Here is a 115,343-nt window from a genome sequence, read left to right on the forward strand (position 1 = left end):
AACGACTTCCTCCCCAAGTGGAGTCCCACCATTGAATGTCGGTAGGTTTAACCCATAAGAATTTCCGCTACCATCATCATAAGGAATCCACATCCATTGTTTTACAAATGACATATTGTTATTGACCAGCAATATATTGCCATAAGGATACTTCTGCTTATTTTCGTCATAATGATCAAACAATCCATAGACTACTGCCTTAGGTGTAGCATCTTTGCTCTTCATGTATTCCATTCCACGCAATTTGCAATATAGAAAATTTTCATCATCGTCACTATACGCACTGGTCTTTATCCCCCACCATAAATAATATTTGTCACTATTACCATCTGATATAAGCCCGGTCTGATGATCGACCATAATAATGCCTCCATAACCTATTTTGTCTTCCTTATAGAAATCTCCTAACAAATAAAATTCACTGGTCAGCTCATTATTCTTGCACCAGGGCACACAGGCATAAATTGTCCCCGAGCCTCTGGTTCCCGTTTTATAATACTCGAATGCCTCATCAACAGAAACGCTTCCTGAAATATTAAAATAAGGACCTGTAAAAATCTGATTTTCCATCACCAGAAATGTTGTTCCCGAACTCACTTCCTGCGGAACGACAATTGTCAGGGTAGAGTCCGTAGCAGCCTTTATCTCACAAAGCTGATCAGATATATAAAATTCGAAATCATATTGGTCTCCATGAACATAAGGGGTCAATCCCGATGCCTGAAACATAACTTCCGCACCTGGTCCGGCAGTTTCCGGTTTGGGCGTTTCCATCAATAGTTTCAATTTAAAAGGTTCACGTCCGCCAGAGTAAGGATTTTCTTTGATAGAATCTTCTTCATCGGCATTGCATCCACACCAGATCAGCACACAAGCGGCAAGGCAAAACAGATTGACTAGTTTCACCGCCCATTTATTTATTTTATAACAGTTACTCATCGCTTTCCTTATTTATGATTAACATGTTGTTCGAATCTTCTCTTTTCCCCGTTAGCGGTACTCCGCCCTGCCGGGTATCATCCGGATAATCGATGCCCGCCTCCATCGCTTTTGAATAGAGAGCGTAAGGAGTAAAGCCCAAAGAGTGGTCTAAACGAAGTACATGCACAATTCCATTACGCGGCTCAATGTTACAGGACGACACATAAGCGTATATGGAAATCCCATAATCCTGATTGGCACACATGATCTGTCGGTAACCTGCATATTTTATTCCGTTAGCGTCGCCATAACACACTCCCATCGTCAGTTTATACTTTTTATCGTAAGTATAATTGGTCTGTCCGGGGAATGTACTTAACGCCACCGTATCGATCTGCGCAATATCATTCAATCTGTATTTACCTTTAAGAACATACATCCCTATCATATCTTCCCACACTTCGCTCTTCACTTGCGAAAGATCGGTTATTTTCTCCATGTTGTTCCAGTTATAGAGATAATAGTTAAGCATATCCACACTTTTATCGATTGAGAAATCGGTAGGAGCAAAAAATGTGACGTCGGCATTCTCGTCACTGAAAACGTCATACCATTTAGTCATTTTAATCACTTTCACCAGGTCGGAGAATAACATGTCATCACGGGATTCCAGATATTCCATGATCGTTCCGTCATAATAGGGATTGCTTTTCCCTCCATCTACCAGATAGTCATCAGTCTGGCAGCTTCCCAATATTGTTGTTACAAACAGCAACGCCAACATTCCGCTGATTATATTTCTTATATTTTTCATGTTCATTAATTATAATATAGTAAACTATTATCGGGTATCCATTTTATTCCCAATACATATTTTTGGAGATATACGAGTTGTTTTCCAACGCGCCTTTATAGATGGGCCATGTCCATGAACCCTGTTTCAAATTGGCTGTCGTCTCACGATGACCACTTTCGTCGGCAAAAGTAGCAAACGAAGCATCTATAATCTTCTTTGTCCGTACTAAATCATAGAAATAGTGTCCTTCGCCCATCAACTCGCGTACCCTTTCCCAATAAATAGAAGCATCCAAATCATCATTCGCTGTAAAAAGAGTAGCTCCGGCACGTTCTCTAATACGGTTGACTTCTTGCATCGCTTTATCATAATCACCTAATTTGTATAATGCTTCCGCATAAAGCAGAATAGCATCTGCCAGACGAAACACGACGAAATTGCCGGAATTAGGAATCAAAGTAGATCCGTAGCGGTCGGAATTCAGCATTTTTACAATTTCCACAGGATAGGTGGTAGAAGTGCCACCTTCAATGCCTTCTATATAGAGGTAATTAAACCAATATTCCTTTCGTAAATCTTCCCCCTCTTCAGGGTATAGTTGTTTCAGGAAAACCGTACTGTAGGTAAAAGCCGGAGCATTTTTCGAGTAAACCTCATATACCACTTTCGAGCACCACATATGATTTGTCTTGAAAATCTCGCCGGTAGTGATATTCTGGGCTATTTCAAATAAGCCCTCATTGGAATCTCCTTTGAAAACCTGTGAAATCTGATTCATCGGCTGCAATTGATAGTACGTACCGTCAATCCATGAATTCATTTCAGCCAAACGTTTGACTTCAGAATAATAAGTAGACATATTCTCTTCGTCAAAGAAGGCAAGCCACATATTCATGTGCATCATTAGCGTCAGGGCCGCTCCTCTATTGGCGTGCTGGCTTCCTTTTCCGTTACGCCACGGAAGAATGACACAGTCCGGGTCGCTGTCAAGCAATGATTGTAAATCAGACAAACAATTTCGCAGCACTGTAGCTTTATCTGTACGCGGCAATGGTTTGGCAAAATATGCCTCCGTATAATAAGGAACATCTCCAAAAAGACGTACCATAAAGAAGTAGGCCAAACTGCGTAGGAACCGGCACTCGGCACGATAACTTTCTACTTCCCGATCCGTGATATTCTGGATATTGACAACTTCTTCTATCATGATATTGGCAGACTGAACTACTTCATACATCTGCTTCCAATTATAGATAGCACCGAAATCGTCAGTTTTCCCCTCTTCATTCCAGTCTTTCTTACTCTTATAATTCTTCATATCATTTTGAATCAGATATAAATAATCATTCTGATGCTGCCCTGTGATAGGTGCACAACGTACATCACCTGAATAGAGAAAAAAACCATTGGAAGTAGTAGCCTTCCTTAAGCTCTGATAGATACTTAACATAAATGCATGAGCATTGGCCTGCGGACCGGTCCAGAATTTATCTCCCGGTAATTTGCTCTCATCATCTGTATCCAGATTACAACCACCCAATATGGATGTGAAAACCAAAAGCAGACCTATTGATATATATTTCAACATAATTTTCTTCTTTTTATCTGATTATTACAAGTTTAAAACAACACCCATAGTCCATGTACGTGCATTGGGATATCCACCGGAGTAATCTCTACCCAAACCGTTCACACTTTCAGGACTGATGCCCGAATAATTTGAGAATGTCCAGATATTATTAACTGATGCTTTCAAAGTGACTCCACCCACCCGCAACACGCTCAACCAGGATTTTGGTAAACGGTAAGATACTGATACTGTATTGATCTTGAAATAAGAACCATCTTCCAAAAACAGTGTTTGTGCTTCTCTGAAAGGATCTATCTCCTTATTGTGGTGATAATTATAAGGATTCGGATAAACAGCGTTGTAACGATTGCTTTCCGTCCAGAAATTATAGCTTTCAATTGGAACGATGGCTGCATCTTTCTTTAAATCATCAATCTTTCTCTTGGCAGGATATGTGTAAGATTTTAAAGTGTTTGCTAACACAGAGTTGATTACATCACGTTTCAATGTAAAAGAGGTATTGACATGGACACTCACATTTTTATAACCTAAGTTGAAGTAAAATCCTCCATTGATGAGCGGTTGTGCGTTACCTGCTACCACGCGGTCCTTTTCGTCGATGATATAATCACCATTGACATCCACCCAGATGGGGTCTCCCGCCTTAAAGTATGCCTCTTCTGAAGTGCTTGTTCCGACACGGAGCCTTTTTCCGGTAACCGGATCCACCGGTACGTCTTCGTCAGTTGCATATACGCCTTTATTGATATACAGCAACATGGCAGTCGCACTTCCTCCCAAACGGTTGGCTACCCATGCATCTTTGTTGATAAGCTGACGGGCTTCATTCGGAAGTTTGGTCACTACATCTTTATTCATAGAAAAGTTAAGACCACATTCAAGATTCCATTTGCTCTGAACAGGCAATGGTTTACCACGTAAGAAGACCTCCAAACCATAGTTGACCAAGCTGACCTCCGTACTTCTCAGATTGCCGAATCCTGCATGATCGGGCAATCTGACATCACTTAGCTGATTGTCCACTTGTCTGTAATAAAGGTTAATATCCGTAGACAGACGGTTGTTGAACAAAGATGTTTCATAACCCAGATTCCAGGTGGTTGTAGTCACCGGATCCAAGTGTACGTTAGGAAGTCTGTCGAAATTGATAGGAATATAAGATTCACCATCGTACAGGTTATTTGAATTGATATCATACGTACCATATACATCGTAACGGGTAGCGCTATATTTCACCACTCGTCCCCAAGTGGCACGGATACTCATGTTATCAAGGAAATGGCTAAAACGTTCCATAAAGCCTTCATAACCAATATTCCAACGAAAACCGAGGGAGGGATTGAAAAGCCATTTGGTCTTTTTCCCGTATACGGAACTCAACTCCGGACTTAAAGTCGGAGTGAAAATGTATTTTTCGCCTCCTGCCTTGAACGTACGGCTACCTTTGAACGAGAAGGTAGGATTCAGAATCAATGCAAATGTACTCTGATTCTCACTGACACTGGCGGATCCGTCAGATAAAGCATAACCTGCAGGTCCCAGAATATAATCATTGGGCAAACCTTTAAAACTCACTGTATTGCCGGTCCACTTCTTTGAATTATAACGGATACCTGCTGTCAGGCCTACATTGGCAATATATAGATCGAAATCCCGATAAAGATATGTATTTATATACACCTCGGAGGTGTTGGAACTATAATTTTCCTCGTAGGACCGATAATTATCATTATTCAAGACTGCAGGCTTGAACTGCTCACTCTCCGAAGCATTATAGCTATAATTGAACACACCTTTCCACTGTATCCGGTATGGCAACAGATATTCCAGATTGACGGTCGTGGAATAGTTGGAACCAACATTGGAATTGGAAGTACCGAACACTTGTAACGCGTCAACGGATGCCGTATAAAGCGATGGAGGAGGAAGCAGAGAAGAAGCACTTGCCGCACTCGCTACCCCGGACTGCGAAACGGCACTTCCACTACCCGTACTGTTATCGGTGAAACCGACTTTCATATCTACTCCTATCGCGAACTTTGAATTCGGTGACCGATAGTTCATATTTCCTGTCAGTGAATAACGATTGAAGTCAGTATTCTTCACAATACCCTTTTCCGTGTAATAGTTACCGTTAATCTTATAGTTAAACAAGTCATTACCACCTGAAAAGCTCACATTATGAGATTGATTATAGGTGACTCTATAGAATTGATCCTGCCAGTCAGTGCTATTATTCCAATAAGGATTCAAGCTATCTGATATCTGTGGCATGAACATCAAATCCTGATAGCCATGATAGATTCGTGACGTATCATTGTTCAGAATCTGCCACTTTATCAGATTACGTTCTGCATTACCAATAGCCACATCACGCAAACGAGGAGGAGTAGATACGGTAAAGTTACCGGAATAGGCAACTTTCGGCTTCACCGAATTACCTTTTTTCGTTTCAATCAGGATCACACCATAAGCACCGGCCGAACCGTAAAGTGAGGTAGCGGCAGCATCCTTCAGAATCTGTATATTAGCAATATCCTCAAAAGGAATGGTAGAAAGAGGGCTGACACCCGATCCGGAAACTAATCCTTGCGAATCATAATCCTTCACTTCGGATTGGGGAATACCGTCTACCACAAACAAGGGAGCAGAAGAAGCCAGATTCCAGCCGGTATCATTATTACCTACTACTGATATATCGGAAATACCACGTATTGTCATGGTACCTTGTGCACCCGGCAATCCATTGTTCAACTGAATATTCAAACCTGCCACGCGTCCTTGCAGCAAAGACATCACATTAGCTACCGGCGTTTCTGCCAATTCTTCAGCGCGTACTACGAAATTGGAAGAAGTCACACTGGCCTTGTTCACGCGTCTTTGTCCCACAATTACAGTTTCTTCTATCTCTGTCACATCCTCTACCATAAATATATTGACACCGGCAGCCGCTTTCTTCACTCTATAGGTGCTAGGCTTCATCGCAACATTGGTAAAGTATAATTCTACATCCAAAGGAGTCTTGATTTTAAAATGACCCTCCAAATCGGATATAGTTCCCCGGATTCTCTTTTTGGTTTTTGCATCCCGGCATATGATATTTACTCCTGGAAGGGTTTCACCAGTCGACTTGTCATATACAACTCCGCTGGTTTCTACTTCTTGAACACGCTGCGCCATCGCATCAGAAATGCCCAAGAATAATAAAAACAACAATAAAATATATCTATTTTTCATTTCTTCACCTATTTAAGATTAATCAATCTGCCAACTGAGGCATCCCCTTAGCGAAATGAACCAATATCTCCCAATGCGCTTCTTTATAAATAGCGAACACGAAATTAAAATTGTAATAACGTCGGTAACCATATTTAGTCACAACACTGGTTTTAAACTGGACACTTGCTTTCTGACCGCTGGAATCTGTATATGTCGTTTTCCCATTGAACAAAGGCAATGGATATGCCATATCCCATATCACTTCTTTCGAATTCACTTCTTTCAGGAAACCTGCCTGAAACATGTTCTTCCAGTTGGTCTCATTGAAGCGACTCGGACTAATGACATTCCAGGATGGGTCGTAGAATGATACGGATAATGAAGTGGATGGATCTTTTTTATCCTTATTCTCTCTAAAATAGATGTGAATGTCTCTCGGTTCCACAAGTTTGACAGAACCAAAAGAATCACCCGAATCTTCATATCTCATACTGGAGCTCTCCGCACTTACATATTCGGCTATAGCCAACCCTGTCTCAGGATCATATATAGAGGGTTCGAAATCAACTTCGCGAAAAGGCATCAATCTCATTTTTTTCTGGATCTTAAAACCACCGGAATTACTGATCTTCATATTGAATACATATCCGGAATCGGGTTGACAACGTAGTATACTTGAATTGGCCTCACTCCACATTACTATTTCTCCACTGTTCTTACGGACATCGAACAGACGACGATATTCCGTACCCCGTTTGGCATTAATCTCATCAATTGATTGCTCTGTACCCAAATATGGTTTTTTCCATACACGCACCGGATAATACTCTTCCAGTTCGGGTGCCGGAGTTCCATCATAGTGCATCATATCCGTTATTTCACAAGTCAAAGGCAATGTTGACTGTGCACTATTAAATATACCCGTATAGAATGTCGTATGCCCCATTGTCGGAGTAAACAGCGTTGTCGTAAAATTCACATCGCGGTCAAAAGCGTCTTTCTCTTCAGGAAGAAAGTTATCCATGCAACTCGTTCCCGCTACCAGCAGTAAGACAGACGACGCACCCATCCATCCCAGTCTTTTTATTTCTTTAATATTTTTCATGGCCTAAATTTCTGAAGTAATGAATAAACTTGTCAAATCCGAATTCATGTTGTGGAACCATCACATGAATCACACCGTTCTTTGCATATATATCAGTCCACAAGACTTTGGCGGGTTCCCATTTGTCTTTATCCAACGTATTGCCCATATCATAAAAAGTAATGTCTTTGGGACCACCATTGATAAATCCACTGGCAGGCAGCCTTCTGTAAAACAGACTCATGCGATAGGAATGGAGTCCCTGAACAAACTGACCTTCAACAGAAGATGATGTGGACAACTGTTCAGTATCATACAAGCCCGGTACCATATAGCGACATAGCAATGAATCCATTTGTGACTTATATTCATAATCGATATATATGGGATTTCCTTCCTTATCCAACACTGGCGCCTCAAGTCTCTTTTGGTAATTCCACAATTTCTTTAAAGTGAGTTCACCAACAGCGTATGACTCTTTCTCACCGGCATCTTCATCCAAATCTTCTGCAGTGAGTTGCAGTTTGTTCAATTTACGATATCTGTTCAATGACTCTAAAGCTGTTCTGAAACAAGAATCCGGGAGTGCCATCAATGTACATTGTCCTGTCTCATCTTTCAAAGCCCGACGCAATTCATTCAGTTCTAACGGAATTCCTAACGCGTCCTCTTCTTCATCCGGCAAATCCAGAAAATACATCAACGAATCAAAAGTAAGTCCCAATTCAGGATCGCCTGCTTTCAAATATTCATAGATGGTACCGTCATATCGGGTCATTCCCACCCCTTTCGAACCTGAAAGATCGACATCTGCTACGGAAAAATCCGTGCATGAAGAAAGTGCTAAGACTGCCAGGCTACATGTAATAGTCAATAACTTATTCATAGTATCTTGAGTTTTTATCGTTTCCAATAATCATTTTGTTCGATAGCCGGATTCTCCCGCATAACGTTTTCACTCACCGGCCAATAAATTCCTCCATTATTTATCAGCGTCATCATTTCCCAGTCGTCTCCGACAATACGGGCTTCACGGATACGGTCATACCATCGGTGTCCTTCACCTATCAGTTCTCTACGGCGCTCCTGAAATATCTCTTTCAATAATTTTTTAGGATCGCTATCCAAATTCTTCGCATAAGAGAGACTCGGTAGATTGCGCATATCACGCAGTTCGTTCAAAAGCGACAGGGCGTCCGACACACGATTGAGAATAACTAATGCTTCGGCACGCAACAGCTGCATATCCGCCAGTCGGGAGAAGATGATAGAAGAACTGTAAACTCCTAAGTTATGCGAGCCATTTTCACTACCGGTAACGACCTGTATCTTTGAGAAGATCGGATATTCCAAACTTAAACCGGTAATGTAATTTTCATAATATGCGACGGGAGTAGTAAGGTCATTCAGCCCAAACCGATTGTCCGAAGTATATCCTGACATAAACATATTTACCAATGTATCTTTGGAAAGATAAATATCGGGTAACTGTTTCCGCACAATGGGTTCTGCCAATGTCCATGATTCCAAATGTCCGTCAGTTCCCACCTCGTTTATCTGATTGCTGGTATATTTATAGTTGAAAGACACCAGGCGGGCCGCACGATAGTCGGCATTATAATCATCATAAAAAATCCCTTTAGAGCTAACCAGATTCGATGTTGTTGTAAGAACTTCTATGGTCTTGATAAAATCCGGCACTTTATCCAGCACCTGTGCAGAATAAATATCAGCATCGATATAATTGCCTCTCCAAGCTTCCACATGCGCCAAAATCGTATATGCGGAATAACGATTCAAAAGCACACCTCTCCACGTATTAGCATCAAACCCATAATACTTGTCTGATGTAGCTCCCAATTGCTCCGGCAGCAGTTTGGCTGCCTCACGCAGTTCGCTTATCACATAATTTAAAACGATCCCGGCATCTGTACGAGCCACTTTCGGGAAACTGCCATTATCATAAGAATAGGTAATCAAAGGTACATCTCCCCACATCCGGACCATATAGAAGTAGGCTAAAGCACGAATTACACGTACTTGTGCCGCATCGTATGTATAGTTGACTTCCGAATAAGCGGGATCTTTTTCCACTACTTCTTTGGCTTTTTCGATGAAAAGACAAGCTGCATTGATTACCTTATAAAAACGTGTCCAATCGGATATTTTCTTTATATTTTCAAAAGGACTGTCCAGTTTGTTGTCTCTGATAGCTTGCAGGTCACTACGAGTCCGTACGGTGAAATCACCCATCCGAAGATCGCCGGTAGCCCAAAAAGTATTATTCTCACCCAACGCTGTTCGCATCAATCCGTAGACACCGAACATTGCGGAGCGTGTATCTGTCAGTGAATTCCATTGCTGTTCCTGCGTAGCGACATGAAAGAATTCATTGTCATTCTCCAACAAATCACTGCATGACGAAAAAAGTAAGGGAGCGGCCAGCACCAACAGCTTCATCATCCTTTGTATGTACAATAATCGATTCATATTTAATTATGTATTAGATTAAAAATTTAACTTCAACCCTACAATGACTGAACGGGAAAGCGGCTGACCATAACCTCTGTAATATCCGTCCATCTCTACCAGTTCAGGATCATCTCCGCTGAAACCGGTGAAAGTGAGCAAATTGTTTCCTGTAACGTAGAAATAGATGTCTTTGAGCTTTTTCTTGGATGCATCTTTCTTCTTTCCTTCTCCTTTGTATGCTTTCTTTCCAATGGGCATGGTATATCCCAATGTCAACGAACGAAGTTTCAGATAAGAGAGCTTTTCCAAAAACAAATCCTGTTCGGCGCGATAAGGTGTGAGACCACTCATTTGGTTGTACAAAGGATAATTGTCTTTATCATTGGTATTCTGCCAGAAGAAGATTTCGCGCAGACTTTCGAGTGATGGTGTGTTTTCCAATGTCAGGAAGTTATAGCGTTGTGAGGAACGATAGTTAATGGCATCATGTCCTAATGCAAAGAACAAATTGATACCCAAATCGAAACGTCCCAACTTAAAGTTATTTACAAAACTTCCTGTTACTGGTGGCAGACTATGACCTTTCAATACTTTATCATCATCATTAATCACATTGTCGCCATTCTGGTCTTTCCATTTCGGATCGTTTTTCGCAAACTCGATAGAGCTCATAGACAGTTTCTTACCGTCTTTCACAGGAACATCGGCATCGGAAGCATAAACACCCTCGTTCTGATAGAGCCAGAACTGATCAATAGCATGTCCCACCTGCAATTTGCGATTTCCAATCACCAGTTCGTTCAGATTCTCCGGCAATTGCAACAATTCATTCTTATTGTATGCCAGTGAAAAGGAAGCATCCCATGAGAATCCTTTGGCATTATTGAAAGGCTTGCCCGAAAGTGTTACTTCAACACCGGAGTTGCGAACCTTCATGCCACTGGCATATTTATACTCATATCCATATTCCCGACTGACAGGAATGGTTGTAAGCAAATCACAATCCGTATTATTATAATATTCCACTTCTAAAGAAAGACGTTGGTTGAAAAATGAAGTATTCACTCCTATATTCCATTTGTCTGAATAAGGCCATCCTAATTCATATCCTATCCAACCTGTATTGTAAGGACGAGCTACTGTGGCCCATCCATAGTAGGAAGAGGTTACCGGCTGACCAAGACTTGTCATTTCTTCTCCAGTGTACTGCGGACCGGCTGCAAATCTATTGTTATCCTGATAACGACCTATCCGTGCCCATGAACCGCGCAAAGCCAATTCTGAAACTTTTGGCAGGTCCTGCAATAGTAGGTTCTTTAAATTCAGACTTGCACTAGCCGCCGGAGTAAACAACCAGCGACTGTCTTTCTGTATATTGGACGATCCATCTCCACGAAAAACGACTTGTGCGTCAAAAAGATTTTTATATCTATAGTCTACTGAAAAAAGAGCGCTCACCATGTTGTTTTTCATCTTATCGACAAAACGTCTCATGTAGACGAAACCACCACCATTGGTAGACGGTTTGGTGTCATCTGTTCCATCATACGCTTGTGCATAATTATAATGTTGAACGCTTTTCATGATGATCGCCTGTGCTCCCATGTTCAAGAAATGAGTTTTCTGAATATCAAATTTATAATCTGCACTTGACTGCCAAATCAGACGACGGTTGTACCCGGAATAATTAGATACATAATTTACGGATTCCATCAGTCCCATTGGCCAAAAGACATGACGCACATTCGTATTATAATCCATCATCAAACGGGTATCTACATGTAATCCTCCCCATGTATAGTTCACGCCTAAATAACCATTTAAGAGGTTATTCAAATTATCGTCTTTCTTATATTCTTCATAATTGTCAAGATAGGAACGATAAACTGAAGATACGGAAGACAAAGGAGTTGTCAAATCCGGCAGATATTCAATTTCGGCATAACGATCGCGCATATTGCGATTGCCGTTACGAGAAACACGTGCTACATTCAACAAACAGGAAACACCCAATTGATCTGTCAAATTCATGTTTAGAGCAAAGCTCGCTGTCAGTTTATTAAAATTAGTATTGTCTGCTACTCCATCATTACCTGTATAGCCTAACATAAATATGTAGTTGGCCATGCTTCCGCCACTTCCCATCGAAGCACTGAAATTATAAAGAGGAGACATACTATAATAATCGTTTGCCCAATCGGGTTCTCCAAAGAAATTCATATCACGGAAATCTTTCATCCATGCCGGCATCTTGTTCAGATAAGTAGTACGTTGATCGTTCGTGGCACATAGATCGGTAAAGCGCATACGAAAAGCGTAATCGTTGGCCGCATTGGTCATTTTTATTTCTGATGGCGGAATGGCAATACCGCCATTGGCACGGATGAACATATTGCTGCCACCATAATAACCATCTTTCAAATTCACCAGAATAGCACCGTTAGCTGCCAATGGTCCCAACTTTGCCAATCGAGCCGCATCTTTCACTACCTCAATAGAAGCTACATTATCCATGTTCAGACTAGCTAAAATATTGGTAGCTGTACCGATAGGATTCACTTCTGCATTTTTAATACCATATACATAAGCGTCGTTTGTCAACAATGGAATGCCATTGAGAAAAACAACCGGCTGTGCAGAAGACATATCCCCCTTTGAAAATACCGGAGTGGACAAGCCACGAATCAGCATATTCTGCATAGTTCCCGGTTCGCCTGTCGTTTCCTGAACATATACACCAGGCAGCGTACCTTTCAAGTATTGCTGCAGAGATATATAAGGTGAACGCGATAGCTCCCATAAATTGAGCGTATCTTTAGAAGCATAAATCACCGCTTTTTTCTTCGTGTCATGAGCTGCACGAATAAGATCGGTATTTTCCATCATTTGCCCCGTATTCTCGTCCGGGGAAATACTATCATTTGGAAGAAAGAGATGTCCGCCACTCCGAGCAGCTCTAATTTCACTTCCAAATCCCAACAAAGCTACAATAGCGCAAAAACGAATTATTGCATTTTTCATCTGTTGATTAGATTTTAAAGATATTATTATAATTATATTAATACATAACATAAAACTCTCACTGCAAATGAAAGCATATTTTTCTCAATACATGTTCTATTTTGATTCAGAAAGGTTCAAAATTAAAGCATTTTACGCACCAGACGGTTTCTGGACGCTATATGACCAAAAATCATTCAAAAAGGTATAAATATGATTCAAGCCACTTTATTTGCTCCAATCATATTTATTCTTTTTATTCATTCTTCATCAACGCATCAACGGTTTTATGACATGAACCAGTTCACCATTATCTGCTATTCCTTCTATATTCAGAAAATAATTCCCCGGCTGATCGGATGTATAGAACGAAAAGGCAGCATTACCCTGTTCATCTGTTATCAATCTCGGACTCCAATAAAGAGTGGTACGCAAATCGGGTATCTCATTATTCTTTCCTGCCGCCGTATCATATTTAGGTGAATAGAATTCGACTGGTTTTTGATAGCCTAAAGGATAGAATGTGGTATTCTGCATATTTCTTTGCTGGATATCATCATAATACTTCGACCACCATCCTAAACAACGGGAGTCAAAACCGTCTTTTGTCGTCACGTTCAATATGGCAATCTTTTCCTGGCTGAAAGGAATACGACAGTAGGCATGGCATAAATCACGACCCGTATTCAAATAATATTTTTCACTCCATTTCAATGTTCCACGCAACAGAGCATTTGCCCGGTCCCGGTCAACGTCTTTAACCAATGTCATACTCTCCACATCACCGGGGTTAATCCAACTCACCAGAATATCCGGTTTACAAAAATTATCGTCTACAAATAATAATATCCGTTGATTACCGTAATATATCATTTCTTCTACCATATCCGACGAGCGTGAAGACTTACTTTCCACCGCATCCGACTCATATCCACTTAGTGACGATGTATCTCTGACCGCTAGTGTTTCATCTGCTTTTAGCCGTGTCCGTATATCTTCCGGCTCCTCTGCCAGGGTAGAAATAGTCAATCCCTGCGATTTTAACAGAGTGCGCATATCTTTATAGCGTACCATTTCTCTGTCTGTAAACACACGATAATCACGACTTCCCCACATCGGCGCTCTGACAATAATATCCTGCAACATGAAATGCAAATTGTCCAAGCGGGTCATCATCTCCACATCTGCTTTCTGTACATTACGTACAGAATCATCCTCCAACGGGAGTTGCGGATAAAGCGGTAAATCTTTGGGAGATTCCCAGTCAAACAGTTCAATCTTCCCTGTTCTTTTGGCTTTCAACTGTACTGCACTGATGTGGAAGCCACTTCCATCGACATAAGCAATACTGTCAAAGCAGAAGTAACCGTTCTTATCGGTAGAGGTGTACTGCTGAAAACCTTTCAGGCTACCTGTTCCCGAAATAGAAACCATATGTTCATCATTCGACTTTGTTAAAAGTCCTCCGGCTGTTACGGCACGTCCTTGTATTGCCATTTCAGAATGTTTTTCCAATGCGGGCGTTTTATATTTCCCCAGAATGACTTCGGGTAATTCATACCGCCGCCAACCTTGTGTCATCATAAGCAAATCCAGACTGTTTCGAGTCGCCGAACTTTCTTTCTTGAAATAAAATCCGGGTGACTGTATAATCCCCTTTAGTTCGGATGTCAGCAATAAATGAGAAAGGATGCTGATACTGGAATCGGCTGCCGCAAATTTACTGTCGATCACTGATACGGAATAATTCCCTTTCAAAGGTTGACTATCAGCATTCAGAAGGCCAACGTTCACCGATACGGCCTCCCTTTTCTGTGTGAGAGATCCATTGACTGACAGATTACAGACTGTAGAAAAATAGGAATCAGAAAATGCCAAACGCTCACTCAAAACTTTTCCATCTTTGTTCAGCAGTACAAACTGCACGACACCCGCGGGGAAATATTGCTTGGGGAACAGGAATTTCTTTTGAGATTCTTTCCATTCTTCCGATGCTATAATGATTCCACGAACGTGAGCTACTAAATAAAGAGGTTCCACAGACACGTCTGCAACAGATAATAAAGAGATGTGAAAATTTTCACGTTGTGTATCAACTCTCAAGCCATATAAAGCCTTTGTATCAACAGCTGGCAGTTTGAATGTTTTATTCCGTCCGAACTCATCCTCACATTTAGCTATATAAGATTTACCCGCTTCGGGAGTCAAAACAAACAGTCCCATTCCTTCATGAAGTGTACGAGCCGAAGAAACGACCTCTCCGGTTTCATCCACGATATCCAAACTGATATCCGCCGCATTTCCCGTATGCCCCATCGCTTTAAAAGCAATGCGGCAATCTTGTCCGTTTAACAGGTAGCCTCCTTCAGGATAGAATGTTACATCATAATCTTCATTCCGGGTACTCACCGGCAGATAACGACGATACACATTATCATCAGTATCTTTCATGGACAAAAGCCAGGATGTATTTCCTTTCCAATCATTTTTGTCCCATTCTATCGTAAACCCATTTTTTATATCAGACAGTTTCAATGAAAGATCCGACCTATTCTTTGTCGACATCTCTGCCTGACTAAGCATCATCAGCTTATCTCCTGTTGTGAATGTGAGTGCCAGATCTGGCGTTTTGGAATTGTTATGGGAAAGAGACTTCATACCTACTCTATTCCAGGAAACAGTCACTATCCGAATGGGACGTCTGAAAATACATTCATTTGCATTTTTCAGCATATAACGGGAATAAGCACGCAGTGTATATTCTCCATCGGCCAGTTCACGAGCCAAAGACAAATAACCTTGATAGATTCCATTATCCGAACGTACCAGTGCCTGTGATATTATAGAATCCAGCGGATTTACCAACTCTACATATATATATTTATCACATAAAGGCTTGTGCAATGCAGCATCTACGATATAAGACCGGAACCACAAAGTATCGCCTGCCAAATAGGTTCCTTTATCTGTATGTAAATAGACTTTTTCTTGTGGAAATATACTTAATTGAGATAGGAAACGACTCGTCAATGAATCCTTATCAAACTTTCCGGTTTGTCCATATCCCTTCACTGCTCCGATTACAAGCAGAATTAATATCAATAGAATATTATTTTTCGTCATGACTTGTGTGTATGTGTTGTTTTAGTTTATAAAAACAGGAAATCCACTATTTACATTTTTTTTATCCAGACTCCATCGAGAAAAGACTTCTTTCTTGTCTACCCACTTATTAAGCAAATCGACAAATGACTGCTGCTTCATCTCATCCGCACTGAAATATCTGAAAGAATCAGGTATTTTCATTGTCCCGTACATTATTTTATTCCAAGAATCCGTGCGAAGTTTGTTTCCTTCGAAACGTGGCTTCCTAAGTGTGTTCATTTTGCAGGATTCTTCACTCCAATAACATGCAGCACCATCCCGGTTGATACGGTCAACGGATGGTATAATCAAATTATCAGGATCAGCAAAATAAGCATATACACCTACGAGTCCGTCAGTCACAACAGGATATATGGTATGGATTTTCCCGGCACTATAATTATTGGCAAAAACCACCTTCCATGTGGAGACTTGAATAGAATGTAGATTAATATGTCCGGCAATACCCCCGGCTACATCTCTTGCCATTATTGTTCCTGTATTGTAACAATTGGCTACAGTGTCATTGGGAAGTTCTTTCAATTCCGTGTCTTTAACTGACTTTTGATAAGGTTCGGAAAATTCACCTATAATACCGCCTACATGCTCGTAACGTCCGACAATATCTCCTCTATTAAAGGAATTGTAGATAGACCCGCCTTCAAAATAGCCCACAATTCCTCCTACACAACGATGACCGTACACTCTACCGTAATTACGACATCCGATGATACGGTTTTGCCCGGAAGAAAAACCTATCAGCCCTCCGGAAAAATTACGGTCGTTTTCTACAATGCTCTCGTTTGAACAATTCAAGATTTGAGTATTAAAAGAAATATGACCGGCCAAAGCACCTACATAATTATAGGCAATAATGTGGGAAAAACAAATACGGGTATTCTTTACTACTGCTCTCCTCAAAAAGCCAAAAAGACCTTGGCAGAAAGTTTCGGAACCGGCTTTCATAAACAGTCCGGCAATATAGTGTCCGTCTCCATCAAAAGTACCTTCAAAAGGAATTTGCGATGTACCAATCGGAGTCCAGGACTTTAATTTAGTTTGTCGATCCCATTTTTTCCAACCTGTCGTGTCATTTAGCCAAATGTCCGCAGACAATTTCACCGTTTTACCTCGAAAAGAGTCTCCCCCATTCACTGATTTAGCAAAAGCAACCAAGTCTTCTGTTGTAGAAATAATCAATGGATTTTCATTCATAAGTCGTGCTGCATTCCCTGAAGAAACTAAAGCCAGACAAATGATTAGCATAAAAATTCTGTTTTTCATTTATATAGAAATTTAAATTAAGACTCGCTTATTGAAAGACAAAAGTGATCCTTTTTTTAAAAACAGAGGTACTGAAATCAACCAAATGGGTTCAAATTCAGCGCATAATCACTTAGAGAAAATGTTTGAAGAGATTATTCTTTTCATTTTAATGTTTTCTGATATTCTTTCGGAGTCACCCCAAATTCATCCTTAAAACAAATAGCAAAATATTTAGGGTTAGAAAATCCACATTCATAGGCAACCTCTGCTACTGATATGGACCTGTTTTTCAGCAACTGGCTGCCGTGCTTTAATCTAATATTCCGAATAAACTCAATCGGGGATAATCCTGTAGCAACTTTCATCTTTCTATAAAGGGAAGATTTGGAGACCGCTAACGCATCTGCCAGTTGAACAACACCAAAATCACCTTCGGAAATATTCGTTTCAACCACGGAAAATACTTTATCAAAGAATTCTTTATCGACGACCGAGGTTTCCAACGCATCAATCTGCGCATCTGCATTGGAACGGAATTCTTCCTGTTTGCTGCGTTTATGGTTTATAAAATTATTAATACGCGCTTCGAGTATTTTTAATTCGAAAGGTTTTGCAATATATCCATCAGCTCCGGCATTATAACATTCAACCCTATCTTCCACCGTATTTTTTGCAGTCAATAAGATCACCGAAATATGGCTGGTTTCTAAATCGGACTTTAAATTCCGGCATAATTCCAAGCCATCCATTTCGGGCATCATCACGTCACTGATGACTATATCTATTTCATTCTCCTTCACTATTTCTAAAGCTTCGATTCCGTTCTTCGCGATCAGTACATGATAATTCCGGGATAGAATCCGTTTCATGAGATATAATAATTCTTCATTATCCTCCACCAATAACAAATGATGTTCATTGGTTTGATGTGTACCCATCTCTGTTTCTTCAGATTCATCCAAATCCACACCATCTAATATGACTTCGTCTTTCTTTTCTTTCACTTTCTCTACGGCAAACTCATTTTCTTTGTAACTATCCTTATCAATAGGAAAATCTACAGTAAAAATGCTTCCTTTGCCCAATTCACTTTCTACTTTAATACTGCCGTGATGTAGTTCTACCAAGTCTTTTGTCAATGACAGTCCTATGCCGTTGGACTCGCTTCCATCTTTCTTATGGGCTGTATAGAACCTGGCAAAAATATTTTCCAACTCTTCTGAAGCAATACCCTCACCTGTATCCGACACTTGAATACATAGACGACGATGCCCGGAAACCTGATAGGATTTCATCATCAGTTTTATCTCACCACCGGCATCCGTATGTTTGCAGGCATTAGATAAAAGATTAGACACAATCTTATCTACTTTATCCGCATCAAAACAGGCTATCAGTGTTTCCTCTTCAACCGAAAACACAAAAGTCTGCTTTTTCTTCTTCATTAAAGGTGCAAAATTCACACTGCAAACATCTGATACAAACGGAATAATATCACCTTGAGATAGTGATAATTTCATATTTCCACTTTCTACCTTACGGAAATCAAGAATCTGTTGTAGTAGACGCTTCAGTTTATTTACATTCGACCGAATCATATTCAATTGCGGAATCCGCTCTCCACTAATCAGTTCGGCATCATCAACCAAACAGGTGATAATAGTAAGAGGAGTCAGCAGGTCATGAGAGATATTCGTAAAATAGCGCAATTTCGTTTGTACCAATTCTTCTGATTTCTCCCTGTCTATCTGTGCGATTTTTAGTTCATGCCGCAATTGCATGCGCTTTTGCATTCTTCGATAAAAAAGATAAATGCATATAATTATAAAGACGGCATACAGTGTATATGCCCACCATGTTTCATAAAAAGCAGGTTGTTTATATACCGAAATTTTAGATATATACTCACTCCATAAACCATTCACATCTGTCGCTTTCAGATAAAAAGTCCGTTTTCCCTTGGGTAGCTGATTGTAAAAAGCAAATTGCCGGTCACCTTTGACATAAACCCAGTTATCATCTACTCCTTCCATTTTATAGGCGTATTTTATCTTATCCGGGAAAGCATAATTCAAAGAGGAAAAATCTATTTCGATATTTTTATCTCCAGAATTCAGTATTATACTCTGATTACTCAAATCAAAACGATTATTGTTCTTCTCCAAAAGGGCAGACATTCCGTCAATTTTCACATCTGCTATCATTGTCTTGATATTCTGGGGATGTTCAGATAAACGTTCATAAGGAGTAAATGCTGTGATCCCCCGATTACCACCATAAAGCATTCTACCTGAACGGCTTATAAAGTAGGAATTCGGCATAAAGGAATTCACTAATATATCATCCATAGTAGAATAGTCCATGATACCTCCATTTTTCGGTTCATATTCTATAATACGTTTGTTAGTAGAAATCCATATATGTCCTAACCGATCAGTTACAATATTGAAGATACTTTCTTCGAGCATATCAAACACATTCGACAAATCTGTTACTTTCTTCTTTTGAGAATCATAAGTAAAGATACTGCCTTCTTCACTGCCTAACCATATTAATCCTTTATCATCTACACAAATGGCAGTGATATTATTACTCATCAAACCATTCGTCTCGGAAGTCAGATTCTTTAAGCTTGATTTCTCGAACTTTAATTGAGGAGGAATCACAGCGGTATATACGCCCTGCTTTTTGGTGCTGATCCATAGGGTAGTGTCTTTACCCTCTCCAATTCCAGTTATATCTTTCAATACGATATGCGTATCTTGAATATCTTTCTTTCCTACAGGTTTTACCAATATGCCAGCGGTAGTTATAATCCAAAAGTTACGTTTACTATCTTCATAGAACAAATATGGATCTCCCGGATTCTCTGTCATACATTTCTTTAAATCCAAAATTCCGAGTAATTGCATTTTACCCTTTTCTTTCTTCACCCTATAAATTTCAGAATCATATTCAGTTCCTAACCAAACTTCATGAAGAGAAGAAACAGGTGCTATACAACTTATATTTTTCAAATTTGATATTCCTTTGAGTGAAGGGATATCCGTATGAAACTGGATATCTGTTGAATTGGGTTTAAGAATCCCTACTCCCCAACGGTTTTGATTAATCCACAAATCACCATCTTCATCTTCGTATATATTTTTCACATTAGCATTAAATCCTGTCTTTTTTCGAATAGTTGGAAGTGAGTTGTTCTGAACAAAGGGCTTATTCAGATCAATCATAGACACTCCTTCATTAAAAGCAGCAATCCACAGGTTGCCAAATGCATCTTTTACTATCTCACTAAAAATATTATTCAACTTAGAGGATATATGGGAAATATCAACATTACTAACCATATCTCCCGGACGTTTCTGAAGCGCATAAAGTCCTTGCGTAGACACAATCCAGATATATCCATACTTATCGTCCTGAACAATGCTAAAACAGCCACTCTCATCCCATTTGTTCTCATTCTCTACAATAACATGATTATACATCATTTCCTGCTTCTCTTCGGGATAAAACAGATATATACCACTTTCCCAAGTCAGCACCCAATGTTGTCTCTTGTAATCCTGAAATACTTTAAACGGATTATCCCAGAGTCCTATTTTAGGCAGGCTTACGAATGAATCTTTCTCTGAATCATATTTATGAAGTCCTCTTTGCCACAAGGTAACCCAAATATTCTTATCCAAATCTTCATAAATAGAATTTACGCTGGTAACGGGCAAAGATGCATCATACTTTTTGCAAAAAGAAAAATCACTGGAACAACGAAAAACAGAAGTTAGTGTACCTATCCAAAGCCATCCTTTACTGTCGACTATCATTGTCCGGATTTCCTGATCTTTAAGATCGTTATGTTCAACTGGGATTATCTGATAAGTTTGTTTATTCAGTATATTCAGACCTTTTTTAGTGCCTATGTACAAAAATCCCTTATCATCTTCTGCAATGCAGGTAATTTCATTGTTTGTCAATAAATTCGGCGTCTTTAGACCGGAACGGAAAGTCTGTATGCGATAAGCATCATAGCGGCACAATCCATCTTTTGTTCCCAACCACAAAAAACCTTCCTTATCACAGTGAACACGCAGAACAGAACTGGAAGGCAAATAATTATTCAATGGCAAGGTGGTCACGGACATCTGTTGAGCAAAAACACATGAAAAAACAGGAAGAAGAAAGAATAGTATATAATATCGAATTGTATAGTTCATAATAGTATTGAATATTTAGATTCGTTTTCTAATGCAATATTAAAACAAAATTTAGCTGTAATAGCAGACTAAGATTTTAAAATGTGTTAACCATCCACTAGAGAAAGCATATATGAATGATTTTTGAACCTTACTGAACGATTCTTATCCCTTGCGAAACACATTATTTAAAATCAAACGTATTTGAATTATAATAGAACTCTTATCTGAATATCTTTCATCAAATTTGCAATCAGAAACAATTAATTACTGAATAACTAATTTATCAAACATTTCAATATCATGAAAAAGAAGTATGTAAAAATCATGTTCTTATCGATGGTGTTATTGACGACCAGTGTAACGGCAACTTACGCAGCTCTACCCAAGGACGACAAAAAGGATACGGAAGAAGTGTCCGTAGACACCAACTTGCCGCAATTAACCATTAATGGAACCAATGAATCTGTCTCACTTTTTGTTAATTCTGCGGCTTTACCTGGAAAAGAAATTAAAATAACTGCACCTAATGGCTTCACTGTATCTCCTGCCGTGATACCGGCTAATACGGGAAAACAAAAAGTAACTGTAACTTTGAATAGTACGAAGATTCTGACTGAAGGTAAACTTGTATTAAGAAGTGGAGACACACGTTCGTATGTGAAAGTAAAAGGATATGGTACCGCACTTCCCGTAAAGGACATTTCTAAGTCGCCAACTTATAAAGGCGGAAAAGATTCAGAATTTACGAAACCATTTACCCCAGGTTCTAAAGGATACACTATCGAATTCAGAATAAAAACCGATGATACGGAACAGAACTTTTATCCTTATTTCGTTAATGAAAAAGGATACGGATTCAAAGCGTATTTTAATTCTTCCGAGATAGGCATATACAATAACTACCAGAAAGCTATTAGTAATCCAGCCACTAGCGGAAAAGAAGGTGGAAAAGGCAAGTTTTACAATAACGACGGACAGGCTCATACTTACCGTTTTGCCATAACTCCCGATAATCGTGCTTTCATCTTCAGAGATGGAGTTCCCGTAGATTCTGTACGCATCAAGGATTATGCTCCACAACCTTACTTTACTGCCGGAATCGGTGAACCGGTAGAGAATCTTTTGAAGAATCCGGGATTTGAGGGAGAATTTGAAGTGGATCCTGACAGTAAGCTAACGACTCATATCGAAGGATGGGACGTTGTTGTCAATGACCGTTGGAATTCGGAGCAGTACATTCTCCCCGAAGAACTGGATAATGAGCAGGATATTGATAACCATGTTTTTGAAATCAGACCTTACAAATGGGCAAGCGGATGGAGTGACGGTACTCTGGCACAAGTAGTAAATGTCGCTCCTAATGAAACATACACTTTATCAGCTTTACTGAAAGGAGGTATTGCTGAAAAAGAAGGTACACTTACCGGAAAGATGACTATTGAAGAGGTACAGGACACGGAGAAGAGAATTGTCACAGAAATAGCAAGCAAAGACTGGGAAACTTACTCTATGGACTATACCACATCACCCGATTGCAAACAAATACGAGTAATCTTCAGCGTAGGACGTGGCGGATGGGGAAATGACATCGGATCTATCCGTGTAGATAATACCAAATTGACTGGTGTATCATGCATATATTCCCCTAAATTCGGTTTTATGGATAATACAGCTAATGTGGAATATTTCACTATAGATGAATCTGGTGCTTATGCACCCGCACAACCTGAAATAACTATCAACATCGAAGAATAAATTATGAGAAATATCTTATTTATCTGCTTTATATTCTCATGTGTGTCCGTTTTTTCACAGAACACCCAGATAAGTCCGGGTGTTTTGTGGAATGATGTGAATGGAGAACAAATCAATGCCCATGGTGGATGTGTGGTATTTAATAAAGGCACTTACTATTGGTTCGGAGAAGACCGTACCGGATTTGTGTCAAACGGAGTGAGTTGTTATCAATCTAAAGACTTGTACAACTGGAAACGTCTCGGCCTTTCTTTGAAAACGACTGGAGAAGCCAAAGAAGATTTAAACGATATCTCTCACGGCCGCCTGTTCGAACGCCCCAAAGTTATCTTCAACCCCAAAACTAATAAATGGGTAATGTGGAGTCATTGGGAAAGTAGTAATAGTGATTACAGTGCAGCACGGGTCTGTGTAGCAACCAGTGATAAAATAGAAGGTCCATACACGCTATATAAAACATTTCGTCCTAATAAAAACGAATCACGCGACCAGACTTTATTTGTAGATACAGATGGCAAAGCGTATCATTTCTGTTCTACCGACATGAACACAAATACTAATATAGCTTTGCTGAGAGATGATTTTTTGGAACCTACTCCCACCGAAATCAAGATTCTGAATGAACTTAAATACGAAGCAGCCTCTATCTTTAAGGTAGGTGATGTATATTATGGATTGTTTTCCGGTTGTACAGGATGGGACCCGAATCCGGGAAGATCTGCCTATACCTATAATATCTTAGGAGAATGGACCACGGGAGTGAATTTTGCAGTTGATAAACTGAAACAAGTAACCTACAACTCACAAAGCAACTACGTCTTCCAACTGCCTGATAAAGATAAAGCATTTATCTACATGGGGGATCGTTGGAACCGGAATGATCCGGGAAAATCTCATTTTGTATGGTTACCTATCAGCATGCGTTCAGGATACCCGGTTGTAAAATGGTATGATGCATGGGATTTGAGTGTATTCAACACTATGTATCGTTACAAACGGGCAGAAAGTATTATTTCCGGGAATATCTATTCTTTATTGGAAAAAATATCTGACCGCCTGGTATCAAAGCCCACCAATGGATTCACCATAGCAGATGACGATGATGATATTAATTTGAATTTCGAGTTTATCAAAACGGGAACTCCCAATGTATACAAATTAAAGGATATAAAAACCGGGAAGTTCCTGGAGTCACTATTTGGCACTTTACGACTGAATTCTGAAAAGAAAGACGATACCCAATGTTGGATGTTCAATCTGCAGGAAGATGGTTATTATCAGATACAGAATGTCAAAGATAAAAAGTATATTACCGTTTCCGGCTCGAATACATTCAACGGAACCAACCTGTATCTCACTGAATATTCAAAAAAACTAATGCAGGATTTTGCTGTATATTTCGATTCAAGTAAGTACAAATACAAGGAAGCCGATTTGTTTTCAGCTACCTACAGAGCCAACAATCTAAAACTGATGGGAGCTAAATAGCTTTTTATCCATATTTCAAATAGTAACTAAATAGTTGTATTATGAACATTAGAAGTCAACAAAAGAAGCTTTATCTTGCATTTATATTCATATGTTTATGTGGGTTGCCGGTATTTTCCTCTTTTGCAGCACAACCGGAAGATACAAAAACAGGAGAGACTACCGAAACTTGGGCAATAACGGCCACAACTTTTAAACTCGCAGGCGAAAAAGAGGCCAGAAATGTAAAGTTGAACTGGATGCAACGGGAAGATGCCGATCTTTACAAAGTATATCGGGACGGAGAATTTATTGGAGAAGCTAAAGGGAATACGTACGATGATTATGATCTGGCAGTTGGCAAAACTTTTACGTATCACGTAGAAGCGTTTAAAGACGGAAAGAAAGTGGGAACAGCAATTTCCCAACAAGCTACTACATTTACACCAGTCGGTGAAGTCGAGGTTTACGATAATCTGAATGGAAAGTACATTAGTAAAGGTTCTACAAATAAACCTCAAGGAATGAAAATTGGCAATCTCTACTATTCCTACAAGATAGAAAATACAGAAAAGAATGTGGATGGACAATCACTTAAAGGTTGGATGGCCTCTGAAAGTTATTCCCCAACAGGACTTGACGGAAGTTGGAGTACTCCTCGTGAACTGGCTTTTTATCCAAATGTAAATTTTGAAGGTATTGCTTTCCGGCATAATCCCAAGACGGGTAAAGTCATACTATCCGCACATTACGAAGATGAAGAAGGATACAGTGCAGCCAAAATCTATTTGGCACAGATTACTCCTAAAGGCAAGCTTGAAGTAGGTACAATGGAGCGGCCATTAGGACATGAGTCCAGAGATCAGTCACTTTTCATTGACGATGACAATACGGCGTATCTTCTTTCCGCTACCAATATGAATAGTGATATAAATATCTATAAATTGGATAATTCCTGGACCAAACCTGTTTCATTAGTAAATACAATATGTAAAGGGTTACACAGAGAGACACCCGCCATCATCAAAAAAGATGGAGAGTATTATTTCTTCAGTTCAAAGGCTTCAGGATGGTATCCGAGTCAAACTGTATATACAGCTACTACCGATTTAGGCGGTGAATGGACACCCATGAGAGAGATTGGCAATAACTCCACTTTTGATGCACAATTCAACAGAATTAGTATGGTGGGAACAAGTTGCGGAGTATGGAGTTATCATTGGGGAGCACAACGGGAACATAAGACCCCGGATGGTAATTTCCCAAGAATATCCATCGCTGCCTTCAATCAGGGATACGCGTCGATGGATTATTACAGATATCTGGAATTTAATGATAAATACGGTATCATTCCGGTGCAGAATGGCAAAAATCTAACATTAAATTCTCCTGCTACGTCTACTGTTTCCGGAGCAAAAGGAGCTAAGGCAGATTGCATAACCGACGGAGCCTCCTTGGAATCGTCAGCCTTTTTTCAGAAAAGTTCTAATGCAGCAACAGGTACTCCTTATATATTAGCTGTAGACATACAGAAGAATGCTCGTATTTCAGAGATTAACCTTTCTACAAGACTGGTCAATGGTTCTGAAGCTGCCTACAAATATACGATTGAAGGAAGTACAGATGGAAAGAGTTATAAAATGCTTGTGGATGGTAGACAAAACTGGCAAGTAGGATTTCTGATCTTAAACATTGAAGATCCTGCATCTTACAGATATTTGCGTTTGAGAGTATACGGTGTTGTGAATGTACATAAAGGCAATTCTGCCATGTGGGCAGATGGTATTTACGAGTTTGCAGCTTTTGGGACTCCACAGTAAGTTAGATAACTTTGTTAGGAAAGTAATTTTGTAGTCAAAGCCGGTCAACTGTTTTAAGCAGTTAACCGGCTTTTGTTTATATACATATAAAAGATATTAAAAGCCTCTTACTTTTCATTTTTTCCCGCCATTATTCGCCCAAATCAAAGAAAGTGCCTATCTTTACCGCAAGTATTTTTTTATTATTCACCATTAAATATAAAGATTATGGCAAGTAGAAGAGAACTCAAAAAGAACGTAAACTATATCGCAGGAGAATTATTCACCGAGTGTTTAATCAACAGCATGTTCATCCCCAGTACGAACAAAGCGAAAGCTGATGAACTGATGGCAGAGGTACTGAAAATGCAGGATGAGTTTGTTACTCGTATCAGCCACACAGAACCGGGCAACGTGAAAGGTTTTTATAAGAAATTCCGTGCAGACTTTAATGCAAAGATTAACGAGATTATTGAAGCTATCGGAAAATTGAACTAAAAGCAGAAATGAAAAAAGCAATTTATAGCTTTATCTATTACCGCCTGTTAGGGTGGAAGACAAACGTTACGGTACCTAATTATGATAAATGCGTGATATGTGCCGCTCCACACACAACAAACCTTGATTTATTTATTGGAAAACTATTTTATGGTGCTATAGGCCGTAAGACAAGTTTCATGATGAAAAAAGAATGGTTTTTCTTTCCGCTTGGCGTTTTTTTCAGAGCAGTTGGCGGAATTCCCGTTGATCGCGGTCGAAAAACGTCGCTAGTAGATCAGATGGTTCATAATTTTGCTGAATATAAAAAGTTTAATTTGGCTATCACTCCCGAGGGAACCCGCAAAGCGAATCCAAACTGGAAAAAAGGCTTTTATTTTATAGCCTTGAAAGCCCAGGTTCCTATCGTGCTGATTGGTATTGATTACAGCAAGAAAACAATCTCTGCAACGAAAGCCATCATGCCGTCAGGAGATATTAATAAGGACATGAAAGAAATCAAACTTTACTTCAAGGATTTCAAAGGAAAACATCCGGAGAATTTCGCTCTTGGAGAAATATGATTTAAGTATCAGGTATTAAGTATAATACTTAGTTATCATGGAGTCTATCCGTATTTCTATCATACAAACCGATATTGTTTGGGAAAATAAACAAGAAAATCTCCGTTTGCTCCACGAAAAGCTGCAAAGTCTTCGTGGAATAACGGAGATTGTTGTTTTACCGGAGATGTTTTCTACCGGATTCAGTATGCAGAGTAAAATACTGGCAGAGCCAAATTCCGGGGAAACCATTACAACACTCAAACAATGGGCCGCCAAATTCCAGCTAGCCATTTGCGGAAGCTATATAGCAACAGAGAACGAACAGTTTTATAACCGTGCGTTCTTTCTGACGCCGGAAGGAGAAGAGTTCTATTATGACAAACGACATCTGTTTCGTATGGGACGGGAAGCTGAACACTTTTCGGCCGGTGATAAACGACTCATCATCCCCTATCATGGATGGAATATCTGCCTGCTGGTTTGCTATGACCTTCGTTTCCCTGTATGGAGCCGAAACGTAGGCAACGAGTACGACCTTTTAATATATGTAGCCAACTGGCCTATCCCCCGCCGTCTGGTTTGGGATACTCTACTCCGGGCACGCGCTTTAGAAAATCAATGCTATGTATGCGGTGTCAACAGAGTAGGTACAGACGGGTACCAACTTTCATATAATGGAGGAAGTAAAGTCTACTCCGCTTTCGGAGAAGAAATCGGCTCAATTCCAGATGAAAAGGAAGGAATAACGACTGTCAGTGTAAATCTCACTGCTCTCAACCAATTCAGAGAGAAGTTCCCGGTATGGAAAGATGCAGACGAATTCCATCTATAACATTTGCCAAATAACAAATGTTAAAAACAGATTCATGTAGCAACAATACCTAGAATTCGGTAGTTAATTATATAGACTTCTTTTGTATCTTTGTCGTGAAAATACAGTCGTAAGGACGCTAATCTTACATAACTTAATTAACAACTTTATGAAAACAAATCTTAGTTCTCAAATCAGTCTCCACCGGGTCTCCCCCAGATACTACAGACCGGAGAATGCATTTGAAAAATCAGTCTTGACAAGACTCGAAAAAATCCCTACGGACATCTACGAATCCGTAGAAGAAGGTGCTAACTATATTGCTCGCGAAATAGCACAGACCATCCGCGAAAAACAAAAAGCAGGACGCTTCTGCGTATTGGCACTCCCCGGAGGTGATTCGCCCAGCCACGTATATACCGAACTCATCCGCATGCATAAGGAAGAAGGTCTTAGCTTCCGCAATGTGATCGTATTTAATATGTATGAATATTATCCGTTGGCTCCCGATGCAATCAACAGCAACTTCAACGCTTTGAAGAGTATGTTATTGGATCACATCGATATTGACAAACAGAATATATTCACTCCCGACGGAAGCATTCCCAAAGATACCATCTTCGAATATTGCCGTCTGTACGAACAACGCATTGAAAGCTTCGGAGGTATTGATATTGCCTTGTTGGGCATTGGCCGTGTAGGTAACATCGCGTTCAACGAACCGGGTTCCCGACTGAATTCTACCACTCGTCTGATTTTGTTGGATAATGCATCACGCAACGAAGCATCCAAGATTTTCGGAACGCTGGATAATACGCCGATCAGTTCTATTACAATGGGTGTATCCACTATCCTTGGCGCAAAGAAGGTTTATCTGCTTGCATGGGGGGAAAACAAAGCAGCTATGATTAAAGAATGTGTGGAAGGTGCGATCACTGACACTATTCCGGCTTCTTATCTGCAAACTCACAACAACGCGCATGTAGCTCTTGATCTTTCAGCAGCTATGAACTTAACACGTATCCAACGTCCGTGGCTGGTAACTTCTTGCGAATGGAATGATAAACTAATCCGTAGTGCCATCGTTTGGTTGTGTCAGTTGACCGGCAAACCGATTCTGAAGTTGACAAATAAAGACTATAACGAAAACGGTTTGAGTGAACTTCTGGCACTTTACGGTTCTGCGTACAATGTAAACATCAAAATCTTCAATGATTTACAGCACACCATTACCGGATGGCCGGGTGGCAAACCTAATGCTGATGACACCTACCGTCCGGAACGTGCAAAACCGTATCCGAAACGTGTAATCATTTTCTCTCCGCATCCGGATGATGACGTTATTTCGATGGGTGGTACGCTTCGTCGTTTGGTAGAGCAGAAACATGAAGTACACGTAGCTTACGAAACTTCCGGCAATATCGCCGTTGGCGACGAAGAAGTAGTTCGTTTCATGCATTTCATCAACGGATTCAACCAACTCTTCAATAACAGCGCAGATCAGGTTATCAATGAGAAATATGCAGAAATACGTAATTTCTTGAAAGAGAAGAAAGATGGTGATATGGACAGTCGTGACATTCTGACTATCAAAGGTCTGATTCGTCGTGGTGAAGCCCGTACGGCCTGTACTTATAACAATATACCATTGGAACGATGCCACTTCCTAGACTTGCCGTTCTATGAAACAGGTAAGATTCAGAAAAACCCGATCAGTGAAGCAGACGTGGAAATCGTACGTAACTTGCTTCGTGAAGTGAAACCTCATCAGATTTTCGTTGCAGGTGACTTGGCCGACCCGCACGGAACACACCGTGTATGTACGGACGCCGTATTCGCAGCCGTTGATCTTGAAAAAGAAGAAGGTGCCAAATGGCTGAAAGACTGCCGTATCTGGATGTACCGTGGTGCGTGGGCTGAATGGGAAATCGAAAATATTGAAATGGCAGTGCCGATCAGTCCGGAAGAACTTCGTGCAAAACGTAACTCTATCCTGAAACATCAGTCGCAGATGGAAAGCGCTCCGTTCCTGGGTAATGACGAACGTTTGTTCTGGCAACGTAGTGAAGACCGTAACCGTGGCACAGCTACTTTGTATGATAAGTTAGGACTGGCTTCTTACGAAGCAATGGAAGCATTTGTAGAATACGTTCCTTTATAAGAATAATATTCTTAATTAAGAGAATATAAAACAATGAAAGAAGAGTGGGAAGTTTCGATACTTCTCGCTCTTTTTTTGTTATTTTTGCGGGGATAATTCACCACAGAGGAAAGGAGGACACAGAGTTATTATGAACAACCATTTTTATATCGCTTCATAGATTTGCCCTCCGTGTTCTCCTTTCCTCTGTGGTGAAAATGAGAACAAAAGCATTGAATAATGAAAAAGATAATAGTGTTTCTTCTATGCCTTACTGTAAGTGCTAATTTTCTTTTCGCTCAAGATATTGAAAGAAATGTAAAAGAACGGCTGACGGATTACTTCAACAAATATACCGCAACAGCCAAAATCAGCACTCCTAAACTGAACAGTTTCGATATAAATTATGATCGCAAGACGATTGCAATCTATGCATCGGAGAGTTTCGCCTATCAGCCTTTCCGTCTGGAAACTGTAGAAAACATTTATAATCAAGTTAAAGAACTGCTTCCGGGGCCTGTTCATTATTACCAGCTCACCATTTATGCGGATGGAAAACCTATTGAGGATTTGGTTCCTAATTTCTACCGGAATAAGAAAAAGGATAAGGAGCGGTTATCTTTGAATATAGATTATAAAGGAGCTCCCTGGGTGAAAAACATTTCACGTCCCAATGAAATTTCACGCGGACTGCAAAACCGTCATATCGCAATCTGGCAAAGCCACGGCAACTACTTCAAAAATGATAAAAACGAATGGGGATGGCAACGCCCTCGATTGTTCTGCACCACGGAAGATATGTTCACTCAATCTTTCGTTCTTCCATACGTGATTCCCATGTTGGAAAATGCTGGAGCGATTGTTTATACTCCCCGTGAACGGGATACGCAGAAGAATGAAATCATCGTAGATAATGACACTCCCAACGCTTCCCTTTATCTGGAAGTGGGTAGCAAAAAAGCTAATTGGACAAATGCCCCGGTAAGAGGATTTGCTCAAAAGAAAACGATCTACAAAGAGGGAGAGAATCCTTTCACTGACGGAACCTGTCGTTTCATACCAACCGAAAGAAAGAAAAAGAAGAATAAAGACCAGGTATTTGCCGAATGGGTACCTACTCTACCGGCAACAGGCAAGTATGCCGTTTATGTTTCCTATCAGACACTCCCAAATAGTGTAAGCGACGCCAAATATCTGGTATTCCATAACGGAGGAGTAACCGAATTTAAAGTTAATCAGAAAATAGGTGGAGGCACATGGGTTTACCTCGGAACGTTTGAATTTGATAAAGGGAACAACGACTACGGCATGGTGGTACTTAGCAACGAGAGCAGCGAACATGGAGTTGTATGCGCCGATGCAGTACGTTTTGGAGGTGGAATGGGAAACATTGCCCGTGGAGGAAGAACCAGCGGGCTACCCCGTTATTTGGAAGGAGCACGCTACTCTGCGCAATGGGCGGGAATGCCATACGAAGTGTATGCAGGACGTAAAGGTGAAAACGACTATACAGACGACATCAACACACGTTCCAACGCTATCAACTATTTGTCGGGCAGTTCTGTCTACAACCCGCAACAATCGGGTTTAGGCGTACCTTTGGAAATGACTATGGCGTTGCACAGTGATGCCGGATGCAGCAAGACTGATGAGCTTATCGGATCGCTCGGTATCTATACCACCGATTTCAATAATGGAAAACTGAATGCAGGAACAGACCGGTATGCATCACGTGACTTAGCCGATATTCTGCTCACACAGATTCAGAAAGATATTTATTCAAGTTACAGCATCCCCTGGACACGCCGCAGTATGTGGAACCGGAATTACAGTGAAACACGTCTCCCGGCTACACCTTCTACGATTATCGAACTGCTCTCCCATCAGAACTTCGCAGATATGCAGTTAGGGCATGATCCGAACTTCAAGTTTACAGTAGGACGAGCCATTTATAAAGGTATTTTGCAGTTCATTACCAGCCAGCATGATAAAGAATATATAGTTCAGCCCCTACCAGTCAGCAATTTCGCCATTCAATTCGGAAAGAAAAAGAATACATTGGAACTTTCATGGAAAGGTGAAGATGATCCGCAAGAACCGACTGCACGCCCACGGGAATACATCGTATATACACGCATCGGTTATGGAGGCTTTGACAATGGAACCTTAGTCAGCAAAACGTCCCACACCGTTAAAATAGAACCAGGGCTCGTTTATTCATTCAAAGTGACTGCCGTAAACCGCGGCGGGGAAAGCTTTCCCTCCGAAATCCTTTCCGCTTATAAAGCCAAACGCGAACAGGAAAAGGTAATTATCATCAATGGCTTTGACAGAATCAGCGGTCCGGCGGTCATTAATACTTCTGAAAGAGCAGGATTCGATTTATCACAAGATCCCGGAGTCCCGTATATATCAAACATTTCGTTTTGCGGAGCACAAACAGGCTTCGACCGTACACAAGCCGGAAAAGAAGGAAAAGGCAGTCTGGGCCATAGCGGAAACGAGTTAGAAGGAATGAAAATAGCAGGGAACACATTCGATTATCCTTTTATTCATGGAAAAGCGATTCAGGCAGCCGGCAAATATAGTTTTGTGTCATGCAGTGACGAAGCGGTAGAAAACGGATTGGTTACGTTAGAAGATTATCCGGTGGTAGATTATATCCTGGGACTGGAAAAAGAAGACCCCGCAAATAAAGCGTACTACAAGACATTCTCCTCGGCTATGCAACGAATTATGACCAGTTATTGTCAGTCGGGAGGTAGTCTATTTGTCAGCGGTGCTTATGTAGGAAGCGATATGAGCGGCACACAAGGCAACCGGGAGTTTACAGAGAAAATACTGAAATATGGTTATCAAAGTAGCCTGACGGATAAGAGTGCAAATCAGATTAAAGGATTGGGGCGCACGATCACGATCCCGCGTCTGCCCAATGAGAACAGTTATGCGGTTCCTGCAGCAGATTGCATCGTTCCCGTAGATACTGCTTTCCCTGTATTTACGTATGTACCCGGCAATCAGAGCGCAGGTATCGCTTACAAAGGAAACTACCGCACTTTTGTATTGGGCTTTCCTTTCGAAAGCATCCAGTCGGAAGCGGATCGGGCAACCATCATGGCAGGCATCTTGGGATTCTTTACTCAAAAATAAAAAATATCCTTTTTTTTTAATCCGTTTCTCATTTTAAATTCTATCTTTGCTACTATAATAACCTTTAAAACTAAAAAACAATGTATACTATACAAGCAAATCCTAGCGGTACACGCAGCATAGAAGTATCTAATGAAAACTTGAGAACAATTGAGAAATATGCTCTGTTCCGTCATCTTATCGACAGTACCGGTATTGTAGATGAAGCAGTTCTGGATAAGTTGAAACTTAATATCCGCTCCCTTATCGCCAGTCAGGAAGAAGACAGTAAAGACTTGCTGGACCTTTGTATCGACGTGATTTATCACAATAATATGAAGGCATTCGGTCTGCAACAGCTCATTAAGCTCTATCTTACCTGGCTTTCCAACACGGAAGCGGAAGAAGAGGAGGAATAATGATTACGGTAGATACCTGCGGAATAACAGCATACAGTCCGCTGATTCCTGCAATAAGAGCAATGTGCACTGCCTCTCCGGGAGAAACGATAGAGATTATCATGAACCATGCTGACGCGTTTCAGGATCTAAAGGAATATCTGTCCGAACAAGGTATCGGTTTTCGTGAAATCTATGATGGAGAACAAATGACATTACAGTTCACAATCAATGGGAAGTTATAAAAAAACATCTCAATGATTGAAGCAAAACATCCCGATAATCGAAGTTAAACATCTCAATGAATAAAAAAATCATTGGGATGTTTTTTATTATCCGTATCTTTGCAGCATGAAAGAATATCGATTGACTGACTGGTTACCTACTACCAAGAAAGAAGTAGAACTTCGCGGATGGAATGAATTGGATGTCATTCTATTCAGTGCTGACGCCTATGTGGATCACCCTTCTTTTGGTGCTGCCGTTATTGGACGGATTCTTGAAGCGGAAGGTTTGAAAATAGCCATTGTACCCCAGCCCAACTGGCGTGACGACCTGCGTGACTTCAAGAAGTTGGGACGCCCACGGCTATTCTTCGGTATCTCCGGTGGATGTATGGACTCAATGGTAAATAAATACACAGCCAACAAACGATTGCGCAGCGAAGATGCATATACCCCGGACGGTCGTCCGGATATGCGTCCGGAATATCCTTCTACGGTTTATAGCCAGATACTAAAGAAACTTTATCCGGATGTTCCCGTAGTTATCGGAGGAATCGAAGCCAGTTTAAGACGGTTAAGTCATTACGATTATTGGCAGGACAAAGTGCAAAAGAGCATTTTATGCGACAGCGGTGCCGACCTGCTCATTTACGGAATGGGAGAAAAACCACTTCCAGACCTGGTGAAGAATATGAAAAGTCTGCTTACTGCTGAAGAGCCAGTACTGACAAGTAATAAATTCAGAACAATCATCGGATCAGTTCCTCAAACAGCCTATCTTTGTCGTGCAACAGAATGGACCTCTGCCGAAGATGACCTTCCACTTTATTCGCACGAAGAATGTCTGGCAGATAAAAAGAAACAGGCAAGCAATTTCCGGCATATCGAAGAAGAATCCAACAAATATTCGGCTTCCCGAATCACGCAAGCCGTCGGAAACAAGATAGTAGTAGTCAATCCTCCATATCCTCCGATGAGCCAGGAAGATCTCGATCGTTCGTTTGATTTGCCATATACCCGGCTACCTCATCCTAAATATAAAGGGAAACGGATTCCGGCTTATGACATGATTAAGTTTTCCATCAACATTCACCGGGGATGTTTCGGCGGTTGTGCCTTCTGCACCATTTCCGCTCATCAGGGAAAGTTTATCGTCAGCCGTAGCAAAGAGTCCATACTGAAAGAGGTGAAAGAGGTCATCCAGTTACCCGATTTCAAAGGATATTTAAGCGATTTGGGTGGTCCTTCCGCTAACATGTATCAGATGAAAGGAAAAGACGAAGCTATTTGCAAGAAGTGCAAACGACCGTCATGTATCCATCCGAAAGTTTGCCCGAATCTAAATACCGACCATCGCCCCTTACTGGATATTTACCGTGCAGTAGATGCCTTGCCCGGAATAAAAAAATCGTTTATCGGTAGCGGAATACGCTATGACCTGTTACTTCATCAAAGTAAAGATGAAGCGATCAACCGCAGCACTGCCGAGTATACCCGTGAATTGATTGTCAATCACGTAAGTGGTCGGCTGAAAGTAGCTCCGGAGCATACCAGTGACCGGGTATTATCTGTGATGCGCAAACCTTCTTTCGAGCAATTTGAAACATTCAAAAGGATATTCGACCGTATCAACCGGGAAGAGAATCTACGTCAACAACTGATTCCGTATTTCATTTCCTCGCATCCCGGATGCAAAGAAGAAGATATGGCGGAACTTGCCGTTATCACTAAACGTCTGGACTTCCACCTGGAACAAGTGCAGGACTTCACTCCTACTCCGATGACGGTTGCTACCGAAGCTTGGTATACCGGATTTCATCCATACACGTTAGAACCGATATTCAGTGCTAAAACCCAACGGGAGAAACTAGCCCAACGGCAGTTCTTCTTCTGGTATAAGCCGGAAGAAAGGAGAAATATCATCAATGAGTTGAGACGTATCGGACGTTCTGACTTGATAGACAAATTATACGGAAAACGCTAATTCGCTCCATTCCATCACTTACAAAACCACCTCTAAAAAGGAGCCTTATCAGGATCTTGGCGAGTATCAAAAACAGCTTCCACAAGAATCTGCTTTTCAAGTACCCGATAATAGACCTTGAAATAATCACAATGAAAAACACGTATATTAGGTACAGAAGTAGCTTTATACATATAAGGATATTTAGCGACTAATTGCAATACGTCTCTCACCATTGTATAAATGGAACGGCTATATTGGGTATTTCCATTTCTCACATTATAGAAAGTCAGAATTTGCTGAAAAACAATAGTCGCTGTTTCTGTCCAGACTATTTTTAACTTAGCCATTGTTCCACCAGCTTATCCACATCTTCTTGAGTATGCAATCTACCCTCCTCATAATCTTTTTCAGAATGCATTATAATTTCCTGTTCATATTCTGTAGGAACATAAAGATTTGCATTAGGAGTAGTTACATGATAAGCAGCCACTGGTTCATTGACCTGTGGCAATTCATTATCTTGAGGTTTATATGATTTCTTAGCCATATCAGTTATTAAGTTATATCTACAAAGATAAAGATCCCCTTGGTATAAAACAAACAATTCCTCGCTTATCTTCCCCGAAAAGCTTATTTATTCTTCTTTCACAGGCAACGCCACAATCTCCTGCAACACACTGACTGCCGTCTCCACATTAGTTACATTTTTAATCAACATACTCCGTCTGCCATTCTGCTCACGCAGATCACAGCGCCGAGTATACTTCATCATATAGTCTATCACTTTACCGAAAGCCTTACTTTGATAGAACGGACTATCCGGATTGGAAACAAAGAACAAGGTCATTCGTCCGCCTTTCAGGAAAATCTTCTCTGCTCCCAAACGCGCTGACAAACGGCGTAAAGGAACAATGCGGAGTAATTCTTCCGTTTCCCGGGGAACCGGACCGAAGCGGTCTTCCAGGCGGGTGCGGAAAGCTTCCACATCCTTATCCAATGTCAGTCCATCCAGTTCACGATAGAGCAACATACGTTCGCTGCTGCCGGTTACGTAGTTGGCCGGCAATAAAAGTTCGAGGTCACTTTCTACCTGACACTCCTCTACAAATTCTTCTCCACTAATTTGTCCTTCACCTTTTATTTCATCAGCATACAGTTCTGCAAATTCATCTGTTTTCAACTCATGGACAGCTTCAGTCAGTATCTTCTGATATGTTTCATATCCCAAATCAGCGACAAAGCCACTTTGCTCGGCTCCGAGCAAATTTCCGGCTCCACGAATGTCCAAATCCTGCATGGCAATATGAATACCACTTCCCAAATCACTAAAGTTTTCAATCGCTTGAAGACGTCGTCTTCCTTCAGCTGTCAGACTGCCCAACGGAGGAGCCAGCAGATAACAGAATGCTTTCTTGTTACTACGCCCTACCCGTCCACGCATCTGGTGGAGATCACTTAAACCAAAGTTTTGCGCCTGATTGATAATGATGGTATTTGCATTCGGAATATCGATACCACTTTCGATGATTGTGGTTGCCAAGAGCACATCATAGTCATAGTTGACAAAATCCAGAATAATTTTCTCCAGTTCTGTCGGTTCCATCTGCCCGTGTCCGATTGCTACACGGCAATCCGGAATATGGCGCTCGATCATTGCTTTCAGTTCCGGCAAGTTCGCAATCCGGTTATTGACGAAAAAGACCTGCCCGTTGCGGCTCATCTCAAAATTGATGGCATCCGTTATCACTTCTTCATTAAAAGTATGCACTTCGGTCTGAATCGGATAGCGGTTAGGCGGCGGAGTGGAAATCACGCTCAAATCACGCGCGCCCATCAACGAGAATTGAAGGGTACGGGGAATCGGAGTAGCAGTCATTGTGAGTGTATCTACATTCACTTTCAACTGACGCAGCTTTTCTTTTACGGAAACTCCGAATTTCTGTTCTTCGTCGACAATCAGCAGTCCCAAGTCTTTAAACTGAACATCCTTGCCTAAGATACGGTGGGTACCTATCAGAATACCGACATCTCCATCCTTCAGTCCTTTTAATACAGCTTTGGTTTGTGCGGCAGTACGTGCGCGGCTTAAATATTCCACCCGGCATGGCAGTCCTTTCAGACGTTCGCGGAATGTTTGAAAATGCTGGTAAGCAAGCACCGTTGTCGGAACCAGAACGGCCACTTGTTTATTATCGGCAACAGCTTTGAAAGCGGCACGGATTGCAACTTCTGTTTTTCCAAATCCTACATCGCCACAGACCAGACGGTCCATCGGGCGGTCACTTTCCATATCCGCTTTGACATCAATCGTCGCCTTACTCTGATCCGGTGTATCTTCATAAATAAAGGATGCTTCCAACTCACGCTGCAAGAAACTATCGGGACTATAAGAAAACCCTTTTTCCTGACGACGCTGCGAATACAATTTTATCAAATCGCGGGCTATATCCTTGATTTTGCTCTTCGTACGTTCTTTCAGTTTCTCCCATGCCCCTGTACCTAATTTGTTAAGCCGGGGAGCCTCTCCCTCCTTACCTTTGTATTTGGAAACTTTATGCAGGGAATGAATGGAAACGAACACTACATCTTCATTCTGAAACACCAGTTTCAAAACTTCCTGCGTAGTATCACCATTCGGTATACGCACCAAACCGGAAAAACGTCCGATACCATGATCGGTATGCACCACATAATCTCCTGGAGTAAACTGATTCAGTTCTTTTAAGGACAGTGCTACTTTTCCCGAACGGGCTTTATCACTTTTCAGGTTATATTTATGGAAACGGTCAAACAACTGATGGTCGGTGAAGATACAGAGCCGTAGTGTGTTATCTACAAATCCTTCATGTATGGTACGCTCTATGGGAGTAAAATTAATCTGATCGCCCCGATCTTCAAAAATAGCCTTGATACGATCTGTCTGCTTCATACTGTCACTACAGATATATAGCGAATAACCTTTTTCCAAATAATCTTTGAAAGAAGAAGCTACCAAATCGAAATTCTTATGAAAGATGGGTTGGGCAGATGTATTGAAAGTAACACTGGCATTCGGCGTTCCGGTTGGTTTGTTACCAAATTCCAATCGGCGGAAATCGAGTGCCCGTACAGTAAATTCACTGCCGTCTATCAATTTTCCCTCCAATGTAATGCCTCCATTCTCTGCGGCTTCCTGGACAGCTATTGCCTGGGGAGTCAACGCTTCATCATGCACCACCTGGATTCGTTCACGCAACCAAAGAAAATCGCGCATTGCCAGAGTAGTATCTTTCGGGATAAAATCCAGAAAGGAAGTTGTCACGTCTCCTGTCACTGCTAAATCGGGAACAATGGACACTCCACTTTTCTTCTCGCGGGATAATTGGGACTCTACTTCAAAGGTACGGATACTTTCTACTTCATCACCAAAGAAATCAATACGATAAGGATATTCCGAAGCAAAAGAGAAAACGTCGATAATGCTACCGCGAACAGCGTATTGCCCCGGTTCATATACATAATCTACGTATTCGAAGCCATAACTATGCAACACATCAGTGATAAACGTGGTATCCACTTTCTCCCCTACATTCAATTTCAGGGTTTTATCGCTCAATTCCTTTCGCGACACTACTTTCTCTGCCAATGCATCCGGGTACGTAACGATACATAGTCCCTCCTCCCTTTTTTGCAAGCGGCTAAGTACTTCCGTGCGCAGAATCTCATTGGCTGCGTCTTTTTGCCCATATTTAATAGAGCGACGGAATGAAGATGGAAAGAATAACACCTTTTCCGTACCCAATATCTGCGTCAAGTCATGATAAAAATAGCCGGCTTCTTCAAGATCACCTAAAATAAAGACAAACGGACAACCACTCTCTTGTACCAATACAGAAGAAAAAAGAGAAGCAGCAGATGCACACAGTCCTCCACAAAAAACAGTCTGAACAGAAGTGTCCTTCAACAAGCGCTTCATTACTGCCATATTGGGGTGGGCAGCATATTGTTGTTGCAATTCAGTTATTGTCATACCTATAAAATTTCCCCGCAAAATTACAAAAAAGAATCGCAGGACAGACATAAGTGTGGGAAAGTTTTCATCCCCCCAAAGTTTCTCACCGAGAAACAAAGTGTTCCACACCGAGAAACAACTTGTTTCACACCGAGGAACAAACCGTTTCACACCAAGAAACAAAAGATTGCCTTCTGCTCTTCACGTTAAATTTTCCTTAGTTCGGCTATAACTAAAGGAAAAGAACTACTTTTGTTTTAAATTTTATAGTATCTATATGCAGACATCGGATAGCATTGTAATTATCCCTACCTATAATGAACGGGAGAACATAGAAAATATCATCCGTGCCGTATTCGGCCTTCCCAAAGTATTCCATATTCTGGTAATAGAAGACGGCTCTCCGGACGGAACGGCAACCATCGTAAAAACCTTGCAACAAGAATTTCCCGAACGGCTTTTTATGATTGAGCGTAAAGGGAAACTGGGATTGGGCACTGCCTATATTACCGGATTTAAATGGGCACTGGAACACGCATACGAGTATATCTTTGAAATGGATGCCGACTTCAGTCATAATCCGAACGATTTGCCCCGTTTGTATCAGGCTTGTTCGGAACAGGGTGGAGATGTATCCATCGGCTCCCGCTACATCAGCGGAGTAAATGTAGTGAACTGGCCGATGGGACGGGTATTAATGTCGTACTTTGCCTCCAAATATGTGCGGTTCATCACAGGAATACCCGTACACGACACGACTGCCGGATTTGTCTGCTACCGCCGTCAGGTACTGGAAATGATTGATTTGGATCATATCCGTTTTAAGGGATATGCTTTTCAGATTGAAATGAAATTCACCGCTTACAAATGTGGTTTTAAAATCATCGAAGTTCCCGTGATTTTCATTAATCGTGAACTAGGGACTTCCAAGATGAATAGCAGCATCTTTGGAGAGGCCATATTTGGTGTGATTAAATTAAAAGTAAATAGTTGGTTCCATAAATTCCCGCAAAAGTCATGAAACGTACACTGATTCAAAACGCCGTTATTGTTAACGAAGGAAGAAAAGTACTGGGTTCAGTAGTCATTGAAAATGAAAAGATAGCCGAAATATTGGTGGGTGAAGAAAAAGCAACTGCCCCTTGTGACGAAGTCATTGACGCAAGCGGGTGTTATCTCCTGCCGGGTGCCATCGACGAGCATGTTCATTTCCGCGATCCCGGACTGACTCATAAAGCTGATATTACCACAGAAAGCCATGCCGCTGCAGCAGGGGGTGTCACTTCCATCATGGACATGCCCAATACAAACCCGCAGACTACGACGCTGGAGGCTTTGGAAGAGAAATTCACCCTACTAGGTGAGAAATCAGCTGTCAACTATTCCTGCTATTTCGGAGCAACGAATAATAACTATACCCAGTTTGCGCAACTGGATAAACACCGGGTTTGTGGCGTGAAATTATTTATGGGGTCAAGCACCGGCAATATGCTGGTAGACCGGATGGCAAGCTTGCGTAATATATTCGGTGGAACCGATCTGCTCATCGCCGCCCATTGCGAAGACCAGGGAATTATCAAAGAAAATACGGATAAATACAAGAAAGAATACGGAGACAATGTACCTCTGGCTCTTCATCCGCTTCTCCGTTCGGAAGAGGCTTGCTATCGTTCGTCCGAGCTGGCTGTGCAACTGGCACGGGAAACAAATGCCCGCCTGCACATCATGCATATTTCCACCGCTAAAGAGTTGAGTCTGTTTTCCAACGTTCCTCTGGCACAAAAAAGAATTACAGCAGAAGCCTGCGTTTCCCATCTACTCTTTACGGAAGAAGATTATCAGACATTGGGTGCCCGCATTAAATGCAACCCTGCCATCAAGACTGCACAAGACCGGAAAGCCTTGCAAGAAGCTGTCAACAGCGGTCTGATTGATGCCATCGCAACCGATCATGCCCCACACTTGCTTAGTGAAAAAGAAGGAGGTGCATTAAAGGCAATGTCCGGGATGCCGATGATTCAGTTCTCGCTAGTCAGCATGTTGGAGTTGGCAGATAAAGGAGTGTTTACTATCGAAAAAGTGGTAGAAAAAATGGCTCATGCTCCTGCGCAGATGTATGAGATACCAAACAGGGGATTCATCCGCAAAGGCTATCAGGCTGACCTGGTATTAGTCCGCCCCGGAAGCGAATGGACTGTAACAACTGATTGTATTCTAAGCAAATGTAAATGGAGTCCATTAGAGGGACACACATTCGACTGGAAAGTAGAGAAAACATTTGTAAACGGACATCTGTTATATAACAACGGAGAAATAGACGAGACTTATCGCGGACAAGAATTGTTCTTCGAACGATAAATGATAATTTTGCGGAGTGCCCTGAAAGGGCTTAATTCTATAGCGTAGGGCAACGCCCTACGTAAAAACGACAATCTGAATTTGCGCCCTGAAAGGGCATAATTGTATACAGTTCCGCCCTTTCAGGGCTTGTGGCTGGTGTGTCTTTTTCGTAGGGCGTTGCCCTACGCTATATAATTAAGCCCTTTCAGGGCACCCCAATAAATATATAATTGTAAGGCTTTCAGCCTAACTGATAAATTCTCATTTAACCGATAAATTCTCATTTAACCGATAAATTCCCATTTAATTGTATAAATTATGATTCTATCTTATAAAATACACACAGTTACTCCCTACATCAACTGGATTTACTTTTTCCACGCATGGGGTTTCCAGCCACGTTTTGCAGCCATCGCCAACATTCACGGATGTGATGCCTGCCGTGCTTCGTGGCTGACGACTTTTCCGGAAGAAGAGCGTAGCAAGGCTTCCGAAGCCATGCAGTTATTTAAAGAAGCCAACCGGATGCTTGATCTACTCGACCGGGATTATGAGGTAAAGACCCTATTCAAGCTCTGTAAAGCAAATTCTGACGGAGATAATCTAATTATTGAGAAAGAAAAAGACCAATTCGTCACCTTTCCTTTGCTGCGTCAGCAGACGCCCAAAAGAGATGGAAGTCCTTTCCTTTGTCTAAGCGACTTTATCCGTCCTCTTTCTTCCGGCATCCCCGACACCATCGGTGCTTTTGCTTCTTCTATTGATGCGGACATGGAAGGACTGTATGAACAGGACCCATATAAACACTTGCTTGTCCAAACCCTCTCCGACCGACTGGCAGAAGCTGCAACAGAAAAGATGCATGAGTATGTACGAAAAGAAGCATGGGGATATGCCAAAGAAGAAAATCTGGGCATAGCGGATTTATTGGTCGAGAAATATCAAGGTATTCGCCCTGCCGTCGGCTACCCGTCTTTACCGGATCAGTCTGTCAACTTCCTGTTGGATGAACTGCTGGACATGAAACAGATAGGTATTTCATTGACTGAAAACGGGGCCATGTATCCGCACGCTTCTGTTTGCGGACTTATGTTTTCGCATCCGGCTTCCGAATATTTTTCTGTAGGAAAGATTGGAGAGGACCAACTCGAAGATTATACCCGCCGCCGGGGAAAAAGCATCGAAGAAATGCGCAAATTTCTGGCAGCGAATCTTCAATAATCATCATTCTCCTGTGATTTTTCTCCTTTTCTCACGACTAACTAACCAGAAAAGCAATCATAGACTTCATGAGAGAACAAACAACAGAAGCCAATCCTCCTATTGAGCAAGAGTTCTTGTCGGTAATCCGCGAATATGAACGGGTGATCTACAAAGTGTGCTATCTGTACGCCAACCCCAATGCTCCGCTCAATGACCTTTATCAGGATGTGCTACTGAATCTTTGGAAAGCCTATCCTAAATTCAGAAAAGAATGTAAAGTATCTACATGGATTTATCGTATTGCTCTCAACACTTGTATCAGTTTTTATCGTAAAGAAAAGAATATACCGGAAATTGTCAGTCTCACCAAAGATACTGACTGGACCATAGAAGCACACGACCCGATCAACGAAATGCTGAAACAGCTTTATCAGATGATTAACCAGCTGGGACAACTAGACAAATCAATTATCCTGCTCTATCTCGAAGACAAAAGTTATGAAGAAATAGCAGAAATTACCGGACTGACGGTTACCAATGTAGCGACTAAACTAAGCCGCATCAAAGACAAACTTAAAAGAATGAAAAAGGAGGAATAAGATATATGGAACTGGAAGAACTGAAAAAATCTTGGAATGCCCTGGATGAACACTTGAAAGATAAAGAGTTCATCAAAGAAGAAGAGCTTGAAAAGCTGATAAGGCATGCAGACAAAGGTATCCATGCCATTGCCAGCCTGAACATCAAGCTTATTCTGATTTCTTTGCCGATATTGATCTTGTTTTTAGCGGAGGTGTTGTTGCACAACAGATTGAACCCGATCTACATCATTATCATTTTCGCATGGATTCCCGCACTTTGCTGGGACATCGTCACCACCCGCTACCTCCAACGGACTCAAATAGACGAGATGCCTCTGGTAGAGGTAATCAGCCGCGTGAACCGTATACACCGATGGACCATCAGAGAACGACTGATTGCTATTGCTTTCCTCCTGGTACTGGCTGTACTCTCATTTATCTACTGGCAAGTGTGGCAATATGGAATAGGCATGATAGCCTTCTTTATCCTGTTATGGGGCGGAGGACTAGGATTGATTTTATGGATTTACCGCAAGAAGTTCTTAAATCGCATCCACGAAATAAAGAAGAATTTAAGCGAATTGAACGAATTAATGTAAAAGGAGATAATGGATGTGCTTACCCTACAACGGTAAGCACACTCTTTCCATTCACTTTCTTATGCACTTGCACCTGAACAGAAATTCGTTCACTCATCTCCTGTACGTGAGAAATAACTCCGATTTTCCGTCCCTGCATCTGTAATTGTTCCAATGCTTCCATTGCCGTACGCAGGCTTTCCGCATCCAAAGAGCCGAATCCTTCATCAATAAATAGAGATTCTACTTTCAGGTTATTGCTTGATAAGGAAGACAAGCCCAAAGCCAACGCCAAAGATATCAGGAATGATTCACCACCGGAAAGAGAGTACACAGTCCGTATTTCATCACACATATCACAATCTATCACTTGAAGCGCCAACGTGTCGGGAACCTGTTGCAACTTATAGCGTTTAGAAAGGTAGGATAAATGTTTATTGGCATGAAGCAACAGCAAATTCAAAGTGTAACTTTGAGCTATCACTTTAAATTTCGCTCCGTCCGCACTGCCTATCAGTTTATTAAGTTTCGCCCAACGTTCGGCAATCGTCTGTTTCTCTGCCAGTTCCTTCGCAATCTGTTCCACAGTTAGCTTATTCTTTGCCTGTTGCAAAAGACGGGCTTCCATAGTAGAAAAGGTACGTTCGATATTCAGGTTTTCTTCCTGTTGTTTCTTTATTATTTCGGGAAGTTGTTCGGGAGACTCAATCTTTTTATACTGTTCCTGCAATTCTCCGATAGCCAGCGTAATTTGCTTCATCTCTCCTTGCAGACCAGAAAGGCGATTGTGCACAGCCTCTACCTCTTTGCGTGCTTTCTCCAAAGCCAAATTCAGCTCTTTTTCTCTTTTTGCCACGGCTGCTTCCGCTTCATCCGCACTTTTTCCTTTCAACAGTTGCGAACGTTCCTGACGGAGCACATTCAACGCTTTCTCTATAACTTCAAATCTCTTTTGTTCGGCTGAAGCAGTATTCTGCAGTAATAACAACTGTTCTTTAGCAGACGATACTTTCTGCATCGCCAGGCGACAAAGAGATACATTCTCACGAAGAGCTTCACAATGCGCACGCATCTTTTTAATTTCTTCATCGCTGCGTTGCCATTCTGCATAAAGATTACGATATTCTAAAATACGTTCTGCCAGTTCCGTCAAACGATGTTGTATCTGCTCTTCGTTACCAGCATCGATCCCAGCTTTATACAATGCCGCCAACTGTTCTCCAATCTGTCCGTCCACCATCTTCTGATGCGTCCAATCACGTTGCAAAACAATGCTCCGGTTATTGATCTGTTGACAGTTTGCTACTGCTGCATTATACTCCTGTTCTATACTCCGAAAAAGAGTATCTACTACCTCCTGTTCCTGATGGTAAGGATGCGCCGTACTACCGCAAACTGGACAAGCTTCCCCCTCCTGCAATTGCTGACGCAATGCTTTCACGTCTTTTCCCACTGCCATACGTGCATTTTCGTAAAGGCGTTGAGTCACTTTCAATGCGGTTTCTTGTTCAGTCAATTGTTTCAGGCAATCAGTTGTTTCTTTCTCCAACCGTTCTACTTCCGCCTTGGTTTTCGTCTGCGTTTCCGTCAATTGCCGGATATTCTGTTGGCGTGTCAGCTCTTTTTGCAACTTCATCTGTTCTTCGGTCAATAACGGATATCCGAAAGAGTTTAATCGCAACAACCGCTCTTCATTCGTGTTTATCCCGGCTGTCAGTTTGTCTGCTTCCTGCCGTAGAATTTCTTCCACCTGTTCTAGCTGCAACGCTTCTTCTATTCCTACATGATTCAGCAAACGGTTCAGAGAAGAATAAGAAACCTGCAACTGCTCCGTAGCCATCCGCATTTTTTGTTCCTGCTCCGACACCTGTTTATTAGCGGACTGTAACATCTGTTTCGATTGTGTGTAACTGTCCTGCTGTGACTGTATCTGTACATCCAACTGACGGGCTTTCTTCAAGTCCGGCTGTATGGCTTCCCATTGTGCCTTGAAATGCACCAATCCTTCTTCTTGTGAAGCCAATGCGCCCTGTAACATTTTCAATCTTGCTTGCTCCTCCTGTTCTTCCTGTTGCTTCTTCTTCCAAAGATCTTCCTGCATTTTTAATGAACGAACCACATTCAGTTGTTCATTTTGCTCTGCCAGCAGTTTGATTCCTGTCACACGCTTTTCGGCCAACAGCTCTTTCTCTTTTTGTAAAGCAAGTAATTCTTCTTCCGGCATCAATTCGATCACATTCATTCGATTCTGAATCAAAGTGACTTCTTCCTGTGCCGCCTTATTCCGTGCATAGACTTCTTGAGAAATCCGGGAATATACACCGGTTCCCGTCAACTTCTCAAGCAACTCCGCTTTGGCCGCTCCTTTCGATTTCAGGAATGTTGCAAAATCATTCTGCGCCAATAATACGGTACGGGTAAACTGCTCATACGTCAACCCCACCAGCTCCACCAACTGAATCAACAACTCTTTTTTGGTACCCTGGAATTCTTTCTCCGTATCCAGTTCTTTCACCTCCAGCGTTTGTGGCTGCAAAGAACCGCTTATCTTATTTCTTGTCCGTCTTACCGACCAGCGAGAACGGTAACGCCGTCCGTCAATGCCTAAGAAATCGACTTCCGCATAACCGTCGCTTGTTCCCCGACGCAATAAATTTCTTACATCGGACTGATTTACCTGATTGTCTCCTACATCTGCCAGATTCACACTTTCCACCGAAGTTGCGAAACGGGGAGCTTTATCATACAGTGCCAGACATAAAGCATCTAGTAAAGTAGACTTACCGGCACCCGTAGGTCCTGATATGGCAAATATACCTGCAGAGTGTAATGGTTCTGCTGTAAAATCGACTTCTACTGTCCCTTCTATCGAAGTCAGATTCTTCAATCGTATAGCCAGTATTTTCATTCTTCTTCCTCCTCTTCTTTATGAGTAGCAGCCCAATAGGCTTCCTGAAACAAACCTGTCAGTTCGGCAGGCATTTCCACCTGATAAATCTTTTCAAAGGCAGACTGCGCAATCTGTAAGGGAGACATCTCCTGCAATCCTCTCTTCCAGTTCTCGTTTTCTTTCTCCTTATTTTCTACATCGGTGCGATAGGTAGACACAATGCGTGCCAATCGATAATTTTTATCTGCCAATGCCTCCTCAATCTCCTGCCGAAGCATGGGTTCCGGCTCCTCCAGCAGTACCTTCACTTCTAAATAAGGAGCTACATCCTTTGTCTCCGGCAATTCTTTCAAGGCTTCCAACACCACTTCCGGCAAGGCGGGCTCTCCATTCGGCACACTCACTAAAGGGATTAATTTCGGGCATTCCAACCGTTCAATGTCCACTGCACAACCTCCGTCAAAAGTCACCATCACGACTCCATGATGATAATGTTTCTCTGCAAAAGACATCGGAATAGGACTTCCTGCATATCTCACATTCTCCCTTCCCGACACTCGCTGCGCTTTATGTATATGCCCCAATGCCGTATACGCTATCTGTTCGGAAAAAGCTTCCGGCGATACACATTCCAGACCACCAATCACAGTACGTTCACTATAATCTTTTTCTGCAATCTCCGATCCTGTAGCCTGCAAATGACCGATGGCAAGAATCGACTGATTCGCTGTCCTTTGCTTCCATAGCCTTTGCAGAAGCTGCGAATATAGTTCGCGAACTCCCTCCGCGTACAGGTTGCCTTCCGTCTGCACGACCGGATAATCCCCCTGGCGCAAAAAAGGGACAGCCATGCAAAGCAGTTCCACTTCCCCTTTCCGGTTCTTCAGTTCCACGATCAAATGGTCATAATCAATTTCTCCACCTTCAAGTTTACGCACTACCCCTCTGACTTCTGTCCGCATAGCCTGCAACAGAGGCAAAGGAGCTTCCAGACGTGCTGCCGAATCATGATTGCCGGCCACAATGACAATTTGCAGATTCGGATTCTCCACTGTCACCCGATAAATAAACTGATAATACATGCTTTGGGATGCAGCGGAAGGGTTGGAAACATCAAAAACATCTCCGGCTATAATCAATGCATCAATCTCTTTCTGACGAATTTCTTCTGCCAGCCAATTCAGGAATACCTCATGTTCTCCCGTGCGATCATATCCAAAAAAGGTTTGTCCCAAATGCCAGTCGGCAGTATGTAATATACGTATCATAATTTTATAACTATCTCTACTAACAAGAGGCAAAAATAACACAATCGGAAAGATTATCTCGCATCTGCCTCTCTTTTTTACCAATAATCATGTATATTTGCAGGATAAAAATCCAACCCTATGAAGATACTGTATTATATTTATCAGATTTGCATCGCTTTGCCTATTTTATTAGTGCTGACCATCCTTACGGCAATCGTCACTATTGTAGGTTCCCTCTTGGGAGGAGCCCACTTCTGGGGATATTATCCGGGAAAGATATGGTCACAATTAATTTGTCTGTTCCTGTTGATTCCCGTGAAGATTGAGGGGCGCGAAAAGCTGCATGACAAAACTTCCTATATTTTTGTACCTAACCATCAGGGTTCATTTGATATTTTCCTCATCTACGGCTTCATTGGAAGAAACTTTAAATGGATGATGAAAAAAAGTCTGCGTAAATTGCCATTCGTCGGAAAAGCCTGTGAAAGCGCAGGACATATCTTTGTAGACCGTTCCGGCCCGAAGAAGGTTTTGGAAACCATCCGGCAGGCAAAAGACTCGTTGAAAGACGGAGTTTCTCTGGTGGTCTTTCCCGAAGGTGCACGCACTTTTACCGGACACATGGGATATTTTAAAAAAGGGGCTTTCCAATTGGCGGATGATTTACAGTTGGCAGTGGTACCTGTCACTATCGATGGCTCATTTGAAATCCTTCCACGCACAGGCAAATGGATACATCGCCATCGCATGATTCTGACTATTCACGACCCTATTCCTCCCAAAGGAAAAGGCATGGAAAATATCAAGGCAACCATGGCAGAGGCATACGCTGCTGTTGAAAGTGCCCTCCCGGAGCAACATAAGGGAATGGTGAAAAACGAAGATCAAGACCGGTAATTTGTGTATTATACCTAAAAATGAATATGGGGATGCTCACGCACCCCCACACTCCTAACCAGTTTTATGCATCAAACTATTAAATTAAGAAATTAAGGAATTCAGATATTTAGATGTTTTGCAAAGTTATGGTTTGGTTTGACATCATTTGCAATTCTTGAAAAGTCAAATTAAAACCTTTATGAATTTCTTTTTCTAAATTCTCCAATGAGAAAGATTCACCTCTTGCACCATTAATCTTTCCTCTAAACCGATTGTTATAATGCTTGCGGAATGTATCCGGAGTAACCAAGCCTCCAAAGCCATAATCCCCCACTACAATCACCGGTTTCCGGCGTAACACCCCTTCATAGGCAGTAATCCCCGCTCCAATTATTAGATCGGCTTCTTCAATCAGTTTACCTGTTTCACTCTCGGAGGATATATAATCCACCTGATACTCTGAATATTTACTTAATAGAACTCCTATCCTTAACCGCGTACGAGAATTAGCTACTCCGACAACAATGTTGGCTTTCTGTTCTATCAACTGTAATTCGTTACCTCTCCATGAAGAGGTAGCAGATAATTCATTAGGATTTTTCATATAGCTATTTGGTTTTTGTTAGGTCAAAAGTACGGCATGCATCTGAAAACACAAAAAAAGTCACCCGGACAAAATCAGTGTGTCTGATTCATCGTAAACATCTAAAATCCAACAAAATACATGTTTTGATTCTGTTATTGACCCGGACAATTCATTTTTTATTTATCAAAAGTCCCTTAAAAATGCATTTAAATCTTCTTGTGAAGAAATGCCTAACCGGCCTTTTAGTCTCCCCTTCGCCTTGGTTACCGAGTCGGAAGAGGTCTGGAAAATACGAGCCAACTCTTCATTAGTCAGCCCAAATTTAAGGAAGCAACAGATTTCAAGATCACGTTTCGTCAATAAAGGAGCTTTGTCAAGCAATCGGGTAACGTAATTAGCATAGAGTAAATCAAACAGACTAAACAATTTATAGCGTTCTCCATCAGACAACTTACCTCTTAATGTTCCCTCTTTTATAGCAAGCAGTAATCGAAAGGCAGATATGTATTGTTCAGAAGACGGTCCGACAGTTAATTCTCCTCCTAGTTCTTTCAACAACCCCGATAAGGTTTTGTTCTGCATACTCAAAAGCACAATCTTTCCATTCAACTCGCCTACCTTCATTCGATTTTCTTCGAGTATGCGGTTCTCTTCCAGCACTTGGTCTTTCAACTCCTGGATTTCTTCCATCTCCTGCTGATATCGCTTTATCTCCTCTTCATTATCTCTAATCTGGGATTCAATCTCGGCAATCTTCTTTTTATGGTTCTTACTTTTGTAATAGTAATAACACATATAGAAGGCTACAATCAGAAAAACAATCGTACCGCAAAACAGAAAAACTGTACGGTGCATTTTCATTTGTAAATTATCGCTCCGGAGTTTTTCGTTCTCATACTGCTTTTGCAGTTCTGTTATCAACTCCAAAGAATCGACCTCATCCAATACGCTGACAATGGAATCCGCTTTTTCATGATAAGTAATTGCTTCTTCAAAATTATCAATATCCTTTTCCAAAAAGTATAAATTGTTGTATGCGTCAATACGGGTATACTCTTTAGAAGAATTTACACTCATCTTAAAATATTTTCTGGCATTCTCCACATCCCCCATTTGTATATACAAATATCCCAAAGACATACACTCTACATATTTCCTTTCCTCATCCGTTTCTTTTTCATAAGCAGCAAGGAAATAGCGCTCTGACTTTTTCAACTCTCCCATAGAACGATACAGGATACCCAACTCATGTAAAATGGAAACTTCAGACGGATACTGTTTTTTCCTGGCTAATTCTAAAGCATTATTATAATAGAAATAACAGCTATCCCATTTATTCTGAAACAAATAAGCCCGTCCTATATTCTGCTCGGCTCTGACAATACCCACAGAATCTTTTAACTCTTCATAGATAGCGTATGACTCCTGAAAATTCTTCAATGACTCCTGATACAATTTCTTTTTCCGGTTCACCATCCCTATTTCATCAGTAGCCATGGCAAACATCTTGCAACATTGAATCTTCCCGAACATTTCCTTTGCTGAAGACAGGAACGACAAAGCCTCTTCATCTTTGCCCAATTCACGCAGCACTCTACCATAATAATACTGTGCTTTAGCACGCATGGCAGTGTCACCACGCTCTACAGTATAGTAATTCAGTGCCAATGCAATCAACGAATCAGAAGTAAACTTCACATAGTTCTGATCCATTGCCTGCGTTAATAAAAGCGCATAATCCGCCTGCGATTTTCCACGCAATTTTTCAGGATGAGGAACTGATTTTAATAGATACAGAGCCGTATCAGGGAGAGATTCCATACACATTTCGATCTTCTGGAATGCCGCATCAGGGACCTCCGAATCTCTATGACAAGAAACCGATAAGACTAAAATAAAAAAGAAAGCGGCGTATACCGAAACAGTAGTCGTTTTCATTTTACTTGAGTTTTATGCAAAAATACACAAAAAACTCAAGTATTACTTATTTGTTGAAGCATTTTGTTCCAATCGTTGATGTTCTTCTATCAACTTCATGTTTTCTCTTGCTTTAGACAGAAACTCTCTTACCAGCTTATTATCTTTAAAAGAGTAAGGAGCATCCTTTATAATATCATCTATCTGCGGAGTCATAATGGGATAGGGCAAAGAGCTGCAAAGCATCATAAATACACTAGGTCCCAATACATTTTCGTAATTGTCGGAAATAAACGTTTTCACATACTGATTCATCGCTTGCATCAGTGAATCACCTTCCACCACCAGCTGACTGTGAATTTCATCCAGATCCCCTCCATCCAATACCATACGGGTTTCTTTCTGCTCCAGTTCGCTGATACTTTCTTCTAATTGGTTTCTTTTGCTGATAAACTCGTACAACGCATTATTTAAAGAGGTTCCCACTGCCTTCAAGTCCGTATTGCTGATGGTAACTGTTATTTTTCCACTTTCCAGAACGATCGGCATAATGCTTTCTTCATCCATATAAAGCGTCACCATCTGTACGGAATCTATTTTCCCTTTCATTGAAAACAGACCATGCACCACTTCAGCAGAATCCAGCTTCACCCACTCGCCATCACGCAGGGATTTAAGATACAGCATCTTTCCATCCAGACTATTCACTGAAGATGTTCCTTCAATCTTGTACTTACTGGTACAGGAAGCCAGAAACGGAAGCAAAAGCAAAAAAGGCAAAATTTTATTCACGTTCATCTATTCATTAAATTCTGTGCACAAAGGTACAACTGATTCAGAATTCAAAGAAACATTTTATCAATATTTAAATCTTGTAAGAGTCTTTTCTTTAATAATCCTTATAAACATAGGTGTAAGGCTATTTTTTTCATTTAGTTTATCTAATTTTGCAGTCATGAAAACATCAACATTTGCCCCTTTTGCCAAACCGCTTTATGTAATGGTAAAGCCTGTAGGTGCCGTATGTAATCTAGCATGCGATTATTGCTATTATTTGGAAAAGGCCAACCTATACAAAGACAATCCGAAACACGTAATGAGCGATGAACTTCTGGAAAAGTTTATCGACGAGTACATTAACTCACAAACCATGCCGCAGGTACTTTTCACCTGGCACGGAGGAGAAACGCTGATGCGACCGCTCTCCTTCTATAAAAAGGCAATGGAACTACAAAAGAAATACGCCCGCGGACGTACGATCGACAATTGCATCCAGACCAACGGAACCATGCTTACTGACGAATGGTGCGAATTCTTCCGTGAAAACAATTGGCTGGTAGGTGTCTCCATCGACGGTCCCCAGGAGTTTCATGACGAGTATCGCAAAAACAAATTGGGAAAACCTTCTTTTGTGAAAGTGATGCAAGGCATCAATCTTCTGAAGAAACACGGGGTAGAATGGAATGCAATGGCAGTTATTAATGACTTCAATGCCGAATATCCGTTGGAGTTTTATCGTTTCTTCAAAGAAATCGGTTGCCAATATATCCAGTTCGCTCCCATCGTTGAACGTATTCTTTCGCATGAAGACGGACGTCATCTCGCTTCTCTTGCCGAAAATAAAGCCGGAACACTGGCTGACTTTTCAATCACTCCGGAACAATGGGGGAACTTCCTCTGTACTCTCTTTGACGAATGGGTGAAAGAAGATGTAGGCAAATACTATGTGCAGATATTCGATTCTACCCTGGCCAACTGGATGGGTGAGCAACCCGGTATATGCACGATGGCAAAGACTTGCGGACATGCCGGTGTAATGGAATTCAACGGAGACGTTTATTCTTGCGACCACTTTGTATTCCCCGAATATAAATTAGGTAACATTTACAGTAAGACACTGGTAGAAATGATGCATAGCGAGCGTCAGCACAACTTCGGAAACATGAAATACCAGTCTCTCCCTACTCAATGCAAGGAGTGTGAGTTCCTGTTTGCCTGCAACGGGGAATGCCCGAAAAATCGTTTTAGCCAAACGGCAGAAGGTGAACCGGGATTGAACTACTTATGCAAAGGTTATTATCAGTTCTTTAAACACGTAGCTCCTTACATGGACTTTATGAAAAACGAACTGATGAATCAACGTCCGCCTGCTAATATCATGGAAGCTTTAAGAAATGGAGAATTGAGAGTGGAGAGTTGAGAATGAGAAACAGAAGATATTAACAATCATATATTCAAATTTTATCATTAAATAATGAACAAACTAAGATTTTATCTGGTAGCGCTGGCTGCGCTTTTTGTATTTTCCGTTAGAGCGGATGAGGGTATGTGGCTATTGCAATTGATGCAACAGCAACATTCCATAGATATGATGAAAAAACAGGGATTAAAACTAGAAGCCCAGGACTTATATAATCCAAACGGCGTTTCTCTCAAAGATGCCGTAGGTATATTCGGAGGTGGATGTACGGGAGAAATTATCTCGCCCGAAGGTTTGATTCTAACCAATCACCACTGTGGCTACGCATCCATCCAGCAACATAGTAGTGTTGAGCACGATTATCTGACAGATGGTTTCTGGGCTACTTCCAGAGACAAGGAGCTTCCTACTCCGGGACTGAAATTTACATTTATCGAACGTATCGAAGATGTTACAGATATTGTCAATGCCAAGATTGCGGCAAAGGAAATCACCGAATCCGAATCATTCAGCAATACATTCCTTCAAAAGCTGGCTCATGACCTTTATTTCAAAAGTGACCTGGCAGACAAAAAAGGAATTGTTCCGCAGGCTCTTCCGTTCTATGCCGGAAATAAATTCTATCTTTTCTATAAGAAAATATATCCGGATGTACGTATGGTAGCTGCTCCCCCCTCTTCTATCGGTAAGTTCGGTGGCGAGACAGACAACTGGATGTGGCCGCGCCATACCGGCGACTTCTCCATGTTCCGTATCTATGCTGACGCGAACGGTGAACCGGCAGAATACAGTGAAAACAATGTTCCCCTGAAAACAAAGAAACATTTGTCTATCTCTATCAAAGGGTTGAAAGAAGGAGATTACGCAATGATTATGGGATTCCCCGGAAGCACGAGCCGTTACCTGACTGTATCAGAGGTGAAAGAACGTATGGAATCGGAGAACGACCCGCGTATCCGTATTCGTGGCGCTCGTTTGGCTGTCCTGAAAGAAGTGATGAATGCCAGTGACAAAATCCGTATTCAGTATGCTAACAAGTATGCGGGTTCCAGCAATTATTGGAAAAACTCCATCGGTATGAATAAAGCCATCATCGATAATGATGTGTTGGGAACGAAAGCTGCACAGGAAGCTAAATTCGCAGAATTTGCAAAGGCACAAAACAATGCCGAATATGCGGCAGTCGTGAAGAACATCGATGACCTGGTAGCTAAAACAACCCCTCTCAATTATCAATATACTTGTTTGAGAGAGACTTTCTTCGGAGCTATCGAATTTGGTAATGTCATGTTATCTAAAACGCGTGAAGCATTGCTTGAAAAGAACGACTCTGTGATCGAAGCACGTATGAAAGCGCTGGAAAGCACTTACGAAAGTATCCATAACAAAGATTATGACCATGAAGTAGACCGCAAAGTTGCTAAAGCATTGTTCCCGTTATATGCGGAAATGGTTCCGGCTAACCAGCGTCCGTCTATCTACAAAGTAATTGAGCAGAAATATAAGGGCGATTACAACAAGTTTGTTGATGATATGTACGACAACTCTATTTTTGCCAACCGCGCAAACTTTGAGAAGTTTACAAAGAAGCCGTCAGTGAAAGCAATCGACAACGATCTTGCATTGCAATACTGCCAATCTAAATATGACTTGATGGATAAACTGGTTTCCCAGCTCAAGGACATGGATCAGGAACTGGCTTTGCTGCACAAAACTTATATTCGTGGTCTGGGCGAAATGAAATTGCCTGTACCTTCTTACCCGGACGCAAACTTTACCATTCGTCTGACTTATGGTAACGTGAAACCATACGATCCGAAAGACGGCGTACACTACAACTATTACACCACCACTAAAGGAATTCTTGAGAAAGAAAATCCGGAAGACCGCGAGTTCGTTGTCCCCGCCAAACTGAAAGAGCTGATTGAGAAGAAAGATTATGGCCGTTATGCTTTACCGAACGGTGATATGCCTGTCTGCTTCCTGTCCACCAATGACATCACCGGTGGTAACTCCGGCAGCCCGGTATTGAATGAAAACGGAGAACTGATCGGTTGTGCTTTTGATGGTAACTGGGAATCATTGAGCGGTGACATCAACTTCGACAACAACCTACAACGCTGCATTAACCTGGATATCCGTTATGTCCTGTTCATTCTGGAGAAGTTAGGCAACTGCGGACACCTGATTAATGAAATGACAATCGTAGAATAAATGAGAAAACAAATCCTATTTGTCCTATTTTCACTGGCAACTCTTAGCATCCACGCCGACGAAGGCATGTGGATGCTAACCGATCTGAAAACCCAGAACGCAGTTGCCATGCGCGAACTCGGTCTTGAAATTCCGATCGAAGAAGTATATGACGCGAACGGTCTTTCTCTGAAAGATGCTGTGGTACACTTTGGAGGAGGATGCACGGGAGAAATTATCTCTTCCGAAGGACTGGTACTGACGAATCACCACTGTGGTTATGGAGCTATCCAGCAACACAGTAATGTGGAACATGACTACCTGACAGATGGTTTCTGGGCTATGAACCGTGACGCGGAACTTCCTACTCCGGGATTGACCGTCACATTTATCGACCGGATTCTGGATGTGACCGATTACGTCAACGAGCAACTGAAAAAAGATCCGGACCCGGAAGGTGTCAACTACCTGTCACCAAGTTATCTGGGCACCGTGGCAGAACGTTTCGCCAAAGCAGAGAACATAGAAATAACTCCTGCAACAAAACTGGAGCTCAAGGCTTTTTACGGAGGAAACAAATATTATATGTTCATCAAAACGGTGTACAGTGATATTCGTATGGTAGGCGCTCCTCCTTCTTCCATCGGCAAATTCGGTGCAGATACCGACAACTGGATGTGGCCTCGTCACACAGGTGACTTTTCCCTTTTCCGTATTTATGCGGACAAGAACGGAAAACCGGCAGAATACTCAAAAGATAACGTTCCTTTGCAGGTAAAGAAACACCTGAAAATCAGCATTGCCGGAGTTCAGGAAGGAGATTTCACCTTTGTGATGGGATTTCCGGGACGTAACTGGCGATATATGATTTCCGACGAAGTGGAAGAACGGATGCAAACGACCAACTTTATGCGCCAGCATGTACGTGGAGCCCGTCAGAAAGTACTCATGGAACAAATGCTGAAAGATCCTGCCGTACGTATTCATTATGCGAGCAAATATGCTTCATCAGCCAACTACTGGAAGAATGCCATCGGTATGAATGAAGGACTGGTACGTCTCAACGTACTGGATACCAAGCGTGCGCAACAAGAGGAATTATTAGCCCGTGGCCGTGAAAAAGGAGATGATTCATATCAGAAAGCTTTTGATGAGATTCGTTCTATTGTGGCTCATCGCCGTGACGCGATCTATCATCAGCAGGCTATCAATGAAGCATTGGTCACCGCCCTTGATTTTATGCGCATCCCTTCCACGATGGAATTGGTTGCCGCTCTGAAATCAAAAGATAAGGAGCAAATAAAAGAGGCGAAGCTAAAATTAAAGCAAGAAGCTGATAAGTATTTTGCTTCTGTCCCCTTCCCCGAAGTAGAACGGATGGTTGCCAAAGAGATGCTGAAAACTTACGCCAACTATATTCCGGAGGAACAACGAATCAATATCTTCGAAATCATCAATTCCCGCTTCAAGGGAAGTATCGATGCCTTCGTCGATGCTTGCTTTGAACATTCTATTTTTGGCAATCCTAAAAACTTTGAAAAGTTTATCAAGAAACCAAGTTTGTATAAAATAGGATATGACTGGATGGTATTATTCAAATATTCTATTACCGACGGGATCTTGAAAACAGCCATTGCCATGAAAGAAGCCAATCAGAACTATGACGCTGCTCATAAAGTATGGGTGAAAGGCATGATGGATATGAGACAGGAAAAAGGTACACCTATTTATCCGGACGCCAATTCAACTTTACGTTTGACCTACGGCCAGGTACTTTCTTATGAACCGGCTGATGGTGTTGTGTATGATGCTCATACCACCCTCAAAGGTGTAATGGAGAAAGAAGATCAGGGTAACTGGGAATTTGTAGTGCCTCAAAAATTGAAAGAGCTGTATAAATCCCAGGATTATGGACGCTATGGTAAAAACGGTGAAATGCCCGTCTGCTTTATTGTAAACACCGACAATACAGGAGGAAATTCCGGTAGCCCGGTATTTAACAGCAAAGGCCAATTGATAGGAACTGCTTTCGACCGCAATTTTGAAGGTTTGACAGGAGACATCGCTTTCCGTCCTTCCTCACAACGAGCTGCCTGCGTTGACATCCGTTATACCTTATTTATTATCGACAAATATGCGGGAGCATCTCATATTATTGATGAATTGACTATTGTGGAATAAACAGAAGAATCATTTATAAAGAAAAAATGGATAATGAAGCCTGATGGATTTACATCGTCGTTCATTATCCATTTTTCTTTTCAACTTATCCTCATTCAGATAAACTCCTCCTAATTACTATTTCACAAATCTTACGATTACTATTGCATGAACAAAAACGACCTTTTTTCGTTATTATAATAAAATAGGATTTATATTTGCAGTCTTCAATGACTGTCATTTAACTCTAAGAAAGGAAAGATTATGGAAAAGTTTGAAGATTTAATACAGTCACCGGTACCGGTTTTAGTTGATTTCTTTGCAGAATGGTGCGGACCCTGTAAAGCTATGAAACCAGTTTTAGAAGAACTAAAATTAATTGTAGGAGATAAAGCACGTATTGCAAAGATAGATGTTGACCAGCATGAAGAACTGGCTACTAAATATCGCATACAAGCTGTCCCGACCTTTATATTATTTAAAAACGGAGAGGCTGTCTGGAGACATTCCGGCGTAATCCATAGCAGCGAGCTGCAAGGGGTTATTGAAAAGCATTATAGTTAAAAAGATAAAGATAACGAATGAAGAAAGTATTAGTAATGGTAGCCCTTGTCATGGTAAGCGTGATTGTATACGCTTTCAATGACAGCAGGGAATCCAATCAAGGTAAAAAAGAGGTAACAGGTAACGGTGAAGTCGTCGTAATGGACAAAGATATGTTTCTGAAAGACGTCTTCGATTATGAGAAATCAAAGGAGTGGAAATACAAAGGCGACAAGCCCGCCATCATCGATTTATATGCAGACTGGTGCGGACCTTGCCGTCAGACAGCTCCTATCATGAAAGAACTGGCAAAGGAATATGCAGGGAAAATTGTCATCTACAAAGTTAATGTGGATAAACAAAAAGAACTGGCAGCTTTGTTTAATGCTACAAGTATTCCATTGTTTGTGTTCATTCCGATGAAAGGGGATCCACAACTTTTCCGTGGAGCTGCTGATAAAGCAACTTACAAGAAAGCGATTGATGAATTTCTCTTGAAATAATGAAGAAAATATAGTGACGGTATCCGGTCAGGATAGTGACGCTATAACAAGCAAAGAGTGACGGTATCCGATAGAGATAGCGTCACTCTTTTTTATAGGCTTATAAATCTTCTTTATACGGCTTATAAGTCTTCCTGCGAATCCTTATTTGAAGTGTCCTACAGGATGATTCATCATTGGCATCTGACTATCTTTCAATTTCAAAACTTTCTTTAGCTGCTCATTGTCCATCGAAGCACGTGGTACTGTTGCCAAGTTAGCAGCAGAACAGAAGATTGAAATATTTTGGGAAACAATACCGGCATCCATAGCCCCCATCAACTGGCTGCGTGGACTTTTGGCATCACCAAACCGAGAAAGATCGCTGATTAAAACCAATGATACCGGAGCTGTTTTCACAAACGCCTGACCACCAGCTACTGCACCACGATAATCTCCCGCAACTATCAGTGTCAACTGATGATTTTTAGCATCATACAGATAACTTCCTTCAGGCAACACTACATATACATCCACATCCTGTTTATTCAACGCTGACGGAGCGGTTCTCATTCCGGATTCCTTACGGTTTATTCCATTAGCAGCCCACAACAAATCAGACAGATCAGCCAGGCTCAATGCTTTCGAAGCATATTCGCGAGTTGAATGTCGTTCAGACAATGCCTTCATCACCGCACCAGTGCGGTTTAAATTAGGCTTCGGCAATTTAATCACCTTATCAGCAGCAAAGGCAGCCGCTGAAAGCATTAAACAAACTAACAATAGTTGTACTTTTCTCATAACTGTGGTATTTAAAAATTGATAGACAAATATAAATAAAAAAGGTCTGTATTCGTTGTGGAATACAGACCTTTTAAGAGTTTATTAGGCTTAATTATTTCTTATCACCGAAATAACGGTTGTATAATCCTTCAAAACCTTTACCGTGACGAGCTTCGTCTTTGCACATTTCGTGTACAGTGTCATGGATAGCATCCAGGTTCAGAGCTTTAGCACGAGTTGCAATGCGTTTTTTGTCTTCACATGCACCTTGTTCAGCGTCTTTACGTTTCTGCAGGTTAGTTTTAGTATCCCATACGCAGTCACCCAACAGTTCTGCAAACTTAGCAGCATGTTCAGCTTCTTCCCAAGCGTAACGTTTGAAAGCTTCAGCTACTTCAGGATAACCTTCGCGGTCTGCCTGACGGCTCATGGCCAAATACATACCAACTTCAGTACATTCTCCCATGAAGTGATTGTTCAGGTCCTTAATCATTTCTTCGTCACAACCTTTTGCAACACCGATAACGTGTTCGTCAGCAAAAGACAATGCGCCACCTTCTACTTCAACAACTTCTACGAACTTGCTGGCAGGAGCTTTACACAATGGACATTTCTCAGGAGCTGCGTCACCTTCATGAACGTAACCGCATACAGTACATCTAAATTTCTTCATTTTCTTCTCAATTTTAAATTAATTAGTCAATACGTGTTTCTTTATCTTTACTTAAGCAATTCTTGCAAATACCTTTATAATAATAATGAACTTCCGATACCTGATGACCATCCATTTCCAAATTTTCCACTTGTTTAATCGCTTCCGGACATTCCAAGTCATAAATATGTCCGCAACGTTTGCAAAGGAAATGGGAATGTACAGAAGTATCCGCATCAAAGTTTGTATTCTTTTCGTCAATCGTAAGCATTAATGCCGCTCCCTGTTCGGAAAACAATTTCAAAGTATTATAGACCGTTGTCTTTGAAAGTGTCGGCATTGAAGGAGACAATGCTGTGTAAATATCATCAGCCGACGGATGAATCGGATGCTCCATCAAATATTCCATGATAGCGATGCGTTGCATGGAAGGCTTGATATTATGCTCTAATAATCGATCGTATGGTTTCATTATCTTCCTTTCTTTTCAAAGTTGTATTCATTACAATTATAAATCTAATGCAAAGATAAGAAGTCTTTATTTTATTTCCAAATAAATCTTTGATTTTATTTGTGCGGTCTTGTACCAATAAAGATAAATACAAAAATAAAAACCGTTTAAATACAAAGATTTGCTTAAACGGTTTTATTATAAAAAGATGCCCCAATTTTCAAGAAAATCTGATGGCAATAAAGTAAGAAACAGAATACAACTAGAATGAAGCTCTTGTTCCGGCTATGATATCTGCCGGAACTTCATTACAACGAGTATAAACTTTCATTTCTCCCATATCTTCTTTGGCAGTCCATATCATCGAAGTATCAGTCAACCCCGAAACAATGTATGAATATTCCCATTCATCATCCGTATCAAGCTGATAATAGTAAGTACCGCTAATAATATCTCCGTAATCATCTTCTTTACTCAAAAGAAAAGAACCGGGAATTTGCTCAGATGTAGCACTGTTGAGATTCGTATAAATAGTGTAAGAACGTTTTCCGTCTTTTCCCTTCCGATCAAACGTTATATAATAGTAACGTGTGTCACCTTCCAGGTTTTCTCCATTCCATTCACTCAATCGCCAGCTTCCTGCGATATTCGCATAATTTACATCCTTAGTATCAGGAAGCTTTACTTCATCATCATCCCCACATGACACAAACAGCATCGTGGTGAGTAGTAGCATTATTCTGAATATATTTTTCATATACATATTTTATATTATTTATTATTGTAACAATAATTTCACTTGTACTGTCCGTTCAGAAGGGCGTACTGAAATGCCGTCCAAGACCAAACAAAATGTAATTTCATTCTTTTGAGGCAACAAACTTCTATCAATAGAAAGAATCATGTCGGCTTCCGTTTCCGGAAGAATAACTTTCGGCTCTGTTCGAAAACGAATGTATTCCGGCAGCATCAAGGCTGACAAATTTAAAGGTTGCTTTCCTGTATTGACACAAATGAATCTTTCCACTTGCATTCCTTCTCGAGAAAGCACTCTAATCTGCCATTCTTTCCGTTTCAGTCGCAATGTATTCCCAATAGCTACGGGATATCCCTTCCATTGGTCGCTGGTAGGTGATACCTTGCCAGTAAGTACCAGCCTGATCATCGGTTTCTTTCCGGAGAGATCGGTATAGACAAATGCTTCCCGATACAAATCACCAGCCTGATCCTTAGGATGAAAAATCAAATTGATTTCTCCCCGTTCCCCCGGTTGTACCAAGTCTTTATTACACTTGGCTACCGTACAGCCACAGGAAGTAGTCAACTTAGAGATACGCACCGTTTTTTTACTTACATTACAGTATTTAAAATGATACGTTACTGGCGCATCGTCTTCCGACAAAGTCCCTATATTGATTGCAGTACATTCAAACTGCAAGACTTGCTCCCCTCCTGTTTCCTGCGCAAAACTATGCGCAGAAGACAGAAGAAAGAAAAAGAACAGTCCATACTTGATGGCTCCGGTAAAGTATCGTTTCATAATCACATTTACAACCAACTATCGTTTTTACGAACAGTAATAAAGAAATCTTGCTTGGTACCGTCAGTCGCCGTAACGGTAGCTTTCGTAGAACCCACTTTCAATCCTTTCAAGGTGAAAGTAATGTTGTCTTCCGCAGTGAGAAAAACAGCTATCGAGCTATCATCAACTTTACATGAGAAAGTCATATTCTCTCCATTCTTAAAATAACGGGAGTAATTGATCTTACTTGTACCACCAACGGACACATACATATTGGGAACAGTCATCTCGACACCTCTGCCCTCAACAGCTTTCAATAACTGATAGGCATCAATCAGTCCTGTACCCATATTACCTGTATAAGCAGCAGGTTCCATCTGTCCGGCTGCAATTTGGCCAAATGAAGCATTTGTGTACCAATATACTTTCATTTCCGTGAAATATGGTTCTACCGGCTTGGCAGATTCCAATATCATTTTACGGAATTCATCTGCACGAAAATGACGATGCAATTTGGCAGCATAAGAAAGTCCCAGTGCGGCTACTCCCGAAACATGTGGACAAGCCTGTGACGTTCCTTCCATGTATCCATAATTCCCACCATCTTCACTGGCAGAAGATGGTATTGTGGAATATATTTTACCTTTGGGGCTCTGATGATAATCACTGTCTCCACCTGGAGCACAGATAGAAACTCCATGCGCATAATTAGAATAACTGGATGGAGTACCATCGGCTGCTACGGCCGCTACCGAAATATAATCAGGATAAGCGCCCGGATATCCGGCCATGGCTGCATATTCATTACCTGAGGCAAACACGATGATACCTCCGTCTATGACATCATTTGGCGAGCCGGCATTATGAATAAAATAGTCAAAAGCCTCTTTCTCCAGCGGAGCACTGTCTACCCAGGCTTTATCAGAAGTATAACCCGGACTATATCCGCTAATGGGATTGGCAAGTCCCGAATTGTATCCCCAACTACACTGCAAAATAACGGCACCATTATCTGCTGCATATTTCACGGCTTTCGCTTCCTGATACAGGTCACATCCTTTAGAACCGGAAAACACCTGACAACTCATTATCTTTACACCACCTATATTACTAGCTTTATCCCCTCCTGCAATACCACTAATACCTTCACCATTATTTCTCACTGCACTGATAATCCCAGCCACATGAGTTCCATGTCCGGTATCATTCGGGTCATCATAAGAAATATAACCTTTATCATCTGTGAAATTGTAGCCATAACGGTCACCGGCATAACCATTTCCATCAGCATCTTCCTTTGAAGCAAATGTTTCGGCCTCATTCACCCACATATTCCCCTTTAAATCAGGATGATCATACATCACACCTTCATCAAGCACAGCTACGATGATGGAAGGATCTCCCGTACAAAGTTTCCAAGCTTCTCCACAATTTACATCAACCCCCGTTACAGCAGGTACCACCTTGTCACCCTTGTCATTCTTGTCTTCATTCTGAAGAATAGAACCATCATTCTTACACCCCCATTGTAGATTAAAATAGGTATCATCCGGTGTGACATTTATGGCGCGAGTGTTACGCATCACATGACTCATTGCTTGTTTGGTGAGAACTGTTGCCCGCACATTAGGATCGTATGAACGTTGGATAATATGGCTAAATTGGACTTTCGCCACATCTGCTACCTGCGACAAATCTTTAGCCACCTGCTCCAAATTCGTATCTTCATCAAAATGGATAACATACCAAAGATTCAGTCCTGCCTTGCGGGTGCGTTCTTCCGTGCGGTTATCTATCGGGAAAATACGCTCCAATTTATGAGTACCGATTCGCTGCAGAATTACATCCATATCCGAAATTCCCGAACGGGTCATCGCACCTCCAATAGAGCGAGTTACAGCAGCATCCAAAAAGGATGCCGCTTCCGGTTTGAATTTTACCATTATTTTTCCCTGGCTCGCTCCCTCGGGTAAATTAATAATTGGAGCTCCCTGCCCTGTATCAGGTTTCACTGTATCCATATCCCGGTCGGAACAGGATGTAAAAGTGATTGCTACAGCGGCTATTAGAATTAAATATATTCTTTTCATAATCAAATCAATATTCAGTTAATGTAGGTCTGGCTTTCGGATAACGCTCGTAAAACCATTCCAAATTAGAAGGTTCGTTCTTAAATCCCGGAACATTACCATTCATATCCTTTCCAGAATCCTGTGTATAAATCAAAGTGAACGGATCGAAACGTGCGAAACGCGGATGATAAAGTAGCCATTCCGGTAAATCATCTCCCGACAAGAAGTTCAAGTTAATAGTGAACCGCTCGGCATTAGGCAGAATCCTTGGAATAGTCTTTAATTTTGCCTTCACCTCATTGCTTGCACTGTTTAATGTATCGTTACTCTGAATATCTTCATCGGTATAAGCATATACACCCGATTCCAGTCGGCCACCGTAACCGATGAATGTAGGTAGCTCTCCATATATCAAATTATAGGATAATGACAACGATTTCAGTTTTTCCCACTTCAACAAGTTCTTAAAATTATAATTATTACTCGCATCAAATTTCAAGCCGAGATTTTCACGTGTATCGTTCAAATCTGTAATTGAACTGTATCGACGATTACCTGTCAAACTCAAATGAGTCAGTTCCGGGAAGTTTTTGGATTGTAAGTCAGACGGTATAGCCGTAAAGTTATTACTACTCAAATCCAATTTAGTTAAAATCTGACAAGATCCTTCTAATTCTGATTTTGAGATAGTTGTAATACCCATCGCATTTATTGTCAGATTCTTCAGATGCTGCAATCCCTTTAATGCGTTTCCAATCCTATAAGTAGCAGGAAGCAACTGCGTATTCGTGTTACTAGCAACAACCAATGTCTCCAAATATTTGATTTTACCGATTTCAGCAGGTAATTCCTCCTTTGTATTCAGCATTTTGAATTCAACAGAACGTACACGACCGATTTGTTCTGGAGTCACACCTTTATCAGTTCTCTCCCATACGGTTATGCCTGCCCAATAGTCAAGACGTTCGCTGGTATCCCAACTTATCATTGAACGCAATTTGGTACTTGCAATGACAATAGCAATGGAATCTCCCCGTCTATCATCTGTTATTTCCGGTGAAGCTTCCTGTTTTATAGTCAAAGCTACCTCTTTCTCCAGTTCATCTTCCTCGTTCACCGGAAGGAACTTAATCGAAGCGATTCTTTCTTTCGGATCCGTATTCATATCCCACTTAAATCGCATCTTGATGGTACGGGGACGAGCTCCATAATCCAAAGATATATCAGGTTGTCTTTTGGAAGTAGTCACCCAAGAGCCCATCAAAGGATAATCGACCTTGAATTTGACATTTGTAGTCACCGATATATCAAAATATCTTTTATCCTCGTTAGCCATACTGGCAACTTCCACTTCATATTTATCCAGACCTATCATCTTTCCATATCCGGTCTGATGTATTTTCAGTTCTTGCTTAGACTGTCCTTCCGGTACAAACGTCACGACAGCATGTCTCACATCATTAGAAAGTGTAGAATCCACTACAATCTCACAATTAGTGCTTCCGACACCATTAGCAGGCATCACCTTCACCCAAGGCTGGTTGACCTTTGCCACCCATTTAGTACCCGAAGCCACTTTCACCGACTCCATTCCACCTGTAGCACCCAAGGTGAACTCCTGGGCATCGATGGTGAAGCCAGAAATGCCTTCCTCATCCGAATCATCACAAGCAGCAATAAAACACAAGCTTGCAAAGAGGCATAAATATATTTTAAACAATGGTTTCATATAGATTCTTTTTTGTTATTTATCTATTTATTCTTTCAAATAATCACATCCACGAATATCCTGTTCCGGATCGTAGATGAGGAGATATCTTCCCTCTTTAATCAGATCGCAAACATTGGAAAGATTGAGAGAGATATTTGGATTATCCTTTATCTCAAAAACGATAATAGCCGATGATATCGTATCAGAAATCTTTCGCAAATCATTTCCACCAATACAGAATTGTCTCAAACTCGGACATAAGCCTAAATTGCCCGGCCATTTTCTCAACAAGCGGTTACCATTCTCATCGCGCTGGTTACGTACAGCATAAACAGTTAATGTGGCAGCGTCCATCGGTCCGGTAGGAACTTCCGTAAAGCGGTTGTTACTTAGATCCACACCATAAAGGAAAGGCATATTTTTCCCATTAAAATCATCCGGAAGCTTTGATAAGTGATTATAAGTCAAGTCGAATGTTTTCATCATATACGAATATTTTGATGCATTGAATGTACCTTTCGGTATCTCTTCTATTCCATTACCGTTCAGTCCTAAAGCTGACACCTGAGAATTTGTATCAAACAGTATCTTCGGGAATTTTTTCAATTTATTCCCCCCCAATGCAATCGTACTGGCATTTACGCCATTAAAAGTTCCATTCTCTTCACCCTCAAATCCATCAATTTCATTGAATGAAAAATTAACAGAAGACATTACATATACAGATTGCGAACTGAATATATTAGGGAATTTCTTCAATTTATTATAAGCAAAAGAGAAAGACTCCACATCAGCATATCCGCAGAAATGTCCACTTTCATCACGTGGCAATTCCTCTATCTGATTGTGATCCATTGACAATTGTACCAAAATAACATCACTACCGAATGCTTTCTCAATCTTTTTAATCTGATTGTATGCACAATCCAGTTTACCAAGTTTTTTCACCATTGACATATCCGGCAAAACAGTCAGTTTATTATAAGTCAAATAAAAGATCTGCAATGTTTTACTTATACTTTCGCTGGCTACAAACTTACCTAAATCCTCATGAAAATCTCCCAAACTCGGATTACTCGCCAAGTTGAATGATTGAAGGTTCGGCAGTTTATTCAGTTCTTCCGGAAGTTTTGTCATAGACGGACAATTGTAAATTTCAAGGTCTGTCAGATTCTCCAGCCCACTTAGGTCAGTCCCCGGTTCAAATCCTTCGAATTTACCGTTGGCAATATACAAATATTGCAATTTCTTCAAGTCTCCAATAGAAGCAGGTATTCTATGAATTCCATTTGTCAACCGATTGACCGGGACATCTTTCAAAGAAGGACGATTGGCTTTGCTATTTACAGTAGGCTGAGAAAAACGACTGGGTATCCCCTCTTTCTGCCACTTCAAAGCAGCTTGTATCGGTTCGGAGAAATACGATTCAATATCCACCTTTACAAACTTATTATAATAATCACTCCTTATAGAGTTCTTCTGTACTTCAGTCAATTCAGTTCCCATCGTCTTCTCAATGATATTATCACCTACTTGGTCGGCATGATTACCTAAAGATAAAGTTCTAAGCTCCGTTAAGTCTCCCAAAGATTCAGGAATATCACCTTCAGGACCGAACGCACCGATAGAAAGACCTGTGACACGTCCTTTGGCATCCAAATCGACACCAGGTTGATCTCCCCACAAATCAATATCTTTATTGAAATCCCAGTTAGTACCTAAAGGATATGTAGTACCCGAATAACTCCATCCCTTCTGATTCTTTTCCGGAATAGACGGGCCTTTCAAGGCTTCCCACATTTCTTTCAGAACAAGATAGTCCTTAATACTGCCGGTAGTTTTACTGAAATTAATCGGAACGTTAACTTCAGTAGTCACATTATCCAGCACTTCAAAGTCAGCACCGTTTACTTCTCCATATTCCAAAGATCCCTTATTTTTCTTTTTAGTCGTATAACTTTTAATCTTATATTTACCGGCAGAAAGACGGAATAATGAATCACTGACAGCCACGGATATCTTCTTTCCACTATCATCCAGCTTCTCTGTATACTTTACGGCAATATTCTCAAGAGTCGTCTCTTTTTTCGTAAACTGTTCCTGTACCGTTACATTGATGTATTTGATATCGGAGAAAACATAATCTTCGCCTATTGCCCGAGTGGATGGTAGAAAATTTTTAGTTATAGTAAATTTCACTATCCCTCGATTCACTACTTTCACCTGTATGTCTTGTACAGCTAACCCACCATTTACTACAGTCAAAATTGTCTTTTTATCCGGTTCGCCGGAAAGAATCTGTTTCAAATCCTGCGTAGTTCCATCTGCTTTATACAGATAGAAACCGATAATCTGATAAGTTCCGGCCATCAATTGAAGTTTGTCACTTCTCAAGCCAAATTCACTATCGTCGCCCATCGCTTCCAGACCGACAGTCTGTACAATTTCAGTACCGTCTTCCTGATTGATAAGCACGATTTTCATTTTTTGCGCATCACGCAAATAATCCAGCTCATTCGTACTGGCACGTGTACCTGTCGAAACACCTTTATAAAGTTTGAACTGAGCATATCCATATCCTGCCTGAAGTACGTCATCATCGTCAGAGCAACTTCCAGCTGTAAACCCTAAAGTAAACAACATGCAAGAAAGGACAAACATTTTTATAAATAATATCTTAGTTTTCATATAAGCTAAATTTTACATGTTATCAATCCTCATATCGGGGTTGAATCAGCAATACTCCTAAAATAGTTTCATTATCCATTAATTTAATAACCATAGGCTTTGTTCCATTCTTGCTTTCGTCCATACCTGAAACATTGACAAATGCACTTGTCATATACCTTCCCTCAACTTCAATTCCTTCCCATACGGTATCCTGACCATTATGCTTAGTTTCAGCTTGCAAATTCCAACCGGAGTAGCCATTTACAATAATATGGAATGGATCATAATTAACACCTAAAGTCAACGATGAAACCAAAAATACATTTGTAGTACCATATTCACTTTCTAATTGTTCATCTGGCATATCCGAAGGTACAGCTTTCACAGGATTGCCTGTACCATCCAAAATAGGTTCACCACTTTCTTTAACCAAAGATATCAGATCTCCTGCCACTCCTTCCTGTTTTATATCAGCAATTATATTTTCATCATATTCCTTTGGAATCCCCTTTTCAAGTAAAACAAGATCGGATAGATGATCCTTAATTTCAGCATATATAACGTTAGGAAATGCTAATACATACGCAGTTCTTGCTTTCGAATTATTTGCGCTTGCTGCTATATTAATATTCCCTTCTTTATCATCATCTATCCAAAGCCAACGATTAAAGGAATCCATTATTGTATAAGAATATTCAAGCTCCCATGTCATCTGATTCCGTTCTGCCACATATTCCACACATACCAAGGTATATTCATCATTCTTAGCCATTACCGTTACAGGAACTCCCTCGCTATCATAACTATTATCGCCTGCAATATAACTTTCTCCATCAACCGAGACTTCTATGTTATCTTTCAGAGTACCAATAATTCTATCAGCAGGAATACCTTCATACTTCACAGGGACTTTTGCAACAGCTCCGCTTCTACTTTCAATTGTCAGAAAGCCGGTAATTTCATTCTTTTTATATTGCATTATCATCTGTGGAGTGACGCTGACATTATCTCCAGCATTGCCAGATACAACTTCGCTGTCTGATGCTCTACGATTGAATTCCATCCATTCGGGGTTACTTTTCAAAGCCCAATCCTCATTAGCTTCTAACACCAATATGTCAGTTCCATCAAAATTGATGACAAAAGGATTTTCTTCTGTGTACATTACAGACTTGTCCGCATTGAAAGCCCGAACTTCATAACCAGTAGACGGACGCGTCACCTCCGCTATCACCTGCTGGCTTCCTGCCAGCTTCATAGTCAGCTCTGCCTTATAAGATTTTAACAGTTCGGTAGCATCATCACTAATATGGATAGTGACTGTCTGCTTTCCGGCATTGCCTGAACAAACGAACGTCCTCTCACCATCCTGTTCAAAATAGCACCATAACGATGAGGAAGTCAATATCCAGTTATCGGCAGCCTCAAAAGTCAGTGTCTTGGTATCTCCGATTTCACATTCTATTTTCTGCAAATCCGGGAATACAGGCGTTGTAGTCTCGTCATCATCACTGCAAGCAGATACGAAGAGACAAAACACTAACGTAATCAATTGCAAATAATATTTCATTATATCTTTCATATTTATTTCCGATTATAGTTTAGAGTCCTTCCTCTTTCTTATACTGTTCCGCTTCTTCATCACTAATCCACTCCAAGATATTCACATAAGTACCTACTGTACCTTTACCCACCACATAAATAGTGCTATATAAGAATACGAATTTCTGGCATACATTATAATAAGAATCGTACGCAACAGGCTGAGTACACATCAGCTTTCCATTACCGTAAATGGTTCCGAAGGCTTCTGCCGTACTACCTATAATTTGATCATCAAACTCTACAAATGGTTTCAACGGATCGGAAGGATCATACTTAATTTTAAGATCATAATTCTTGTAGAAAAAATCATGTAATATGATAGTATTATCTTCCGTCTTGTCTCTTTCTGCCTGCAATAACCGATGTTCCGTATCCGTCATATATGCATTAAAGAAAGAAGAAGTCAATAGACAATAGCCTTCAAAAGTACTTAGTTCGAAAGGACATGCTTTTTGCATTTGAACACGAGTACGTGTACCGTACAAATCCCATATATTTTCATCTTTCGGAAGCAAATTGAACGTAACCGACAAAGAGTCAGTTTTACCTATATTTTCATAAACACCCTTCATCCGGAACTTTGCAACTCGCTCCCCTGCTTTAATGGTTACCGTATTTGATTCAACTACATATTGCTTTTTTTCAATTGCATTACTAGCCTTATCGTCTACTTCCACACCAAAAGAACGGTCATAATCGCATATATTCGTAGCTACTACCGGAATCTCAAACCATTTCTCGCTGTCCTGCACCGGATACATAGATAATGTATCGGAGAACATCACGTAGTCGGAACCGCTGTAAGTCGTCCGGGAAAGATCATTACATCCCCAGAATCCGACAGCCAACGTCGTAAGTGTTACTATTCCTGTTATTAATCGTTTCATTGTTTCTCTATATTATCTTTATACATTATTTATTGCTTTCATTAGGTGCTAGATCTACGCCAGGAGCATCCAACTCATGTTGTGGAATAGGCCATACAAAACGAGGATCGTCTTTCTCTAACTTCAACGTATTACCCGGAGAGATAGTCGAAGTTTGCTCTTTACGTTCAAATCCCTCATGCCAACGTTTCAAGTCGTTAAGACGGAAACCTTCCATAAAGAGTTCTTTCATACGTTCTTCACTGACAGTTTTAAACCAATTTTCTTCTGTAAGCGTAGTAGAGCCACCATAAGAAGAATAACGAGCCATACGTAAAGTAGAAATATCAATTCCTGCTTTTCCATAATAAGATGCTCCCATCCGGCAATAAGCCTCTGCACGAATCAGATATTGTTCCGCTAACCGGAACGGTTTCGGCATGGATACACACAGCAATCTTTGGCTTATAAAATCCTGATTTCCCATGTATTTAACCAAAAGAGGCCAAGTCAACCCATGAGAGAATCCGGTCGTTGCCGTAGCGAAATAAGCATTATAGCGTAAATCAGCATTGGCATAGGCATCCAATGCCCATTTAGCTGGTACATAATCCGGTTTATAAGATGTATAATCATAATTGAGGAATACAGTGCCTAATGCCCCTCCATAGGAATTTACCTCAAACATTACTTTCCAAATGATTTCAGTAGAATTATCATACTGCCACATGTATGCAAAATCATTATAAGTAACCGAATAACTATGCTTGGTTGCATCAGCTAATATATATTTCTTACTATCTATTACTTTAGTAGCATATTCAACAGCTTTCTCCCACTTCCGCATATACAGGTACATACGAGCATATAAAGCATTGACTGTACCAATCGTGAAATATGCAGAATTATAAATAACCTCAGTGTCATCATCCGTAGCCAGATATTCGGCCGATCTAGCCAAATCATCCAATACAAACTGATACGAATCTTTTAAAGAAGCACGTTTTACAGGTCCCGGATTAACGTAGCTGGACTGCAGTACAACTCCCAGTTCATTGGCAGCTTCTTCGTCACTTTCATAAGCTTTACAGAAACACTTCAACAGTTCTGAATAAGCCAGCGCACGGGCAAAATAGATATGACCTTTATAGGTATCCAACTTGTCCAGTTGTTCATCATCTGAAGTGTTGGCCTCTACAGCAGCAATGTTATCAAGAACAAAATTGCAACGTCCGATGACAGTATACAAGCCACCATACACATATTCCACCTGTTTATTGATAGCCAATATTTCATTACGCCATACATCACCATAGATATTTGTATATCCTTTAACAGCGTATACCAGATCCGTCTGAATATCAGGCAATAAAGTCAAGTATCCGCTATATAGGCTGGCATTTTTAAACTGTGCATAAATACCGACCAAAGCTTGGCGTACATCGCTCACTGTCTTAATAGCCTCTTCTTGCGGAATTGCATCTTGCGGATATTTATCAAGACAGGAAGATGCCGAAAGCAATACCGCAACTAAAACTATATATAATTTTATTTTTCTTATCATCACTGATTAATTTTAGAATGAAACTTCCAGTCCGAATGTAAACTGACGGGACATAGGGTATTGAGCCTTATACACATTGGAGGTAGACTCCGGATCCATCCCTGTAAAACTTGTAAATGTCAACAAATTCTGTCCCTGCGCATAAATACGGGCACTACTTAAAAAATTAGTCCGCTGCAACCATTTCTGTGGGAATGTATAGCTAAGCATTAAATTTTTCAGACGCAGGAAAGAAGCATCTTCCAAGAATCGTGAATCTAGTTGAGGAGTAACTCCATAACGAGGGATATCAGTCACATCTCCCGGCTTTTTCCATCGATCATAAAGCATACGTTTTGACTGATTGTAGGCACTGAACAGTCCGTTGCTCTCTTGAAAAACTCTGTCATTGTTTAGCATCCAGCGATCGGCCACCCACGTGAACTGTGCGGAAAGTGAAAATCCTTGCCAAGAAAGTGTAGTACCAAAACCACCTTGCCAAGGAGCTTCATGTGTCTTACCCAGCATCACTTTGTCACTTTCATTATATTCTGTAGTAATTTCACCGTCTTTGGTATACCATAAAGCATCTCCATTAGTAGGATTGACTCCTGCATAACGGTTCAGATAAAATTCACCTAACGGATGACCTACCGCAACCATTCTACCAGTATCAGAGGCTACATATTCTGTTATCCCATTATAAAGCTCGGTTATCTCATTTTTATTATATGAAACATTGGCGTTCACATTCCATGTAAAGTCTTTGATGCGAAGTACGTCTGCACTGACATTAATTTCTACACCACGGTTTCGCATAGCTCCCACATTATCCCAACGAGTTCCAAAACCGCTAGTTGTGTAAGAAATGGGAACTGCCATCAACATATTAGTAGTTTTCTTATTATAAAATTCCACATCCAAATTTATACGATCAATAAAACCTAAATGCAGTGCCACATTAGTAGCCCATGTAGACTCCCAACTTAATTCTTCATTTCCCAACTGGGAAATAGCAATACCTGATTCATTGTTATACTTATATCCACCGGAAACTAAAGCCAGATGTTCATAGTTATTAATAGAAGAGTTGCCCGATGTACCGGTATTAATCGCTATTTGCGCATTAGTAAGCCATTTATATTTTTGCATGAACTTCTCCTTACGGAGATTCCACATAAACCCGACTGACCAAAAAGCTCCCCAATGTTTATCTGTTCCGAAACGGGAAGATCCATCCCCACGAACCGAAAAGTCAGCATAGTAACGATCATCATAATTATATTCACCACGACCAAAAAAAGAGAGAAAAGAATATTCCGTAACGGGATCTCCCCATGATGAAGCGGTAGAACCGGAAGACAAGTTTGTCAAAATATCATTTGTCTGTCCACGAGTCGTAACCTGAAAACCTTCATAATGATAATCGACTCCTTCCTGCCCAACCATAAAGTTGAATGAATGAACATCATTCAACATAAAACGGTAGTTTGCCGTATTTGTAATCATCAGATTAAGCATATCATACGAACTACGCTGGGCACCTCCATAATTATTATTTGGCTTATAACTCGGAAAACTTCGATAAAAAGAAGTAGTATGACCATAATCTGCACTTAGTTGTGAACGAATTGTGAGATTCTTTATAGGTGTAGCTTCAGCATAGAAAGTAGATAAAAGTTTATACTTCTTATTTGATAACGGATTGTTTTCCATCCATGCTAACGGATTCTCCGTCGTTCCTTTCCAACTGCCGTCATCCTGAAGAGCCAGACTTCCATCCTCCTTATAAGGATTCCAGTAAGGCAACATGAAAAAAGATGCGGAAATAGGAGCCCACAATGCATATTCACCATCATCACTCTGTTCTACCTCCTGATAAGTAAACATTGTATTCGTTCCTATTTTCAACCATTTATTAGCTTTCGCCTCCACATTGGCACGGAAGTTAACACGCTCAAATGTAGAACCTACTGCAATACCATCCTGATCATAATAGCTTCCCGAAACATAATAATTTAACTTTTCCGTACCACCATTTACTGATAACTCGTAATTCTGCAAGGGTGCTTTGTCATTGTATACCTTATCCAGCCAATTGATATTTATCTTACTTAATTTCTCGTAATCCTGTCCTTTATCCAATCCCACTTCTTTTTCAAACTGAATACGTTCGTTCGTATCCATCTGATCCCAGTCCTTTGAAGCTAATTGGGAAAAACCTAGTTGTGTACGGAAAGTAATCTTGGCAGCTTCCCCCATACGTCCACGCTTGGAAGTGATTACTACCACGCCATTAGAAGCACGTGCGCCATAGATAGAAGTAGAAGAAGCATCTTTCAACACTGAAATGCTCTCAATATCATTAGGACTAATCGTGTTGAAATCTGAACTTGAAATAGCCACTCCATCCAATATAAAAAGAGGATCTTTCCCCGAATTAATTGAATTTGTTCCGCGAATACGAAAAGTTGCTGCCTTACTGGGTTCACCTGATTCAGAAAGCACCATTAATCCCGGTGCCTGCCCTTGCAGTGCCTGATCGAAACTCGGAGCAGGAACATCTTCCATCTTTTCAGCTTTTACCGTAGATACAGAACCTGCAATCGTACCTTTCTTACGTACACCGTAGGCAACAACCACTACTTCTTCTACCATTTGTGCATCACTCTCCATCTTCAGATTCATGCGAGTGGCAGCAGACACCTGCTTTTCCATCGTTTTCATTCCAATGTAAGAAAACTGCAAAATGGCGGGAGATTTCGTCACTGTGATACTGTAATTACCATTCATATCGGTAATTACTCCGTTCGTCGTACCCTTCTCCAAAACAGACACACCAATCATCGGCTGATTGTCTTCCGCCGAAATAATGTGTCCCGTTACCTGATATACACCCTGTGCAAAAAGCAACAGGGGGATACTTGTCAGAGTAAAGAGTACAAACAAGAGAATTGATTTTCTCATCTTTGATACTTTGATTTTAAATTAATGAAATTGATTTATTTTTATAGATTTATCTACAATAAGGAATACGCAGTCTTCGCGTAGAATAATACACTCCTTTCCCAAAATCGGTTTATGCATTTTCTGCACCGACTTGGGACAGGCTATTATTATCTATAAATATAGAATAGGAATAGACTAACTTGGCAAATTCTTAATATTGCGCCAAATATCCAAATAGATTTTTCGTGTTACTGCTGTGTGAATTAAATGTATGACCATCTGCTCTCTTAAGTTATAAATTAAACACTAATATCACTTGTTCTGTTTAGGTGTTATACACTTCTAATATTGTTCTATTTTGGCTACAAATATATATATTATATTTAAATAAAAGAAACAATATGTCGCATATTTTATACCAAATTTCCACTTATATCTTTTTGATACATATTTAAGTACACAAACCCATAAATGAAAATAAATCCACAACATATTTCAATGATAATTGAATATAAACGTTCATTTTGATAGTTACTTTAATTGCTCAAATAACAACATCACAACTCATACAAAATAGCTTATTAAGAGGATTCAATATAGAAAAGATAATTATTCAAAACTATTTCCTATTTTTGCACTCATTATATATAAATAAGGTATAAGATGAACTACGGATTTGTAAAAGTAGCTGCAGCCGTGCCACACGTAAAAGTGGCTGACTGTAAATTCAATGTAGAGAAGATAGAAAGTCTGATTACAGTGGCTGAAGGAAAAGGAGTGCAGATCATTATTTTCCCGGAAATGAGTATCACCGGATATACTTGTGGTGACCTATTCGGACAACAACTTTTGCTGGAAGAAGCAGAAATGGGGCTGATGCAAATTCTGAATAACACCCGTCAATTAGATATCATTTCTATTGTTGGCATGCCTGTCGTTGTCAATTCGACAGTAATCAATGCAGCCGTAGTGATTCAGAAAGGGAAAGTGTTGGGAGTTGCAGCCAAGACCTATCTGCCGAATTATAAAGAATTCTACGAACAACGTTGGTTCACATCAGCGCTTCAGTTGACTACAAACAACGTACGCCTGTGTGGACAAATCGTTCCCATAGGTGCAAATCTGCTTTTTGAGACTTCAGATACGACTTTTGGCATTGAGATATGCGAGGACCTTTGGTCTACTATACCTCCAAGTTCCTCACTGGCACTGCAAGGGGCAGAGATTCTGTTCAATATGTCTGCTGATAATGAAGGCATTGGAAAGAACAATTATCTTTGTTCTCTCATCAGCCAACAATCTGCACGTTGTATTGCCGGATATGTATTCTCGTCTTGTGGCTTTGGAGAATCTACTACCGATGTGGTTTTTGCCGGTAATGGGCTGATTTATGAAAACGGTTCACTGCTTGCACGCAGCGAACGTTTCAGTATGAAAGAGCAACTGATTATCAGCGAAATTGATGTGGAACGCATCCGGGCAGAACGCAGGATAAATACTACCTTCGCCGCTAATCAGGCAAATTTAGGAGACAAGAAGGCGGTTTCTATCGCAACAGAATTTGTCAACAGCAAAGAACTGACCTTAACCCGGAAGTTCAATGCTCATCCTTTCGTACCACAAGGAATTGAGCTAAATGAACATTGCGAAGAAATATTCTCTATCCAAGTGGCCGGACTAGCACAAAGATTAGTTCACACCGGAGCCAAAACAGCTGTAGTGGGTATTTCAGGCGGACTAGACTCAACACTGGCACTGCTCGTCTGCGTGAAGACCTTCGATAAACTGGGATTATCCCGGAAAGGTATTCTCGGAATCACGATGCCGGGTTTCGGAACGACTGACCGCACCTACCATAATGCGATCGATCTAATGAAATCATTAGGTATATCCATCCGTGAAATTAGTATTAAAGATGCCTGCATCCAACATTTTAAGGACATCGAACATGACATGAATGTACATGACGTTACATACGAGAATTCGCAAGCACGCGAACGTACACAAATACTAATGGATGTGGCCAATCAGACTTGGGGAATGGTTATCGGCACAGGGGACTTATCGGAACTTGCATTGGGATGGGCTACTTACAACGGCGATCACATGTCCATGTACGGGGTAAATGCGAGTGTTCCCAAAACACTTGTGAAATATTTAGTACAATGGGTGGCAGAAAACGGTATGGACGAAAACTCGAAAGCTACTTTGCTTGATATTGTAGACACTCCTATTAGCCCGGAATTGATTCCGGCGGATGAGAACGGAGAAATTAAACAGAAAACAGAAGATTTGGTAGGTCCTTATGAACTGCACGACTTCTTCCTATATTATTTCTTACGTTTCGGCTTCCGACCTTCCAAGATATTCTATTTGGCAAAAACGACATTCAAAGATATGTATGATGAAGAAACCATCAAGAAATGGCTTTCCACTTTCTTCCGTCGTTTCTTCAATCAGCAGTTCAAACGTTCTTGCTTACCGGACGGACCTAAAGTCGGAAGTATTTCTATTAGTCCACGGGGGGATTGGAGGATGCCTAGCGATGCCAATTCAGCTATGTGGCTTAAAGAAATAGAGAATTTATAGGGAAGTACAAACATCAAACTATTCTCACTGCTATGAGAAAAAATACTCATTACTATGAGAAGATTTTCTCATTATAGTGAGAATTTTTTCTCATAGCAGTGAGAATAGTTGAGAAAATATAACGCCTCATCATAGCTTCGATACAACATTTTAGCAAGACATGTATCTGCACAAAATTACATACTAAAATCCCTCTGTACACATAACTTTTCTTCTTATTTGCTCTATATCCGCTTCTTTAATCCTCCGAATGATATTTTTATAAATACGATGAAAGCCAAAACCGCCTTCAGTCATTTCATGAATCGCGTCTTCTTTTGAAACATTCTGAAATACCACTCGATAAAGTGCGCAAACAGCTCCTGTGCGATCTGATCCGTGATGGCAATGGATAACAATCGGCGCTTTACGATTCTTTATAATACGCAATGCTTCAATCAACTGTTCTTCATTGATGGAATGAGCTTTGGTCTTTACCCGATGAAGCTTTACGTTCGTTCCTGCGGCTTCATCATCATCGCTATGTCTATTACGGAGATTGAGAGCTTCGCCAATACCATACTTTTCTAAAGCTTTAAAGTCTTCATGCGAAGGTTGCTCTGAACGATATACACCCGAATCGATCTTGTACAGATTGGTTAATTCACTATCAGGAAGAGTAATCTTCTCTACTTTCAAATTCTGACTAAAAATAGATATAGAGAAGATTACTCCCAAAAGTAGGCTTAACAGGATTCTTTTCTGCATAAGTCTATATTGTTATTATAAAAAGATCAAAGTACTCCCTTGCTGGATGGAAGTTCAAAATGATAGATATCTCTTTTGATTGCCATTTTCAAGGCACGGGCAAGGGCTTTAAAAATACCTTCTATCTTATGATGTTCATTTTGTCCTTCCGCCTTGATGTTCAGATTCATTTTTGCCGCATCACTTAGTGACTTAAAGAAATGAAGGAACATTTCCGTCGGCATCTCCCCTATCTTCTCACGCTTGAATTCGGCATCCCAAACCAGCCAGGGACGACCACCAAAGTCCAGACAAACCTGACAAAGACAATCATCCATCGGTAAAGCATAGCCATAACGTTCAATTCCACGCTTACTACCTAAAGCCTGGTAAATACATTCTCCTAATGCAATAGCAGTATCTTCGATCGTATGATGTTCGTCTACCTCCAGATCTCCTTTTACACGGATTGTCAAGTCCATACCGGAGTGTTTTCCAATCTGCTCAAGCATGTGGTCGAAAAAGCCAAGACCGGTAGAGATGTCACAAGTACCGTTTCCATTCAAGTTCAAAGCCACATCAATATCTGTTTCTTTGGTTGTACGACGTACTTCCGCTTTCCGTTCTCCGGCAAAAAGGAACTCGGCTATCTGATCCCAGTCAGTTGTTGCAAGAGCGCAGACTTCTTCCAATCCTTTTTCTTTCAGGGTTTCAGGTGAATTTTGCAGATAAATTGCCCGGCAACCCATATTTTTGGCAAGTTCCACATCCGTAGGACGGTCGCCTATAACAAAACTTCCGGCAAGATCGTATTCCGGATTATTTAGGTACTTCGTCAACATTCCGGTACGTGGTTTACGGGTGGGCGCATTATCTTCTGGGAAACTACGGTCTATCAGAATCTCATCAAAAGTAATCCCCTCTCCTTCTAATGTTTTAAGCATCAGATTATGGGCAGGCCAAAACGTTTCTTCCGGGAAAGAAGATGTACCCAATCCATCCTGATTGGTGACCATCACAAATTCAAAATCAAGTTTACTGCGGATAAAACCTAAATTACGGAATATTTTCGGATAGAATTCCAGCTTCTCCAATGAGTCGAGTTGGTAATCTACGGGAGGTTCGATCACCAACGTACCATCTCTATCTATAAATAATACTTTCTTCTTCATAAATTATCCCGGGTATTTTTTAAGGGTGGCTAATAGTGTATTATTCTCTACACGGGTACCGACAGTCACACGCAAACAGTTGCAGCAAAGCGAAATGTTATGGCGATTACGCACAATAATTCCTTCACCTACCAAATAATTGTAGATTTTCACGGCATCCGTCACTTTTGCCAAAAAGAAATTCGCATCAGACGGAAACAGTTTAATGGTACATGGAAGCTTTTCAAATTCCGCTTCCAGATAGTCACGTTCTTCCTTCAGAGTTTTCACCCAACGTTCTATCTCATAATGTTTATGCAACATGGCGATGGCTTGCTGTTGAGTCAACTGGTTGACATTATAGGGATATTTGATTTTACTAAGAATATCAATAATCTCTTTGGAAGCAAAAGCCATTCCCAAACGGATAGCAGCACATCCCCAGGCTTTGGAGAATGTCTGGAATACGACGAGATTGGGATATTTATCCAACTCTTCGAGGAAAGACGGAGCTTTAGAAAAATCATTGTAAGCCTCATCCAACATTACCAATCCTTCAAACTGACAAAGAATCTTTTCTATTTCGGAACGAAGCAAATCATTTCCTGTCGGATTATTAGGAGAGCAAAGGAAAATAAGTTTGGTATGCTCGTCGGTAGCTGCCAGTAATTTGTCAGCAGAGAACTGGAAGTCATCATCCAACAATACTTTCCGATATTCCACATCGTTCACATCGGCACAGACCTGATACATTCCATAGGTAGGATCGATAGCTACTACATTATCTTTACCCGGTTCGCAGAAAGCACGAAAGACCAAGTCGATGGCTTCATCACTGCCGTTTCCGAGAAAAATATGTTCGGGAGATACTTTCTTAATTTTCGACAACAATGTTTTCAGTTCACACTGCATAGGGTCCGGATAACGATTGTGAGGCGTATTGTACGGATTTTCGTTTGCATCCAGGAAAACAGAAGCGGTGACTCCTTTATATTCATCACGTGCCGAAGAGTAAGGCTTTAATTTCCAGATATTCGGCCGGGTTAATTCTTGTAATGTTTTCACTTCTTTAAATTTTAAGTTATGAATTTTGAATTGCTTTGAGACGTACTGTGACCGCATTTTTGTGCGCATCCAAATGTTCGTTAGCCGCCATCTCCTCAATAGCAGGACCAATAGCCTTTATTCCTTCCGGGAGAATTTCCTGGAACGTAATCTTGCGGATAAAACTATCCAGACTGACGCCACTATATGCTTTGGCATAACCGTTGGTAGGCAAGGTATGATTTGTTCCGGAAGCATAGTCACCGGCACTTTCGGGAGTTAACGATCCAAGGAAAACAGAACCGGCATTTGTTACACGCTCTGCTACTTCCATGTAGTTTTCCGTTTCTATTATTAAGTGTTCCGGCGCGTATGCGTTAGTCAGTTCCAATGCTTCATCCAAATCCTTTACTAAAATCAGTTTACTATTCTCTAATGATTTTGCAGCAATTTCACGACGGGGCAATTCGGCTAATTGACGTTCTACTTCCGCCATTACTTCTGTTTGAAGCTTCTCGGAAGTGGTAATCAATATAGCCTGGCTATCTATTCCGTGTTCTGCCTGTGACAAAAGATCTGCTGCTACAAAAACCGGGTTGGCAGATACATCAGCCAGAACTTCGACTTCAGAAGGACCGGCAGGCATATCAATAGCTACATCACGCAGGCTTACCAACTGTTTGGCAGCTGTCACATATTGATTGCCTGGACCAAATATCTTATATACTTTGGGGACACTCTCCGTTCCATAGGCCATAGCGGCAATAGCCTGCACACCACCAGCTTTGAATATTTTACTGACACCTGCCAGTTGCGCAGCAAAAAGAATAGCCGGATGAATATTTCCATTCTTATCGGGAGGTGTGCAAAGTACGATTTCCTTGCATCCTGCAATTTTAGCCGGAACAGCCAACATCAATACAGTTGAGAAAAGTGGTGCTGTTCCACCCGGAATATACAATCCCACTTTTTCGATTCCTACCGATTTTTGCCAGCAAGTCACACCGTTCATTGTTTCTACCTTCTTTCCGATAAAACGTTGGGAAGCATGAAAGGTTTCAATATTTTGTTTTGCCAAGGAGATGGCTGCTTTCAGTTCATCGCTTACCAATGTTCCGGCAACCTGTATCTCTTCAGGAGTCACAGCAAGCGCAGACAAGGTGACTTTATCAAAAGTAGCTTCATATTCCAAGACGGCTTTGTCACCTTCTGTTCTTACCTTATTTATAATAGAGCGAACAGTGTCGAACAAATTTTCCGTATTCAGTGCCGGACGTTTCAAAAGTTCCGTCCACTGTTCTTTTGAGGGATATTTAATCAATCTCATGGTTACTATTTTATTAGATGCCTATATATTTATACAATCATCTTTTCAATTGGCAGTACTAAAATGCCTTCTGCTCCCAGTCCTTTCAGTTTTCCAATGATTTCCCAAAAACGTTTTTCATCAAGTACTGTATGGACAGAGCACCAGCCTTCCTGTGCTAACGGCATCACCGTAGGACTCTTCATACCCGGCAATACAGCAATGATTTCTTCCAGTTTATCTTTCGGAGCATTCATCAATACATATTTTTTATCTTCGGCTGTTTTTACCGCATTCATACGGAACAGCAGTTCTTCGAGCACTTCTTTTTTCTCGTCGCTCATATTCTTGTTGCCAATCAGCAATGCTTCCGACTTCATTACGACTTCCACTTCTTTCAAACGGTTACTTACCAACGTAGAACCGGAGCTTACAATATCAAAAATAGCATCAGCCAATCCAATTCCCGGAGACACTTCTACGGAACCGGTAATTACATGAATTTCAGCATTTACACCATTTTTCTTCAGGAAGTTGCGAAGAATAACCGGATAGGAAGTAGCGATCTTCTTACCGTCAAACCATGACAAACCGGGATATTCAATATCTTTCGGCATAGCCAATGAAAGGCGACATTTACTAAATCCCAAACGTTTAATGATTTCCGCATCTTCTTCCTTTTCCATAAATTCGTTTTCGCCAACAATTCCTAGGTCTGCCACACCGGTAGCCACTGTCTGCGGGATATCATCATCACGAAGGAATAGAACTTCAATAGGGAAATTGGAAGACTGCACCAATAAGGTACGTTTTGTAGTGCTCAACTTAATATCCGACTCTCCTAAAAGTGCCATTGTCTCTTCGAAGAGACGTCCTTTGGCTTGTACTGCGATTCTTAACATGACTTTATTTAATTTTTAATTATAATATGCGTTGAGAAATAAAAAAAGGCTTACCGTATTCGGCAAGCCTTAGTTATCGTTTATATAGTTATACACAATATCATCCACGCCCACCGATTATTCGTTAGGAAAATGATGATGATGATGTGTAGTTGTATATTTCATATTTCTTTTATTAACTGCGACAAAAGTAAAGCATTTGTTTGAAACCACCAAACATTTATCACAAAAACTTGAGTTTTTATTTCAAATTAAAGGCAATATCTCTTCCGGCTCTACATCACATTTCGTAAAATGCATTTTGTCTTTCGACTTTTCTTTCGAGAAAGTAAAGTAGGTACAAACCGATTCTGTGCATACTTCTCCATCCTTATTATATAACTTCGCTTCAACAATGACAATGTTCCGCTTCACTTCTTTAATAGAGGCACGCAATACTATATGAGAATCTTTGGTATCAACAGATTTTCGGTAACGGGTTTCCATCTTCGAAGTCACTCCAGTCGTTTGTAGTTTACGAAGCACCACCCACGCACAGATTTCATCCATCAAAACTGCTTGAATACCGCCATGCAAAGTGTCAATCCAGCCTTGATACTCGGGACGTGGCTTCCAAATGCTCACTACTTCGTCACCATCCTCATAAAATTCCATTTTTACTCCAGCTTCATTATTAGGAGCACAACCGAAACAATTGTACCCTTCCAAACCCTTCCAGGGATTTATTATCTTCTTCATAGTTCTCTCTTTTATTTAGTTTTACTTCCCAAATATAAGCAATTTATGAAAAGGAGATGCAATTTTCACTGATTTACTTTCTAATACAACGAATAGCGAAAGCTTTCGTATCAATACCCGCATTAGATTCTTCTATGATATTCGTATCACTTTTCATGTAGAAAACCTTAGTATCAATGGTGGCATTTGTATTGTCCAATGTCCAATATGCCAAATGTTTGTTCTCATAATCTGCTTGAAAAGCCCCTACATACATTCCTACGGGAATACCATTAAAACCGGATAAATTAGTTGCAGGTTGCACTTGTCCTTCCGTCTTCAGGGGCAACCAGGTCCCTGACTTCAACAAAGAAGCTTCCCCCTTCAAGTAGTCTTTTAAAATATTCCAGTCTTCCCAATTCGGTATACTCCAGTGAGTTGGCAAGATCCTACCGGAAAGCGCAACATTAGCGGTATAAAAATAATGCTCTGTAGTAGATTGCAAATATCCGGCTATATTTGCTGTTACCTGATTCAATTTAGGGAGCGCATCACCGTTTACATATAAAGATGTCTCCAAATTACTCCTCATCCAGTATTGAGTTCCGATCTTCACTAGCGGATAATTATGGATGACTCTTCCACGTACGTCACGAACCACATCTTCCAATGCTAGAACAGGTAACACATCATCTGCCAGTGTTACTGATAAGGAGATTGTTCCGTCTGCCAGCACATAAACATTATTACGAGCCAATAAGGTGCCATCCACATAGGTTAATGAATGATCTTCCATATTCCATGATACACTTCCACCATTCACTTTTCCTGATTTTCCTAATAACTGTGCTACAATCCCTTGAGATAAATTAACGCTACCGTCTTCTTTCATCGGATAGGCAACAATCGCTTGAGAAGAAAAATCCGGAGTAACAAGATACTCTTTACATATTTCGGCTACTTGTTTTCCCGAATGTATCACTTTGTACACATTCGATTTTTCAAAAGTCAGCTTCGATACATCTATGTATTTATGCAAAATACCCGATTCGGTATGATCCACTTCTGTTCCATCCCAATCCCCGATTTCTCCGTTCACTTTACTCATTAATATATCTTCGGCCGATACAAACGTTATTTCCAACTCTCTCTGTTTTCCACTTTCCAATTGTAAAGTGGATGGTAATAAACTGGTATATAGTTTGCCGGCAGCTTCCAATGTTATGTATTGATACCCGACAGTCGCTTCTTGGGGAATCAAAATAAGCTCTTTTCCTACCAGTCGACCGTCTTTTATTTCCCATTCTCCTGCAGGAGTAATATCTTTCTCTTCAGAATAGGCAGAGAATGTTTTCTTCTGAAAATCATAAATGGTCTTAGTATAAAAGCCACTCACCGAAAGTGTAGGTTTCACAGACAGTATTTCTTCTATATTCTCTCCCTCTCCGGGGACAAGGACTATTTTCATGCGAAAGAACTGGTGGTTGTAAGTCAAAGCAACTGCATCTTTACTGGCTAATACTTCCTTTTTGGAAGCAACTAGAAAATCAGAATGAGAATAATCATCCAGTTTATCTTGAGTTGTTGCAACGGTCACTTGCATGGAACTTTCCCCCATTGCTACTCCACTATTCTGATATGGATAATAACTGATTAAATTCAATGTAACTCCATCATCCGGATAGTAAACCGACTCATCAGATACAAACTCACCAGTAGATGAACGCACAAAATGAAGATTATCTGCATAACGTTCTTCTTGCATTGTAGTAGTTCCTGCAAGTGCAAATAACCCCACTTCATCTTTTTCTCCAAAACTATTGTTTACTACACGAGTATTCATGATCTCATGAATATCAGCTACAAACTTCAACGGAATATCTCCATTATTAATGATTTCCCCTTCTTCCTCCGAAATATGGTTTACACAAGCAGTAAACATAGTACAACAAAGGATAAAAAAACCTACTCCCACAAATAGGTTATGGCATGTTTTCATTTTGTTTTTCTATTAGTTCAAAAAAAGAAATTCTTGATTGAGCAGAAAGAATGCCATAAGAGGAAGTATTCACTTTCGGTTATGAAAAACCATACAACACGTCTGTTGCAACTGTAGAATCTTAAATTCCCACATTACAGTTTGAAATGTGGAAGCGAAAGTACAGATTATAGTTAAGAAAAGAAATATTTTCCTTTAAAAAGATTAATCTTTTATATAAAAAGCACGTAATCAGCCATTTAAATAACACATGCAAAAACAAGACATTCTGAACTCCACATTATTATATTAGCATTGGTTATTATTTACTATCCGTCATTTATTTCAAAAAGAATACCCCACTTCTATTCCGGCAATGTGTCTGCCTTGCGAAGATGCATATTGATAACAATAAAATGCATCCAATGACCAACGTTTGGCTAAAGCAATCTCCACTCCGGGACGATAGCGCATACGGTCTGCTCTCCAAAAAGAGGTATCATCCAGACTTTGATAAATTTCAACAGAAAAATAAGGAGAAACGATTCCTTTTGTAGGAGCATAGGATAACTTCAAACGAGAACGTAGACGAGTTTCAGAATCACCACGGTCAAAAGTCTGCTGAAACCTCTCCCGCAAAGACACTTTCAACCATTGATAACGAAAGTTGGCAGTGGCAGATATATGATAGCGATGTCTCAACTTCCAGTCTGAATCACCCAAATTCCGAAGATGGGTCTCATATCCCACTCCCAGATTCAAAAAAGAACAAGGGCGATAACTTCCACCAACTGTCAGTCCCCAACGATCTAATCGACTTACATCATCCTTCATACGTAATTCCAAATCGCCTGAAACCGAGAAACGAGAATCTATCTTATGACTCACTTTAAACTTGGTCCATGTATTGAAATCATCACTTTGTGCCCATGCGGGAAACGACATTCCAAACAACAACACAAACAGCCAAATCTTAGTATTTAATATTATTCTACTCATTGATTATCGGGTTAAAGTTGCAAAGATAACAAATTATCTCCGGCAAAGGAAAGACATAAAACTGAATTTATTCTGAAAAGATAATGTTTGTATTCTACTTAAATTCTCATTTGCATATTGTATCTTTGCGTAAGAAACTCTAAAACCATCGGATATGGACAACTTAATGCGTAAACTTCCTATTGGAATACAGACATTTGAAGGAATACGGAAGGAGAATTATCTTTATGTGGATAAAACTGCGCTTGTATGGCGTATGGCCAATTTGGGAAAGCCATATTTTCTAAGCAGACCACGCCGCTTTGGTAAAAGTCTATTAATTTCGACATTCGATGCTTATTTCCAAGGAAAAAAAGAGCTATTTAATGGTTTGGCCATTGAACAACTAGAGACAAAATGGGAACAGTTTCCTGTTTTACACCTTGATCTGAATGCAAAAAAATATGAGACGGCAGCGGATTTAATCGCAATGCTAAACCAATATTTAGAGAAATGGGAAGCTATTTATGGTGATGAGAAAAAAGATCGTAGCCCCGAAGAACGCTTCAGCTATGTGATCGAGCAAGCTTTTCTGAAAACAGGAAAAAACGTCGTTGTATTAGTAGACGAATATGACAAACCTCTTTTGCAAGCCATTACCCGTCCGAGATTGTTCGAAGAGTATCGTCAGATATTGAAAGCCTTTTATGGAGTATTGAAAAGTGCTGACGCATATCTCCGTTTTGTTTTCCTGACCGGAGTTACGAAGTTCTCTCAAGTCAGCGTATTCAGCGATCTGAATCAGTTGAATGACATTAGCCTAGACTATTCTTATGCCACACTTTGCGGTATTACCCGAGAAGAACTGGAGAGTACTTTCAAACCCGAGATTGAAATTTTCGGTCGCAAAAATCATCAGACTCCAGAAGAAGTAGTCGCAGCAATGAAACGCAACTATGACGGTTATCATTTTCACTCGGATGGCTCAGGGGTATTCAATCCGTTCAGCGTATTGAATGCTTTCAGTAAATTGGAGTTGGGCAGCTATTGGTTCCAAACCGGTACGCCAACATTCTTGGTTGAACTACTACAAAAAAGTGAATATGATCTCCGTACTTTATTAAATGGTATAGAAGCGCCTGCTTCTTCTTTTGTAGAATACAGAATGGATGCTAATAATCCTATACCGCTGATTTATCAAAGTGGATATCTGACTATTAAGGATTACGACAGAGAGTTTCAGAACTATCGGCTTGATTTTCCGAATGATGAAGTGCGCTACGGATTCATTAACTTTCTTGTTCCGTTTTACACTCCAATGAAGAACAACGATCAAGGATTTTATATCGGAAAATTCGTTCAGGAATTACGCACAGGTGATTATGAATCTTTCCTCACCCGTTTGGAGGCTTTCTTTGCTGATATTCCGTATGAACTGAATGACCAGACCGAACGGCACTATCAGGTTATTTTCTATCTTGTATTCAAACTAATGGGACAATTCACAGAAGCAGAAGTGCGCAGTGCTCGCGGACGTGCCGATGCTGTAGTCAAAACACCCAAATACGTCTATGTATTTGAGTTCAAATTAAATGGAACCGCAGAAGAAGCGATGAAGCAGATTGATGAAAAAGGATATTTGATTCCTTATCAAAAAGATCATCGGGAAGTAATAAAGATTGGTGTGGAATTCAGTGCGGAAACTCGCAATATCAATCGTTGGCTGGCAGAGACAAAGTAAATAATTTTCGGGAAGAATCGTAAAAACGAACTTCCCGAAAATAAATCCAAGACTTTTGAATATAAACACTTGTTATCTTCCTTTACAAACAAGCTTTCTCAATCTAACCTAATACATCTTTAGAATTAACCCACTACTTTTGATTTTGCATTCCAAACCAATAACGCAAAAAGTACCGACAGCAGAGCCGCCCCTATCCAAAACCAATTGATATAAGTGAAATCATAAACATCTACTCCGTTCTGAACCGTTTTTTGCCCTTCTATCAGTATACCACTCATCACATCCTGCAATCCGGCACCAATATAACTGGCAATGCCAACAACTCCCAATGCAGCTCCCGATGCATTGCGAGGAGCAATATCGACAGCCATCAAACCACCCAAAAAGCAAATTAGTACTCCAATTCCTAAACCAAAAAGAATCATAGCCAATACATCTATCCAAAAATGTACGCCCGGAACCAACAGGAAAAGGCAAAGTGCAAATACATTCATCAATCCGAAGATTAAGGCAGGAACATTGCGACGACCACCAAACAATTTATCCGAAATCACTCCGGAAAACATCGTACCGATGATACCACAAACCGGACAGATAGAAATGATAAAACTGGCATCCAGGGTAGAATACCCTTTTTGAGCTTCCAAGTAAAAGACGCCCCAGCTGTTTATCGCATAACGACTGATATACATAAAAGCACTCGAAAGGGCAAGAATCCAAATGGCAGGCATCATCAACACCTGGCGCTGTGCTTTATTGAAATCCGCCGTTTCTGTTGCACTCATCTCTTTTTTCTGTTTGGGAACATTCACTGGAGGGAAACCCTGACTCTCGGGAGTGTCATGAAAGAACTTCCACACGATTAAAGCTCCAAGCAAACCGACAATACCGGCTCCGAAGAAGCCGTATCGCCAACCCAAGACACTGACAATAGACGCAATAATCAAAAAGGTCAACGCTTCACCGATGTTATGGCTGGCAGACCAAAATCCGTAATAGGAACCGCGTTCTTTGTCCGTGAACCAACGGGAAAGACCAACCACACAGGAGGCGGCCCCCATAGACTGAAACCAGCCGCTAATCCCCCAAAGGACAGCAAACAGAATAAAAGAATTGGTAAAGCCGAGACATAAGTTCACTAATGCCGTAACCAATAAACCGGTAGTCATGAAGCGATTGATATTGCTACGGTCGGCAAGGAAACCATTCGTGAACTTTCCGAGGGCGTAAGTGAAGAATAATACGGAACCGATTATTCCCAGCTCCGTTTCAGAGAAGATTCCTTCCTCTACGATGGGCTTCTTTACGACATTCAGGCTAAGGCGGCAAACGTAATACATACCGTAGCCAAAAGTTGCCGAAAGGAAGGTAGACCATTTCAGATACTTCAGACGACGTTCATCGGAAGAGGACAAAGCCTCCCCGTTACAAGGTCCCGGTGAAGAGACCTTGTAAAAGTTTATAAGCTGTTTTAACATGAAGAAATACGGTTAGTCGTGAAGTTTCTTTTTGCGCAGATATTCCAATAACAGCGCAGGACGATCGGTTTGAATTAATTTCGCTCCCTGATTAATGATCCATCCCCAGCTTTCTTCCGGTTGATGGAGTTCCACCGCACGGTCATCATCATGACCGCCACATAGTTCGGGCCAAAGAGAATTGATAAACAAGTTAGAACCTGTATCACGCACTTTCTTTATCAAGTTAAGAACCTCCGGATTATCATTATCGAATACTAACTCATAAGCAGCAGGCTTCATGTGAGTCTGATAACTGTCAATAACAGCTTCGGCTCCTTCTTTGTGCAACTGTACAATAGGCATAAAAATTACCTTATCCAACACAGCACCGTTTTCAGCTTTCACTTGTTCATAAGGGAGCCCGGCTTTGATGACACACAGGTCGACTGTTCCTGTCTTCTCGAGTACGGCATAAGCCTCCTGAAAATAATCATAGCCCTTATCAATATTTACCATTATCTTACCTTTGCAGAGCAACATGACTTCCTCCAATGTAGGAATCTGATGTCTTGTTTTACAAGCGACGCCATTTTTAAGACGCATTGCTTTCAATTCCGCTAATGTATAATCTTCTACCAGCCCTTTTCCGTTCATGGTGCGATTGATTGTTTTATCATGCATCACTACCAAATGTCCGTCTTTTGTTCTTTTCAAATCGATCTCTACCATATCGACTCCCATATCAATGCAATTCTGTATACCTTGCAATGAGTTTTCCGGAGCATTACGCCAGTCGGCCCGATGTGATACAACCAGTATTTTATCAGGATGATCTCCTAACAGGTTTTCTTTGATTTCAGTTATTCTATTTTGGGCAACAGCCAGTTGTACCAAGCATAGAAGAAGTATGAAGTTACATATCCGTTTCATAAGTTCAAACATTAAGAATTTTAATTCAGTTTATTGTTTTTCCAGACCATTTTTTCTCCCCACATTGGTACATAGGTCTGTTCACAGTTAATCTTCGAAGCCCGTTCGAGTGCCAGTTCCAATGACCATCTCGATTCGTCAACACCGGCATGAGCAAGTTCCAGAATATGCGATAACAAGACATAATCCGGTTCTACCTGCCCTGCACCCGAACCCAGAATATTATTTTCAGTCAGTGCATTGGGAGCGTAACGTGGTATCAATACATTCACATGAGAAGCTAGATTCGTATATTGTTCCGGTTTATAGTTGGAGTCTCCTACATGCATAAAGACGAAGTTACCGGTATCTTCACCACAATCAATCGAAAATACAGTCACAAAATTAGATAACCCGGAATTGTTGTGATCGGTGATACAGGTTTTAATTTTGAATTTTCCTATTTCATAATCTTTATCTCCTTTTGCGGTATAAGGATATGTCGTATCTTTCAGGTAGTTAGACAATACCGGTTTGCCTAAATCAAACATAGCCTGAATAAGATCATTGTTATAATGATCGGAATGCTTATGAGTGACGCAGAGAAAATCAATATAAGGTGCCAGTTCTTTTGCCCAACGATGAGATATGTCAATAGCAAAACACCCTGACGGAGTCTTAACCACATACCCCATATTATAGAGTGCCCAAATCTCTGCCGTACCATTTTCCACTTTTGAGTTTTTAACTCCATCCATCACGCGGTCAAATGCGCTCCGATAAAAATAGATAATAGGATCACACTTTTCCATACTTGTACTTGCCTGGTCGAAACCATTCAGATAACTGATGAAATAATCATCTTTACATTTATCCGCATACCCCTGAATTTTGGTCAAAGTAGCAGTACGTCCGGCATTGACAATCAAAGGAGAAAAACTCCACAACTGTTGTGCTGTGGCATCCACTTCCTCTGCCAATTGAGTAAGGATTCCTTCATGACCTGTTTCGGTACTGTTGTTGTCATCATCATCGCAAGCAACAAAGCCTATTGCCAAAAGGCAAAACAGTAAATATTGAATTTTTCTTATTATATCCATCTTATTTCAGTGTTTTATAATCATTTATTATTTTATTGAAAGTTTCAACGACCCGTTCCGGGGTTGGACGTGTATCATGGCTTTCGTGATCTTTAGTCGCTTCATACATGAAAACTCCTTCATAACCGACTCCTTCGAGTGCGTGCATTAACTTTCCCCACTTAATATCGCCTTGCGTAGGAAGCCAGTGGCACTCGTTGACAAAATCAAAATCCGAAGCATGTATTGTGCCAATACGTTCACCAATGGTTTCTACAAAATGTTCCGTCGTTCCTTTTGTATAATGATTGGTATCAAAACAAACCTTCACACCGGGAATGTCTTTGATAATCTCCCAAAGTTCTTCAGGAGTATTTCCCAGACAAGTCCGCGGCAGATTCTCTATACATAACTGTGCTCCTATCTGATCCGCATACTTCTTCAGATAAGCGATAGACCTGGAAGCATTGGCTATTCTTTGTGCCCGAATACTGTCGTCAATCGGTTCGGAACTTGGATGCAGAACTAAACATTTCGGTTGAAATTGAGCACACTGTTCAATCATCTCCGCCATAAAATCTACATTTTCTTTCCTTTTCTTTTCATCGAGAACCGATATATCCAGCGTTCGGGAAAAAGGAAGATGTATAGACCAGACTTTGATACCGGCACTATCAATTTTTGCTTTCATATCCCGAACACGAGAAATGACCTCATTTGCCGGAACGCCTCTATAACACTGGTTAAATGCAACTTCCACATACTCTAGCCCCACAGACCGAGCTTGAGAAAAGTCTGTGGAAGCAGGTACTTTCCACAAAGCCGTAGTAGTACCTACTTTATATTTCTGTGCATATAAACCTATTGTCATCGCTATAAATAAGATAAAAACAGAAACTCTCATTATCGCTTACTTTTGACGGTTTGTACCTTGAATATCACCACCACGAATACTCCAGGAGTCTGTCTCCAAAGTCTTATTGATATCAAATGCTTTGACAGCACCGATATTACCAGATCCGATCGTTCCGCAATAAAGCCGTTTGTCCGGACCAATAGTAACAGCTGCCATGACTTGTTGTCCTACAGTTTCTTCAAAAACAATGTTTCCATTAGTAATATCAAGTCCCAATACTTTGTTTCCTGATTGAGTACCTATATAAAGAATACCATCCGTGCTCAAGGTACCTCCACTGTAATTCAAATTGTTGCCTACCTTTTTCTCCCAGATTTTAGATCCGCTAGAATTTACCGCATGAACCGTCTGTGAATTTTTCTCCGTAAAGTAGATATTACCATTTTTATCTACAATCGGGAAATAGGCATCCCCTTTCGTTGTCGGATACGTCCATTTCTTTGTCCCGTTTGTCATATCGACAGCAACAAGTCCGCCTCCTTTCAACGTCGCATAAAGCATATTACCATTCAACGCAAAAACTCCCCGTTCTGTAACTTTATTATCTCCCTCTAATGTCCAAAGCGGTTCACCCTTTGAGTTGAAGGCATAAATAGTTGCATTCGTACCAGCGTAAACATTGCCCTTTTTATCAAGGACAACAGCACCTCCCGTGTCACCATCTAACTGTTTTTGCCATTTGATACTGCCCTGATTAGCTACATCAAGTGCATACAATATGCTTTTATTAGTCAAACAATAAAGGATACCATCTGCAGACAATGCAGGGAAAGCTCCTATTACGCCATCCAATTTAACCGCCCATTTTTGTTTACCATTAGTAGGTGCTATTGCATATACATTATTTACGGAAGCATTACTTACACACTGATAAATAGTGCCATCAGAACCGACTAACGCTCCTCCGCCATAAGTCACCTTATCAATAGCAAACACCCATTTGAATTCACCGCTCACTACATCAATAGCAAATAAATGCCCTGCAGGAGTAGATGTTGGAATGTACATTGTTTTTCCATCCGGAGAGAACACCGGATTGGAAGTCTTTACATATCCGGTAAGTCCGCCAAAGTTCAAATCGACAGAATTCCATTTATAATTGCCGACTGTAACAGCCAGACTACCCGACTCGGTTGTGTTATTTACATAAGTCACCGTAACAGCTACTGTATAAGTTCCGGTAGTAGCAAATGCATGTACAGGATTGTTTTCTCCTGATGTCGTACCATCACCAAAATCCCAGCTTACCGATTTCACTTCACCTGCCATAAAATACATATCGTTATAAGCAAAGGCGCAAGGTTCCCACACGACCAGTTCCGTATTGGCAAGAATAGGATAGATCAATCCCGGAGTAGCTGAAGTTTCCACTGGAATAGAATTGCCTGTAGGATAAACACAAACTACGTTGAACGTATATTCCTGATCGTTAGTCAACCCGTCAACAATGTATTCTTCCAATGAAGTATCATCCAGATTGATAATCTGATTGCCCGGATTAACAGTAACCTGATAACGGGTAAAACGTTCACTGGCAGGTTTTGTCCATCTCAAACGCACCCTTTCATTGCCGGCTGCTGCCGTCAGATCAGAAATCGGGTATCTCGCATTCTTCGGCGTACAAGCAGCAGTCGTTTTACTAGCCAATCCTCCTGTATAACGAGGCTGTACAGAAAAAGTGTAAGCAACGTCATTCACCAGATTATTGATTGTGGCAGTCATTGTTTTTGCATCCACAGTCATCTCACCTCCTTCCGCATCTGACGATCCGGAAGTCCAAAGAATCAAATATTCATTAGGCCGGGCATTCTCGTATGCCTCCCAAGCAAGAGTCACATTCATATCTCCGGCTGTTGCCGTAAGTGACTTCAGTTCATATAAATCGAAATTCGCTTTTGGCAGCTCTTCTTCACAAGCAGTAAAAACTACTGTGAGAATAAACAACAAGCTATATATTATTTTTTTCATTGTCTGAATTCTTTTAGTTTAACCCTATTAATATCCCGTATTCTGCCACAACAATTCTGTGTTGTTTATTCTTTCCAATTCCGTTTTGGGAATAGGATACAGGAATTGGTAATCCTGAATAATATGTCCTTCTGCTTTCATAGCTTCCTTAGCACCTCCCATACGTACCAAATCGAACCAACGCTGTCCCTCATAAGGAAATTCCTGTTGACGTTCCAGCATAATCGCATTACGGAAACTATCCTGGTCGGGTAACTCTGTAATCAAAATCGGAGACAATCCGGCACGGGTATGTACAGCATTCAAAGCAACCAAGGCTTCTGAATTCTGCAAATTACTGTAACTGATTTCATTCAAAGCTTCTGCGTACATCAGCAATACATCGGCATAACGGAGAATAACCTGGTCATTACCAACAGTGTTATAGGTCGCACTCTTGACATCCTTAAATTTATTCATGACACAGACTTTATCTTCCACCTTAACATAAGTAATCAAATCTTTGCGCTTATCCCCGTCTTTATAACATTCTTTCAGTGCCTTTGTCTGATTGGTATCGTCGGTCAGGTTAATGATAGAGAACCAGTATCCATGCCCTTCTCCTTCAACATCCTTATTAAAGCGAACAGCAAAAATGATCTCATCATTCATTTTATTATTTACATCAAAAACCCGGTCCGGAGTAGTCATCAGAGAATACTTACCTATCAATTGTGATAACACATTTCGAGCTTCCGTCCATTTATGGAAAGTAAGGTAAATCTTACCAAGCAATGCCATTGCAGCACCGGAAGTCACTCGTCCCATATCGGCACTTGCATAAGAAGACGGCAACATACTTTCATTAATAACCTGATTCAAATCACCGACAAGGAACTCATAAACCTGCTGGTCTGAACTACGTCCGACTTTTAAAGCTTCGGCCACTGTCACTACTTTATTAGTCATCGGTATTCCTCCCCACAGACGATACATATTAAAATAGGTAAGTGCACGAATGAAAAGGGCTTCTCCTTTATATTGTTTTTTCAGAGTAGCGTCAAAGTTGGCTTCATCAATCCTATCTAATATAAGATTACAACGATAGACTCCATTATTAAAATTCGCCCAAGCATTTTCCAGGATTCCATTAGAAGCTTTATCTGCAAACTGGTCGATATCATAACGGTCCTGCGTTCCGGCAGTAGGTGCGCTCAATGTCAAATTATCACTCCGATATTCGCAGCACTCCGTAAAATAGGAAACCTGTGTCTGCAATTTAGAGTAACATCCCATCACAGCTACATTAAAATCGTCTGCTGTCTTATATACCTTATCGGTAGGCACACTGCTACTTGGTTCCAAATCGAAGAAACTATCTGTACAGGCAACTGATAGAAAAGCAGTTGACAAGAATAGTATTAGTTTATATTTTTTCATACAACGTGTATTTTAAAGGATGATTAAAGAGTTATATTCAATCCGAATAAGAATGTTTTAGCCAATGGATAAGTACCATAGTCTTCACCCGGTGAAAGAGAATTAGACGGCCGGGCATTCACTTCCGGATTGTATCCGCTATAATTAGTTGAAGTCCAGAGATTTTGTCCGGAAACGTATACTCTCAACTTTTCTACAAAAAAGCGCTGGGTCAGATTCTTCGGCAAAGTATATCCCAGTGTCACATTCTGCAACCGCAGATAAGAGCCATCTTCCAAATGCCAGGTTGACGTACGTCCATTATAACCTTTTGATTTACGATTGGCACGATTCACCTGACCGTTTCCCGGATCTTCCGGACTCTTCCAACGATTCAAGGCGATGGTAGTGCCATTGGTATTGCCTTCCAGATTATCAATGTAACGGCGATTCAAGTTCAAAATCTCATTACCATACACTCCCTGGAAATTGAAATCAAGATCAAATCCCTTAAACCACACTTTTCCCCCGAATCCATAGGTAAAATCAGGCATATAGTTACCTACTATCGTACGGTCTTTATCCAAGTCCATCACACCGTCTCCATCTACATCCACAAACCGGAAATCTCCGGGCTTGGTATTGCTGAAATGAGGATATTTCTTCAATTCTTCTTCATTGGAGAAAATACCATCCTGCACCAACAGATAATAACAGCCGATAGGTTCACCAACTTTCGTTATGTAATACGCATGATCTACGCTACCGGTAGATATGATAGGAGCATTACCCGGACCGAGCGCCTTTACTTCGTTTGTATTCGTAGCATAATTGGCATTGAATGAATAACCGAAATCTTTCGTTATATTCTTCTGCGAGGTCAATGCTATTTCCCATCCCCTGTTGTTCACTTTACCGATATTCATCAATGCAGTGCTATATCCGGTCAGATGAGGAACAGGTACGTTCAACAACATATTAGAAGTGTTGGTATTATAATAATCCACAGTCAGTCCCAGCAATCCTTTGAACATTTGTAAATCAAGACCTACATTCACCATCGCATTCTTTTCCCAACTCAAATCCTCGTTTTTTATGGTACTAGGTTTATATCCATTCACCAACTGCCCATTACCTGTACCGAGTATATAGTTATCGGAAGCCATCAGAGACAGGTGGTCATAATTACCAATCTGAAAATTACCGGTAACTCCATAACTGGCTCTAAGTTTCAAGTCATCAACAAATGACAGGAATTTTGCTTTCGTGAAAAAGTCTTCTCCACTTATTCTCCATGCAAAAGAAGCAGAAGGAAAATATCCCCAACGGTTGTTTTTTCCAAAACGGGAAGAACCGTCTGCACGAATGGCTGCTGAAGCCATATACTTACCTTTATAGCTATACTGTACACGTGCCAGATAAGAAGCAATTGTCCACTGTGTTTTATCAGATGCACCTTTCGTCACCGTACCTCCGGAAATCGTTTGTATGTAGTCATTCGGGAAATCGGTAGCCGTCACATTATCACCTTTATATGTTTCTTTTTGAGCCGATTGCACTAAAACGACATTGATAGAATGAGCATCCTTGATGGTCGTATTATAATTGATTTTATTCTCAACCAACCAGTTGAAATAAAAACCGGATGAACTGTATGCAGTAGGATTCGACTTCACATCATAATATTTCTGTCCCAACAATGGAAGTTCCGATGAACGGTATTGATCGTTATGCGAACCGTAATAATCACCACCAAAAGAAATGTTATAGGTAAGCCCTTTATATAACTCCAATTCCGCAAAGACTTTTCCTACAATAGCCATACGGTCTACAACATCCGATTGGAGGTTTGCCATGGCTACCGGATTTAATACGGCATTGTGCTGATAGTCATTCCCAATTCTCCAATATCCGTTTCCCTGATAGTTATAACTTCCATCCGCATTATACACCGGCCATACCGGAGGCATCATCAAGGCTGATTGCACAATACCGTTAGACCCGGAAGCATCTACCCGGTTGGAAGTAGAATAAGAAGGAGAAAAATTCAGACCGAATTTCAGCCTTTTATATTTCCCGTCCAAATTCATACGCATACTATATTTCTTAAAATCGGAATTAATGATAATACCTTCTTTATCATAATAGTTGGCTGAAATAAAATAACCGACTGTTTTTCCTCTACCGGAAATAGATACATTGTGGCTGGTAGTAGCAGCAGTACGGAATATAGCGTCTTGCCAGTCCGTATCGGTCAGTCCTTTGTCCCCATTCAGATAAGGAAAGAGTTCGGTGGGGATACGTTCCCATGAGTTGGGACGCATTCCATTCGGATCGTCCGGTGATCCACCGGGATTGGCATCCAGATAGGCGTTGTCATGCCCATCTTTTGCAAATTCGGCAAACTGATATGCATTCATCATTGAAAGTTTCTTCGAAACACTCTGGATACCATAATATCCATCATACTGCACTTTCATTTTCTCCGACTGCCCCTGTTTGGTTGTGATAATAATTACACCATTCGATCCACGACTACCATAAATAGCTGCCGAAGAAGCATCTTTCAAAACTTCTACAGATTCAACATCATTATTATTCAGATTGGCAAATCCACGTTCCACCGGTACACCGTCGATAATATAGAGAGGATCACTACCTGCATTCACTGTGCTGATACCACGAACACGGATACTTACGCTTCCTTCCGGATCACCACTAGGTTGCGTAACCTGTACTCCCGGCATTTTTCCCGCCAACGCCTGACGAAAATCGGAAGCGGAAACTTCTGCTATTTGTTCAGCTTTCACGGAAGAAATAGAAGTAGAAACATCTCTTTTTCTCTGAACACCATAGCCTACCACGACTACTTCATCGATCATCTTACTATCTTCCACCAACGTGATTTTTGCCGTATTCTTATCTTTTGCAGAGATATTCACCGTTTTATAGCCGATATAAGAAATAGTCAGTGTGGCAGATTCCGGTACATTCATGATTGAATAACGTCCGTCGATATCGGTAATGGTACCACTGCCTTCTCCTTTAATCTGAACACTGGCACCAATCACCGGTTCTCCTTTATCATCTGCAACAATTCCCTGGATAGTGCGTGTACGTTGAACTGTTTCTTCCTTTTTAAGCGGCTGTTTGCTGACAGCAATTGTATGATCGGTCCTATTGAAATAAAGTTCGGCCTGGGTGGTTATCTCCCCCAGAATCTGTTTTAATGAAGCATTTTTAATGTCGAAAGAAACTCTCGGAGCTTTGTTCACTGTCTCCTGGTCATAGAGAAATTTAAAATTAGTCTGTTTGCTGATTTTATTGAAAACACTTTCTACCGGCTCATTTTGCACGCGAAGCGTTATATCATGCTCTTTCAGTGTTTGAGCAGCAGCCGGAACAATTAAAATGAAGGTGAATAGTAAAAAAGCTAAAAACGAACAGCTATTTTTACTTATCCCTTTACAAATAAGAAGATTATTCATAAATTTGTGCGTTTTAGTAATTGACTAAAGTTATTAAAAACGAGCAATGCGCGATACGTTATTCATTTGGGTCGAAGCTTATGAATATCCGTCCGGATTGCGGATAGGGGCATTCCTTTGGAGTGCTTCTATCATTTTAGGGAGTTCATGAAGGGGCTGTTTTCATCTATTATTCTTTTAAAGGTTGAACATTATCTTTTCTTCATCTCATTCTTTATAAAGAAGGACATTAATACCTTCTTTCTTATATTTGATATCACCGCTGATAAATTCGATGGATTTAAGTACGGCCTCCAGACTCTTATTATCGTGCTCACCGGTAATCAAGTTGTTGAAATCCTGACCGGGAGCAAAAGTAATCCGGCAATTATATACACGCTCCAGTTCTTTTGCCACATCCCGAATCGGTGTACTGTAGAAACGTAAACCTCCTTTCATCCAGACAGCCACTCCCCTGTCTTCTGTTTTCTTGCTATATTCACCGGAAACCGTATTGATAAGCACTTGCTCTTTGGCAGTCAGCCTCATCATTGCTTCCAGTAAATCAACCTGCACTTTACCACTCTCCACACTCACAGATACAATCTCATCCGTTGAATAGGACTTGACGTCAAAACGAGTACCCAATACCCGAACATCCAGCCGCTTCGTCTTTACAACAAATGGCATCTTTTCATTACGGGCAACACGGAAATATCCCTCACCTTCAAGTTCTATTTCACGGCTATCTCCCACAAAACGTTCCGGATAACGCACTTGAGAACAAGAATTCAATACCAGAAGAGTTCCATCCGGCAAAGTCACTTGCCTTTTTTCACCAAAAGAAGTGGTGACTTCGGCAAGCGTGACCTGCTGTTCATTCATATATCGGAAAAAGTTGACACTTCCCATTATAATGGCTATGACAGCCGCCGTACTAACCGCCACCACAGACGCCCGACGGAACCAAGTACGTTTTTTGTGTTCAATACGTTTCAATAACTGACGCGCCTCTCTCTTATACCTTTCCCGTTCCAAATCAGTAGCAGGTTGCAAGTTCCCGGATTCTTCCCAAACCTCTGCTGCCAGTTCATCCAATAAATCTTGGTTTTCTACCTCTTTTATGCTTTGCAAAAGTTGTGAAGCCTCTTCCCTGGTATAAAGGTCATCCAGGTAACGATGCAATTTATCTTTTTCTGTTTTAGTATCTTTCATCATACATTCAAAATAAGGATATTAATTTCCTTCCCTTTGTATAAGTAATACACAAAAGTAAGAAAGAACTAGGGTGTGATTAACATTTATTATAAGTTTAAACAAAATAGAATCAAAAGTATATCAGCTGATGTACTTGAATATTTAGTCAGATAAGAACGAATCACTTTCAGAGAAACAGAAATATGTTCCTGCACCGTATGAACAGAGACACCCAACGCTTCGGCTATTTCTTTATGAGACATCTGTAACTCACGGCTCATTTTGAACACTTCCCGTTGGCGGGGTGTCAATTGTTCCAATGCACGGGCAACAATCTCTTTCAAATCATTGAGCAAAATATGGTTATTGGTTTCGTTAGTTGAATCGATCGCTTGAGAAAGAATCTGTTCTTTCAGCTGATCTTCATTAGCCATGTCGCGCAACTGATTCAGAATACGATTACGTACGATGGTATAAAGGTAGGAAGAAAAAGAGGCTTCGGGATTGATGAAACGACGAGTTTGCCAGACTACCGTAAATGCATCCTGAAAAATATCTTCAGCAAATTCACGCGACTTGACGAACTTCAGGGCGAAGTAGAGCAAACGATTCTTGTAAGCGGCATAAAGTTCGCAAAAGGCCTCTTCATCTCCGTCTATCAGACGGAGAACCAATTCCCGTTCATTTACAAGAGTGTCTGTTGCGTACATATTTTCTTTATTTTTGGGCACAAAGGTATTGTTATGATGTTACAAACGTATGTATTTTTTCTGAAATAAAAAAATAAAAGCGCTCTCACCGAAAAGATGAGAGCGCTTTTATTTCATTTATCATTCAGGACTGTGTCTTATCGAAGATTTTAATTTTTCCCTTTCTTATAATTCTCCAATCCGGTCTGCAAGAATTCGATATACTTAGGAATATCTTCGTTATAGGCATACGACTTATTCAACGGTTTGCCCTGATTGTCCAACAATACATAGAAAGGCTGGGCGTTGGCTCCGAATTTCACACGTTGCAGATAACTCCATTTATCGCCGACAGTACGCAAAGTACGTTCTGTACCGTTCTCGATTATCTTTATGGGCTCTGTCAACGGAGTCTTATTATCCACATAGAGAGTAATCAGTACATAATCGTTATTAATCAAATCACTCACTTTCGGATCAGTCCACACCGCTGCTTCCATCTTACGACAGTTTACGCAACCATATCCGGTAAAGTCGAGCATAACGGGTTTTCCGTTCAGACGGGCATATTCCATGCCTAAATCATAATCATCGAATTTCGCATGTACCTCGTTCTTATACAAATTGAAGTCTTGCGTCTGCATAGGCGGAGCAAATGCAGATACAGCCTTCAATGGTGCTCCCCACAAACCGGGAACCATATATACGGCAAACGCAAAAGAGATTAATGCCATAAAGAAGCGGGTGACTCCCACCTTATTATCATCGTCATCATGCGGAAATTTGATCTTACCCAACAGATAGAATCCAAGCAAAGCAAAGATTACAATCCACAGAGCCAGGAATGTTTCGCGGTCAAGCAGTCTCCAACCGTAAGCCAAGTCAGCTACCGACAAGAATTTAAGCGCAAACGCCAATTCGAGGAAACCCAGCGTTACTTTGATTACATTCATCCATCCACCGGACTTCGGCATAGATTTCAGCCAAGACGGGAACAGGGCAAAAAGTGTAAACGGCAATGCCAAAGCAATGGCAAATCCCAACATACCGATTGCCGGAGCAACCACACTTCCTGTGGTAGATACCTGTACCAGCAGAAATCCGATAATCGGACCTGTACAAGAGAAAGATACCAATGAAAGCGTAAAAGCCATCAGGAAAATACTTAGTAATCCGGTCGTAGATTCCGCTTTGCTATCTACTGCGTTTCCCCATTTCGAGGGTAGTCTGATTTCAAACGCTCCAAAGAATGAAGCCGCAAAAATCACCAGCATCAGGAAGAAGAGAATGTTGAAAATAGCATTGGTAGATAAAGCGTTTAATGCACTGGCACCGAAAATTAACGTAATAGCCAAACCTAATGCCACATAAATCACTACGATAGATGCCCCATACGTCCACGCATCACGAATTCCTTTCTTTTTATCTTTACTACGCTTCAGAAAAAAGCTGACTGTCATCGGAATAATCGGCCATACACAAGGAGTGAACAAGGCCAATAATCCTCCAAGAAAACCTGTAATGAATATATATATCCAAGACATATCCTCCTGACCGTGCTCTTCGCCTAATGCTTGCAGATCACTGATAACGGGTTTCCAAAGTTCACTGGAGGTAACAGCCGGCTGAATATCCGTAATAGCCTCCGTTGTAGTTGCAGGAACCAATTCCATCATAGCAGATGAATCTTTCGAAGCAACAGGAGTTGCCCCTTCTTTCTTATCTGCCTTATCCACTACTTTTTGTTCCGGTTGTTCTGCTTTCGGTTGTTCTGTTTTCGTTGCGGCAGCATTTCCGGCTTTCGCTACTCCCGAAAACTTGAATGGCACTTGAGTAGGGGGCAGGCAGCTCTCGTCATCACAAGCTCCGTATTCCAGATAACCTTCTATCGCGTAAGCTCCACCCGTAAATTTCACTTTCTGTACAAACTTTGCTGTATTCTCGAAATAACGTACCTTCATTTCGAACAATTTATCGAAAGTAGCTACTTCTTTGCCCACAGGCTTCAGTTTACCGACAAGTTCGACACCTGATTTATTATCAACATTAAATGTTGCAGAAATAGGACCGCCATCTCCCAGGTCGGTAGAATAAACATGCCAACCTTTATCAATGGTAGCTGTAAACACCACTTCTGCCTCCGTATCGGAGAGAGTTGTCAGCTCTGTTTTAAACTTTACCGGATCCTTGATCTGCGCTTGCAATGCATATACAACAAAGCTTAAAAGCAGGAAAGAAATTATTTTTCTCATCTTTATTTTTTAATTTATAATTCATAGTCTACGCATGCACGGCTTTCCTTCGTTTCAGCCAGAATCTTACCGGCAGCTACGTGGTCGGGATGCGTTGCATAGAATTTCACATCTTCTAATGTATCAAACTCACTGTAAAGCGCTATGTTCCATGTTTCACCGGGATTCATATTCAATCCGACTTCCACTTTGCGAATTACAGAGATTTTAGCAGGAAGAGCTTCTATTGCTTCCTTGAATTTAGTCATGACTATCAGTTTCTCTTCAGCAGGAACTTCGTCTTTTAACTTAAATAATACGATGTGTTTTACCATTACGTTGTTATTTTAATGAATTGTTTCTATATTTGTCTTGTTAATGCATACATTGCATTAATAGAAATGCAAAAATACTCTATTTGGTTCAAATATACATTTAAAGAGATGTTAATTATAGGAATAGCAGGCGGAACGGGCTCCGGAAAGACCACCGTCGTACGGAAAATAATAGAAAGCCTCCCCGCAGGAGAAGTAGTACTCTTACCACAGGATTCATACTACAAAGACAGTAGCCATGTCCCGGTTGAAGAACGCCAGAATATCAATTTTGACCATCCCGATGCTTTTGAATGGAGTTTGCTTTCCAAACATATCATGATGCTGAAAGAGGGAAAAAGTATCGAACAGCCAACTTATTCTTATCTCACTTGTACGCGCCAGTCCGAAACAATCCACATTGAACCTCGCGAAGTGGTTATCATTGAGGGAATCCTTGCTTTGTGTGATAAAAAGCTGCGCAATATGATGGATCTTAAAATCTTTGTAGATGCCGATCCCGACGAACGCCTGATACGTGTTATCCAAAGAGATGTTATTGAGCGCGGACGTACTGCCGAAGCTGTAATGGAACGTTATACACGGGTTTTAAAGCCTATGCACCTGCAATTTATCGAACCTTGCAAACGATATGCCGACCTTATTGTACCGGAAGGCGGCAGTAATAAGGTAGCTATTGATATACTGACTATGTACATCAAGAAACACTTGAAGAGTTGAGAGTGGAGAATGGAGAGTTGAGAGTTAAAAGCAAAATGTCAGGTATGAATGTCAAGACACTGATTATCCCTTTATTCCTCGTATTGTTCTGTTGTGTGTTCGGATGCCGGAACAAACAACATAGTACAACGGATGAATCCGCACGTGATCTTCCACAAATAAAAGATAGTGGCGAACTCGTTGTATTGACATTGTATAGCTCTACTTCCTATTTTATTTATCGGGGACAGGAAATGGGATTCCAGTATGAACTTAGCGAGCAGTTTGCCAAAAGTCTGGGACTAAAGCTTAGGATTGAAGTTGCCAAAAGCGTTGACGAGATGATTCAAAAATTGCTGGCAGGCGAAGGAGATATGATTGCCTATAATCTGCCTATCACCAAAGAGTGGAAAGACAGTCTGCTTTATTGTGGTGAAGATGTCATCACCCATCAAGTGATTGTTCAGCAAGGAAGAGGAAAACAGAAGCCATTAAAAGACGTAACCGAACTGGTAGGAAAAGATATATACGTAAAGCCGGGGAAATATTACGACCGCCTCGTCAATCTGAACAGCGAATTAGGAGGCGGCATCCGGATTCATGAAGTTACCAATGACAGTACTACCATCGAGGACTTGATAACGCAAGTGGCGCAAGGAAAAATCCCGTATACAGTAGCCGACAATGACTTGGCAAAATTAAATAAGACCTATTATCCTAATTTAAATATCGATCTATCTATCAGTTTCGATCAACGGTCTTCGTGGGCAGTACGAAAAGACAGCCCCGAACTGGCAGCCGCCGCTACTAAATGGCATCAGGAAAATATGACCTCTCCTGCCTACACAGCCAGTATGAAACGTTATTTTGAGAATAGTAAAATGATGCCCCACTCTCCTATCCTTTCATTGAAAGAGGGGAAAATTTCTCATTATGATGATTTATTCAGAAAGTATTCCAAAGATATCGGATGGGATTGGCGTATGCTGGCGTCACTAGCCTATACAGAATCTAATTTCGATACCACCGCTGTTTCCTGGGCCGGCGCTAAAGGACTGATGCAGTTAATGCCTGCCACCGCCCGGGCAATGGGAGTACCTCCCGGCAAGGAGCAGAATCCGGAGGAAAGTGTAAAAGCGGCTATTAAATATATCGCCGCCACCGACCGCAGTTTCAGTATGATTCCCGACAAACAGGAACGACTCAACTTCATTCTGGCATCTTATAATGCCGGCTTGGGACATATATACGATGCCATGGCGCTAGCCGAAAAATACGGAAAGAACAAACTAGTATGGAAAGACAATGTAGAAAACTTCATCCTGCTCAAAAGCAATGAAGAATACTTTACCGACCCTGTCTGCAAAAACGGGTATTTCCGTGGTATCGAGACTTACAATTTCGTCCGTGATATCATGTCGCGCTACGAATCTTACAAGAAGAAAATAAAAGCATGATTAATATTAAGTATTAAGTATCAAGTATTAAGTATTACGCCATGCGGATAAGCACCTCAAAGGCCACGGTTAATACTTAATACTTGATACTTAATACTTATTTTTTGGTTACTAAGCTGATTACGATGATGGCTAATACAGATAATGGTAAGGCAAATAATATCGGATCAATCACAGGGAAAGGATAAGTGGTAATCAATACATCCCGTCCAAATAATGCTTTGCAGATACCTAATGCTGCAGATTCTTTCTGATGAAGAAATACAAGGGCAAACAGGCTACCGATTGTTCCGACCCAAAGACTTGCCATGACACCCTGCTTAGTAGCTTTCTTCCAATATAAAGCACAGAAATAGGCTGGAAGGAAAGCTGCAGCACAAATCCCCATAAAGATAGAAGTTCCACGGGCGATAATATCATGAGGCAACATATAGCAAATAATGTAGCTGACCAGAATAGAGAACAATACTCCCAGACGAATCACGTTGGTCAGTTTATTCCGCGAACGGGGTTTATAAGTTCCATAGATATCAGAACCTACCGAAGCCCCCATTGTATGGAACTGCGAGCTTAGTGTAGACATACTGGCCGAAAGGATACATAACATAAAGAGTGCGGCAAACCAGTCGGGCATCGCTTTATTAATAAAATATGGAATAATCTTATCGATGTCCTGCACTACTTCGGTAGCAACCGCTCCTTCTGTTTTCAGGAAGAAAAGGTTACTCAAAGCTCCGGCATGATAGATAGCTCCTACTGTTATAATCAAAAAGAAACAACCGATAAATACACCGCGGTTTAATTGTTTGCTACTTTCCACAGTCATAAAACGAACCACTAGCTGGGGTTGCGCAAGACATCCGATTCCTACTCCTAAAATAAGGGAAGTAACAAGTGAGTACCATTGTGGTGAACCTGTAACAGGCATTGCAGTCCATCCCTGATGTCCCAATGCTTTAAATTTTTCCGGGACTAACGGAGCAATAGCAGTCAACTCTTCATTCGCTTCGGTAAAACCCATACCGAGCACCTGATATAGAGAGAATAACAGAAACAGCATGCAACCGAACATGATAACTGCCTGCAACGCATCTGTATACATGACTCCTTTCATACCGCCCGCAATAACATAAGCAGCAATAACCAATGTAAATATCAACAAAGAGATATTGAAATCAATCTGAAAGATCTGTTCGATAAATACAGCTCCACCTTTCATCACAACTGCTGCATAAAGCGGCATTCCGATGAAAATAACAGCAGCAATAAATACCTGTATATTACGGGAACGAAAATGACGCCCTAATAATTGAGGAAAAGTGCTCACATTCAGTTTTGCGCCCATACGCCGGGTGCGTAAACCGAAAAAGATAAAAGCAATGACAACCCCAATAAACATATTCAGAAAACAGAGCCACTGAATACCCATTCCGAAAGCTGCCGCCACTCCTCCAAAACCTACAATAGCAGATGCAGAGATAAACGTAGCACCGTAAGAAAGTGCCATAACAATAGGATTCATCTGACGTCCGCCTACCAGATAGTCACTGGTATTCGTTGTTTTCTTATATCCCAAAAAGCCGAGATAAGCAAGTGACAAGAGATATCCTATCACAATCAAGCCGAGTGTAAATGTATTCATCGAGTTTCGTCTTTTTCGTCATCCTTATTCCAATACTTCAGCCCAAACCAGGCAGCAAAGATCACACATACCACTGAAAGAAGGTAAGGCAGAATTATAAAAGGGTCGTCTATTCCAAACATTTGCGTATCAGATTTTAATTAGCGTTGCAAATGTAAGGAAATTATTGAAAAGACAAAACTTTTGCTTACTAATACTGATTATAATGTATCTTTTTCTCGTCAAATTTCTGTTTCGGGTTCTCTTTTGTAGCCGGATAGCCGAAAGGAATGACACAAAGCGGAAGGATATTATCAGGTAGATTGGTATATTTGCGTACCACCTGCATACGGTCTTCATAAGGATAGGCAGCTGTCCATACAGCCCCCAGTCCCAGACTTTCGGCAGCCAGCAGAATATTTTGCGCTGCTGCTGAACAATCCAAATACCAATAAGACGAACGTACAGAATCTCCGCAGACAATGATAGCGTTACGGGCCTGGGTCAACATCTTTGCATAAGGAAGCGCAGCAGCCATTGAATCCAGTTTGGCACGGTCGGATACTACTATAAACTCCCAAGGACGGACATCTTTCCCCGAAGGGGCAGCCATTCCGGCACGAAGCATCAAGTCTATTTTCTCTTTCTCCACTCCCTTATTCAGATAAGTACGCACACTTTTACGTGCGAAGATATTATCCAAAGCAGCATTTCCGGTTTCGGACGTTCCTTTTTCTTCTTTGGTAGAAGAACATGCGCTCATAGCAACAACTATTGCTGCAATCAGACATAAGAAAGAGAAAATCTTTTTCATTGTGATACTAATTAAAACAGATTCAACTTATTTTTCTGCGCCTCTTCCAATGAAACCGTTTCACGTTTCAGCAGACCGCTTTTTTCACGAAGCGCCTCATATTCGCTATTCAGTTCGTTCACCAATTCGGCTTTCAGCTGTGGATTCAATAATTTGGAAGCAACACTTGCATTCTGGGAAGCATCTTTCAGATGTACCACCGGAGCGTGATAGACAGGAGCAATCTTCAATGCCGTATGCATTTTCGATGTAGTGGCCCCACCAATCAGAAGAGGAATATCCAGTCCTGCTTTTTCGAGTTCCAAAGCCACATGCGCCATTTCTTCCAAAGAGGGAGTAATCAGACCACTCAATCCGATCATATCCACTTTTTCTTCAATGGCACGCTGCACAATGGTTTCCGCCGACACCATCACTCCCAAGTCTACAATATCATAACCATTGCAAGCCATCACCACCGCTACAATATTTTTTCCAATATCGTGCACATCGCCCTTTACAGTTGCCAGCAATACTTTTCCAGCCGCGGCGCTTCCTTCCACTTTTTCCGATTCGATAATCGGCTGCAGGATAGCTACGGCTTTTTTCATCGTACGGGCAGTCTTCACAACTTGGGGAAGAAACATTTTACCGGCACCAAACAACTCGCCTACATAATTCATTCCATCCATCAACGGGCCTTCAATCACATCGACTGCTTTATCATAAAGCGGCAATGCTTCCGCCAAATCCTGTTCAAGGAAATCTCCAATTCCTTTCATCAAGGCATATTTCAAGCGTTCCTGAACGGATTCTTCTCTCCACGCATCTTGTTTGGCAGTTGGTTGTCCGGCAGTTCCGCTCATAGTTGCTTTCAGCGATTCCGCCAATTCTATCAGACGTTCCGCTGCGTCCGGACGACGATTCAAGACGACATCTTCTATCTTTTCCAATACATCGGTCGGGATATCACTATACAACACGGAAGTACCCGGATTCACAATTCCCATGTCCATTCCTTGCTGAATGGCATGATAAAGGAATACAGCGTGCATCGCCTCACGGATATAATTATTGCCACGGAAAGAGAAAGAAAGGTTACTGACTCCTCCGCTAATATGAGCACCCGGAAGGTTCTTTTTGATCCATGCGGTAGCTTCAATGAAATCTACGGCATAGTTATTATGTTCTTCGATCCCCGTAGCTACGGCAAGTACATTGGGGTCAAAAATAATATCATGAGGATTAAAACCTACTTTATCTACCAAAAGACGGTAAGCCCGTTCGCAAACTTCTATTTTACGGGCGGCTGTATCTGCCTGACCTTTCTCATCAAAAGCCATTACGACGGCGGCCGCTCCATATTGGCGGATGATACGGGCATGTTCGAGGAAAACGTCCTCGCCTTCTTTCAGAGAAATGGAGTTAACGATTGACTTTCCTTGCAGACATTTCAGGCCGGCTTCAATCACTTCCCATTTGGAAGAGTCAATCATTACCGGAACACGGGCTATTTCCGGTTCGGACATGATAAGATTCAGGAAAGTAGTCATCTCTGTCTTTGCGTCCAACAGTCCGTCATCCATATTGACGTCAATCACCAAGGCACCATCTTCCACTTGTTGACGGGCGATGGAGAGAGCTTCATCATATTTCTTTTCGTTTATCAGACGAAGAAACTTACGAGAACCGGCTACGTTGCAACGTTCGCCGACATTTACAAAGTTAATTTCCGGTTTGACTTCCAATAGTTCAAGCCCGGAAAGCCACATACAATCCGGTGCAAGAGCAGGGACGTGTGGTTTAGCACCTTTCACGAGGGCGGGATATTCGGCAATATAGGCATCCGTCGTTCCACAACAGCCGCCAATGATATTGATTAGTCCTTCTTCAATATATTCTCTCACTTCGTGAGCCATATCAGCAGGTGTCTGGTCATACTTACCCAGGCTATTCGGTAATCCGGCATTCGGATAAGCACTAATATAATAAGGTGCACGAGCTGCCAGTTGTTCAAGGAATGGTTTCAATTGGCGGGCTCCGAAAGAACAGTTTAAACCGACAGAAAAGATATTGGCATGTTGCACGGAAGCAAGAAATGCGTCCAATGTCTGGCCGGACAATGTTCGTCCGCCAATATCGGACACCGTTACAGATAACATGACAGGGACTTCGACGCCTGTTGCTTTCATTGCCTGTTCGGCTGCAAAAATAGCAGCTTTGGCATTCAGGGTATCAAAGATTGTTTCGATCAGAATGGCGTCTACGCCACCTTCAAGCATTGCTTCCATCTGTTGCTGATAGGATGCAGCCAGTTCGTCGTAACTCAAAGCACGATAAGCCGGATTGTTCACGTCCGGGCTCATAGAGCAGGTTTTATTGGTTGGTCCCACAGAGCCGGCTACAAAACGCGGTTTATCGGGATTCTTTGCAGTGTACTCGTCGGCAAGATCACGGGCTAGTTTTACGGCTGCCAGATTCATCTCACGCACGTATTCTTCTACGTGATAATCAGCCATAGAAACTGTAGTCGAACTGAATGTATTGGTTTCGATGATATCCGCACCTGCTTCCAGGTATTTACGATGAATATCCTGAATCACGTCGGGACGTGTGAGACACAATAAGTCGTTATTCCCTTTCAACTGTCCGGGAATATGCGCAAACCGTTCACCACGAAAATCTTCTTCCTTGAGGTTATATTGTTGAATCATTGTACCCATTGCCCCATCCAGAATAAGGATGCGCTCGGATACGACTTGAGAAATTGTCTTTTTCATTACCCTATCACATTAATACCTAATTACCTACTCTGCCATCTTCTGCCAGACTCTTCGCAGTCTGGTGTTTATCTTATAGCGGCTTTTAGTTACCGCTTGAACATTCTTGCCATATCTCTACGGTCGTCTTTCTCCTTTATAGATTCTCGTTTATCGTATTCTTTCTTACCTTTCGCCAAAGCGACTACCAGTTTCGCCAAACCTTTCTCATTGATAAACAAGCGTACAGGAACAATCGTAAAGCCGGGATTTTTCATCTCCCGCTGAAGTTTCTCCAATTCTTTTTTATTAAGCAACAACTTCCTCTCTCTACGTGCCGTATGGTTATTGTACGATCCATAGAAATATTCGGCGATGTGCATATTCTTCACCCACAATTCGCCTTTCGTAAAATAGCAAAACGTATCTACCAGACTGGCTTTTCCCAAACGAATGGATTTTATTTCCGTACCGGTCAATACAATACCTGCTGTGTAGGTATCTATCAGCTCGTAATCAAACGTAGCCCGTTTATTCTTTATATTTACAGGAGGTTGTTTCATCTTTACTCATTAATTAAGTATGGCCGTCAGCCTATTAAACACGATCTGTATCACCGCCGGACATAGTATTAACAATACAGACGACAAAAGGGTGTATTTTAATCGTTGTTTTTCTTCTACTCCCATCAGTATAGGAACTCCCTCCCATACCACATAGACGATGTAGAACTGCAGCAACCAAGCAATAATTCTAAAATCAGGTAATAGTCCGGTTACTATCTGAAGCAGGAAAGACACAACCAATGCATATCCTGCAAACTGTTGTGTCAACGGCATATTGCTATGCAGACCAAACATCCTTGTTCCCATTTCATTGATGGCATAAGCTGCCAGAAAATAGCCACCGAACAGGGCTACAGCTACGGCGCAACAATTGGTCATAGCTATCTGGAAACTTTGCGGACCTCCCCACCCATTCGTCAATAACGAACCGATGAATACGGACAGACCGCATAAACCAATCATAGGATAGACAAAAGCCATATATACTTTTCGCCTATCCTCTTCCATAGAAATTTCCTCCCAGGCCTTGGCCGGAGAGGAAATCAATTTCATTGCTATGTTAAATAGTTCCTTGTAGTTCAATGTTATTCTGTAAATGCGTAATCATATTCAACCGAACGTTCAACCGAAGTTTCCTTCCCATCCTTATCGACCAATTCATCTTTTGAGTTATTGATTTCAGCTGTCAGTTCCAGGTATTTCGGTAATTTGCCTGTTTTCTCCTTAAATGCAGCAAGAGCAGCTCTAATTGAATAAGCCCTATAAGCATATGTAAATTTAGAACGAGTTACGGTCTCACCTGCATCCTCAACAACATGGCTAATATATAGTTTTAACTTAGTGTCAGAGGCAGTCATTGCTTCAGGATCATAAGAAAGAACAAATGAATGCTTCTTTACTTCTGAATCTTCAACACTAGAGTTTGTAACTTTCACCCAATATGGCATTGTCAAAACGATTGTATTTTTGTCATAATAAACCAAACTTGACTGTTGCTTATCCAATGAATAAAGAGGATTAGTAGGTTCCGTTTTTTGAGGATTCAAACCTTCATTAACCTTTAGGGTCAATACAAAGCGGAGTAGATAGCAAAGTAACTGGTATACTAGTACTATTTGCTGTCACCTGTGATTGGTCATATTGGCATGAAATTATATACATATTTCCATCCAAAAAGCCCAATTCTGTAGTTGGAACCAACTTCGTAGTTGCATCCCCCATCAGAAATGATCCAAAATTATACTTAACAGGAACAGTCATTGTAACATTGTGGTTATCATCTCCATTCATACAAGAAGTAACTGACATACCCATAACCACAGCCATCAAAGCCACCAAGAAAAATTTCACTTGTTTCATAAACATATTTTTTAGATTTTGCAAAGATATAAATTCTAATTCATAATTAATAAATGCAAGTACTTAAAAAATACTGCATCAGTTACTTTATTATTTTTGCAAAAAGTTCCAAATGATCATCTACGTAGCTTGCAATCAATGCTGTGACTTGTTCTTCCATCTCTAAATAGGCTTCTTCCAACTCATCAAAAGCTTCATATTGCTCGTACATAGCCATAAATTCATCATCCGTCCGTTCCTTTTCCAAATCTTTCCGGTTGGCATCAA

General features: G+C 40.9%; 82 protein-coding genes and 2 pseudogenes (2 of these 84 running past the window's edge). 25 read left to right on the plus strand and 59 right to left on the minus strand.

The window, feature by feature from the left end; translation table 11 throughout:
* From HMPREF9009_RS19655 to HMPREF9009_RS19705, 11 genes are all read right to left on the minus strand, one after another.
* On the minus strand, positions 1-939 hold the 5' portion of the coding sequence (locus HMPREF9009_RS19655; protein ID WP_049703064.1) for a DUF5008 domain-containing protein. 912 nt of this gene lie to the left of the window's left edge; the window shows 939 of its 1,851 coding nt (coding positions 1-939); its start codon is at positions 937-939; the stop codon falls past the left edge of the window.
* Positions 932-1,735, minus strand: coding sequence for a fasciclin domain-containing protein (locus HMPREF9009_RS19660; RefSeq protein WP_049703395.1), 804 nt, complete (start codon positions 1,733-1,735; stop codon positions 932-934). Before HMPREF9009_RS19660 ends, HMPREF9009_RS19655 begins: the two co-directional genes overlap by 8 nt.
* Positions 1,736-1,778: 43 nt before the next feature.
* Complete coding sequence (locus HMPREF9009_RS19665) at positions 1,779-3,305, minus strand: RagB/SusD family nutrient uptake outer membrane protein (RefSeq protein ID WP_049703065.1); 1,527 nt, start codon at positions 3,303-3,305, stop codon at positions 1,779-1,781.
* Positions 3,306-3,329: 24 nt separating this feature from the next.
* Positions 3,330-6,545, minus strand: a complete 3,216-nt coding sequence (locus tag HMPREF9009_RS19670; RefSeq protein WP_049703066.1) for a SusC/RagA family TonB-linked outer membrane protein — start codon at positions 6,543-6,545, stop codon at positions 3,330-3,332.
* Positions 6,546-6,567: 22 nt separating this feature from the next.
* Complete coding sequence (locus HMPREF9009_RS19675) at positions 6,568-7,632, minus strand: DUF5007 domain-containing protein (RefSeq protein ID WP_049703067.1); 1,065 nt, start codon at positions 7,630-7,632, stop codon at positions 6,568-6,570.
* Complete coding sequence (locus HMPREF9009_RS19680; RefSeq protein WP_049703068.1) at positions 7,619-8,497, minus strand: fasciclin domain-containing protein; 879 nt, start codon at positions 8,495-8,497, stop codon at positions 7,619-7,621. The genes HMPREF9009_RS19675 and HMPREF9009_RS19680 overlap by 14 nt, the downstream gene beginning before the upstream one ends.
* Positions 8,498-8,511: 14 nt before the next feature.
* A complete protein-coding gene (locus HMPREF9009_RS19685) occupies positions 8,512-10,101 on the minus strand; it encodes a RagB/SusD family nutrient uptake outer membrane protein (protein WP_049703069.1) in 1,590 nt (529 codons plus the stop codon).
* Positions 10,102-10,119: 18 nt separating this feature from the next.
* Positions 10,120-13,104: a SusC/RagA family TonB-linked outer membrane protein gene (locus HMPREF9009_RS19690; RefSeq protein WP_049703070.1), complete on the minus strand. Its 2,985-nt coding sequence runs from the start codon at positions 13,102-13,104 to the stop codon at positions 10,120-10,122.
* Positions 13,105-13,353: 249 nt separating this feature from the next.
* The gene (locus HMPREF9009_RS19695) at positions 13,354-16,206 is read right to left on the minus strand and encodes a hypothetical protein (RefSeq protein WP_049703071.1); all 2,853 of its coding nucleotides are present in this window, start codon (positions 16,204-16,206) and stop codon (positions 13,354-13,356) included.
* A 21-nt stretch (positions 16,207-16,227) separates the two neighbouring features.
* Complete coding sequence (locus tag HMPREF9009_RS19700) at positions 16,228-17,511, minus strand: hypothetical protein (protein WP_049703072.1); 1,284 nt, start codon at positions 17,509-17,511, stop codon at positions 16,228-16,230.
* Between the two features lie 143 nt (positions 17,512-17,654).
* Positions 17,655-21,707 (minus strand): hybrid sensor histidine kinase/response regulator transcription factor, encoded by a 4,053-nt coding sequence (locus HMPREF9009_RS19705; protein WP_049703073.1) that lies wholly within the window; start codon positions 21,705-21,707, stop codon positions 17,655-17,657.
* Positions 21,708-21,989: 282 nt separating this feature from the next.
* Here HMPREF9009_RS19705 and HMPREF9009_RS19710 point away from each other — a divergent pair, with 282 nt between their 5' ends.
* From HMPREF9009_RS19710 to HMPREF9009_RS19760, 11 genes are all read left to right on the plus strand, one after another.
* On the plus strand, positions 21,990-23,444 hold the full coding sequence (locus HMPREF9009_RS19710; protein WP_049703074.1) for a carbohydrate binding domain-containing protein: 1,455 nt from the start codon (positions 21,990-21,992) through the stop codon (positions 23,442-23,444).
* A gap of 3 nt (positions 23,445-23,447) precedes the next feature.
* Complete coding sequence (locus tag HMPREF9009_RS19715; RefSeq protein ID WP_081352690.1) at positions 23,448-24,932, plus strand: family 43 glycosylhydrolase; 1,485 nt, start codon at positions 23,448-23,450, stop codon at positions 24,930-24,932.
* A gap of 41 nt (positions 24,933-24,973) precedes the next feature.
* Positions 24,974-26,731, plus strand: a complete 1,758-nt coding sequence (locus HMPREF9009_RS19720; protein ID WP_049703076.1) for a family 43 glycosylhydrolase — start codon at positions 24,974-24,976, stop codon at positions 26,729-26,731.
* A gap of 207 nt (positions 26,732-26,938) precedes the next feature.
* Positions 26,939-27,208 carry a hypothetical protein gene (locus HMPREF9009_RS19725; protein ID WP_049703077.1) on the plus strand — a complete coding sequence of 90 codons (270 nt, stop codon included), beginning with the start codon at positions 26,939-26,941 and terminating at the stop codon, positions 27,206-27,208.
* A gap of 8 nt (positions 27,209-27,216) precedes the next feature.
* Positions 27,217-27,771: a 1-acyl-sn-glycerol-3-phosphate acyltransferase gene (locus HMPREF9009_RS19730; protein WP_049703078.1), complete on the plus strand. Its 555-nt coding sequence runs from the start codon at positions 27,217-27,219 to the stop codon at positions 27,769-27,771.
* A 37-nt stretch (positions 27,772-27,808) separates the two neighbouring features.
* Positions 27,809-28,585, plus strand: a complete 777-nt coding sequence (locus HMPREF9009_RS19735; protein WP_004312590.1) for an amidohydrolase — start codon at positions 27,809-27,811, stop codon at positions 28,583-28,585.
* 148 nt (positions 28,586-28,733) lie between these two features.
* Complete coding sequence (locus tag HMPREF9009_RS19740) at positions 28,734-30,725, plus strand: glucosamine-6-phosphate deaminase (protein WP_008643310.1); 1,992 nt, start codon at positions 28,734-28,736, stop codon at positions 30,723-30,725.
* Between the two features lie 219 nt (positions 30,726-30,944).
* Positions 30,945-33,854 carry a golvesin C-terminal-like domain-containing protein gene (locus HMPREF9009_RS19745; protein ID WP_049703079.1) on the plus strand — a complete coding sequence of 970 codons (2,910 nt, stop codon included), beginning with the start codon at positions 30,945-30,947 and terminating at the stop codon, positions 33,852-33,854.
* 80 nt (positions 33,855-33,934) lie between these two features.
* Positions 33,935-34,252, plus strand: coding sequence for a hypothetical protein (locus tag HMPREF9009_RS19750; RefSeq protein WP_004312597.1), 318 nt, complete (start codon positions 33,935-33,937; stop codon positions 34,250-34,252).
* Positions 34,252-34,476, plus strand: coding sequence for a sulfurtransferase TusA family protein (locus tag HMPREF9009_RS19755; RefSeq protein WP_004312598.1), 225 nt, complete (start codon positions 34,252-34,254; stop codon positions 34,474-34,476). The genes HMPREF9009_RS19750 and HMPREF9009_RS19755 overlap by 1 nt, the downstream gene beginning before the upstream one ends.
* Positions 34,477-34,582: 106 nt before the next feature.
* Entirely contained in the window at positions 34,583-36,439 is a 1,857-nt protein-coding gene (locus HMPREF9009_RS19760) for a YgiQ family radical SAM protein (protein WP_049703080.1), read from the plus strand.
* A 32-nt stretch (positions 36,440-36,471) separates the two neighbouring features.
* On the opposite strand, the gene HMPREF9009_RS19765 is transcribed toward HMPREF9009_RS19760, so the two are convergent.
* The 3 genes from HMPREF9009_RS19765 to mfd all read right to left on the minus strand — a co-directional run bounded on the left by HMPREF9009_RS19765 (position 36,472) and on the right by mfd (position 40,430).
* Entirely contained in the window at positions 36,472-36,768 is a 297-nt protein-coding gene (locus HMPREF9009_RS19765) for a type II toxin-antitoxin system RelE/ParE family toxin (RefSeq protein ID WP_004312602.1), read from the minus strand.
* Positions 36,756-36,968, minus strand: a complete 213-nt coding sequence (locus HMPREF9009_RS19770) for a hypothetical protein (RefSeq protein WP_004312604.1) — start codon at positions 36,966-36,968, stop codon at positions 36,756-36,758. The genes HMPREF9009_RS19765 and HMPREF9009_RS19770 overlap by 13 nt, the downstream gene beginning before the upstream one ends.
* Positions 36,969-37,055: 87 nt before the next feature.
* Complete coding sequence (gene mfd, locus HMPREF9009_RS19775) at positions 37,056-40,430, minus strand: transcription-repair coupling factor (protein ID WP_049703396.1); 3,375 nt, start codon at positions 40,428-40,430, stop codon at positions 37,056-37,058.
* A gap of 259 nt (positions 40,431-40,689) precedes the next feature.
* On the opposite strand from mfd, the gene HMPREF9009_RS19780 reads away from it, so the two are divergent.
* From HMPREF9009_RS19780 to HMPREF9009_RS19795, 4 genes are all read left to right on the plus strand, one after another.
* Complete coding sequence (locus HMPREF9009_RS19780; RefSeq protein WP_004312608.1) at positions 40,690-41,433, plus strand: polyprenol monophosphomannose synthase; 744 nt, start codon at positions 40,690-40,692, stop codon at positions 41,431-41,433.
* Complete coding sequence (locus HMPREF9009_RS19785) at positions 41,430-42,770, plus strand: dihydroorotase (RefSeq protein ID WP_049703081.1); 1,341 nt, start codon at positions 41,430-41,432, stop codon at positions 42,768-42,770. The genes HMPREF9009_RS19780 and HMPREF9009_RS19785 overlap by 4 nt, the downstream gene beginning before the upstream one ends.
* Before the next feature lie 300 nt (positions 42,771-43,070).
* The gene (locus HMPREF9009_RS19790) at positions 43,071-43,973 is read left to right on the plus strand and encodes a vitamin B12 dependent-methionine synthase activation domain-containing protein (RefSeq protein WP_049703082.1); all 903 of its coding nucleotides are present in this window, start codon (positions 43,071-43,073) and stop codon (positions 43,971-43,973) included.
* Between the two features lie 68 nt (positions 43,974-44,041).
* Positions 44,042-44,554, plus strand: a complete 513-nt coding sequence (locus HMPREF9009_RS19795; protein ID WP_008021804.1) for an RNA polymerase sigma factor — start codon at positions 44,042-44,044, stop codon at positions 44,552-44,554.
* Positions 44,555-44,626: 72 nt separating this feature from the next.
* Here HMPREF9009_RS19795 and HMPREF9009_RS26430 read toward each other — a convergent pair.
* The 3 genes and pseudogenes from HMPREF9009_RS26430 to HMPREF9009_RS19810 all read right to left on the minus strand — a co-directional run.
* Positions 44,627-44,671, minus strand: a pseudogene (locus HMPREF9009_RS26430) (hypothetical protein); the annotation flags it as partial.
* 483 nt (positions 44,672-45,154) lie between these two features.
* On the minus strand, positions 45,155-48,022 hold the full coding sequence (locus HMPREF9009_RS19805; protein ID WP_049703083.1) for an SbcC/MukB-like Walker B domain-containing protein: 2,868 nt from the start codon (positions 48,020-48,022) through the stop codon (positions 45,155-45,157).
* Positions 48,019-49,272 (minus strand): exonuclease SbcCD subunit D C-terminal domain-containing protein, encoded by a 1,254-nt coding sequence (locus HMPREF9009_RS19810; RefSeq protein WP_008643301.1) that lies wholly within the window; start codon positions 49,270-49,272, stop codon positions 48,019-48,021. The genes HMPREF9009_RS19805 and HMPREF9009_RS19810 overlap by 4 nt, the downstream gene beginning before the upstream one ends.
* Positions 49,273-49,392: 120 nt before the next feature.
* Between HMPREF9009_RS19810 and HMPREF9009_RS19815 the strand changes: the two genes are divergently transcribed.
* Entirely contained in the window at positions 49,393-50,151 is a 759-nt protein-coding gene (locus HMPREF9009_RS19815; RefSeq protein ID WP_004315944.1) for a lysophospholipid acyltransferase family protein, read from the plus strand.
* 109 nt (positions 50,152-50,260) lie between these two features.
* On the opposite strand, the gene HMPREF9009_RS19820 is transcribed toward HMPREF9009_RS19815, so the two are convergent.
* The 3 genes from HMPREF9009_RS19820 to HMPREF9009_RS19830 form a co-directional block, all read right to left on the minus strand.
* Positions 50,261-50,737 (minus strand): hypothetical protein, encoded by a 477-nt coding sequence (locus tag HMPREF9009_RS19820; protein WP_049703084.1) that lies wholly within the window; start codon positions 50,735-50,737, stop codon positions 50,261-50,263.
* A gap of 165 nt (positions 50,738-50,902) precedes the next feature.
* Complete coding sequence (locus HMPREF9009_RS19825; RefSeq protein WP_049703085.1) at positions 50,903-52,657, minus strand: tetratricopeptide repeat protein; 1,755 nt, start codon at positions 52,655-52,657, stop codon at positions 50,903-50,905.
* A 42-nt stretch (positions 52,658-52,699) separates the two neighbouring features.
* Complete coding sequence (locus HMPREF9009_RS19830; RefSeq protein ID WP_004297344.1) at positions 52,700-53,434, minus strand: DUF4369 domain-containing protein; 735 nt, start codon at positions 53,432-53,434, stop codon at positions 52,700-52,702.
* Between the two features lie 157 nt (positions 53,435-53,591).
* Here HMPREF9009_RS19830 and HMPREF9009_RS19835 point away from each other — a divergent pair, with 157 nt between their 5' ends.
* The 5 genes from HMPREF9009_RS19835 (at position 53,592) to HMPREF9009_RS19855 (ending at position 60,235) form a co-directional block, all read left to right on the plus strand.
* Entirely contained in the window at positions 53,592-54,836 is a 1,245-nt protein-coding gene (locus HMPREF9009_RS19835) for an anaerobic sulfatase-maturation protein (RefSeq protein ID WP_008021790.1), read from the plus strand.
* A 54-nt stretch (positions 54,837-54,890) separates the two neighbouring features.
* Positions 54,891-57,050 carry a S46 family peptidase gene (locus tag HMPREF9009_RS19840; RefSeq protein ID WP_009040909.1) on the plus strand — a complete coding sequence of 720 codons (2,160 nt, stop codon included), beginning with the start codon at positions 54,891-54,893 and terminating at the stop codon, positions 57,048-57,050.
* Positions 57,051-59,210 (plus strand): S46 family peptidase, encoded by a 2,160-nt coding sequence (locus HMPREF9009_RS19845; RefSeq protein WP_049703086.1) that lies wholly within the window; start codon positions 57,051-57,053, stop codon positions 59,208-59,210.
* A 243-nt stretch (positions 59,211-59,453) separates the two neighbouring features.
* Entirely contained in the window at positions 59,454-59,753 is a 300-nt protein-coding gene (trxA, locus tag HMPREF9009_RS19850; protein ID WP_049703087.1) for a thioredoxin, read from the plus strand.
* 17 nt (positions 59,754-59,770) lie between these two features.
* Positions 59,771-60,235: a thioredoxin family protein gene (locus tag HMPREF9009_RS19855; protein WP_049703088.1), complete on the plus strand. Its 465-nt coding sequence runs from the start codon at positions 59,771-59,773 to the stop codon at positions 60,233-60,235.
* Between the two features lie 144 nt (positions 60,236-60,379).
* Here HMPREF9009_RS19855 and HMPREF9009_RS19860 read toward each other — a convergent pair whose 3' ends face one another.
* The 12 genes from HMPREF9009_RS19860 to HMPREF9009_RS19915 form a co-directional block, all read right to left on the minus strand.
* Positions 60,380-61,015: a SagB/ThcOx family dehydrogenase gene (locus HMPREF9009_RS19860; protein WP_049703089.1), complete on the minus strand. Its 636-nt coding sequence runs from the start codon at positions 61,013-61,015 to the stop codon at positions 60,380-60,382.
* Positions 61,016-61,109: 94 nt separating this feature from the next.
* The gene (locus HMPREF9009_RS19865; protein WP_004297333.1) at positions 61,110-61,670 is read right to left on the minus strand and encodes an NADH peroxidase; all 561 of its coding nucleotides are present in this window, start codon (positions 61,668-61,670) and stop codon (positions 61,110-61,112) included.
* A gap of 22 nt (positions 61,671-61,692) precedes the next feature.
* A complete protein-coding gene (locus HMPREF9009_RS19870; RefSeq protein WP_004312036.1) occupies positions 61,693-62,121 on the minus strand; it encodes a Fur family transcriptional regulator in 429 nt (142 codons plus the stop codon).
* A gap of 241 nt (positions 62,122-62,362) precedes the next feature.
* On the minus strand, positions 62,363-62,857 hold the full coding sequence (locus HMPREF9009_RS19875; RefSeq protein WP_225472761.1) for a lipocalin family protein: 495 nt from the start codon (positions 62,855-62,857) through the stop codon (positions 62,363-62,365).
* Positions 62,858-62,878: 21 nt separating this feature from the next.
* Positions 62,879-63,640 carry a DUF1573 domain-containing protein gene (locus HMPREF9009_RS19880; RefSeq protein WP_049703397.1) on the minus strand — a complete coding sequence of 254 codons (762 nt, stop codon included), beginning with the start codon at positions 63,638-63,640 and terminating at the stop codon, positions 62,879-62,881.
* A gap of 8 nt (positions 63,641-63,648) precedes the next feature.
* On the minus strand, positions 63,649-65,712 hold the full coding sequence (locus HMPREF9009_RS19885; RefSeq protein WP_008021777.1) for a S8 family serine peptidase: 2,064 nt from the start codon (positions 65,710-65,712) through the stop codon (positions 63,649-63,651).
* A gap of 7 nt (positions 65,713-65,719) precedes the next feature.
* Positions 65,720-67,423: a BACON domain-containing protein gene (locus HMPREF9009_RS19890; protein ID WP_049703091.1), complete on the minus strand. Its 1,704-nt coding sequence runs from the start codon at positions 67,421-67,423 to the stop codon at positions 65,720-65,722.
* Positions 67,424-67,450: 27 nt separating this feature from the next.
* Positions 67,451-70,093 (minus strand): DUF4458 domain-containing protein, encoded by a 2,643-nt coding sequence (locus HMPREF9009_RS19895; RefSeq protein ID WP_049703092.1) that lies wholly within the window; start codon positions 70,091-70,093, stop codon positions 67,451-67,453.
* A gap of 22 nt (positions 70,094-70,115) precedes the next feature.
* The gene (locus HMPREF9009_RS19900) at positions 70,116-71,657 is read right to left on the minus strand and encodes a DUF5003 domain-containing protein (RefSeq protein WP_049703093.1); all 1,542 of its coding nucleotides are present in this window, start codon (positions 71,655-71,657) and stop codon (positions 70,116-70,118) included.
* Between the two features lie 19 nt (positions 71,658-71,676).
* The gene (locus HMPREF9009_RS19905; RefSeq protein ID WP_015532815.1) at positions 71,677-72,567 is read right to left on the minus strand and encodes a DUF4984 domain-containing protein; all 891 of its coding nucleotides are present in this window, start codon (positions 72,565-72,567) and stop codon (positions 71,677-71,679) included.
* Positions 72,568-72,592: 25 nt separating this feature from the next.
* On the minus strand, positions 72,593-74,110 hold the full coding sequence (locus tag HMPREF9009_RS19910; protein WP_049703094.1) for a RagB/SusD family nutrient uptake outer membrane protein: 1,518 nt from the start codon (positions 74,108-74,110) through the stop codon (positions 72,593-72,595).
* 12 nt (positions 74,111-74,122) lie between these two features.
* On the minus strand, positions 74,123-77,056 hold the full coding sequence (locus tag HMPREF9009_RS19915) for a SusC/RagA family TonB-linked outer membrane protein (RefSeq protein WP_049703095.1): 2,934 nt from the start codon (positions 77,054-77,056) through the stop codon (positions 74,123-74,125).
* Between the two features lie 645 nt (positions 77,057-77,701).
* Here HMPREF9009_RS19915 and HMPREF9009_RS19920 point away from each other — a divergent pair.
* Positions 77,702-79,627, plus strand: coding sequence for an NAD(+) synthase (locus HMPREF9009_RS19920; RefSeq protein WP_049703096.1), 1,926 nt, complete (start codon positions 77,702-77,704; stop codon positions 79,625-79,627).
* Positions 79,628-79,810: 183 nt separating this feature from the next.
* On the opposite strand, the gene HMPREF9009_RS19925 is transcribed toward HMPREF9009_RS19920, so the two are convergent.
* The 8 genes from HMPREF9009_RS19925 to HMPREF9009_RS19960 form a co-directional block, all read right to left on the minus strand.
* Entirely contained in the window at positions 79,811-80,374 is a 564-nt protein-coding gene (locus HMPREF9009_RS19925; protein ID WP_004315962.1) for a dual specificity protein phosphatase family protein, read from the minus strand.
* Positions 80,375-80,400: 26 nt separating this feature from the next.
* Positions 80,401-81,525: a bifunctional histidinol-phosphatase/imidazoleglycerol-phosphate dehydratase HisB gene (gene hisB / locus HMPREF9009_RS19930; protein WP_008021762.1), complete on the minus strand. Its 1,125-nt coding sequence runs from the start codon at positions 81,523-81,525 to the stop codon at positions 80,401-80,403.
* Between the two features lie 3 nt (positions 81,526-81,528).
* On the minus strand, positions 81,529-82,626 hold the full coding sequence (gene hisC / locus HMPREF9009_RS19935; protein WP_049703097.1) for a histidinol-phosphate transaminase: 1,098 nt from the start codon (positions 82,624-82,626) through the stop codon (positions 81,529-81,531).
* On the minus strand, positions 82,586-83,875 hold the full coding sequence (gene hisD, locus HMPREF9009_RS19940; RefSeq protein WP_049703098.1) for a histidinol dehydrogenase: 1,290 nt from the start codon (positions 83,873-83,875) through the stop codon (positions 82,586-82,588). Before hisD ends, hisC begins: the two co-directional genes overlap by 41 nt.
* Positions 83,876-83,904: 29 nt before the next feature.
* Entirely contained in the window at positions 83,905-84,756 is an 852-nt protein-coding gene (gene hisG, locus HMPREF9009_RS19945) for an ATP phosphoribosyltransferase (protein WP_008021757.1), read from the minus strand.
* Between the two features lie 246 nt (positions 84,757-85,002).
* Positions 85,003-85,494 (minus strand): PaaI family thioesterase, encoded by a 492-nt coding sequence (locus HMPREF9009_RS19950; RefSeq protein ID WP_008021755.1) that lies wholly within the window; start codon positions 85,492-85,494, stop codon positions 85,003-85,005.
* A 73-nt stretch (positions 85,495-85,567) separates the two neighbouring features.
* Positions 85,568-87,472: a fimbrillin family protein gene (locus HMPREF9009_RS19955; protein ID WP_049703099.1), complete on the minus strand. Its 1,905-nt coding sequence runs from the start codon at positions 87,470-87,472 to the stop codon at positions 85,568-85,570.
* Between the two features lie 324 nt (positions 87,473-87,796).
* A complete protein-coding gene (locus HMPREF9009_RS19960) occupies positions 87,797-88,450 on the minus strand; it encodes a DUF2490 domain-containing protein (protein ID WP_008021752.1) in 654 nt (217 codons plus the stop codon).
* 154 nt (positions 88,451-88,604) lie between these two features.
* Between HMPREF9009_RS19960 and HMPREF9009_RS19965 the strand changes: the two genes are divergently transcribed.
* Positions 88,605-90,170, plus strand: coding sequence for an ATP-binding protein (locus HMPREF9009_RS19965; protein WP_049703100.1), 1,566 nt, complete (start codon positions 88,605-88,607; stop codon positions 90,168-90,170).
* A gap of 125 nt (positions 90,171-90,295) precedes the next feature.
* Here HMPREF9009_RS19965 and HMPREF9009_RS19970 read toward each other — a convergent pair whose 3' ends face one another.
* The 11 genes from HMPREF9009_RS19970 to HMPREF9009_RS20020 form a co-directional block, all read right to left on the minus strand.
* Complete coding sequence (locus HMPREF9009_RS19970; protein ID WP_049703101.1) at positions 90,296-91,651, minus strand: MFS transporter; 1,356 nt, start codon at positions 91,649-91,651, stop codon at positions 90,296-90,298.
* 12 nt (positions 91,652-91,663) lie between these two features.
* The gene (locus tag HMPREF9009_RS19975; protein ID WP_049703398.1) at positions 91,664-92,563 is read right to left on the minus strand and encodes a glycerophosphodiester phosphodiesterase family protein; all 900 of its coding nucleotides are present in this window, start codon (positions 92,561-92,563) and stop codon (positions 91,664-91,666) included.
* Between the two features lie 20 nt (positions 92,564-92,583).
* Entirely contained in the window at positions 92,584-93,642 is a 1,059-nt protein-coding gene (locus tag HMPREF9009_RS19980; RefSeq protein ID WP_049703102.1) for an MBL fold metallo-hydrolase, read from the minus strand.
* Position 93,643: 1 nt separating this feature from the next.
* Positions 93,644-94,525, minus strand: a complete 882-nt coding sequence (locus HMPREF9009_RS19985; RefSeq protein ID WP_049703103.1) for a sugar phosphate isomerase/epimerase family protein — start codon at positions 94,523-94,525, stop codon at positions 93,644-93,646.
* 6 nt (positions 94,526-94,531) lie between these two features.
* Complete coding sequence (locus HMPREF9009_RS19990) at positions 94,532-96,505, minus strand: outer membrane protein assembly factor BamB family protein (RefSeq protein WP_049703104.1); 1,974 nt, start codon at positions 96,503-96,505, stop codon at positions 94,532-94,534.
* Between the two features lie 27 nt (positions 96,506-96,532).
* Complete coding sequence (locus HMPREF9009_RS19995; RefSeq protein ID WP_049703105.1) at positions 96,533-97,924, minus strand: RagB/SusD family nutrient uptake outer membrane protein; 1,392 nt, start codon at positions 97,922-97,924, stop codon at positions 96,533-96,535.
* Positions 97,925-97,947: 23 nt separating this feature from the next.
* The gene (locus HMPREF9009_RS20000) at positions 97,948-101,391 is read right to left on the minus strand and encodes a TonB-dependent receptor (RefSeq protein ID WP_049703106.1); all 3,444 of its coding nucleotides are present in this window, start codon (positions 101,389-101,391) and stop codon (positions 97,948-97,950) included.
* A gap of 207 nt (positions 101,392-101,598) precedes the next feature.
* A complete protein-coding gene (locus HMPREF9009_RS20005; RefSeq protein ID WP_049703107.1) occupies positions 101,599-102,588 on the minus strand; it encodes a FecR family protein in 990 nt (329 codons plus the stop codon).
* Positions 102,589-102,674: 86 nt separating this feature from the next.
* The gene (locus HMPREF9009_RS20010) at positions 102,675-103,277 is read right to left on the minus strand and encodes an RNA polymerase sigma-70 factor (RefSeq protein ID WP_009040891.1); all 603 of its coding nucleotides are present in this window, start codon (positions 103,275-103,277) and stop codon (positions 102,675-102,677) included.
* Positions 103,278-103,426: 149 nt separating this feature from the next.
* Positions 103,427-105,508, minus strand: coding sequence for a protein-disulfide reductase DsbD family protein (locus HMPREF9009_RS20015; protein WP_049703108.1), 2,082 nt, complete (start codon positions 105,506-105,508; stop codon positions 103,427-103,429).
* 14 nt (positions 105,509-105,522) lie between these two features.
* Positions 105,523-105,822, minus strand: a complete 300-nt coding sequence (locus HMPREF9009_RS20020) for a Dabb family protein (RefSeq protein WP_015532802.1) — start codon at positions 105,820-105,822, stop codon at positions 105,523-105,525.
* Positions 105,823-105,930: 108 nt separating this feature from the next.
* On the opposite strand from HMPREF9009_RS20020, the gene udk reads away from it, so the two are divergent.
* Entirely contained in the window at positions 105,931-106,542 is a 612-nt protein-coding gene (udk, locus tag HMPREF9009_RS20025; protein WP_049703399.1) for a uridine kinase, read from the plus strand.
* 44 nt (positions 106,543-106,586) lie between these two features.
* Positions 106,587-107,978, plus strand: a complete 1,392-nt coding sequence (locus tag HMPREF9009_RS20030) for an MltF family protein (RefSeq protein WP_032811731.1) — start codon at positions 106,587-106,589, stop codon at positions 107,976-107,978.
* Between the two features lie 97 nt (positions 107,979-108,075).
* On the opposite strand, the gene HMPREF9009_RS20035 is transcribed toward HMPREF9009_RS20030, so the two are convergent.
* The 8 genes and pseudogenes from HMPREF9009_RS20035 to HMPREF9009_RS20065 form a co-directional block, all read right to left on the minus strand.
* Positions 108,076-109,620 carry a sodium:solute symporter family protein gene (locus tag HMPREF9009_RS20035; protein WP_049703109.1) on the minus strand — a complete coding sequence of 515 codons (1,545 nt, stop codon included), beginning with the start codon at positions 109,618-109,620 and terminating at the stop codon, positions 108,076-108,078.
* On the minus strand, positions 109,617-109,742 hold the full coding sequence (locus tag HMPREF9009_RS26435) for a symporter small accessory protein (protein WP_004296931.1): 126 nt from the start codon (positions 109,740-109,742) through the stop codon (positions 109,617-109,619). The genes HMPREF9009_RS20035 and HMPREF9009_RS26435 overlap by 4 nt, the downstream gene beginning before the upstream one ends.
* Before the next feature lie 68 nt (positions 109,743-109,810).
* Complete coding sequence (locus HMPREF9009_RS20040; RefSeq protein ID WP_004315984.1) at positions 109,811-110,413, minus strand: nitroreductase family protein; 603 nt, start codon at positions 110,411-110,413, stop codon at positions 109,811-109,813.
* Between the two features lie 11 nt (positions 110,414-110,424).
* The gene (gene metH / locus HMPREF9009_RS20045) at positions 110,425-113,172 is read right to left on the minus strand and encodes a methionine synthase (protein ID WP_053095321.1); all 2,748 of its coding nucleotides are present in this window, start codon (positions 113,170-113,172) and stop codon (positions 110,425-110,427) included.
* 89 nt (positions 113,173-113,261) lie between these two features.
* Positions 113,262-113,714: an SsrA-binding protein gene (gene smpB / locus HMPREF9009_RS20050; protein ID WP_008643258.1), complete on the minus strand. Its 453-nt coding sequence runs from the start codon at positions 113,712-113,714 to the stop codon at positions 113,262-113,264.
* A 9-nt stretch (positions 113,715-113,723) separates the two neighbouring features.
* Positions 113,724-114,269 carry a Yip1 family protein gene (locus tag HMPREF9009_RS20055; RefSeq protein ID WP_008643257.1) on the minus strand — a complete coding sequence of 182 codons (546 nt, stop codon included), beginning with the start codon at positions 114,267-114,269 and terminating at the stop codon, positions 113,724-113,726.
* 32 nt (positions 114,270-114,301) lie between these two features.
* Positions 114,302-115,076, minus strand: a pseudogene (locus HMPREF9009_RS20060) (hypothetical protein).
* 82 nt (positions 115,077-115,158) lie between these two features.
* Positions 115,159-115,343: the final stretch of a DMP19 family protein gene (locus HMPREF9009_RS20065; RefSeq protein ID WP_008021714.1), read on the minus strand. It continues 316 nt past the right edge of the window; the window shows 185 of its 501 coding nt (coding positions 317-501); its start codon lies off the right edge, out of view; the stop codon is at positions 115,159-115,161.

The sequence above is a fragment of the Bacteroides sp. 3_1_13 genome (assembly GCF_001185845.1).
Taxonomy (GTDB): domain Bacteria; phylum Bacteroidota; class Bacteroidia; order Bacteroidales; family Bacteroidaceae; genus Bacteroides; species Bacteroides xylanisolvens.

Coding starts and splice junctions, on each gene's coding strand:
- HMPREF9009_RS19905 (WP_015532815.1), bottom strand. CDS start 72,567: ATGAAACGATTAATAACAGGAATAGTAACACTTACGACGTTGGCTGTC.
- HMPREF9009_RS19860 (WP_049703089.1), bottom strand. CDS start 61,015: ATGAGAAAAGTACAACTATTGTTAGTTTGTTTAATGCTTTCAGCGGCT.
- udk (WP_049703399.1), top strand. CDS start 105,931: ATGTTAATTATAGGAATAGCAGGCGGAACGGGCTCCGGAAAGACCACC.
- hisB (WP_008021762.1), bottom strand. CDS start 81,525: ATGAAGAAGAAAGTATTATTTATAGATAGAGATGGTACGTTGGTGATC.
- HMPREF9009_RS19810 (WP_008643301.1), bottom strand. CDS start 49,272: ATGATACGTATATTACATACTGCCGACTGGCATTTGGGACAAACCTTT.
- HMPREF9009_RS19830 (WP_004297344.1), bottom strand. CDS start 53,434: ATGAACGTGAATAAAATTTTGCCTTTTTTGCTTTTGCTTCCGTTTCTG.
- HMPREF9009_RS19975 (WP_049703398.1), bottom strand. CDS start 92,563: ATGAAACGGATATGTAACTTCATACTTCTTCTATGCTTGGTACAACTG.
- HMPREF9009_RS19855 (WP_049703088.1), top strand. CDS start 59,771: ATGAAGAAAGTATTAGTAATGGTAGCCCTTGTCATGGTAAGCGTGATT.
- HMPREF9009_RS19815 (WP_004315944.1), top strand. CDS start 49,393: ATGAAGATACTGTATTATATTTATCAGATTTGCATCGCTTTGCCTATT.
- HMPREF9009_RS20015 (WP_049703108.1), bottom strand. CDS start 105,508: ATGAGAAAAATAATTTCTTTCCTGCTTTTAAGCTTTGTTGTATATGCA.
- HMPREF9009_RS19950 (WP_008021755.1), bottom strand. CDS start 85,494: ATGAAGAAGATAATAAATCCCTGGAAGGGTTTGGAAGGGTACAATTGT.
- HMPREF9009_RS19785 (WP_049703081.1), top strand. CDS start 41,430: ATGAAACGTACACTGATTCAAAACGCCGTTATTGTTAACGAAGGAAGA.
- HMPREF9009_RS19795 (WP_008021804.1), top strand. CDS start 44,042: ATGAGAGAACAAACAACAGAAGCCAATCCTCCTATTGAGCAAGAGTTC.
- HMPREF9009_RS20055 (WP_008643257.1), bottom strand. CDS start 114,269: ATGAAATTGATTTCCTCTCCGGCCAAGGCCTGGGAGGAAATTTCTATG.
- HMPREF9009_RS19750 (WP_004312597.1), top strand. CDS start 33,935: ATGTATACTATACAAGCAAATCCTAGCGGTACACGCAGCATAGAAGTA.
- HMPREF9009_RS19880 (WP_049703397.1), bottom strand. CDS start 63,640: ATGAAACGATACTTTACCGGAGCCATCAAGTATGGACTGTTCTTTTTC.
- HMPREF9009_RS19755 (WP_004312598.1), top strand. CDS start 34,252: ATGATTACGGTAGATACCTGCGGAATAACAGCATACAGTCCGCTGATT.
- smpB (WP_008643258.1), bottom strand. CDS start 113,714: ATGAAACAACCTCCTGTAAATATAAAGAATAAACGGGCTACGTTTGAT.
- HMPREF9009_RS19910 (WP_049703094.1), bottom strand. CDS start 74,110: ATGATAAGAAAAATAAAATTATATATAGTTTTAGTTGCGGTATTGCTT.
- HMPREF9009_RS19980 (WP_049703102.1), bottom strand. CDS start 93,642: ATGGATATAATAAGAAAAATTCAATATTTACTGTTTTGCCTTTTGGCA.
- HMPREF9009_RS19865 (WP_004297333.1), bottom strand. CDS start 61,670: ATGAAGAAATTTAGATGTACTGTATGCGGTTACGTTCATGAAGGTGAC.
- HMPREF9009_RS19920 (WP_049703096.1), top strand. CDS start 77,702: ATGAACTACGGATTTGTAAAAGTAGCTGCAGCCGTGCCACACGTAAAA.
- HMPREF9009_RS19895 (WP_049703092.1), bottom strand. CDS start 70,093: ATGAAAACTAAGATATTATTTATAAAAATGTTTGTCCTTTCTTGCATG.
- HMPREF9009_RS19820 (WP_049703084.1), bottom strand. CDS start 50,737: ATGAAAAATCCTAATGAATTATCTGCTACCTCTTCATGGAGAGGTAAC.
- HMPREF9009_RS19925 (WP_004315962.1), bottom strand. CDS start 80,374: ATGCAGAAAAGAATCCTGTTAAGCCTACTTTTGGGAGTAATCTTCTCT.
- HMPREF9009_RS19780 (WP_004312608.1), top strand. CDS start 40,690: ATGCAGACATCGGATAGCATTGTAATTATCCCTACCTATAATGAACGG.
- HMPREF9009_RS19960 (WP_008021752.1), bottom strand. CDS start 88,450: ATGAGTAGAATAATATTAAATACTAAGATTTGGCTGTTTGTGTTGTTG.
- HMPREF9009_RS19870 (WP_004312036.1), bottom strand. CDS start 62,121: ATGAAACCATACGATCGATTATTAGAGCATAATATCAAGCCTTCCATG.
- HMPREF9009_RS20035 (WP_049703109.1), bottom strand. CDS start 109,620: ATGAATACATTTACACTCGGCTTGATTGTGATAGGATATCTCTTGTCA.
- HMPREF9009_RS19915 (WP_049703095.1), bottom strand. CDS start 77,056: ATGAGAAAATCAATTCTCTTGTTTGTACTCTTTACTCTGACAAGTATC.
- HMPREF9009_RS19790 (WP_049703082.1), top strand. CDS start 43,071: ATGATTCTATCTTATAAAATACACACAGTTACTCCCTACATCAACTGG.
- HMPREF9009_RS19725 (WP_049703077.1), top strand. CDS start 26,939: ATGGCAAGTAGAAGAGAACTCAAAAAGAACGTAAACTATATCGCAGGA.
- HMPREF9009_RS19875 (WP_225472761.1), bottom strand. CDS start 62,857: ATGAAAAATATATTCAGAATAATGCTACTACTCACCACGATGCTGTTT.
- HMPREF9009_RS19705 (WP_049703073.1), bottom strand. CDS start 21,707: ATGAACTATACAATTCGATATTATATACTATTCTTTCTTCTTCCTGTT.
- HMPREF9009_RS19965 (WP_049703100.1), top strand. CDS start 88,605: ATGGACAACTTAATGCGTAAACTTCCTATTGGAATACAGACATTTGAA.
- HMPREF9009_RS19665 (WP_049703065.1), bottom strand. CDS start 3,305: ATGTTGAAATATATATCAATAGGTCTGCTTTTGGTTTTCACATCCATA.
- HMPREF9009_RS19700 (WP_049703072.1), bottom strand. CDS start 17,511: ATGAAAAACAGAATTTTTATGCTAATCATTTGTCTGGCTTTAGTTTCT.
- HMPREF9009_RS19680 (WP_049703068.1), bottom strand. CDS start 8,497: ATGAATAAGTTATTGACTATTACATGTAGCCTGGCAGTCTTAGCACTT.
- HMPREF9009_RS19745 (WP_049703079.1), top strand. CDS start 30,945: ATGAAAAAGATAATAGTGTTTCTTCTATGCCTTACTGTAAGTGCTAAT.
- HMPREF9009_RS19845 (WP_049703086.1), top strand. CDS start 57,051: ATGAGAAAACAAATCCTATTTGTCCTATTTTCACTGGCAACTCTTAGC.
- HMPREF9009_RS19970 (WP_049703101.1), bottom strand. CDS start 91,651: ATGTTAAAACAGCTTATAAACTTTTACAAGGTCTCTTCACCGGGACCT.
- HMPREF9009_RS19835 (WP_008021790.1), top strand. CDS start 53,592: ATGAAAACATCAACATTTGCCCCTTTTGCCAAACCGCTTTATGTAATG.
- HMPREF9009_RS19695 (WP_049703071.1), bottom strand. CDS start 16,206: ATGACGAAAAATAATATTCTATTGATATTAATTCTGCTTGTAATCGGA.
- HMPREF9009_RS19765 (WP_004312602.1), bottom strand. CDS start 36,768: ATGGCTAAGTTAAAAATAGTCTGGACAGAAACAGCGACTATTGTTTTT.
- HMPREF9009_RS19710 (WP_049703074.1), top strand. CDS start 21,990: ATGAAAAAGAAGTATGTAAAAATCATGTTCTTATCGATGGTGTTATTG.
- HMPREF9009_RS19715 (WP_081352690.1), top strand. CDS start 23,448: ATGAGAAATATCTTATTTATCTGCTTTATATTCTCATGTGTGTCCGTT.
- HMPREF9009_RS19805 (WP_049703083.1), bottom strand. CDS start 48,022: ATGAAAATACTGGCTATACGATTGAAGAATCTGACTTCGATAGAAGGG.
- HMPREF9009_RS19885 (WP_008021777.1), bottom strand. CDS start 65,712: ATGAAAAGAATATATTTAATTCTAATAGCCGCTGTAGCAATCACTTTT.
- mfd (WP_049703396.1), bottom strand. CDS start 40,430: ATGACAATAACTGAATTGCAACAACAATATGCTGCCCACCCCAATATG.
- HMPREF9009_RS19675 (WP_049703067.1), bottom strand. CDS start 7,632: ATGAAAAATATTAAAGAAATAAAAAGACTGGGATGGATGGGTGCGTCG.
- HMPREF9009_RS19670 (WP_049703066.1), bottom strand. CDS start 6,545: ATGAAAAATAGATATATTTTATTGTTGTTTTTATTATTCTTGGGCATT.
- metH (WP_053095321.1), bottom strand. CDS start 113,172: ATGAAAAAGACAATTTCTCAAGTCGTATCCGAGCGCATCCTTATTCTG.
- trxA (WP_049703087.1), top strand. CDS start 59,454: ATGGAAAAGTTTGAAGATTTAATACAGTCACCGGTACCGGTTTTAGTT.
- hisC (WP_049703097.1), bottom strand. CDS start 82,626: ATGCGGTCACAGTACGTCTCAAAGCAATTCAAAATTCATAACTTAAAA.
- HMPREF9009_RS19690 (WP_049703070.1), bottom strand. CDS start 13,104: ATGAAAAATGCAATAATTCGTTTTTGCGCTATTGTAGCTTTGTTGGGA.
- HMPREF9009_RS20000 (WP_049703106.1), bottom strand. CDS start 101,391: ATGAATAATCTTCTTATTTGTAAAGGGATAAGTAAAAATAGCTGTTCG.
- HMPREF9009_RS19890 (WP_049703091.1), bottom strand. CDS start 67,423: ATGAAACCATTGTTTAAAATATATTTATGCCTCTTTGCAAGCTTGTGT.
- HMPREF9009_RS19985 (WP_049703103.1), bottom strand. CDS start 94,525: ATGAGAGTTTCTGTTTTTATCTTATTTATAGCGATGACAATAGGTTTA.
- hisG (WP_008021757.1), bottom strand. CDS start 84,756: ATGTTAAGAATCGCAGTACAAGCCAAAGGACGTCTCTTCGAAGAGACA.
- HMPREF9009_RS20005 (WP_049703107.1), bottom strand. CDS start 102,588: ATGATGAAAGATACTAAAACAGAAAAAGATAAATTGCATCGTTACCTG.
- HMPREF9009_RS19900 (WP_049703093.1), bottom strand. CDS start 71,657: ATGAAAGATATAATGAAATATTATTTGCAATTGATTACGTTAGTGTTT.
- HMPREF9009_RS20010 (WP_009040891.1), bottom strand. CDS start 103,277: ATGTACGCAACAGACACTCTTGTAAATGAACGGGAATTGGTTCTCCGT.
- HMPREF9009_RS19760 (WP_049703080.1), top strand. CDS start 34,583: ATGAAAGAATATCGATTGACTGACTGGTTACCTACTACCAAGAAAGAA.
- HMPREF9009_RS19990 (WP_049703104.1), bottom strand. CDS start 96,505: ATGAAAAAAATAATATATAGCTTGTTGTTTATTCTCACAGTAGTTTTT.
- HMPREF9009_RS19735 (WP_004312590.1), top strand. CDS start 27,809: ATGGAGTCTATCCGTATTTCTATCATACAAACCGATATTGTTTGGGAA.
- HMPREF9009_RS19685 (WP_049703069.1), bottom strand. CDS start 10,101: ATGAATCGATTATTGTACATACAAAGGATGATGAAGCTGTTGGTGCTG.
- HMPREF9009_RS19995 (WP_049703105.1), bottom strand. CDS start 97,924: ATGAAAAAATATAAACTAATACTATTCTTGTCAACTGCTTTTCTATCA.
- HMPREF9009_RS20030 (WP_032811731.1), top strand. CDS start 106,587: ATGAATGTCAAGACACTGATTATCCCTTTATTCCTCGTATTGTTCTGT.
- HMPREF9009_RS20040 (WP_004315984.1), bottom strand. CDS start 110,413: ATGAAAAAGATTTTCTCTTTCTTATGTCTGATTGCAGCAATAGTTGTT.
- HMPREF9009_RS19770 (WP_004312604.1), bottom strand. CDS start 36,968: ATGGCTAAGAAATCATATAAACCTCAAGATAATGAATTGCCACAGGTC.
- hisD (WP_049703098.1), bottom strand. CDS start 83,875: ATGAGATTGATTAAATATCCCTCAAAAGAACAGTGGACGGAACTTTTG.
- HMPREF9009_RS19740 (WP_008643310.1), top strand. CDS start 28,734: ATGAAAACAAATCTTAGTTCTCAAATCAGTCTCCACCGGGTCTCCCCC.
- HMPREF9009_RS19730 (WP_049703078.1), top strand. CDS start 27,217: ATGAAAAAAGCAATTTATAGCTTTATCTATTACCGCCTGTTAGGGTGG.
- HMPREF9009_RS20020 (WP_015532802.1), bottom strand. CDS start 105,822: ATGGTAAAACACATCGTATTATTTAAGTTAAAAGACGAAGTTCCTGCT.
- HMPREF9009_RS19825 (WP_049703085.1), bottom strand. CDS start 52,657: ATGAAAACGACTACTGTTTCGGTATACGCCGCTTTCTTTTTTATTTTA.
- HMPREF9009_RS19660 (WP_049703395.1), bottom strand. CDS start 1,735: ATGAAAAATATAAGAAATATAATCAGCGGAATGTTGGCGTTGCTGTTT.
- HMPREF9009_RS26435 (WP_004296931.1), bottom strand. CDS start 109,742: ATGTTTGGAATAGACGACCCTTTTATAATTCTGCCTTACCTTCTTTCA.
- HMPREF9009_RS19840 (WP_009040909.1), top strand. CDS start 54,891: ATGAACAAACTAAGATTTTATCTGGTAGCGCTGGCTGCGCTTTTTGTA.
- HMPREF9009_RS19720 (WP_049703076.1), top strand. CDS start 24,974: ATGAACATTAGAAGTCAACAAAAGAAGCTTTATCTTGCATTTATATTC.
- HMPREF9009_RS19955 (WP_049703099.1), bottom strand. CDS start 87,472: ATGAAAACATGCCATAACCTATTTGTGGGAGTAGGTTTTTTTATCCTT.